Genomic DNA, 115,343 nt, shown 5'->3' on the forward strand with positions numbered 1-115,343 from the left:
GAAGCGAGCCTCGGGCACCTGCTTGGGAGTCATCGCATCCATGGCGGCAGATCCTCAGTAGTGGCCATGGGTTCAAGGACCGGAATGGCCAGGGTCAACCCGGCCGGCAGCGCCCCAGTGATCGGCACATGCATGTTGGCCTGAACGATCGGCAAATACCGATGAGCGTCCCCATAGTATCGCCAGGCCAACTGGTCCCAGCGTTCACCCTCGGTCGTGACATGGGTCAGAAACATCAGGCCTTCCTCGTCAGAACTTGCGCCGCCAAGCCCGCCAAGCGGGTACTGGCGCCGTCCATGGTGGTCAGTGCCTGGGCCAGTGACTGACGGGACGCAGTGAACCGGTCAACGATGTTGCCCAGGTCAACCGGATCGAGCGCGGAGCGAGCGCCCGTGACACTGCTCAGCACGTCTTCACCGAGGCGCGACAAATCGGCGCCGTCATCAAGCAGGCCCGCGGCTGCAGTCAGACCCTGTAACGGCTCGATGGCCCTGGCAGTGACGCCCAGCAATTGCGGAACCTGGCCAAGGATCATCGAGGCGTTGCCGCTCTTGACCGTCTCGTACAGGTTCTGGCCAGCCTTCAGCATGTTGCCGGCTGTCTTGGCATGGCCGATCACCGCTTGCACTGTGCTGGGGGCTGGCATCAGTCGTGAGATAAGTCCGGGCGATCCAGCTGCAGCAGCTGACGTACCGCTCAACGCCGTATCGAGCAGCCCGGAGCGAGTCACCTTGCGGGTGAAGGCCCCGGTGTACTCCTTCAGGTTCAGCTGAACTGTTGCAGACTGGATCTGGCCCGTTGCCGTTGCACGGCGGATGGCGTTGCCGATGTTGGTTATGACATAGGCGCCATGGTACTCGCCGGACCCCATCACGAACGCCAGGGGCTCGTGCTTGGTCTTGGCCTGGCGCAATGCCCGCAAGCGCGCCTCGGGATCGCCCAGGACAGGATGCAGCTCAATGGTCAGGTTGCATTCGTCCAGCCCTTCGCCGATCCACTCCAGCAACGGCTTGCCTTGGATACGCGCATGCTCGGCCCAATCGGCCGATCCGCTTTGCTCCATGCCGCTGATGCCACCGGCAACGGTGAATTCGATCTCGCCCAGGATGGCAAACATCACGCAAGCCCTCCATCACCTGAGCCATAGCTCAGGCGGCGCTTGTCATGCATGTAGCGTTCTATCATTCGCATGAACTCGGGATAGGTGAGCTTCAGTGCCTGATTGACCTGGTCCTGTACGCCGGGACCACCTGGCACGGTGATCTGCGGGGAGAAGTTGAAGACGGGCTGCCCGCCTGCAGCTGCAGCACCACCAGGAGCTGTACCACCACCACTGCCCATCATGCTCGCCCTGGAAACGTCGGCAGGGTTCGGCGGTGCGAGGTCGACACCCGATTGCGCCGCCATGCCCAGCGCGGCCTTACGCACCAGGCCAGCCTGGGCGCTGATGCCGATGGCGGCGCCTTCGCTGATGTTGGCCCCATAGCCCATGAACACGCGGCTCGGCGACTGGATGCCAAGCGTCTCGGTGAACCAGCCTTTTACCGATGAGCCGACACCGACCACGCTGTCTTTCAGCGACGCGGCCATGTTGCTGATGCCGTTGACCAGGCCCGTGACAATCATGCCGCCGAACTCGGTGAACTTAGTCGGCAACTCAACCCTGAAGTAACTCATCACTCCAGCGAACGCCCGATAGAACAGGCCCAGCGGCGAGAAGTTGGTAATCAACTGAGCCACACCGCCGAGGCCGCCGCTAAAGGCTTGCGGTATTTCGCTGATGCCCTCCAGTACCCAGCGGATGGGCGCCATCAGGGCGGACAGAACGCTACCAACGGCCCGACCAAACTCGATCCCTGACCAGGTGGCACGGCCCAGGGCATCGCCAGTGACTTGCACCGGGCTGAACAGCTCACGGAACCATTGAATCACCGGCTGGATGAAAGCCCCCAGTTGCGTGAGCAATGGCCCCACTGGAGCGAAAGCGGCAGAGAAGGCATCACGGATAGGCTTGAGGCCTTCAACAAGCCCCGTGAAGAAACCGATAGTCCAGGCCTTGATAGGCTCCCAGTTTTTGTAGATCACAAGCCCCACTGCTCCGACGACGACCGCGACTGCTGCAATACCAGCAATCAGCAAGCCAATCGGCGTAGCGATGATAGCTGCTCCAAGTGATGCAACGGCACCAGTCAGACCTGGCATCAAAGCAGTCACACTGCCAACACCAGTTATCAATGGAGCAAACCGGGCAGCCAGCAGCGAGCTGTTCAACAATGCAGTCTTGGCAGTCAGCAAGGACATGAAAGTCCCGACACTGTTGAGTGCCGAGGCGCCGAGGTTGGCGCCATACTTCAACCCAATGAACCCGAGCTTGAGGGCAACAATGGCGGTGACTGTCTTAACAACACCGCTGATCAGGCCCGGATTGTTCTCGGACCAGACAGCAAACGAACGAACAACAGGCACAACCGCCTGGGTGATCTCTACCAACGAGGGCAACAACGCACCACCGAGCGAGATACCTACTTCTGACAGACTGATAGTCAGCGCTTTAAGTTGCTCTTTCGGGCTTTCCATGCGCTTGTTCCAGTCAGCATCAAGTCCGCCTTTATCGGCGGCATCGATACTGCCCTGTTGAATACCCGCGAGATCCTTCTTGTTGGCCATAGCTGGGCGAACGAAAGACAGTACCTGCTGATCGGCGAACAGCTCCCCCAGCTTGTACGCTTCATTCAAACGGCTAAGGGCAATCTGCCGCTCTTTATCATCCGTGATAGCCATTACTTTCTGAAACTTATCAGCCGCCGCTGGCCCCTTGCTACCTACATACTGAGTAATGACCTCCAGCATCGCCTGGACGGGAGTAAGACCTTTCCCGACCAAGTTCTTCATAGAGCTGGTTAAGTTGATCCCAGCCCCCTCAAAAGACTTGAGAGTGTCCTTCGCAGTTAACTTAGAAAGGAAGTTCTTAAAGTTGTTTGCTGCTTCGTCGTTGCTACCGGCACCGCGCCGAGCGATCTGCAGAGACGCACCGATCTCAGCGACTGCACGCTCACCAGTTACGCCCAGGGCGGCAAATTGAGGGGTAAGTTGCGGCAGCCATTTGGCCATGTCCGCTAGCTCAAACTGCCCACTCTTACCGGCAAAGGCGAGCATGTTCATTGAGCGCTCCAGCCCTGCTGCACCGATTCCGAGGTTGTCATTGAGCGCGATGGCCACAGACCCCAGGTCATCCATGCTGGCGCGAGTGGCCGTAGCAGTTTTGGCCATCACTGGTGCATAGTCAGCCAACTCCTTCGCACTAGAGATGCCACCGGCAATTAACACCGCCGTGCCGGTGGCGACTTCAGTCTGTGTCTGATTCCACTTCAACGCAGACGCACGCATCACATTACTGAGTTCTGCCTCTTCGGCTGCGTCAAATCCGCCCGTAATGGCGATGTCGTTGGTTCGGTCCTTGAAGTCGATAGCGGTACGCATCGACTGAACCACCGGAGCCCCAACCACAGCTGCAGTACCCAGCGTTTCCATTGCCTGGCCACGAAGCTCACCGCGTTGGTTTTTCAGCGTTGCACCTCTGGCAATGCTGGTGTTGAGGTTTTCCTGTTTGATCTTGAGCTGGTCAATTGCTCGACCGACCTGGTCATACTGTCGGCGCATGCGCTCGATGCCAGTACCACCACGCGCCAGGGACGCGGCCAGCTCGGTCCCTATGAGCTTTTGTTTGGCCGTCAGGCCATCGGTCGCACGCCCGAGCAGCTGCACTGTTGACTTGGCAGAACCGAATGCGGCACTCAAGGAGCCCGACACAGCGGCCCCTATTCGTAATCCGACTAAGACTTCATTCGCCATAGAGTACCCGGCAGGCTATTTGATTGAGGGGGTGCGCCTGAGACGTAGGCGCACGGTAGGACGAAGGTCTGGAGGGGCTGCCGATCAGCGTTTCATCTGCTCGGCAATTTCGTTGCGGCGGCAAATTTCACGTCGACACACATCGACCCAAAACCAATACCGATCCATGTCCAGCTCGTCGATCTCAGACGGCTGCAGCCTCAGCACCAGCAACAGCGCCTCGTCCCAGGACTGCAGCAAGGTCTCCTCCGTTAGCCATTTCCCGCAACACCTCGGTGGCTAACTTGGAATCGGCGATATCGAACTCGACGAGATCCTCGATGGTGATACCCAGGAGCTTGGCGACCAGTATGTCCTCCATCGCGGCCTCGTCCTTGGTGTGGGTCTGCGCAGCGCTAATGTCTTTGCGCTTCAGGCGTTTGATGGGCAACTTCGAGATCGTGTCGCCGGCGGCGTTTTTGAAAGGAAACTTGAGGGTAAAGCTGAGTGGTTCGGCCATCTTTGTTGCTCCAGGTTGTCGGTTTAATCGACTGCTTTAAGTGAGCCCTGAGCATCGCACCTGGCCGTGGCGATGACTTTTAATCGAGTTTAAAGACGAAGCCCCGCACGATGGCGGGGCTTCGGTTTGCCGTCCTGGCGGCTCCAGTCCGTTGGAGCTAGTCCTGGTCATGCATCAGCAGTGGCGGCAGCAATGGCACTGACAACGTGGTGTCATCTGATAGCGGCCGGTCGCCAATGTCATGCTCAGTGCCTCAGCCAAAACCTCTATCGGGGTTTCCTCCAAGACCTTGCCCCAGTATTGTCTGGCACGCATAAAGTCGAAGTCTCGACGCACCTGCATATCGATGCATCTCACTAAATCATCGCGCTTTTTTTCTATTACTTGCTGTTCTTCAGGAGTCAAGGACATGACCACCTCCAATATCAAACGATTCGACGAACTCACCGGCCAGATACTCGGCGTGTTGTATGAGAGTTTTCCGGTGCCACGCGTCCTGTTACTTAAGGATCTCATCTCTGACGGCATTTCATTCGATGAGCGCGTGGGGTTCGATGTTCCCAATGAAAACGGCGAGTTCCTTTTTGCCTGTATCGACTGGCTGACCGAGTCAGGCTACCTGCGCTTCCAAAGCAAGATTCAAGCTACCGGTTACTCGGAGTGTGTACTGACCGCCAAAGGTCTTGAGGTGCTGAAGGCAACCCCGGATAGCCTCAGCACCGAATCGAGCCTTGGTGAGCAATTGATTGACGCATCCAAAACAGGAGCCAAGAGCTTGATCGGTGACCTCGCCGGACAAGCCCTGTCCATCGGAGTTAAGTTCGCTACCAATCACTTAGGCCTCCCTGGCTAACTTAGGCCTGACCGATATTCTTCCGGTACTTGGACAACTGGTCTTCACCACCGACCCGGAAGATGTTGGACAGGTAGTCCAGCAACACCACTTCTTCACCGTTGAGTACCTGGCGCACGTAGGTCGCCGAGAACGGTGTTTCATACTTGGTCGGGTCGCGGGGTTTATGGCTGCCCAACTGGTACTCCTTGCCGGTGATGGTCATCATCGTGACCAGTGGGATCTCATCGATCAGGCCGCCGTTGTTGAACACCTGGACGTTGGAGCGGCATTGAAGCTGGATGCTCTTGAATGGGGTGACCAGCTTCTTCGCTGCTTCAAAGTACAGGCTGTTCCAGGTGATCTTGCCTTCCAGCTTATCAATGCCATCCGGCAATTCGATCAGGCCAACCATGCCCAGCCCCTGAAAGTCGCTGGTCACGGTCTTGATCGAGCCCAGATCGATCTCTTCGGACTTGCCAAAGAAGCTGGCACCGTCGAGGTAGATAGCGGCGTTGGAAATACGGTGTGCGCTAAAACCGGCCATTTATGCGGCTCCCAGGTTGACCAGGTATTCCCCGGTGATTTCAGTTTCGAAGGTGCCGCGTTCAAGCGGCACGGGAACACCCAGCTTGTAGCTGAACAAGACGTGCCCCAACTCCAGCTCGGTTTGCGGATTGCGCGCAGGGTCATACCAGCACTCACCACCGAGCAACGCCTCGTCGCCAACCAACTTGCGGATATACAGGTTGACGCTTTCGGTGATGCTGTCGATCAGCGAGTCAGTAACAGGCTGGTCATTGAACTGCAGCGCGCTGTAACGGATCGACTCGTCCACCACGTCCTTGGTACGCCGCACGTTTTCAAAGTTGCGCGTGTGGGTCACTGTAGGCCAGGCGGCGGAACGGTTACCCCACAGACGAAAGCCGGTGCCGAAGGAGTTGAAGACGGTGGTGATGCCGTTTTCGTTGAGCAGATTGACCTCACTGTTTGGGTCATCGATCCGGGCCGTCAATGGTCGCTCCAGGCCGATGACGCCAACCAGTTCCTGGTTGGAACTACTCCACCAGTACCCCTTGTCGTTATCGATCTTCGCCCGTAGGCCTGCTGCGCGGATCGACAGCGGCTGCAGGCGAGTGCCATCGGTTGCTGCGTCGTACACCTTGACATGCGGATAGCACAGGCGCACACGGTCGCTGCTGGTGTTGAAGTTGATAGTTCCGGCCGGGCCGCGCCCCGCAATCACTTGTTGCACCGTGGTCCCGATAGGCGCATCGATGTATGTGAACGCGCTGACCTGCACGGCCGAAATGATCAGTTCGACGCTGACCGAATTCAGGGTGCTGAAGCCCGGCGCAATGAAGATTTTCGGGAAGTACCCGAGCAAGTTGTAACTGTCCTGAAAGGCCTTCAAGCCAGTACGCCGACCAGCGACGGTGATACCGCCGATGATATCGGCCGGGGTGACTTTGCTCGGGTCAGCGTGGGTGTAGTCCGCCTTCACCTGAGCATTGGCGGGAATACTCCCGGTCGCCAAGCGTTTCACTCGACCGATCAACATGTCTGCCGTGTAGTCGGTGCCCAGATCGTAGGTGGTGGCGCCATCCACCGACTTGACGGTCAGTTGTTGCAGCCCACCGTGCTCCAGCTGCAGCAGCTCGTTATCACCGAACTGCCTTTCCTGGCCTACGACGTTGGTGCGGTGAACTGCCGGATCGAGCACGTTGACTACCAGCACCGTACCGGTGCCGAAGTCGTAGATACCTTCCAGAGCTTCAGGAATGCTGAAGCCGGTGAGGTGCGTGCCGAACTGAGCCGCATCTACTTCATTGAGCGATTGCGTCAGCTCGTTGACTGGCCCGATGGGCGCTGTCCCGACCAGAGCAATCACAGCCGACTTGACCACACGAATGGGCCGAGGGCCGCGCTCGACTTCAATGGTTTCAAAACCGTGCAAAAAGTTAGCTGGCATTGGGCTTACTCCTGTCCAGGTTTCTGAAGCGCAGCTGCAGTCTTACCTGCAGGTTTCGCTTCAGGTGGTGCGAGAACCAGGTGCTTGAGTTCCAGCAACACCAGGGTGTACTCGTGGTCGGCTGGCAACTCGACGGGTTTCCCCGGCTGCAGTTGCACATCCAGCAATTCGCGGGCATCGCCTACCCGCAGGGTGGCGCCGCTCTGCGGGCCGTTATAGATGTAGCGGGTAAGTTTCATTGCTCTTCCTCGAAACGAACTTGTCTGAGCGGTGGCCCATCTTTAGGGCCCATAACCTGCAGCTGAGTAGCACGCAGGGAGAAGTCCTGGCCGTATTGCCAGAGGCCCGACACCTGGCCAATGAACAGCTCTGCAACTGGACGGCAGGCCTGGTCGCAATGCGGTGCAAACCAGCCGGTCAGGCAATCGCGGATATGGTCGAGGTAGCTGACCGCTCCGTCTTTGCCATTGAGCTGACGGAACACCAGGGTCACCCTGATGACGATGTTGCGAGCCTGAAACATCGAGTCACCGGCCTCGGACCCACCGAAGGTCGATTTGCCGTAGGCCAGCAAGAGCGCGCCTCGTGGGTGGTTTAGGCGGTAACGTGCAGGGTCTTCAGGAAACAGCTCGACCATCAGCATCTGGCCGAAGGTCTCCTGCAGGCGCTTCTGCATTGCTTCCAGGAGCTGCTCGGTTTGGGTTTTGGGTTGGATCATCAGTAACGCTCCCAGAGATCGCCGCCAAACTGCTGGCGACGTGCCCGAACGCGGATCTCACCAGGCTCCGGCGCGGCCTGACCGCCAGGCATGCCCAGAGTGACAACGCCGTCGCGGATGCTTTCCAGGAGCTTGATGGTGTCCTTGCGGCTGTCCTTCACTGCGTCGGGCAATGCCCCTTCGGGCCGGCGCTGATACAGCCAGTGCCGCGCCAGATACACCACCGCATCCCGCAGCACGGTCGGCACCGGATCGAGCGGCAGGTTGTAGCGGCCCCGAAGATAACCATCCACCAGCTCTTCAGCCTGCCGCACGCCGTCCTCGATCACGCTCTCGTTGGGCGACATGGCGGCCGGGTCGTCATTGGAGAGCTGAATCAGCGTCATCTCCGGGATCGCGTTGCCGATATCGGCGCGAGTGCAGTAGCGCATGGGTTAGCCCGCCTTCAACTCGACCAGAGCTTCAGGGAACAGGCACATGGCCAACGGGTTCGCCTGGGCTTCCAGATCCCAGCCTTTGCCCAATTTTCGTTCCTCGGCCTTGCTGTAGAACGGCTGGCCAATGGTGTTGACCGTTTCGTTGTAGTTGGCCGGGGCGTTGAACATACGGAATACGCCACGGGCTACTGGAAACACCTGAGCGATATCAACTGGAATGAAACGCTGGCTGCTGACGGTGACGTCGTACTCGATGAACTCGATGCCGCCGAAGGTGAAGCCCGAGCGCACATCGCCGCCGAGCCGATCCTGCGCCTCCTGGTAGTTGGCAAATGCGGCCTTGACCTTTTCATGGTCGATAAACGCATCGAACCAATCCGGTCCGCACAGTGCACGGAACCCGGTGACCATTACGCCGCCCAGTTTGGATTCGGAATAGCGTTTGGCGTCTAGGCAGGCCTTGCGCACGTTGGTGCCGGCATTGCTCAGCGCCACCGTGATTTTCTTCTGGCTGACTTCGAACTCTTTGAAGAGGTCGGTCAGGACTTCGCCGTCCGCGTCCAGCAGCTTGCCGCGCAGCGCGCCCACGCGCTGGAATTCACGGGTGGCTTCGATGCTGTTTTTCAGCTCCTGCAGGTTGTCGTTGATCACCGTCGCCACAGGCGCGGTGGTGTCTTCCTGGCCGAACGCGGCAACTCCCTGCAATTGGCTTGGCAGGATCGGCCGGTTGAGCGGCAGGTGCAGTGTTTCGAAAGTACGGCGCTTACGTTTGCCACCCTTGATCGGGGCCGGGTCATCGTTGCGTGAGGTATTGGGCACCAGGACCAGGCGGCCCTCTCGCTCATCGATAACGACGCTGGTGCTGGTCACGCCTTTTTCATCGAACAGCCCCATAGCGCCGACTTTGCCGGGGATCGCTGGCAGTTTGTTCACGGCTGCGGTGAGGTTGGCAACGCTGAACATGTCTTGCAGATTCATGGAGTACTCCTGATCAGAGGGCCGCACGGGCAACGATGCCCAGGGTGTTGAGTTCATCCAGGGCGGTGGCCTTCTGGGCTTCGGTGATGCCGGCTGGCCAGGTCAGTTCGGCAGAGTCGACGACGGCACCGCGAGAGATCACCACACCCGGCTCATCGCCGTCCGTTGCATCCACGGCTTCAATCAAAATCGCCGCAGACTTTTTGGCCGTGCCGGTGCCAGCGAGATCAAGCACCTGGTACTTGCCAGAGACTTTCGCCAGCACCTGGCCGAATGAGTAATTCGTCCCGCCCAGCAGCGTGACCTTGTCTTTCGTCCATCCGGCGCAGACTTCGACCAGGAGCAAATCGCCCGGGTCTTTCGGTTGAGTAAATGTGGCCATAGGGCCTCCTATCGTTGAGAGCGGGCTTCGGCGTCAGCCAACAGCGGGTTGGTGGGTTGAGTTACGGTCTTACCTGCGCGGCCTTTGGTGGCGACCTCCGCGAAGCTGACGCCGCCAGCCAGGTCGCCGAAGATCGCCTTCAGACCATCGATCAGCGGTTCGCGGGCGTCGTCTTCGCCGAACTCCAGCGGCGTTTTGCTCGACTCGGCATAGTCCAGTGCTGCAATTACTGCTGGGGCGTGCACCGGCTTCATGCCTGCCGCCACCAGTTTCTCGGCGTACTCGACGTTCGATGCATGGATAGCGTCTTGCGCAGCGGTAAGGGCAGCCTTGTCGCGCTTTGCGAGGTCGGCCTTCAGGCGCTTGTTCTCCGCCTCCAGGGCGGCCTGTTCCGTTGGGGTCACGGTGTGTTCCTCGGTGGTGGGTTTGCTGGGTGTGGCGGGTTCGGTAAATGAGGGGCGGTCGTCTTCACGACGGGACTCTGCCAACAGGTTGTCTACGTCCCAACCAGGAACAACCCGGTCAGCGGTCTCCTGGCCGAACTGGTCGATGAACCAGTCACGCAGACGGCGAAAGATCCCGGCCGAAACAGCGTCGCCGAAGTCGCCGAATTCGATTTCAACCACACCATCACCATCGTCGAACTCGATGTCGGACAGGCCCTTGATGGCGGGTGGCTGGGCGCCAAGAAAACCGATATGGCGCAGGTAGTAGATGCCCGGCTTCGGATTGCGCGGGTCATCGGGTGCGTACCAGGAAGCCGAACGCGGATACCAGGTGCCAGCCGCAACACCTTCGGCGAAGTCGTTGTGGACCTGCTCAGGTACTGCCGTTGCTTCACCCTTGGTGTTGCGGCTGATGGACCGAACCCAGCCATAGGCCGGCCCGTTGTCCTTGGGGTGACCGATGACCAGGGGTGCCCGGTGTAGCGCTGGGTCATAACCGCTGATCGATGCCGCCAGGTCTGTCTCGGTGAACTCGACTTTTCGGCCCTGGCTATCGACATGCTTACCGGCACGAAAGAAAGGAATGGTTTTCATAGTCTGTGCACTTCAGTTGAAGGTGATGCACACAGACTGAGCCAATGCCCGGCCGAAGACTTTTAATCGAGTTTAAAGAGTGTCGCGGCGGTGTTGATGCGGCCAGGGTGCCATTGGCACCCGCGCAGTGGGATAGGAGTGAGGCAGCAGGGCTTTATAAAGCGTTTACAGCGTGACTCGCCTATGCGGTTCGATGAACCGGAGCCGTATGCACCCTGTGGCGCCTCTGAGGGGCTTACAGGCGAGCGGCCTTTTCCAGGTGATGCATGGCCAGATCCAGGATGGCCTCTTCTGCTTCGGGCTGCAGTTTGCCCTCGGCGTCCATCGGCAAATATGGGCGACCTGGAATGTCACCCCACAGGTGGGGGAAGTCCGACTTGGTGCCACCGAACTGCATCATGGCGGCATAGGGTTTGTTGCTGCCAACCAGCGCCGAGCTGTCGGTTGCTTGCGTGGTGATCGAGGCGGCCAGGCCTGCCGAACTGACCTGCAGCATCTGCCCTGGCCAGTTACCGTTTTTCTCACGGCGTGCTGTGGTGACATCGGACAGATCCTCCCACTCGGGGCGGCCTTCCTCGCCGAAGTTTTCCTCGGTCTGGCTGGCCAGCTCGGCGGCGATGCCGCGCATTAGCGGTGCAAGGTCGCCCACGGCCCACTCAATTTTGCGCAGGGCAGCCTGTACACGCTGGTGATCAAGTTCAACGGTGAACATTTCAAACCTCCTAGGCGGCTGCCTGTTTGCGCTTAAGCATGTCGGCCAGGCCAGTACCTGGTGCATGGTTGAATCCGGGGTCGGTGCGGAAGGTGATGGCCTTGCCAGCGGCGTCTGTTGTGCGAATGCCGGTGACGGGCGCGGTGCGGATCTCGCCGGTACGTTTGTCGGTGCCGGTTTCCACGGTCTCGGTGAACATACGTCCAACGCTCGACACGACCTTCAGGCCTCGGCGCTTCACCGCGGCTTCGCTCAGCGCGACAACACGGCAACGGCAGTTGAACCCGTTGGGTGGAAAGATCGCCGACCAGATCGGGTCATCGTGGCGAAACACCTGGCCATGCAGGGCGCGGTGACTCGGCCGGGTCTTGCCGTCCAGGATGGCCACATACATCCAATATGGATGGGTCTCGGTGGTCTGCTCCATCTCGGCCTTGCGGCCGGCCATGTACGCGCTCTGCAGGTTGGTCTGATAGATCGTCTTGAGACGGCGCGGACTGCCCAACTGGACCAGCTCGCCGACGCCTTCACTGTCGACAATGACTTGCTGGCCCCACCAGCCTTGCGACTCCAGGACGGGCTGCAGATCGGCGATGAACTTCTTGAGTGTCTGGCCTTCCAGCAGCGCGGTTTCCAGGGCGCCACGAATGTCCGACAGCAGATCGAGGCGCATGGCCTTTGCCACGGTGAAGGACTGGTCATGCGCCTGGTCGAGCATTTCCTGCCAGTTCCAGGTGATCGCGTAGCCCTTGGCCTTCAAGTAGGCCACGGCGTTTTTCGGCTCCATGCCGAAGATGGCCTTGAGGTCGGCCGGGTTCGGGGTTTTCGGTTTGGTGGCCATTAGTCTTCCCGATCCGCATTGGCATTCAGGCGGCCCCAGATGTTGGCCATGAACAACAGGCGCGTAAGGTTCTCCTGCAGCGCCTGGTCATCCATCGTCGGGTACGCTTCTGCCAGCAGGCCGAGCGCCTCGGTGTCGGTGCGAGCGCGCAACAGTGTCTCGATCAGAGAGGCAACGGTCTGTTCGCTCTGCTCCTGCAGCAGCTCGGCGGGCAAGCTGTTGATGGCCTGGTCAAGCGCCACCTGGTCGAGAATCGGCTTGAGGGACGACTCGGCAAACTCCGACGATTCAGCCGGCGCCGGAGTCTCGTCCAGGTCGCCTTCCTGCAAGTTGTAGGTGCGTTTCCAGTACGCGCTGGTGAACTTCACGCCGGACTCGGTCAGCGCCTTGTCACGCTGTGCCAGGGTCTTGTCGATTTCCTCCTGTTCCCACAGCTTGTACAGGGGCGCCACAACATCAGTGCCGAAGTTAAGATCTACGACCAGGCGAATACACGCATTCAACGATGCAGCGACAATACCTGCGTCACCATCGCGAATGTCTTTGGTCACCTCGGCGCCGGCTACAGCACTGGCCCGATTGCTGTCCTTCTCGGTGGTTTGGTTCTGCCCGAGCATGGCGACGTTGATTTCGCTCCTGCAGTACTCCAGCAGCTCGCGGTAAACCTCTGCGCTGCCGGCTTTGCCCGCCGCCTCGATAATCTGCACGCTGGAGTCGTCAGGGATCGCTGCCACGGCGTCTTGCACCATGGCTTCAAGGCTATCGAGCAACAAGTCGGTTTCGCCGTCAGTGGCACCGCGTGGATGTTTGCCGATGACCCACGGGCTGCCGTATTTTTCGGTGAACTGCACCCAGAACTTCAGGCCACCTTTCATGAAGGTGGTGGGCCAGAAGCACATGCTGAGATCAGGAAAGCCGTAAGGGTTGGCGTAGGTGGCGTCCTGCCGGGCAACGATAAAGCGCTGAGGGTCGCACAGTTCGCCCTCCTGGCCCGCTTCTTTGGAGCGAAAGCGCAGAGCATTATCTTTGTCATAGAAGAACCATTCGGCCGGTTTACCGAGCAGGTCGTCTGGCACCAGGTTCATGCCTACCGGCTGCCACATCAGTTCGACGGGTTGATAACCAAACAGCGGCGCATCAAGCAGTTCGCGAATGATGCGATCAAGGTCAAGGTCAGTGAGCCAGTCGCGGATAAACCGCTCGACCTTGAGGGGAGCATCGCCACGCTTGATACCGCGCTCCAGTGAAAGCACAGAAGCCTTGCGACGCCGAACGTTACCGCCAACCAATGCCGAGCTACGCAGGTCTCGATAGACCGTGATGTCCTTGCCCAGAGCCTTAAGTATTGGGTCAGGGTTGGGCAGATTGGCGCCGCTGAAGCCGCCTGCACTGGAACGACCACGGGTGGCAACATGTTGGTCGAGCGTAGCGCTGCGCTGGGCGTCGGCAAAGTTGACGAATTCAGTGGGACTGACCCACACACCTTTCTTGTTCATGCGTACCCTCGGGTGATGCGGGTGCCCTGACGCGGGCGGCGAGATTTAGCAGTGACCGGTCCCTTGGGGCCATCGCTCGCGTTCAAGGCCAAGAAACCCGCCCAGGCACGGTCGGCGTGGCCGGTGGTATCGGACTCGGCCACAAAGCGAGGGGCACCAGTGGGACCGGCAACCTTCTGCAGTTTGTGCAGGTCGTTGCGCAGATCGGTATCACCCAGGGGGATACGGATCTGCTTGTCCTGGAACACTTCCTTGCCACGGGTGGCCATGGTCAGCTTACTAGCAGTGCTGAAGATCACACCCTCAACACGCATGGAGCCATGTCTGCGCTTTGCATCTTCGACAGGCTTTTCCCCCATGCCGGTTTGGTCCATGCAGCAACGCAGTACACGGTAACGAGCGAACACGTCATCAAGCAGCGCGTCCTGCTCCTGGAAAGAGGCGCGTTTGCGGGTGATGATTTCCCGTGTCCAGTACACGTCTCCGACTTGCTCCAATACCCAGATCACGTACAAGTCATTGCGGATGCCGATATCGACACCAACAAAACAGGGGCCGCCGGTGTACAGCTCCGGGCGTCCGGCCCGGTCATTCTCGACGTCGTTGATCAGATCAAAGCTGAGCCAGGCGCTGGCCTCGTCCAGCCACGTCAGTTCAAACTCTTGAGACCATGCATCCTCATCATTGAGGGCGGCGCGCATCTCCTCAATGTCCCGTGGTAGGCCATCTGCAACGGCGGCATAAATATCTACAGCGTGACGCGACCAGATCTGAGCAAGTTTCTTGTCCGTCATCAGCTCATAGAACTTGTTGCCCTTGCCGTTCGGGGTGCTGGTGATGCGCAACTTCCAACCGTTGGAGATCACCGGGAACAAGGCGGTCCAGATTTTTCGGCTGTCCTGGTGAAAGGCAAACTCGTCCAGGAACACGTTGGCGCTGAAGCCACGGGCAGTATCGGGGTTGGCTGGCAACGCGGTGATCTTCGACCCGCCCGGCAGGATCACGTCCAGCATGGTGAAGCGCTCACCGGACGTAGTTTTGAACTCGCCTTCAATCTCTTGCACGGCCATGTTGTAAGCGCGGCAATGCTTCTTAACGCCTTCGTCCATAGCCTCTTTGGCCTGACGCTCACCGCGGGACAGGATCACCCATCGGGTACGGCTACCACGCGACTCCGCTGCAAAGCAGTCGTCGACGATTTCCAGGGTACTGGTGAAGGTCTTGCCGGTCTGTCGGGCGAACATCCCGATCTTGAACCGCGCGGGGTCCAGCAACCATTTCTTCTGATAGTCGAGCAGCGGGACCGCAGGCTGTTGATTGCTCATAGCCCGTAGACCTCTTGGCGGATGCGCTGCAGGGTGTCAGGCGTGAGTGCGCCGGACTTGCCCAAGTCATCCAGCTTGCCTTGTTGCTCTCGTATCAGGCGCTCTTGAGCAGCCTTCTCGATAGCCTGGCGCTCTTTGATGCTCAGGGTCCGAGCCTGCATGGTGTTCTTCGCTGCCCGCGCCAGTTCGGCCACTTCCTTGGTGGTGACATCATCTTTTTCGTGGGCGCCCATTGCGGCCTGGTAAGCCAGGGTCGAAATGGCCTCGACCAGCAAAGCGCCGGTCTTGTCAGATGCGTCTTCACCAAAGGCACCAACGAAGGCTTCAGCCTGCTCGCGGTGCTGCCGGGTCTTCTCGGTCAGCAGGTCGAAGCCTTGCTTGAAGCGCCCCAGCGCGCTGCGGCTAGGGGCTTTCTCGTTGGGAAAGCGCGACTGGATGTCGGCAAGCATGTCATCCAGGGTCATGCGGTCTTCGCGCAGTAGCTTTTGGATGTACGCCTTGACCATCGGCGGCAACCGATTGATGGATGATTTACCGGCCATGTTATGCCCCCGGCCGCTTGATGCCTGGGACGCGAGCGCGTCCTGCAGCAATGTCCTGGCCACGCTCGGTCAGCGTGGCCACCAACACCGGGCCGACATCCGAAACAGTCACCGCGCCTTGCTCGGCCAGCCAGTGCAGTTCGGTTTTCACCTGGTCGCGGCTGAGCGCGTGCCCGAAGCTGTCCAGGGCCATGGTCAGCACCGAGCTGTTGGCACGGTAGCCGGTCGTTTCGGCCAGCAAACGCAGGATCACCAGGCGATAGTCTTCACGCAGAAACGCAGCGTATTGGGTCATATCTTTTCTCGCAGCAAGTAATCATTGATCCGGTCCAGCGAACGGGCCAAAGGGCCAAGCGCTTCCTTGACCCCCGACAGTTCGGCCCGTACCGCTTTCATGTCGCCCAGCAGATCGGTGACGGCGGTCTGGTCAGGCAGGTGCCGGACGTGTTCTTCCAGGGCGACAATGCGCGTGCGCAGCTCCAGCAGTTCCTGGGCGCTGGCGGTCTGGCGTTTGGTCATCCAGGTGTAAATGCCGAGTACCGTCAGGACCAGCCATTGCACGGTTTGGAAACCGAAGTTGAGTTCGTTCAGATTCATTCAAAACCCCGTGTGGCCAAGTGTTCCAAGGCGTCTATGCAGTCAAAGCAATGTTCGATACCAGGGCTGTCCTGGCGTTGATCTTCAGGAATCGCATCACCGCATTCCTCGCAGCGGTAAACCGACCGGCCGGAGCCTCGTCGCAGGTCGCTGTTGCGCACGCGCAATTGCGCATCGCTGATGTCGTCATCTGTAGCGGGTTCAGCTACATCCATAGGGCGTCAGTCCTTTTCCTGGAGATCAAGCAAGGCATTGAATTGGGCGAGGATGGATCGGGCCCACAGGCCGTAGTCCTGGGCGTGGGCAAGGATGTCGGCGGGAGTGACGCCGCTTTCCAATAGTTCGGCCTCAGAGCCGGTGGCGGGCCAGGCCGCTTTTTCAGCTGCGGTGGCAGCGGTGCCCGGTCCTGGGGCGGGCACACCGAGGGCGGTGTTGAAGTCGCGCAACCAACCAGCAGTGAACACGCAACGAGGGATAGGCTTAGCGACAGCGCCAGGCGCCGGAATGTATTGGGTCGTGACATGGGGGATTCGCTCCTGGAGCTGGCGTTTCTCTTCGGCGTGTCGGTCTAGTGTGGTGAGCAGCAAGGCCTCGGCTTCGTTGGCACGGGTGACCTGCTGCAGCAACTGCAGGCGGTTTTCCTTTTCCGCCGCCCCGGCCTGTACTGCCTGTGTGGCCTTGAATGACTGCAGGTCGGAATTGCCCAGGGCTTCGGCGTACCGAAAGCCGAAGCCGTAGGCGATTGAGCCGGCAGCTGCTGCGCTGATCACGCATGCCAGGCCGGCGACAAGGAGTCCTGTAGGCAACCGTTCAAGCACCATGGCGCTGCCTCATGCGGTCGCGGGACTTACGGGCACGGTTGCCGGTCTTGCCGTGGCGATAGAGGGGCATGACGCTAGACCTGATCCAGGTGCCAGCAGCGGTGCTGGGGGTGGGCCAGCGACAAACACCCGCGAGCCCCGCCAGCAGCGCAGCGAAGGCCCGACCAAAGAGGTTCAGTCTCATGACGAAGCCTCCTGGTCTGGTTGCTCGGCCTGCTCAGGAGGGCCCTGTTTGCGCAGGCGAGCAATGAACAGCAGAACGGCCAAGCCGCTGTTGACGGCCGCATAGGTCGATGAAGACAGTTGCGCTTGCCACATCGGCAGGATGGTGGCCTGGGCGAGACCGAGCAGAGCAATGACGATGGCCAGCTGGACGCTGTGAAGCTTCCAGCAGCAATGGCAGTTGTCGATCAGCTTCATGCTGGCTCCCCGTGATAGGCGTCGGGGACAATGCCGGCCAGGTGCAAGCCTTCATTGATCAGTGCTTCGCCGTACCAGTTGCCCTCGGGAAGGGCTCCCGCTCCGTTTTCGTGGCGAATGATCGCTTCTGTGAGCGCGCGCATGGTCCGGTAGTCGTACACGTCGATACGTTCTTCAGGTGACACGCCAAGGCGGCCAGCAACCTGACGGATATAGCTCTCGGTGTTGTTCTCGTTCGGTGGTGCCCAGCGCCCGATAATTGCGCGGACAGTGCGCAAGCCATGCTTGTCCTGGTAGGTGATCAGGGTACGAGCCAGGGCTCGGATGCCCCATTGGGGGCCAATGAACTGGACGAATGCAGTGTCATTCTGATTCGCCGACATACCTTGCCAGCGGGTGCCCTTAGCGTGGCGGATATTGCCGGGATTAAAATTGCGGATGCCGCGAGGGGTTTCGGGTCGCATCGGACGCCTCCTGTAATGGCGCCGTACTTTTCGGACGCCAGAAATACACACGCCGCCATGATCGGCGGCGTGGTACAGGAAGGCTTTTAATCGAGTTTAAAGAGATGGCTAAGTACAGAAACCTCTCTATGTAATTAGTCAACAACGCCAGTTGCGCGGTAGAGTCCCCGGGCACCAGCAACAGCATCCGAATGTGTACTTCCTTGAATACGATTTACAGCATACAGAGACAGCAGTTCACTACAATCCTGCTTAGTCTTGGCACCAAGAAGTACGGCATTGGCCCCTTCGATTACATCAGTAGCCTCAGCGTAGCGACCTTCAGCACGAATTTTCTTGGTAATAAACCAGGCGATATTGGCGAGTTTTTCCTCATTCTCGACATTGCATACGGTTAGGCCTCTCGTAAGTGCAGCCTGGGTGCGCTCCACCTCTGGAGAGCTGCTTTTAAGCGTTTTATCTAGGCTCAGTGTTGTTAGCTTTTCCGCAATAGTCTCCGCGCTTGCCGCCATGGAACACAGTGAAGCGAGAATAAAAAATACAGTTTTCAAAGTTAATTTCCCTATTTAACAGTCTGAAGAAGCCTTCGCGTCTCTTGATCCCTTTATTTATCGGGCTGATTGCAGGATCACGAATGCCAGAAGCCCAGCTACCACCGAAACACCAATCACCCAATGCTGAAGAGTGTCAGGGAAGTACCCTTTGAGAGAGAAGCCTGAAATAGCAACAGAGGCACTGACTATAAATGTTTTCAACAGAAACGTATTGGTCTCTTTCCTGCGCTGCTCTGCTTGCTGTTTTGCTCTGTGGTCTGCTTCAACCTGGTCATGATTATGCAAGTTGTAGTCACAGTGCATACATAGCTGCGTATAACGCCAAGTGGACTTTCCGCACTGAGGACAACTCCTTGCGCGATCACTCTCCAGAGGGGGAGGCTCTTTCCCTGAGCGTATCTCAAACGTCTGGGTCCCCAGGTTTATATGGGTATTGTTACCTCTACCCCTTATTTTGATCCTCAACTCATGATCTTTACCGTCATCAGGTAGGTCCCCGATTTCCTTGGTCAGACTAGCGGAAAGAGCTTGAACCAAATCTTCATCCCCAATACGCATACGCACTCCTTTCTTGCATCAGTGGCTTACCACTAACTTCAGAACTCTATCTACGTGAGAATCATCAAGCTGCTTTTCTTGAGCCAGAAAATTGTATACCTCCGCTGTTTTCGCAACTAGCTGTGTAGCGGGCCAACGCTTACCTGCCTGTTTAGCGGCTGCCTCAAGCATTTCGGCAATTCTATTTAGCCGCTGAACATCGATTGGCTTGAAACTCTCGACGCCGCTTGTAGATGCCTTATTTGGCACTTGTCGGGTCTTCTCTCGATTCCCGGTCAGTACGTAAAGCGCATCCAGACCGACCTCAATCCATTTCTCAAGAGATGACGCGTCAGGGCTAGAACGGCCTTGCTCCCAGCCAATTTGTGACCGTTTAGACGCATCGACCAAAGCGGCAAAATCGGGCTGGGTGTAGCCCAGCCGTTCCCGTTCTTCTTTGAGTCGCTCACCAAGTGTTTTTTTTGGCACTTTATATCCTTGACAGGTGCAAAAAATGGCACCAATATCTACCACAGAAAACAGCGATAAACCTCACGTAGCCATGAAATACCGCGTAACGCTATTGGAGGCGCATTAGCGCTAGTTCACCAAGTAAAGCCGCAATTTACCACACAGGAGGCGCCATGAACGGCCCCGCAACGTCACTTGATTCGGCGCCACTGCCGTATCCACAAACACCCACAAGCGCCAATGCCTGGTTTGTGAGTCATGGCATTTGCAAATCTCAATGGGCTAGGGCCCTGGGCTTTGATCGCATGACCGTTGTCGACCTCTTGCGCGGACGACTGAAGGGCCACCGTGGCGAAGCACACCACGTAGCTGTTGCCCTGGGGCTGAAGCCCAATCCCGCCCGCGCCAAATCAAAACCAGCTGTCGCAGCTAAAGCCGCGTAACCGGAGCCATTCATGACTCAACCTGTTTCTGCCGCCGCTCGCACCCTGCGCGTACTCAAAGCCCTGAAAGGCCACACCATCACGGGCCTCAGCAATACCGAACTCACCCAGCTGACAAAAGACAGCCCCAGCAATATCAGCCGCGCCATGCAGACCCTCATAGAGGAAGGCTTGGCCGTGAAGCTGGATAACGGTCGCTTCGCCCATTCAATCGGCATGTTGCAAATCGCACAGGCCCACGCTGAACACATGGCGCGCTTGACCCAGCGCATGCAGGAAACCAATCAGCGCATCGCCGCTGGCTCGATGAACTAAGGAGAAACACCATGGCACGCACTAAAAGCCAACCCGCACCCACTGTTGAAACTACCCCTCTGGATGGCGAAGTACTTACGGCCAATCAGAACCTGATGGCGGACAACTGCGCCGTAGTCATGAACCAGTTCGGTGATGGTCTCCCTTATGAGCGTACCCGACTGATCAACGAGGCCCGCTTCTACATGGCCCAAAGTGCCGAGGCAATGCTGGAAGCGGGTAAGCGCCTGATTGTCCTCAAGGAAAACGAGCCGTATGGCGAGTTTGAACAGATCGTTCGGGAACAGCTCGGCATGCCGGAGCGGACAGCCCAACGCATGATGCAGGCGTCTCTCAAGTACCTGTCACCTCAACTTGAGGCAAAAGCGCCAGCGCTGGCGCTTTTGGGTAAGACCAAGCTGTTTGAGCTGATTGCCGAGGATGACGAAGACCTGGAAGCCCTGGCAGAGGGGGGAACTGTTGCCGGGTTGTCCCTGGAAGACATAGACCGGATGACCAGCCGCGAGCTGCGTGCCGCGCTTCGTGACTCCCGCGAAAACGCCAAGGCACAAGGTGAAGTGCTGGCGAAGCGTTCCAGTGATCTGCAACAAGCCAAGGACGAACTCGATGTCGCCCGCAAGCGTATCCAGGGCCAGCCCCTGGACGTAGTTATCAAGGAGCTGCGCGTTGAAGTGACGGCCCTTGCGTTTGAAGTCGAATCGACCTCGTTGGGCAAGTTGCGCGAAGGCTTCATGAAGATGGCGGAACACGCCAATGATGCCGGCCAAGACCATCGTACCTTCCAGGCCGGCCTGATCCATCAGTTGGAAATCGTCCTCGCCAGCATTCGCAGTGAATTCCATCTGCCCGCACGCCAGGCCGATACCGACCCCGTCTGGATGGCTGCGGAAGAGGCCTGAACATGAACCCGGTTCAGACCCAGCTTCTGACCCAAATCGCCCAACGGGCAGCCAATGCGCCGCACGGTCAACGTACCGCTATCTACAAGGCGGGCGCGGCCGACTTGGGTATCTCAATCCAAACCCTACAGCGCAAGCTGAAGGAGGTCTCAGTGACCAAACCACGCAAACGCCGCAGTGATGCCGGGTGCAGTGCCCTACCACTGGAAGAAGCGCAGAAGATATCGGCCGTGTTGCTGGAATCGATCCGCGCCAACAGCAAACAGCTATCCACCATTGAGCGCGCCGTTGAACGTCTGCGCAGCAATGGGTTGATCATGGCAGGTCGAGTTGATGAAGCCACCGGACTGTTTCAACCGCTGAGCAACGGCGCCATCAGTCGTGCCCTGAAGGGCTACAAGCTCCATCCTGACCAGCTGCTGCAGGATGCTCCGGCCGTGTCGCTGGCCAGCAACCACCCCAACCACGTTTGGCAGGTGGACGCGTCGATCTCGACGCAGTTCTATCTGGCGGATGACGGGGCGCGGGCTATGAACAAGGCCGAGTTCTATGACGGTAAACCCGGCAACCTGAAGAAGATCGAGCGCCAACGCCTGTGGCGCTATGTGATCACCGACCACACCAGCGGCACCTTGTACCTGGAGTACGTGTTGGGTGCTGAGTCGGCCGATAACCTGTGCGCCGTGCTGATCAATGCAATGCAGAAACGCCACGAAGCGGACCCGTTCCACGGCGTGCCCTGGATGCTGATGACCGACCCTGGCGCGGCGATGACCAGCGGCATGTTCCGTAACCTCTGCCGTGCCATGTCCATCGATTTGATCATTAACCAGGTCGGCAATGCACGAGCCAAGGGCCAGGTCGAGCAAGCGCACAACATTGTCGAGCGTGAGTTTGAGAGCGCACTGAAGTTCCAGGCCGCAAACAGCCTGGAGCAAATCAACACCTGGGCCGGAAAGTGGATGCGTTATTACAACGCAACCGCGATTCACACACGCACCCGGCGCACTCGTTATGGCGTGTGGCAGTTGATCACGCAGGAACAGCTGCGCCTGGCACCAAGCATTGAGGTCTGCCGTGATCTGGCGGTCAGCACGCCGGAGTACCGCACGGTCAGCAACCTATTGCGTATCTCGTTCCGTGGTGATCAGTTCGATGTCAGCTCGGTGCCACGGGTCATGGTTGGTGAAAAGTTGCTGATCACCCGCAACTGCTGGCGTGACAAAGATGCCGCTATTGCTGTCCTGGTCGGTGAAGACGGCCGCGAGCAATACCACATTATCGAGCGGATCGGCATGGATCAGTTCGGGTTTGCGCAGACCTCGGCCACCATTGGTGAGCAATACAAGAGTCATGCTGAAACCCCGGCCCAGGCCTCGCGCAAAGTCCTGGAACAGATCGCCACCGGCACCACCAACCTGGCCGACGCTGAAGCCGCACGCAAGGCCAAGGCCGTGCCGTTCGGTGGCCTGATCGATCCTCACAAACATGTCAGCGACACCGTGTTGCCTGCCTACATGCCGCGTCGTGGTACGTCGCTCAATGTCAACGCGCCAACCGTAGAGCATGCGCTGCTGACCCATGTCGAGGCAGCGAAGTTGCTTCAACCACGCTTGGCCAATTTCTGGTCCGGTGAATCCTTTGGTTGGCTACAGCGGGAATACCCCGAGGGCGTTCCCCAAGACAAGCTCGATGACATCGAAGCTGAGCTGAAACGCCCCGTTGAAGTCACCCGTACACCACTCAGCCTGGTGCGGGCTGCAGCTGGAGGTCAGTGATGTTGAAGCTGAAGCAAATTCTGCAGGGGGTGGGACGCCCTCAAAGGGCCTTGGCCGAGTCGCTGAACCTCAGCGGCGCCTCGGTCGCCCAACTGCTGAACCATGGTCAGTGGCCACGCAGCCTTGACTGCGACGAACTGCAGGGACGCATCCGTGTGTTCCTGACCGAAGCCGGCGCCAACGATTCCGATATCGCCAACGCCTTTGAAGAAGTGGATCTGCCGTGCGCCAACACGGCAGATCCGGCCCTTAATGAAGAGCCGTCCGGGGAGGACGAACCTATGTTACTGCCAAAGCAGACGTTACAGCCAAATACACGGAAAGCCTTCGGCCTGCTCCGCGATCCCTTTAGTGATCTGCAATGCACGCAAGATATGTGGCTCAGCCCTGAAATCCGCTACGTGCGGGAGTTCATGTATCAGACGGCGCGTCACGGCGGGTTCCTCGCTGTTGTGGGCCAGTCAGGTGCAGGCAAAAGCACGCTGCGCCGTGACCTGGTGAACCGGATCACCGAGAACAATGACCCGGTGATCATCATCGAGCCCTATGTCCTGTCCTCGGAAGACAGCGAAGCCAAGGGCAAACCGCTGAAAAGCACGCACATTGCCGAGTCCATGATGGCGGCGGTGGCACCCCTGGAAAAAGTGAAGAGCAGCCCCGAGGCGCGTTTCGCCCAGCTGCACAAGGCGCTGAAGGAATCCACTGCGGCCGGGTATCGCCATTGCCTGGTAATCGAAGAAGCGCACAGCCTGCCGGTCTCGACGCTCAAACATCTCAAGCGTTTCCTTGAGCTGGAAGTCGGCTTCACCAAGCTGATCAGCATCATCATGATCGCTCAGACAGAGCTTCTGATGAAGCTCAGCGAGCGCAACGCCGACGTGCGCGAGGTGGTGCAGCGTTGCGAACGGATCGACCTGGAGCCAATTGCAGGCGAGCGCCTGGGGGAGTTCCTGAAGTTTCGTTTCGAGCGTGCGAACAAAGCGCTCGACGATGTTATCGACGCCAGCGGTATCCAGGCGATTGCTGAACGTCTGTCGCAGCCAAGCAAGCGCGGTGGACGTGACGAGACTGTTTCGTCGCTGTACCCGCTGGCCATCGGCAACCTGGTAGTCGCGTCGATGAATCTGGCCGCCAAGCTGGGCGCGCCGATGATCACCGCCGACATTGTGAAGGGGGTGTGATATGGCCGCTCTATACCTGGTCGGGGTTCAAGTGACACTGCCGCCGAGCATCTTGACGGAAGAGTTTCCCGTGAAGCTGTGCGCCTTCAACGAGCTGACCCGCGATTTCCGCCAGGCCGGCATCGTGATCAAACACCTGGTGTTGATCGACAACAAAATCTTTATCGAACAGTCCAGCGTCGAGCTGCTTTTGCGCCGGTTTGGGCATGAGCTGCGGCGCATGCGCAGCACGTCTAGGGGCCGCTTCACTTGCCACACCGTAGAGATTCGCGGCGTTGATGTCGCTTGGTACTCCCTGGTGAAGGAGCAGGACCATGAATGACGTCATCGTTCACGCATGTTCGACCCTCTGCAACCCGGACCTTCTCAGCGAGCAACAGGTTCGGGCTGAGCTGAAACGGGCCAACGATGAGCTGTTCGGTAAAGACCTGAAGATCATCGAACTGAAAGAGCAGGTCCACTCCCTCAACACGACTTTGGTGAGACTCGCCAAGCTGCAGCTCGCTGGTAACTACAGCGACATCTATAGCGAGATGCAGCGGCTCGGCGACTACTACCAACAACAGATGGCAGCTCTCGCTGCAAGGCAGGTTCACTGATGAGTACGCAATTGGATCTCAAGTGCCCTTGCAAAGGGCCGCTATTTGCTCGTTCTGAATCCGCTGCTCACGACGAACAACTCATAGACGTTGTGGTGGAGTGCAAGGCCTGTGGGCGCACGCTCAACAGTTTTATCTCTATCGATGAAATGCTGGTTCTGGACGAAGGCTCCAGCTGCGGCAAGGAGAACGCTGATGTCTGATATCAAAATTCCAGAAGGCTTTGTCCGCAACGCCATCGGCCACCTGGTGCCGGTTGACCAGGTGCGCGAGCAGGACAAGCTGCGCGACCAGGTAGCAGCCGAGCTTGCCGAAGCGGCCAAAAAGCTGCACCTGGATCTGAAGAACTTCAAGAAAAAATCGCTCGGTGACATCGCCGATCTGATCAGCATCGCGGGCGAACGCTACGGCGTCCAGATGGGCGGCAAGAAAGGCAACGTGACCATTGCCACCTATGACGGCAAGTACAAGGTCGTGCGCTCGCACACGGATCGGCTGACCTTCACCGAGGAAATGGAAGTGGCCAAGGTCATGGTGTACGACTGCATCAAGACCTGGAGCAAGGGCGCGGACAACCATTTGCTGGCCATCGTAGACCGTACCTTCAGCCCAAACCGCAATGGCCAGATCAAGACCTCTGATGTGCTGGACCTGCTGCGTTTGGAGATCGATGACGACACCTGGAAAGCAGCGATGAAAGCTGTGAAGGACTCAATCCTGGTATCTGGCAGTGCCGTGTACATCCGCGTTTACGAGCGGGTCAATGGCACCGACGAGTACCGGGCCATTCCTCTTGACCTGGCGGTGGTGTGATATGGGGCGTCTTACTTCAATGCAATGGCCTAAGACAACTCTGTTCGATCTGCTTGAGGATGCTGAGGCCAGCACAAAAGGCATTTTCGACATCGTTCATCTGGAGCTTGAGTCGGGCCGTAGCTATGTAATCGCCGTAGTTCACGGTGAGCCGGATCAAGTAGACGAAGTTGCCGAGGTACTTGAAACGCTGAAACAGAAACTGGAGGGGATGTGACATGGAAGAGAACCGCATCCTCGACAAGATCAAAAAATGCCTGGAGATGGCCAAGGGCAAAAGCTCCAACCCGAACGAGGCTGAGATCGCCTTGCGTCAGGCTCACAAGCTGATGGAGATCTACAACCTGGAGATGGGCGACGTACTGGCCAGCATGGCCGGCGAGGCTAAGGTGGCTGCTGGCTCCGAAAGCGATCCGCCAGCTTGGCGGGTACGCCTGGCACGTGTGTGTGCAGAGGCGTTCGGTACCCACTTCATTATCAGTACGTCTTGGTTTGAACAAGCATCCTTCATTTTCATTGGCTGCGCCGCAGCCCCTGAGCTGGCTGGTTACGCCTACCAGGTACTGGAGCGCCAGTTACAGAAGGCACGTCGTGACTATCTGGCCACACAAAAACGCTGTAAGCGCTCGACCAAGGTGGCACGGGGCGATGCCTTCGCCCATGGTTGGCTCGACGCTGTTTCGACCAAAGTAGAGCAGTTCGCCGGGGTAGAGGAAAACATCGCCGAGGCCATCCAGGCATACATGTCGAAGAAGTACCCGAAACTCGGCCCGGCCAAGATGAAACGCCACAAGCTGAAAGCTCGCGACGAGGTGGCCAGCGATGCCGGCTATCGAGCGGGCAAGAATGCCCAACTTCATCACGGCCTCGGGCATCAGCCTGTGGCCCGGTTGACTCAGGGGGTTAGCTAAATGACCGGACCAATCAGCGCAGATGTATATGACGGCGACGTGGAATTGATTTTTAGACGGATTCAGGAGTGGCATGCACATCGCATTAAGCAACTAGAGATGGTCGTGTACGCACCGGATGACGCGATTTTCAAAGTCAATGGAGAAACCCTGCCGGAAAGCGATTTACGGGGTTTCAAAGCCGGGGTTGCTGTAGCTCTTTTGGCGTTCCGGGAGTTCCCCATAGATATCACCGATCTTGATGATCACGACACAGACGAGGGGGAGTGACATGGGTATCGCGCCTACCGATCCGACACGCCTGCGTTACATCAAGATGATCCATGTTGCGCGGCGAGAGTTGCGGATGGATGACGATACGTATCGCATGATGCTGGCTGGAATGACGGGGTTGGACGGCGCGACGTCCACCGCTGCCTTGAGCGTTCCAAACCTGCTGAGGGTTTTGGAGCAGCTCAAGCAGAAGGGCTTTAAACCTCGTCCAAACAAGGCCGGTAAGCGGCCACAAGCCAATGATGAGCAGTCCAAGAAAATCCGTTCGCTGTGGCTGGCACTGCATGACCTGGGCGCGGTTCGCGATCCGTCCGAGGCAGCCCTGGCCAGCTTCGTAAAAAGCATGACAAAGGTGTCTGCGCTGCAATGGCTCAGCGTCCCCCAGGCAAGTCGAGTGATCGAGAACCTGAAACAGTGGCAGCACCGGGTGACCAATAAGGAGGTCGTATGAAAGCGCCTTGTAGCGCTCCGGGTGAGCTTCTTCAGACCCTGGCCGACCATGTGGCCCAGTCTGCCAAGGAAACCCTAGATATCAGCCCTGAACTTGCCGAGGCTCACGGCAATGAAGTGGCTATGCTGATGGCTAACGTTTGGGGAGGGCAGGTTCTCTACATGCCGAAAGGCATTCATCTGCAAGCCTCGAAGTTGCATCAGCAAATCTTTGATGAATGGACGGGGCGTAACCAGCGGGAGCTGGCCATGAAACACAATCTCTCGTTGGCGTTCGTCTACAAGGTCGTTAAGAGGATGCGGCTGGCAATAATTGCTCGCGACCAAGGCGACCTTTTCGCATCGTATGAAGAGGAGTAGGCACCGACAGAAAAGAGCGCTATCTTCCCGTCTACCACCCCGGTCACCAGGCACTGACCGGGGCCCATTCTAATTGCACCTGTTGCAACACATTTACAACTCCCGTACCACCATGGACCACCAAATCCCGGAATGTCTCGGGTTTACCTCACACCTACCCCTGTATTTATCTCAGTCCTAAACATCTGAGCCCCACCGGACCCGCCGCCCTGGCGGGTCCGTCTTCCCCTCCGCAACCCCGAACCTGTAGCCGCTGCCGAGCCCGCGAGGCTGCGATAGACCCGCAGGGTCTCCAGCGCCCTCAAGTCCGCAGCGAGCGTTCCGCTCGATCGCAGCCTCGCCTGCGGCTCGGCAGCGGCTACACCAGCACTGGCACACCCGAATATCGAGGGCGGCCACCATCCTGTAGCCGCTGTCGAGCGCCAGCGAGGCTGCGATAGACCCGCAGGGTCTCCAGCGCCTTCAAGGCCGCCGCGAGCGTTCCGCTCGATCGCAGCCTCGCCTGCGGCTCGGCAGCGGCTACACAAGCACTGGCACACCCGACTATCGAGGGCGACCACCATCCTGTAGCCGCTGCCGAGCTAGCGAGGCTGCGATAGACCCGCAGGGTCTCCAACGCCCTCAAGATCCCCGCGAGCGTGCCGCTCGATCGCAGCCTCGCCTACGGCTCGGCAGCGGCTACACAAGCATCGGCACACCCGATATCGAGGGCGACCACCATCCTGTAGCCGCTGTCGAGCGCCAGCGAGGCTGCGATAGACCCGCAGGGTCTCCAGCGCCTTCAAGGCCGCCGCGAGCGTTCCGCTCGATCGCAGCCTCGCCTGCGGCTCGGCAGCGGCTACACAAGCATCGGCACACCCGATATCGAGGGCGACCACCATCCTGTAGCCGCTGTCGAGCGCCAGCGAGGCTGCGATAGACCCGCAGGGTCTCCAGCGCCCTCAAGATCCCCGCGAGCGTTCCGCTCGATCGCAGCCTCGCCTACGGCTCGGCAGCGGCTACACCAGCACTGGCACGCCCGAATATCGAGGGAGAACCCCAATCCCTGTAGCCGCTGCCAGGAGGCGCCCCCACACCGCTCATCGCGCCGGCACGGCGCCGTGCTTGTCGCCGCCGGGAACCGGTTCTATACCTCATCAAGTCATCACCTGGCCCATGGAGGATGGGGGCAGGATGACCGAACCGGACAACTGGAAAGACACCACGCAAGGAGCGCGTCATGAGCGAAAAACTCTTGGTCAAATGGGTCAACAGGACCCCAACACACCCCCTGGGCGTCTGCGAAGCGGCCACCATGAAATGGCTGGCGGCCATCGACAACAGCGGCCTGGCCCAGTCGCTGAAACTGACCCCGGAACAATGCGACGCCCTGCAGGACCTGGTCGAGGACGGCGAGACCTTCGTCATCCTGCTGCCGCCCATGTTGCTGCCCACCTCCAGCTTCGATCCCTTCGCCGCGATCCAGCCGTCGGTGGACGCGCTGAAGGTCATGAAGGCGGGCAACTTCTACTTCGTCAACGCCGAAGGCCTTTCCGTGGCCGCCGGCGGCCATGCGATGGGCATCTACAAGAACACCACCAATCTGTTTTTCTTCGACCCGGAGTTCGGGATCTATTCCTATGACTTCAACAGCACCGCGGACCTGAACAACATCGTCAAGAGAACCCAGAGCTATGGCACGGCGGCCTATTGCCCGGGCGTCTTCACCCCACCGCCGAAACCCTGACGGCCGTTGCCCCATGGAGGGGGCCAGCTACTGTGCTGCGCTGGCTTTCTTCCATGTCCATGACCAGGCCCTGACCGAATACACCGCCGGCCAGGGCCTGGCCCACCGCGGAACGCAGCGCGCCGCTCTCCCGCCCTCCTATCCCGCCTAGTCCGAAACTCCCATCCCGCCTGGGAGTATCGGCCAATGCGCGATGCTCGCCGTCTCCTCATAGTTGTGGCAGGTGCCAGCAAAGGGCCATGGCCCGGCTGCAACCACTGGAATGCACCAGGAGACCGTCATGACTACCCCTAGAAAACCCCTGCCGACCAACACCGATCCGACCAGTAGTACCAGTGCCGATCTGTACCCCGTTCCCTCCAGCGACAACACCCTGACTTTCAATACCGCCCAGGCCAGCAGCGTCAACCTGGTCACCACCACTGGCGCCAGTGTTTCCCTGGACGAAACCGCCGGGCTGCAGAACGCCACGGCCACGCCGACGCCGGCCGGCGATGCCGACGACAACGACATTCTTCTCGCGTCTCTGCCCTCGCTGTTCGCCACCCGGCTGGGCGCCCTGGGCGCGGGCACCGCGAGCAATGCCGCCTTGAGCGGCTACACCGGCGCCGCGGGCGATACGGGCAGCAATGCGTTCAACCTCAACCTCGCGCCCGGGGCCAGCCTCACCGATGTCAGCTTCACCGACAGCCTGGGCGCGGCCCTCAACGGCCTGGACAGCGGCCTGGATACCCTCGATGGCGTCGACATCCTGCTGTACACCGACAGCAACAACAATATCCTGCTCGGCCGGGCCGGCGGCCCTGGCGGCGCGATCGTGTTCGCGGCCTACATCGAGGAAACCGGGTCGCCGGTCAGCGGCGGCAAGATCTGGACCGTGGAATACCAGCCGCTCAAGCATCCGGACGCCAGCAACCCGGACGATGCCCTGAACCTGATGAACAAGGTGTTCATCGGCGCCACCCAGGACCTGGCGTTCAGCCTGGCCAACGCGCCTTCCGGGCAGAACCTGTTCCTGATGTTCACCACCGCCAACCCCACGGTGATCAATGACGGCGGCGTGATGCGCATCACCAACCCGACGATCATCGCCACCGGCAAGGACCCCGCCGACCAGTCCACAGGCGTCAACATCAATACCGGCGACACCATCAACACCAGCCAGGGCGGTGGCCCGACCACCTTCGGCACCAACAACCAGATGATCACGGAACAGGAAGGCATCCGCTTCACCTTCGTCACCGGTGCCCGGCAGAACGTGACCGTTCCCAATCTGGACCAGAACGAAGCCGACATCGAAGCCAATATCGACTTCACCGCCATGTTCAATAGCAAGTCGGCCAATTTCGACATCGTGCAGCTGCAAAGCGGCAAGAGCGCGGTGGTCAAGATCAGCGCCTTCAGCACCGCGGTGGAATCCGGCACCAGCTTCGTCAACGGCTATGCCGGCGACACGCCAGTGGCGATCACCAATGTGCGCGTGGTCAACAACAGCACCGGCCTGGTGATCGAGAACTCGGACGGCTCGGTGAACGATCCGAGCATCGTCATCACCTTCTCCGGCGGCGTTGCCACGGTCACCGGGGTCAAGGCCGGCTACCAGATCGAATACACCACCGCCGCGGACCATAACCGCGTACTGGTGGAAAACGGCGCGGCCCTCAATGCCTCGGGCAATAACCACGCCGACTTCGATATCGGCGGTTTCAGCCTGCGCCAGGCTGCCACCACGACCACCGAAATCGGCTCGAAGATGATCTTCGAGGACGACGGCCCGGCAGCGGCCGGCAGCGCCGTGGCGGGCACCGTCGATGAAGACGGCCTGGCCAGCGGCATCCCCGGTGGCGTCGGCGATGTGGCCGGCGAAGCCACGGTCGCCAGCGGCAGCGTCACCGGCATCTTCCAGCCCGGCGCCGACGTACCGCTGAGCTACTCCCTGGCCAGCGACACCAGCGGCCTGCCCGCCCTGAGTTCCGGCGGCGTGGCGCTGGTCTACAGCGTGGTCGGCAACACCCTGACCGCCACCGCCGGCGCCGGTGGCGCCAGCGTCTTCACCTTCAGCCTGAGCGCCTCGGGCGCCTACACCTTCACCCTGCTGCAACCCCTGGATCATGCCGCCGGCAATGACGAGAACGACATCACCATCAACCTCGGCAGCCTGCTCAAGGCCACCGACAAGGATGGCGACAGCGTCACCGCGGCCGCGGAAAAACTGGTGATCACGGTCGATGACGACACGCCGACCGCGGCCGGAACCGCCGCATCCGGCACCGTCGACGAAGACGGCCTAGACGGCATCGCCGGAGGCGTGGGCGATGTGGCGGGCGAAGCGACCACGGCCAGTGGCAGCGTCAGCGGCATCTTCCAGTCCGGTGCCGATGTGCCGCTGAGCTATACCCTGGCCAGCGACACCAGCGGCTTGCCGGCCCTCAGTTCCGCTGGCGTGGCACTGGTCTACAGCGTGGTCGGCAACACCCTGACCGCCACGGCGGGTGGGGTGGATGTGTTCACCTTCAGCCTCAGTGCCACGGGTGACTACAACTTCACCTTGCTGCGACCGCTGGATCATGCCCCCGGTAATGACGAGAACGACATCACGATCAATCTCGGCAGCCTGCTCACGGCCACCGACAAGGATGGCGATACGGTGACCGCCGCGGCGGAAAAACTGGTGATCACCGTCGATGACGACACGCCAACCGCAGCCGGCAGTGCCGTCACCGACACCGTCGACGAGGACGGCCTGACCAATGGCATCGCCGGTGGCGTGGGCGATGTGGCGGGCGAAGCGACGACGGCCAGTGGCAGCGTCACCGGCATCTTCCAGCCGGGCGCCGACGTGCCGCTGAGCTATGCGCTGTCCAGCGACACCAGCGGCTTGCCTGCCCTGAGCTCCGGCGGCGTAGCGCTGGTCTATAGCGTGGTCGGCAATACCCTGACCGCCACGGCGGGTGCGGTGGATGTATTCACCTTCAGCCTCAGTGCCGCGGGTGACTACAGCTTCACTCTGCTGCAACCGCTGGATCATGCCGCCGGTAACGATGAGAACGACATCACCCTCAACCTCGGCAGCCTGCTCACGGCCACCGACAAGGACGGCGACACAGTAACGGCCGCCGCCGAGAAACTGGTAATCACCGTCAATGACGACACGCCAACTGCGGCCGGCAGTGCCGTGGCCGGCACTGTCGACGAAGACGGCCTGGCCCACGGCATCGCCGGTGGTATCGGCGATGTGGCAGGCGAAGCCACCACGGCCAGCGGCAGCGTCAGCGGGGTGTTCCAGTCGGGCGCCGATGTGCCGCTGAGCTACTCCCTGGCCAGCGACACCAGCGGCCTGCCTGCCTTGAGTTCCGGCGGCGTGGCACTGGTCTACAGCGTGGTCGGCGATACCCTGACGGCCACGGCGGGTGCGGTGGATGTGTTCACCTTCAGCCTCAGCGCCGCGGGCGACTACAGCTTCACCCTGCTGCAACCGCTGGACCATGCCGCCGGTAACGACGAGAACGACATCACTCTCAACCTCGGCTCGCTGCTGCAAGCCACCGACAAGGACGGCGACACGGTGACCGCCGCGGCGGAAAAACTGGTGATCACCGTCAATGACGACACACCGACGGCCGACGGAACCGCCGCGTCCGGCACCGTCGACGAAGACGGCCTGGACGGCATCGCCGGTGGCGTGGGCGATGTGGCGGGCGAAGCCACGGTCGCCAGTGGCAGCGTCAGCGGCATCTTCCAGTCCGGTGCCGATGTGCCGCTGAGCTACTCGCTAGCCGCCGACACCAGTGGCTTGCCGGCCCTGAGTTCCGCTGGCGTGGCACTGGTCTACAGCGTGGTCGGCAACACCCTGACCGCCACGGCCGGCGCGGTGGATGTGTTCACCTTCAGCCTCAGCGCCACGGGTGACTACAGCTTCACCTTGCTGCAACCGCTGGATCATGCCCCCGGCAATGACGAGAACGACATCACCATCAATCTCGGCAGCCTGCTCACGGCCACCGACAAGGATGGCGATAGCGTCACCGCCGCCGCGGAAAAACTGGTAATCACCGTCGACGACGACACACCGACCGCAACCGGCAGCGCCGTCACCGGCACCGTCGACGAGGACGGCCTGACCAACGGCATCGCCGGTGGTATCGGCGATGTGGCGGGCGAAGCGACGACGGCCAGTGGCAGCGTCACCGGCATCTTCCAGCCGGGCGCCGACGTGCCGCTGAGCTATGCGCTGTCCAGCGACACCAGCGGCCTGCCGGCCCTGAGCTCCGGCGGCGTGGCGCTGGTCTACAGCGTGGTCGGCAACACCCTGACCGCCACGGCCGGCGCGGTGGATGTGTTCACCTTCAGCCTCAGTGCCGCGGGCGACTACAGCTTCACCCTGCTGCAACCGCTGGATCATGCCGCCGGCAACGATGAGAACGACATCACCCTCAACCTCGGCTCGCTGCTCACGGCCACCGACAAGGATGGCGACACGGTGACCGCTGCGGCGGAAAAACTGGTGATCACCGTCGATGACGACACGCCAACCGCAGCCGGCAGTGCCGTCACCGGCACCGTCGACGAGGACGGCCTGGCCAACGGCATCGCCGGTGGCGTGGGCGATGTGGCGGGCGAAGCGACGACGGCCAGTGGCAGCGTCACGGGCATCTTCCAGTCGGGTGCCGACGTACCGCTGAGCTATGCCCTGTCCGCCGATACCAGCGGCTTGCCTGCTCTGAGTTCCGGCGGCGTGGCACTGGTCTACAGCGTGGTCGGCAATACCCTGACGGCCACGGCCGGCGCGGTGGATGTGTTCACCTTCAGCCTCAGTGCCGCGGGCGACTACAGCTTCACCCTGCTGCAACCTCTGGACCATGCCGCCGGCAACAATGAAAACAACATCGCCCTCAACCTCGGCAGCCTGCTCACGGCCACCGACAAGGATGGCGACAGCGTGACCGCGGCGGCGGAGAAACTGGTGATCAATGTCAATGACGACACGCCAACGGCCAACGGAACTGCGGTGACCGGCACCGTCGACGAGGACGGCCTGGCCCACGGCATCGCCGGCGGTATCGGCGATGTGCCCGGCGAAGTCACCAGCCTCGGCGGCAGCGTCACGGGCATCTTCCAGTCCGGCGCCGATGTACCGCTGAGCTACTCGCTGTCCAGCAACACCAGCGGCCTGCCCGCCCTGAGTTCCGGTGGTGTGGCGCTGGCCTACAGCGTGGTGGGCGATACCCTCACCGCCAAGGCCGGGGCGATCAGCGTGTTCACCTTCAGCCTCAACGCGGCGGGGGCCTACGCCTTCACCCTGCTGCAACCGCTGGACCATGCCGCCGGCAATGACGAGAACGACCTCGCCCTCAGCCTCGGCACGTTGCTGCAAGCCACCGACAAGGACGGCGACACAGTGACCGCCACGGCCGACAAGCTGGTGATCACCGTCGACGACGACACGCCGACCCTGGCGTTCGGCAACCTCATCGGCACCGGCACCGACCACGCGCAGCAAGGGTTCTGGAACATGGGCTCCGGCGCCAACGGCCTGGGGCCGAACGGCCTGGACATCAGCCTGGTGAACGGCCAGTTCACCCTGGTCCGTCCGGACGACACCACCAGCATCGGCACCGGCACCCTGGTCGAACAGTCGCCGTCGCCGGATGGCAGCGGCGCCTATCACTTCAACGGCACCCTGACCGGGGACTTCGACAACAACGCGGCCACGGCCAATACCACCGTGCATTACGCCCTGACCGCCTACGCCAACGGCACCTATGCCCTGGACCTGGTGGAAAGCTTCCACTCCACCGTGGTGCTCAGCAGCGCCAACGGCTCGCTGGACTCCGGCGGCCCGGACCCGGTACGCACCCTGACCATAGGTTCCGAGCACGTGGTGTTCTTCGGCGCCAACCCGCTGGCCCCGCAAACCGGCGCCAACAGCATCATGACCGGCGTCGGGGTCGGTGCCACCGACCCGACCGAAGCGCAACTGCAGACCAACCCGCTGCCGTCGTACATCGGTTCGGCAGCGATGAACGTCAGCACGTCCGGTATCGGTATCGCCAACAACAACCTGGAGGGCAACAACACGGCCGGCATCAATGCCGGTGACGAGAGCTTCGTCGTCAACCCGCAGACCCTGCTGACCGCCATGAAGGTCTACATCGACAACTCGGTGCAAGGCTACGACCCGGCCACGGAAGAGCTGTACTACACCATCTACTACGAGAACGGCACGACCTCGGGGGCACCGACCAAGGTGCAGGCCGCTGACCTGCATGCGGAAGCCGGCGGTCAGAAATCCTTCCTCGTACAGTGGGACGGTTCGCACCTGATCGACGCCGTGCAGCTGACCATGGGCAAGGGCACGGTCAAGATCCCGACGATCGAGTTCGTCCACGAGACCGAAAGCCTGGCCAGCGATATCAAGCTGTCGTTCAACGCCACCACCACGGACAAGGATGGCGACACGGCCAGCAGCGCCTTCAATGCCAACCTGTTCGCCAACGACCCGAACGACGCGCTCTTCGACTTCCGGCTGATCGGCACCGCGGGCCAGCGGGATGCCTTCAACGTCGATCTGTCGAGCACCGACAACCACTACCAGGTCACCGGCTTCGACACCACCGCCGGGGCCCGGGACACGGTGGTGCTGCTCGGCGATCCGGGGGCCGTGGTGCAGTCGATCAACGACGCCGGCGCCGACAGCGTGGTGACGGTCGCCGAGACCGGCGGGCAGTTGACCACCATCACCCTGGTCGGGGCTCACGCGGTCAATACCGACATTGTCATGGGCAGCGTCTGAAACCTCGCGCACGCGAATGAATGCGAGGGTGGCCGGGAGACCACCCTCGCTTTTTTATGCGCCAGTGAAACATGCGACAACCGGCCAAGGCCCGGCGCGGCAAGGAAGGGAAAACCGGGCTACGAATACCAGTCCAGGCGGCACGCCGAAGCCCCGCAAGGCCGAGAGTGACCGCGGAGCATTCAGTTCGGCCTGGCCCGGGGGGAATCGCCCGCGCCTTCGTTGCCGGTGAGGTCGTGCTTGAGCGCGTACATCAGCAGGTCGATGCGGTTGATCAGGTCGAGCTTCTGATAAATGTTGCTCAGATGGTTATGCACGGTGTGCTCGCTGATGCCCAGGCGCTCGGCGATGCTCATGTACTTGGCGGAGGGGTCGCCGACGATGGCGTAGATCAGCTCCCGCTCGCGCAGGGTCAGGCGCGCCTGTTTCGCCCGTTCCTTGTTGCAGCCCAGGGACACATGCCGGGTCGCGGCATAGTCGGACAGTTCGCCCGCCCAGGCCCGGTCCAGGCCGCAGTCGTGATGGTGGACCTTGACGATGGCCCGCACGATCGCCTCCGTCGGGTCTTCCGCCAGCACGATGCCCCGGGCGCCCGCCTCCAGCACCTCGGTCATCGGGATGGCTTCGTACAGGCCCTTGAGCACCAGCACTTTCATTTCGCGGTTGCGCACCAGCCCGGCAACGACTTCCAGCGGGTTCAGCGCATCGGGGAAAAAACTGAAAAAAACCACATTGGGACGCAACTGATCGGCCAGGTCCAGGGCGTGGGTATAGGTGGTGGCATGGCCGCTCACCTCCATCTGCGGTCTTCTGGCATTGATCACATCGTGCAGCCCCATGAGGACCAGGGGACGGCAATCGATCAGCATGACGCGTATCGTTTTCTTGTGGTCTGGCATACCTTGCTGCCTCCCTCGAAAAACGAATGACGGCCTCCCTCCGTTGGCCTGTTTCGTTCAGCCACTGGCTCACCCGTCCCGCGCAGGCAAAGACAAGTGCAAGTGCCGACAGCCCATGAAAGCGCTCATCCGGGAGGTGGATCACCGGGGCACCGACAGGATTGGCGAGGAGCTTGCGCAAGGCGGATGCAGCCTGCGGGCTGTATGGATAGAAAAAGTATCAAGCACTTACGCGTAGGGTCGGGCTCCCGCGAACCCCTCCACTGAGTCTAGGCCAGCGCCATGGGTTGCCAGCCCGTTCGTCCGCCCGGCCTCTGCCCCGCGCCGCGCTTCATGCCCCGCCGGGAGCCTGGCCGGCGCTGGAAAATCAAACGCTTAGGCACGCCAGGGAACCAGCCGCGAACCGCCGTGGGACGGTGCGATTCGTCAATTAACCGACAAGTGGCGCGCAGATAAGCAGGCTACCCACAAATCAGTCAATTTATCGCCACACCCACTCCAGGCCGCGCCCTGCGCGGCCTGTGGCCCGGCGCCGGGCCGCGGCCCAGGGGAGCCAACGCGCCCTCGGCGCAGCGCCAGGGCGCTACGACAAGGGCTGGGATGATGGAAAAGACCGCGGGCCGCAGCCGCCTACTCCTGGCCGTCGGCGTTCACCGACTGCACCGCGCTGCCGGGGCTCAGCCAGCCGTTCACGCTGCTGACCGTTTCGCCCGGCGGCTTGCCCGCCCAGCGGTTGAGGGTGAAGACATTGCTGAGGAACTCGTATTGCGTCTTGAGCAGGTCGCGCCGCACCCGGAACTCGTTGCGCACGCTGGTCAGCACATCGACGGCGTTGACCATCCCGTAGCTCAGGCCTTTCTCCGCCGCCACCCGGGATAGCTGCGCCGACTCCAGGGCCAGGCGGCTGGCATCGATCTTTTCACCGTTGGAATTGGCGGTCAGGTAGGCGCTGGTGATTTCCTTGACCACCCGGCGCCGCACCGACTCCAGCTGCTGCTCGGCCACCTGCTGGTCCTGGTAGAGCCCACGGACCCGCGCCGAGGTCGAGCCGCCGCTGTACAGCGGCACCTGGACGCCGACCCCGGCCACATAGCTGTCGGTTCGCGGCGCCAAGGTGTTGTTGTAGCCCTCGTTGGTCTGTTGCGCGCTGAGGTTCAGGCTGACGGTCGGATAGTGCCCGCCCTTGCCGCTGCGCAGCGCCGCGTTCGCCGCCTCCAGCCCGCTCTCGCTGGCCTTGAGCGTCGGGTTCAGCTCGATGCCGTCGCGCACCCAGGAATCCAGGCTCTGCGTCGACACTCGCAACTGGGCGTCGTTGCGGATCCGGTTGAGTTTCTCCTTGACCGGCCGGCCGACGATCTCCGCCAGGGCCTCGCGACTGATGCTGGCCTGGTTGCGCGCGTCCATCTCCTGGGCCGCGAGCAGGTCCACCCGGGCCTTGAGATCGAGCTGGTCGGTCACCAGCGCCATCTGCCGGGCGTACAGCGCATTGATCCGGTCCAGGCTCTTCTGCGTGGTCCGGCGCTCGGCCCGCACCAGCTCCAGCTCGTCCTCGGCCGCCAGCGCGGTGAAGTAACGCTGGGCCAGTTCCACCGCGGCCTCGGACTGGGCATCCAGCGCCTCGGACTCGGACTGCCTGGCCAGGCTCTTGAACTTCTGGTAGTTCTCCCACGCGGCCTTGTTGTAGAGGTACTGGCGCAACACCAGGCTGTAGCTTTCGCTGTCAAAACTGCGCGCATCGATCACGTCGTTTTCCTGATGGATGCGGTTGGTCCCGGCGTTGAACGACAGTTGCGGCAACAGCGCCCCCATGGCTTCGCGCTGATACTCCTTGCCCGCTTGCGCCTGGGCGAAAGACGCCAAGACCTTGGGATCCTCCAGCCGGGCCTCGCGATACAGCTGCATCAGGTCCGTGGAATAGGTCGAGGCCCGGATCTCTTTCGGTGTTGCGGCAGGGGTTTGCGCCAGTGCGGCCCCTGTTGTCAGCATCAATACCCCACCCAACAGCATTGACGACACTTCCATGGTCACTCCTCGATCATTGATTGAGACATCACATCCCGGGCCGGCTGCAGCAGGTACTGCAACAGCGTGCGCTGGCCGGTGATGATCAATACGTCCGCCGGCATTCCCGGCAACAGCCTGCGTTCCCCCAAGGTACGCACCCCTTTTTCGGTGACCCGGACCCGCGCCAGGTAATAGGCGGCGCCGGTCTTCTCGTTGGTCAGCCGGTCGGCCGAGACACTGGTGACCTCGCCTTCGATCACCGGTGTCGTCGAACTCTTGAACGCGCCGAAGCGAATATCGGCGCGCTTGCCGATGCCGATGCGATCGATATCCACCGGCGCCACCTGGGCCTCGATCACCAGCTCGGAGACCGAGGGCACGATGTCCAGCAACGGCGTCGCCGAGCGCACCACGCCGCCCACGGTGTGCACGGTCATGCCGATCACCATGCCTGCCTCCGGCGCGCGGATGACGATGCGCCCGAGTCGGTCTTCCAGGGCCGAGGTCTTTTCCTGCAAGTCGTAGATCCGCGTCTGCACCTCGGCCAGTTGCTTGGCCACGTCGGCGTTGAAATCCTTGTCGACCTGGAGGATCTGCAACTGGGTCTCGTTGATCTGCAGGCGGATCCGGTTGATGGTCGAGCGGTGGTCGGCCACTTCCGTCTTGAGCATTCCCAGCTTGCGCTGCTGTTCGAGCATGCGTTGCTTGTCGACGAAGCCCTCCTTGAGCAGTTCGCCCAGCTCGCCGATTTCACCGCTGTAGGAACTTTCCAGCTGGGCCTTGGTGCCGATCATCGACTCCAGCCCCTTGATCTGCTGCTGCAACTGGCCGACGCGCTCCTGCAGCACCGCCACCTGGCCCAGCCGCGAGCCGCGCCGGGCGTTGAACAGCTGGCTCTCGCCCTGGCGCGCTTCGTCGCCCCGCGGGCTGTCGCCGTCGCCGATCGTTGCGAAGTCGATCTGCGCCAGCCCGTCGCGCTCGGCGACCAGCCGCGCCTTGGTGGCCCTGGCCGCAATCAACTGGCCCCGGGCCATTTCGTACTCGAAGCGCAACTGCGCATCGTCGAGGACGATCAGCGGATCGTCGCGCTTGACGATGTCGCCATCGTGCACCAGCACCTCCTTGACGATGCCGCCCTCCAGGTGCTGGACCGTCTTGCGGTATGCCTGCACGGTGACCACCCCCGGCGCGTAGGCGGCGCCGTCGAGGGGCGCGACGGCCGCCCAGGTGCCGAACAGGCCGAAGGTCAGGCCGATGATGCCCAGGCCCAGGCGGCGAACTTTGCGATCGGATACCGGCAGGTGGGCCAAGTGCTCAATTTGCAGGCTGGGCATCGTACGGTTCATCGCCTGGGTCCTTACGCATATCGACCGGCGCCACGCTGGCGCCCGCAGGCGCTGATACGGCGGGCTTCTTGGGTGGCTGTTGCTGGGCGCTGAGTTCGGCCAGCACCTGCTCGCGCGGACCATAGAGGCTGACACCGCCCGCGATCATCACCATCAGCCGGTCGAGCTGCGACACCAGGTTGGTGCGGTGGGTGATGACGAACAGGGTCGCGCCGGTCTGCTTGATCTGCTGGATGGCGGCCACCAGGGCGCGGTCGCCGACTTCGTCGAGGTTGGAATTGGGCTCGTCGAGGATGATCAGCCGCGGCTCGCCATACAGCGCGCGGGCCAGCCCGATGCGCTGGCGCTGCCCGCCGGAGAGCATCAGGCCCTCGCTGCCGATGAGGGTGTCGTAGCCGTCGGGCAACAGCAGGATCATCTCGTGCACGCCGGCGGTCCTCGCCGCCTGGATGACTTTCTGCGGGTCGATCTCGGCGAAGCGCGCGATGTTCTCGGCGACGCTGCCCTCGAACAGTTCGATGTCCTGGGGCAGGTAGCCGATGTGCGGGCCGAGCAGGTGCTTGTCCCAGGTGCCGATGTCCGCGCCGTCGAGGCGCACCACCCCGTGCTGCGCCGGCCACACCCCCAGCAGCGCCCGGGCCAGGGTCGACTTGCCCGAGGCGCTCGGGCCGATGATCCCGACCACGCAGCCGGCGGGCACGTTGAAGCTGATGTTGCGCAGGATCGGGGTTTTCGAGCCGGGGGCCGCGACGATCAGGTTCTCCACCTGCACCTGCCCCAGCGGCGCGGGCAACGGCAGGCGCTCGGCCTGCGCCTGCTGCTGGTCGAGGATGGCGTTCAACCGGTTGTACTGCGAACGCGCGGTGATAAAGCCCTTCCAACTGCCGATCATCAGGTCGATGGGCGCCAGCGCCCGGCCCAGCAGCACCGCACCGGCGAACACCATGCCCGCCCCCACCTGGTGATCCACCGCCAGGTAGGCGCCCAGGCCCAGCACCAACGATTGCACGAGCAGGCGGAAAGAGCGCGACAGCGTGGTGACGATCGCCCCGCGGTCGCTCGCCAGGGATTGCAGCCACAGCACGTTGCCCTGGCGCAGCCCCCAACGGTCCATCAGGGTTTCGAGCATGCCCATGGACTCGATGACTTCGGCGTTGCGCAGGTTCTTGGTGGTGTGCAGCGTGGCGCCGATATGTTCCTTGTTGGCCTGGGCCAGGGTCGGCGCCGTCAGCTTCTCGTTGACCGCCGCGAGCACCAGCAGCAACAGCGCGCTGCCGGTCGCGACCCAGCCGAACCAGGGATGAAAGAGGAACATCACCGCGATGTAGATCGGCAGCCAGGGCGCGTCGAAAAAGGCGAACAGGCCATTGCCGGTGAGAAACTGCCTGAGCCCGGTCAGGTCGCTGAGCGGCTGCGCCGAAGCGTCCATGCCGCCGCTGTCCAGGGCGCGCTTGAAACTGGCCCGGTAGACCTGGCGACCGAGCAGCACATCCAGGCGCGTACTGACCCGCACCATGATCCGCGAGCGAACCCATTCCAGGGAGCCGAGCGTGATCACCAGCAGGGTCATGATCAGCGTCAGCATGGCCAGGGTGGTCAGGCTGCCGCTGGTGATCACCCGCCCATACACCTGGAGCATGTAGAAGGTCGGCACGAGCATCAGCGCATTGATGAAGAAGCTGAAAAAGCCCACCGAAATGAAGCTGTCACGGCAGGCTTTCAGGGCGATTTTCAGACTGTTTTCAGGGGCGTTTCGCATTCGGACTCCTGCTCGAAGAGCCAACCTTTCTGGAGCTTAGATCATGCCGAATGAGTCTGCGGAGCAATTGGCCATACCGCCTGCGGCGGCGCTTGCGACCCCGCTGGCGAATGATTGGAGGCACCCGCGCCAGGCGTCGGCGCGCGTGTTGCAGCGCAGGCTATGAAAGGCCTTGCGCCCTGCCGGGCAGGCCCTGGGGCATGGCTCGCGAGGTTCTGGAATCGTCCACATTCGTGACCTGGATCCAGGCGCCAGGAGCCTTCCAGGCGCGCCCACCGCCGCCATCGACCGATTGGCAATAGCGACAGCAAGCACATCCCGGGGGGCGATATCTCGATTTGTTCTGAGCCAGGGAGTCGCCCTGGCGGGCCCTGACGGGCCGCGGGCACTGCCCGGGATCGCCTTGCGCGACCCCGGGCAGCACGGCCTCAGGGCCGCAGTTCGAACAAGGCAGGCAGGGCCGGCTTGTCGGAAGGCACTTTGCGGAAGCGTTTGAAGCCCGCCGCTTCGGCCATCCGCCTGGCGCGGTTTTCCCCCATGAAGGCGCCGATCCCCGCGCCGCCGTGGGACAGCGAACAGGTCATGCAATACAGCGTGCTCTGCGGGTACATCACGCGGCCGAACAGGTTCATGTTTTCGTGCAGCTCTTCCGACAGGTTGAGTTCCACCATGAGGTAGGTGCCGTCGTCGGCGGTCGACTGGCGCAGGTCCGCCATCATCTGCTGCGGGTCGGTCGCGTCGTGGATCACCACGAAGGTGGTGACGAAGTCGAATTTCTGCCCGACCAGGGCATCCGAATCGCTGACCTCGAAACGCACCCGGTCGCCCACCCCTGCGGCCTCGGCGTTGGCCCGCGCACGCTCGATGGACGGCCCGTGGAAATCGCAGCCGAAGACCCGCGCCTCGGGGAATGCCTGGGCGATGGTGATCGCGGCCAGGCCGCTGCCACAGCCGAAGTCGAGCACGCTGCCGCCGGTCTCGAGCTTTTCCTTGACGCCGTCCAGGGACGGGATCCAGTGCTGCACCAGGTAGTGCTTGTACCAGGGCATTGTCATGCGCTCCATGCCCTCCCAGGTCTCCAGCGGGAAGGCTTCTTCCGGGCAGCCGCCGCCGTTGCGGAAGGCCTCGATGACCCGCGGCGCCATGCTCACGAACGGCACGCTCAGCTGGATGATCCCACCGGCGAAGTAAGGCGAGTCCTCATCGGCAAGCACCGGCACGAACTCCGGCGGCAGCCGGTAGCGCTTGCTCGGCGGGTCGTAGCTCACATAGTTGCCGGTCGCCATGCTGCCCAGCCATTCGCGCAGGTAGCGGGGGTTGTAGCCGGTTTTCTGCGCCAGCTCCTCCAGGGTCACCCACTCCCCGTCCGCCAGCGCCTTGAACAGGCCCAGCTGGTCGCCGATGTAGAGCATGGCGCCGCGCAGGGTGTTGCCGTAATCCTCCATGATCCGCGCAGAAAACTGCTCGACCTTGGCCTTCTCGATTTCGATGACGTGTGACATGTATCTCTCCATGATGGGTGGTACCGCCGTCTGCGGCGGTGATTGATTAATGGCTGGCAGCCTTGCCCAGCACCTTGTCGACGATTTTTTCGGCCATGCCCAGGTGGGCCCGGGGTTCGAACAGCCGGGCCAGGGTCTGCGCCGACATGACGGCGCAGACCCGCGGATCGGCTTCGATCGCCTGGCGAATCGGCACCTGGTCCCGCTGGCAGGCCTGGGTGATTTCGAAAATGATTTCGTAGGCACTGCTCTTGCCGAGCTTCTTCGCCATCTCGAACACGAAGGCCTCGGTGCAGATGGCCTCGCTGTAGGCCGTGGCGTTGCGCTCCATGGCCTGGTGGTTGACGGTGAGCGCGCCGATGGTGTCGTCCAGCAACGAGAAGGCCATCAGCGTGTAGTGCGAGACATCCGCCACGGCACACCATTCCAGGCGAGTACCGCGGTAATCCCGTTCGTGTTCCAGGATCATCGCCTCCAGCGCCAGCACGACCTGCGCCTTGGCCAGCCGCGCCAGCACCACCACCTGTTCGCAACCCTCGGGATTACGCTTGTGCGGCATGGTGCTGCTACCGATCTGCTGCTCCGTCCAGCCCACCGCCAGCTCGCCGATTTCCCAGCGGTTGAGGGTGCGGATCTCGTCCGCGATGCGCGCCAGGGACGCGGTGACCATGGCCAGCGTGCCGACGAATTCGGCGACGCGGTCGCGGGACACATGCCAGCCCGCCAGCGGCACGTCCAGGGACAGGCGCCGGGCAAAACTCTCCAGCATGCCCATGGCCTCGCTGCCGAAGGCGGCCATGGTGCCGACGCCACCGAACAGCTGCACCACCAGGATCCGCTTGCGTGCCTCGCCGAGGCGGTCGCGGTGGCGCAGCAGTTCGTCGATCCAGCCGGCGACCTTCAGCGCGAAGGTGGTCGGCAATGCCGGGATCGAGTGGGTCCTGGCGACCATGAGCGAGCCGCGCTGCCCGTCGGCCAGTACCGCCAGCTTGGCCAGCAGGCTCTCCAGGGCCTGGTCCAGCGCATCCAGCACGTCGCGCATTTCCAGGGACTGGGCGGTGTCCTGGATGTCCTGGGTGGTGGCGCCGTAGTGCACGTATTCCCGGGTACTGGGGCTGCAGTTTTTCTGCAAGGCACTCAGCAGCGGCATCAGCGAGTGGCCGGTGCTGGCCACGCCGTCGGCGATCTGCCGCCAGTCGATGGCCGAGAGGTTCGCCGCCTGCTCGATTTCCAGCGCGGCCTGCCGGGGGATGATCTGCACGTCCGCCTGGGCCATGGCCAGCGCCGCTTCGACATCCAGCCAGCGTTGCAGGCGACAGTGGCTGCAGAAGATTTTCCGGCTCACGGGGCCGGCGTAGCCGCCACCATGAGTCTGGGAGTCCAGGATATGGCTGTGTTCGTGCCGACAGCCGTGCTCGGCGCCATCGCTACCGAGGCTTGCCGAACGGACGGTGCAGGTAGCACGGGCCAGCGTTTCCAGCGATTGCGAATCCATCACATACCCTCCATCACGCACTGAGACTGAGTGGAATTTCCTTGGTTTGACGTGGTCCCTTCGCGCCCATCGCGCGCCGAGCCGGGCAACGGATCACCGGCGAGCCGGTCGACCATCTCGGCGGCCAGCCCGGTGTAGGTGGCCGGGTCGAGCAGCTCGTCGAGCGCCTGCGGGGTGAAGCAGCCACACAGGCGTTCATGCCCGAGCAGCACATCGCGCAACGGCGTGGCCTCGCGCTGCGCCGTCAGGGCAGCCTCGTGCACCAGCTCGTGGGCACTCTGCTTGCCCAGCCGATCCGCCAGGGCGAACATCACCCGCTCCGACAGAATCAAGCCGCCGAGCAGCTCCAGGTTGCTGCGCATGCGCGCTTTCCGGACCTCCAGGCCCGCGGCCAGCAAACCCTCCATGCGAGTGAGCAGCGCACCGCTGTAGATGAACAGCTCCGGCAGCGCGGCCCATTCGATGCGCCAGGTCGTACCGTCGCGCTCGTGCAACTGGAACGCCGCGTCGGTGAGCGCCACCATCTGCGCCCGGACCAGGCGCGACAGCGCGCTGATCAGGTCGACCGTCGACGGGTTCTGCTTGTGGGGCATGGTGCTGCTGCCCACCTGCCCCGGCCGGCTGCCTTCGCGCACCTCATCTATCTCACTGCGCTGCAGGTGGTAGATTTCGTTCGCCACCCGGCCCAGCGTCAGCGAGACCTGGAGCAGCAGCCCCGCGGCCTCGAGCACCCGGTCCCGGGCGCTGTGCCAACTGGTCAGCGGCGCGCCGAGCCCGAGCCGGGCCAGCGTGCGCTGCTGCAACTCGAAGCCCTGGGCGCCGAACGACGCCAGGGTGCCGACGGCCCCGGTCAGGTTGCCGACCATCACCCGCTCCCGCGCCTCGTCGAAGCGCTGCAGGTGCCGGTCGAGCTCGTCGACCCAGACCGCGACCTTGTAGCCGAACGTGGTGGGCAGCGCCTGCTGGCCATGGGTGCGCGCCACCATCGGCGTGTGCTTGTGGCGCAGGGCGAGCGCCAGCAGGTGGCGGCGGATCGCCTGCAATCGATCGACAGCCTGGCCCCAGGCTTCGCGGATCTGCAGGATCAGCCCGGTATCGAGGATGTCCTGGGTGGTCACGCCGTAATGCACGTATTCGCCCCACCCTCCTGCGCAGGCCTTCTGCATGGCCCGGATCAGCGGCACCAGGAGGTGCCCGGTGGCCATGCTGTCCCGGCCCAGCGCCTGCAAGTCGTAACGCTCCACCTGGGCCACGCGGGCAATTTCCCGCGCCGCTTCGGCGGGAATGATGCCCATCTCGGCCTGGGTCGCCGCCAGCGCCCGTTCGACATCCAGCCATTTCTGCACCTGCTGGCTGTCGGAGAAGATCGCGGCGAATTCCGGGGACGAGTAGGCGCCCCCGTGGATACGAGATTCTGTAATGTGACTCGACATGTTCTATCCCTCGCTGTGTCCCCTGGGGACCTTTACTTCACGCGCTGCATTTCTTCCCAGACAGCGTCGTAGTAAGCCCTTTCCAGGCGGAAGTGCTGGGCCAGCGAGGTGAGGAACGCGTTCTGGAAGCCGACGTCGGGGATGCGTCGCGCGATGAGCTGCCACTCGCGCTTGGCCCGCGGCGGCACCAGGCTGATGTGGACCTTGTAGTACTCGGCCGCGTCTTCGCTGACGCCGGCCTGGAGCAACGCGTGATAGAGCTTCTCGTGATTGCCCGGGACCACCAGCTCGGTGATGTAGAACACCGCCAGGCCCCAGCCGACGTCGGGCTGGCGGAAGCAGCGCGCGCGGTTGTTCAGGTAGGCGATTTCCTCGGGCATCGTCGAGATGGCCTGGAAGTCCGCCTCCAGGTCGACGGCGTTGAGCAGCTTGGCCAGCAGCCGTGGGTGGGAAGCCTGCTCGTCCTCTTCGCCCAGTTCGCCATAGAGGTAGCGGCCGAGCGCCGCGGCCTCGTCCACGTCGGTCAGGTTCACCAGCAGGTCGGCCGCGTCCCGGTACAGGCGGAAGGTGCGGAACCACTGGTGGCGCAGGAACACCTGGAGTTGCGCGCGGGAGGCCGCGCCCGAGAACACGTATTGCGACATGGGGTGTTTTTCGCGGGACTGCGAAAAGACTTCCTGCTCAAGGCGTTTCTGGAAATCCGCCTCGGACAGCGCCGCAGACAGATCGGCGCACGGCATGAAGCGCTCTTCCACGCGATAGATCGCATTGGCCAGCCAGCGCCGGGTGAGCGCGGTCGCCACGTCGTCGCTCAACGACAGGATGTAGAGCAGTTGCTGGTACTCGGCGAACGCCTGGGCATTGCCCGAGTGCGCCGTCTCGACCAGGGCGCGCAGCGCGTTGGCGGCGATTTCGATGGGCCGGGAGCTGGCACTGGGCACCAGCGCCTCGGCGACCAGGCGCGCTTCGCTCGAGTGCAGGTTCTGGAGTTGCTGCAGGGAAAAATTACGGGAACTGAGCATGGGGTCTTCCTTGTTTTTGTTGTGGGTGCAACGGGGTGAATCAGGCGGTGCGGGACGGCTTCTGCATCTCCTGCCAGAGCATGTCGAAGTACGCCTTGTTGATCTCGAAGTGGCGCGCCAGCGCTTGCATGAAGGTGCGCTGGAACGACGCGCTCGGCGCGAACTTGGCGATCAGCGCCCACATTTCCTCGGTGTCGATCTCGTCCTGGGTGCCGTGCAGGCGATGGAACTCGCTGGGTTGCTCGGGCACGCCCAGGCGTTGCAGCAGTTCATAGATGCGCCGGTGGTTGACGCAACTCACCGATTCCACCGCGTACAGCAGGGCCAGGCCCCAGGCGACATCCGGGTGGCGCACGCAACGGATACGGTTGTTCAGGTAGGCCTTTTCCAGGGGGTGCAACGCAGGGAAATCGATGCGCAGCGGGATATCGAAATACGTCATCAGGTGGGACAGCAGCGCCGGGTGCGAACGCTCCGGGGTCTCCGCGCCCGCCTCGCCATACAGGTTGCGGTAGAACACCGAGGCGTCCTCGATGGCTTCGAAGCGAAACGCCAGTTCCGCCAGCAGGCTGTAGAAGTTGTAGGAACGGGTCCAGTGGTGCTCGAGGAAGAAGCGCACGTCTTCACGCGGCGGCGTGCCCTCGAACAGGTGCAGCGACATCGGGTGCCTGACGCGGCTGCGCGACTCGATTTCGGCATCGACCTGCCGGCGGAACTCCTCTACCGACAACGCCGGGGCGTCGGGCAGATCAGGGGCGAATTCATCCTCCATCAGGTAGACCTGGCTCGCCAGCCAGCGGCGCGTTGGTTCGGTACGGGGTTCTCCCGGCAGGTGCAGTTCCAGGAGCAGCGCCTGGTACTGCCCATAGGCGTTGCGGTCGCCCGCCAGGCCCGCGGCGGTGAGCATCAGCAGCGACTCCAGCGCGACCGTGACCTGGGAATAGGTAGCGCCCGGTTTCAGGGCCTCGGCCAGCAGTTGCGCGGTGTCGGTGGCAGGAGCTGCCGCTCGGCCACTGAGGGCTGACGGTTTCAGGGCATCGAGATAATGGGTGCTGAGCTTATTCATGGAGACCTCCACTAGTTACCAATGAGTTCACGTTAATCATTGAGCCCACGCACGAAGACGCTGTTACTTCCTCGCTGGTGAACTTGATGATTGCCTCGCGACGCCTGAAAACGGTGCGCGAAGTGGTGAGACCGCCCCGGGTCCGATGAACACCGGCGTTCACTTCTCGCGTATGTATCGAAGGGTCGATACCTGACGCACAAGCGAATGCCTGGGTTGTCGGAGGGGCATGATAGGTAACTAAGGTGGAGAGTGAGTTACAGCGTCTTTGCCGTATAACGTAGGACATCTAACTACCCTTTTCATTGTTGTTATGCGAAAAATCCTAAAGCTTCCCATGGTGGAAAGGTCAAGCCACGGAATTGTTTTTTCGCGGGTAACTTAGATGAGTAAAAAACACTGATGGCAAATAGTCACCTAGTTGGAAAAAGGCCTGTAGCAGAGGCGTTGGCGCTCCAGGAAGGAGTCGCGGCGAGCGTTCTTGCAGCGGGCTCTGGACAGGCAAAGAGACGCCAGGAAATATTTATTTACAATTCGCGACTACCCTCCTCGTCATCTCGCTCAACCTGTTCGACCCTCGGCGAATGGCCCTTCTAGAACCCTGCCAACCCTCACCCAGCCAGGCGCCCTGGCGCGCTGGGCAAGGGCGCCGGGCCGCCGGAGACGGCAGCCCGGGGCGCCTGCCGTGGTTGCGGCAACGGGCTATCGCTGGTCGGGATACCCGGCCTCGCTCAGCACGTTGCGCAAGGCGCTCGCGTCCAGGGTGCTCCGGACCCGGACTTCGCGTGTCAGTGGATCGGTCTCGATCTGCGCCTGGGGATCGACCTTCAGCAGTGCCCGAGTGACGGACTGGGCGCAGCCGCCACAGCTCATGTTGGGTATATGAAAACGCAGCATATTGAACTCCTGGTTATTAGTTAGGCCTGGCCACTTTGCAGCCTACCCACAGGGCAAGGTCAAATATTTAAAGAGATATTTCATGCACTGGAATCTTATATATGACCAACCAGTCATTAGTTCGACGACTTACATGGGCAGCGAACATTATCTCGCTATTTCGCCTTAGTGCACGGCACTCGGCCGCCCCCTGTTTTTTATCAAACAACTGGGTATTTACTCGGCAGCAGACAATGGCGATGTGCAACTAACCCCGGCACGAACAGAGCAACTTTTGCCGAGCGCTACGCTTATGTATCGCCTGTCTGTTTATAGGTATGAGCCCTGTTTGAGCTGACCGCGCTAGATGGACTGGCGCCTAACCAGGCGCCAGTCATTAGTTGCCGCGGGGACCTGCAAGGCACTGGCAGGTCCGACCTTGAACGGACAGCGCTTGCGCCGCGATCAGTGACTAGCGAGCGGGGCCGCCTCGCTCTGTGCCGTTGCCGTGCGGGGTTCGAGCGCCAGGGGCGCCTGCAAGCGCTTGAGCCGCAGTGCGTTGCCGAGCACGAAGACGCTGGAGAGCGCCATCGCCGCCGCGGCGAAGATCGGCGACAGCAAGCTGCCGTTCAGCGGATAGAGCACCCCCGCCGCGACCGGGATCAGCAGCGCGTTATAGGCAAAGGCCCAGAACAGGTTCTGCTTGATATTGCGGATCGTCGCCTGGCTCAGGGCAATGGCATTCGGCACGCCACGCAGGTCGCCCGACATCAGCACCACATCGGCCGCTTCGATCGCCACGTCGGTGCCGGTGCCGATGGCGAGGCCGACGTCCGCCTCGGCCAGCGCCGGCGCATCGTTGATACCGTCGCCGACGAAGGCCACCCGCGCGCCCTGGCCGCGAAACGCCTTGAGCGCCGCGACCTTGCCGTCGGGCAGGACCTCGGCCGCCACTTCGTCGATCCCCAGCTGCCGGGCAATCGCCGCGGCCGTGGCGGCGTTGTCGCCGGTGATCATGGCCACCTTGAGGCCGAGCGCGTGCAGCGCTGCGATGGCCTCGGGCGTGGTTTCCTTGATCGGGTCGGCGACCGCGATCACCGCCGCCAGGCGGCCGTCGATCGCCGCATAGAGCGGGCTCTTGCCGTGCTCGCCCAGTTGCTGGGCGGTGGTCCGGAAGCTGCTCACGTCGAGGCCCAGTTGCGTCATGAAACGGTCCGCGCCGACCGCGACGACGCGACCGCCAACGGTAGCCGACACACCAAAGCCCGGCGTGGCGGCGAACCCCTCGAGGGCCGCGAGCACCAGGCCGCGCTGCTTGGCAGCGGCCACTATCGCTTCAGCGATCGGGTGTTCCGAGCGGCTCTCGACCGCCGCCACCAGCGCCAGGACTTCATCCTGCGCGAAGCCCTCGGCGACGATCAGGTCGGTCAGTTCGGGGCGGCCCTTGGTCAGCGTGCCGGTCTTGTCGAGCGCGACCACGCTCACATCCCGCAGTGCCTGCAAGGCTTCGCCCTTGCGAAACAGCACGCCCAGCTCGGCCGCCCGGCCCGTGCCGACCATGATCGAGGTCGGCGTGGCCAGCCCCATGGCGCACGGGCAGGCAATGATCAGCACCGCCACCGCATTGACCAGGGCGAAGGTCAGCGCCGGGCTCGGCCCGAACATCAGCCAGACCAGGAAGGTCGCCGTCGCCGCGGCCATCACCGCCGGCACGAACCACATGGTGACTTTGTCGACCAGCGCCTGGATCGGCAGCTTGGACCCCTGCGCCTGCTCGACCAGGCGGATGATCTGCGCCAGCACCGTGTTGGCGCCGACCTGGGTGACGCGGAAACTGAAGGCACCGGTCTTGTTGATCGTGCCACCGATGACGGCGGCGCCCGGGCCTTTCGACACCGGCACCGGTTCGCCGCTGATCATGCTTTCGTCCACATAGGACGCGCCCTCGATCACCTCGCCGTCGAGCGGGATCTTCTCGCCCGGACGCACCAGCACCACGTCGTCGAGCTTCACCTGATCGACCGGGGTTTCCACGGTATGGCCATGGTGTTCGACCCGCGCGGTCCTGGCCTGCAATCCCACCAGCCGCTTGATCGCCTGCGAGGTCTTGCCCTTGGCCCGGGCTTCCAGCGTACGCCCGAGCAGGATCAGGGTGACGATGACCGCCGCGGCCTCGAAGTAGACATTGGCGGTGCCCTGCGGCAACACCTCGGGCATGAAGGTGGCGACCACCGAATAACCGTAGGCCGCCGTCGTGCCGACCGCGACCAGCGAGTTCATGTCCGGGGCGCCGCGCCACAACGCCGGCAGGCCCTTTTGAAAGAAGCGCAGCCCGGGGCCGAACAGCACCAGGGTGGCGAGCGCGAATTGCAGGTACCAGTTCGCCTGCTGCCCCAGCACGCCCATCACCCAGTGGTGCATGGCGGGAATCAGGTGCGAGCCCATCTCGAGGATGAACACCGGCAAGGTAAGGACGGCGGCAATCAGCAGCGAACGGCGCAGGCTCCGCGCCTCGCCCTCGCGCCGAGCCTCGTCCTGGTCGCTGGCGTCTGCTCCGGCGGCGGACAAGCGACGGGCCTTGTACCCTGCCCGCTTGACCGCTGCTTCAAGATCACCCATGGACACCAGCCCGGCCAGGTGCCGCACCCTGGCCTGCTCGGTCGCCAGGTTGACGCTGGCTTCGAGCACGCCGGGGATCTGCCGCAGCGCCTTTTCCACCCGGCCCACGCACGAGGCGCAGGTCATGCCCTCGATCGCCAGTTCCAGGGTTTCTTCGCGCACGGCGTACCCCGCCCGTTCGATGGCCTGCACCGCGCCCAGCGGATCGGCCGGGCCGGCGAAGCTGACATCGGCACGTTCGGTGGCCAGGTTGACGGCGGCGCTCTGCACGCCGGGGACGGTTTTCAGCGCCCGCTCGACCCGCCCCACGCAGGACGCGCAGGTCATGCCCTCGACCGGCAGGCTCAGGTGGGTATTCAGGGACCCGGGTTGCACAGCAACGGAAGTCATTGGATTACTCCTTCAGGTATCAGTGCGAGACAGCCTGGACCTTGCCAAGAGGGGAAGGTCAAGGCCCGGCGGCGATTTCCTTGACCCTGGTCAACGGCGCGGGCCCGCTGGCGGTGCCGCAGCTGCGGTCCACCGGCGAGCAGATTTCCCAGCCACCGCCCAGGGCCTTGTAGATGCTGACAACGGCCAGGCGCTGGCGGGTCCGCGCAACGGTCAGCGCCCGGCGGCTGGTGAAGTCCGAGCGTTCGGCCTCGAGCACATCCAGGTAGACCCCCTCGCCGGCGATGAACCGCTCCCGCGCCAGGTCCGCCGCCGCGCGGTTGGCCGCCGACTCGAGCAGGCGCAGCTCGAGGGTCTGGCCCGCGGCGCCATAGCCCTTGAAGGCATCGTCGGTTTCCTGCAAGGCGCGCAGCAGGGTCTGGTCGTAGACGATCAACGCCTCCCGGGCGCGGGCCTCGCTGGCGGCGATCCGGGCACGCACCCTGCCTCTGTCGAGCAACGACCAGCGAATCACCGGGCCGAGGAAGCTGGAGGTCGCCCCGGCATCGCCCAGGGCGTCGAGATGGCCGGCCACCAGGCCGATCGAACCGCGCACCTGGACCTCCGGATAGAGGCCCGCGGTCTCGATCCCGATCCGCGCGGTCTGGGCCGCCAGGCTGCGCTCGGCGGCCACGATATCGGCGCGCCGCGACAGCAGCCCGAGCGGATCGCCGATACCGATCGTGCGTACCGCCAGGGTGTCGCCCGCGGAACTGGCAACGGGCGGCTTGAAGGTCTGCGGCGCCTGGCCCAGGAGAATGGCCAGGGCGTTGCTCGATGCCGCACGGCGTCGCTCCAGGCCCGGGGCGACCGCCTCGACATTGCGCAACAGCGCCTCGGCCCGCAGCCGGTCGAACTCATGGGCCGAGCCGACGCTGACCTGCCGCTCGACCATTTCCAGGCTTTCGCGCTGGTTGCGGGTGATGTCCTCGACCACCGCCTGTTCGGCCTCGACACCGCGCAGTTCGAACCAGGTGGCCGCCACCGCGGCGGCGACGCTGGCCTGCACCCCACGCAACAGCGCCTCGCCCGAGCCCACCTGGGCCTGGGCCGCTTCCACCAAACGTCGCACCCGGCCGAACAGGTCGATTTCCCAGGACGCATCGACAGCGCCGCGATAGGTCTCGATCTCGCGTTGCTGCCCGGCCGGCGTCTCCACCTCGCTGCGCCGCACCGCCTCATAGCCGAGCGCAGGCCCGCCACGCGGCAGGAACTCCTGGCGGCTTTCGCGCAGGACCGCCCTCGCCTCGTCGAGCCGCGCGGCGGCGAGCGCGATGTCATGGTTGGCCGCCAGCGCCTGCTGGATCAGGCCGGTCAGTGCCGGTTCGTCGAAGGCCCGCCACCACTGGACCTCGACGGTTTCCGGGGTCAGGCCGGCGGCTGTCGTGCCGAAGCTGGCGGGCAGTTGCGCCGCCGGCGGCGAGTAGTCGGGGCCCACCGCCGCGCATCCGGCCAACAGGACTAACGCAGCGAGCGGCAGCAGGACTTTCGGGTTGCGAGCGTTCATGGGTGGCTCTCCTCCAGGCGCGTCAGCCTTTGCCGGGCGGGCCGCTCGAAGCGCGCCGCCAGCCTACGCACCAACACATAGAAAACCGGCGTCAGGAACAGGCCGAACAGCGTCACCCCGAGCATCCCGGCGAACACCGCGACGCCCATGGCCTGGCGCATCTCGGCCCCGGCGCCGCTGGCCAGGACCAGCGGCACGACCCCGGCGATAAAGGCGAACGAGGTCATCAGGATCGGCCGCAGGCGCAAGCGGCAGGCCTCGACGACCGCCTCCAGCGTGCTCGATCCCCCGGCCTCCAGGCTGCGGGCGAACTCGACGATGAGGATGGCGTTCTTGGCGGCCAGGCCGACCAGCACCACCAGCCCGATCTGCACGAAGACGTTGTTGTCGCCGTCCACCAGCCATACCCCGATGATCGCGCTCAACAGGCACATCGGCACGATCAGCAGCACCGCCAGGGGCAGCAGCCAACTGTTGTATTGCGCGGCGAGAATCAGATAGGCGAGCAGCACGCACAGCGGGAAGATGAACAGCGCCGAATCGCCGGCGAGTTTCTGCTGGTACGTGAGGTCGGTCCACTCGAAGGTCATGCCGTCCGGCAGCTGCTCCTTTGCCAGGCGCTCCATGAGCGCGACCGCCTGCCCCGAACTGACGCCCGCCATCGCGCCACCGGAAATATCGGCCGAGGGGTAGCCGTTGTAGTGGATCACCCGATCCGGCCCGGAGCCCGGCGTGACCGTGACGAACGAGGACAACGGCAGCATCGCCCCGGCCGCGTTGCGCACCTGCAAGCGGCCGATGGCTTCGGCCTGCATGCGGTAATCCGCGTCGGCCTGCGCCGTGACCTTGTAGGTGCGGCCGAAGCGGTTGAAGTCGTTGACGTACAGCGAGCCGAGATAGACCTGCAGCGTCTCGAACACGTCCGCCAGGTGCACGCCCTGGCTCTTGGCCTGGGTCCGGTCGACCACCACGTCGAGCTGCGGGGCGTTGATGTCGAAACTGGTCATCAGCCCGGCCAGTTGCCCCGACTCGTTGGCCTTGAGCATTAGCAACCGGGTCTGCCGGGCCAGGGCCTCGAGCCCGGCGCCGCCGCGGTCCTCGACCTGCATCTTGAACCCGCCCGTGGCGCCGAGGCCCGGCACCGGCGGTGGCGGGAACACCCCGAGGAAGCCGTCGGGAATCCCGGCGAACCGGGCTTGCAGGCGCCCGGCGATGGCCACGGCGCCGAGGTCGGCGCTGGTGCGCGCCTCGAACGGGTCGAGCATGATGAAGATCACCGCGGCGTTCGGCACGTTGACGAAACCATTGACCGACAGCCCGGGAAACGCCACCACGCTTTCGACCCCGTGCTCGGCCAGGGCGATGTTCGACATCTGCTTGACCACCGCTTCGGTGCGGTCCAGGGAGGCCGCGTTCGGCAGCTGGGCGATGGCGACCAGGTAATATTTGTCCTGCATCGGCACGAAGCCCGGCGGGACGGCCTTGAAGCCGAGGAAGGTCAGCCCGAGCAGCCCGGCGTAGACCAGCAGCGCCACCGCGCTGACCCGCACCACCTTGCGCACCGTGTTGCCATAGGCCTGCGGCGCCTGCTGGAACGGCCGGCCGAGCGTCTGCAGCGCCCGCGCCGCACGGCCCCGCAGGCTGTGCGCCGGCGCCGGTGTCGCGGCGTGGCGCGGACGCAACAGCAAGCCGGCGAGCGCCGGGCTGAGCGTCAGCGAGTTGACCGCCGAAAGGATGGTCGAGATGGCGATGGTCAGCGCGAACTGGCGATAGAACTCACCCTGCAGGCCGCTCAGGAAAGCGGTCGGGATGAACACCGCCGCGAGCACCGAGGTGATCGCGATGATCGGGCCGGTCACCTCGTCCATGGCGCGCCGTGCCGCCTCCGTGGGCGCCTCGCCATTCTCGATGTGGCGCTCGACGTTCTCGACCACCACGATCGCGTCGTCGACGACGATGCCGATCGACAGCACCAGCCCGAACAGCGACAGGGTATTGAGCGAGAAGCCCATCAGGTGCATGACGGCGAAGGTGCCGACCAGCGACACCGGCACGGCCAGCAGCGGGATCAGCGACGCCCGCCAGCTGCGCAGGAACACCACGACCACGACCACCACCAGCAGGATCGCCTCGAGCAAGGTGGTGGCCACCGTCTGCAACGAGGCGCGGACAAACACCGTCGGGTCATAGGCGATCCGCGAGCTGAGCCCGGCCGGGAAATCGGCTTCCAGGCGCTGGATGGTGTCCCGCACCGCCTGGGCCACATCGAGCGCGTTGGCCCCCGGGCTCTGGATGATCTGCAACGCCACGGCCGGTTCGCCGTCGAGCAGGCTGCGCAAGGCATAGGCATCGCCGCCCATCTCGATCCGCGCGACATCGCGCAGGCGCGTCACCTGACCGTTGTCGCCGATGCGCAGGATGATGTCGGCGAATTGCTCCTCGTCGCTCAGGCGGCCCAGGGTGTTCACCGTGACCTGGAAGGCGGCGGTGGAATCGGGCGCCTGGCCGACCGAACCGGCCGCCACCTGCACGTTCTGTTCGCGCACCGCGGCAATCACCTCGCCGGCGGTCAGCCCGCGAGCGGCAATCAGGTCCGGATCGAGCCACAGGCGCATGCTGTATTCGCCCGCGCCCCACACCAGGACATCGCTGATGCCCGGCAGGCGGGACAACTCATCGCGCACCTGCAGATAGGCGTAGTTCGAGATATAGAGCGGGTCGTAACGTTTGTCCGGCGACAGCAGGTGCACCACCATCAGGATGTCCGGCGAGGTCTTCTGCGTGACTACGCCCTGGCGCTGCACTTCTTCCGGCAGGCGCGACAGCACCCGCGAGACGCGGTTCTGCACCTGCACCTGCGCCATGTCGGCATTCGTCCCCTGGGCGAAGGTAACGGTGAGGATCAGGCGGCCGTCGGTGGCCGACTGCGAAGCCATGTACAGCATGCCCTCCACCCCGGTGATCGCCTGTTCGAGCGGCGCCGCCACCGTTTCGGCGATCACCTTGGGATTGGCCCCCGGATAGGAAGCGGTCACTTGCACCGTCGGCGGCGTCACCGCCGGGTACTCGCTGAGCGGCAACTGGAAGAACGCGACGATGCCGGCAATCATCATCAGGATCGACAGCACGATGGCGAAGATCGGGCGATCGATGAAGAAGCGAGGGAAGGTCATGGCGCCACCCCCACGGTCTGCCCCAGGTCGACAGGCGTCCCGTCGATCTCGGCGATCTGCGGCGTGATCTGCATGTCCGGACGGACCAGGCCCTTGACCACGATGCGCTCGCCCGGCCGCAGGCCCTGCCTGATCACCCGCAGGCCATCGACCATCGGGCCGGGCTCCACCGGCCGGTACTGGGTCTTGTCATCCTCGCCGACCACCAGCACGTAGCGGCTGCCCTGGTCGGTGCCGATCGACTGGTCGGAAATCAGCACCTGCTCTTGCGGCTCGCCGGTCTCCAGCCTGATCCGGGCGAACAGCCCGGGGGTCAATTGCCCATCGGGGTTGTCGACGAGCGCGCGGACCCGCACCGTCCCGGTCCCGCGATCGGCGGTGTTGGACAGGAAGTCCAGGCGGCTGGGACGCGAATGGCCCTGGTCGGTGAGCAACGCCACCATCACCCTGGGCGCCTCGGCGGCCGTCTTGGCCCGGCTCGGCGCGAGCGAGCGCAGGTAGGTGCGCTCGTCGACATCGAAATACACATGCAGCGGATCGGTCGAGACAATGGTGGTGAGCGGCGTGACGCCATTGGTGACGTAGTTGCCCTCGGTGACGAGGGTGCGGCCGACCCGCCCGCTGATCGGCGCGGTGACGCGGGTGAAGCTCAGGTCCAGTTGCGCGGCATCCAGCGCGGCCCTGGCGGCGTCGACCTGGGCCTTGCTCGCCTTGCGCGAGGCGATGGCCGAGTCCAGGCGCTCACGGGCCACCACCTTCCTGGCGAACAGCTGTTCGGCGCGGGCATGGTCCGCCTGGGCCAGCATCGAGGCCGCTTCGGCCTCCCGCAGACGCGCCGTGGCGGCATCCAGCGCCGCCTGGAAAACCCGCGGGTCGATGAGGAACAGCCGGCTGCCTTTTTCCACGTAGCGGCCCTCGGGCACGCTGACTTCCTGAATGTAGCCCGCCACCCGCGGACGCAACTCGACCTGCTTGATCGCGGTCAGCGAACCGGTGTACTCGACAAAGGGCGTCACCGGCCGCACGACCACCTCGGCCACCGGGACACTTGGCGGTTGCGCGGCAGAGGCCGCAGGCCGTGTGTCCTTGCACCCAGCGAGAACGAGCGCGACGCCTAGGGTCGCCGTGAAAAGAGTTACGCGATTGACTGTCATCATTGTGCCTTCCCGGGCTTGATTCGACCTGGATTCGCCGAGGCGAAACCGCTTGCGTTGCGGTTATCCGACTTGACACCTTGGGAAGGTCAACCTTTTTTTGCGGCGAAGCGGCCCGCGCGCAAATGGCGCGCTGCGCCGAGCGGAAAACGGCGGCGCAGCACACCCGTCGGACAGAAGGCAGGAGAAAGAAGAGAGGCAAGCGTGGCGGCCGAACGGTCCGGCCATCGATATCGCAGGGGGCCACCGACGCCATAGGGGCGCTGGCGCCTATCGCTCGGTGGGTGCAGAGTTCCGGCCACTTTTACGCCGGAACGAAAAAAGGACCCGAAGGTCCTTTTTGCGATCGCTGCAGCATTCGGTTGAATCCTGCAGCGCTATGCTTGGAGCGGGAAACGAGACTCGAACTCGCGACCCCGACCTTGGCAAGGTCGTGCTCTACCAACTGAGCTATTCCCGCGTCTTGGTGGTGTGCATTCTATAGAAATTCGAAACTGCGTCAACCCCTTGATTCAAAAAAGTTTTATTTCTTTTCCACATCAGTCTTCAGATGAGGCCAGGCAGCCCGCAGGTACTGCAGCATGGACCAGAGGGTGAGCCCTCCCGCGATCAGCAGCAAGGCATACCCCAGCAACACCCAGAAGGTGAACGCCGGTGGGTTGGCCAGCAGGATGACCAGCGCCAGCATCTGCGCCGCGGTTTTCCACTTGCCCATGTTGGACACCGCCACCTGGGCGCGGGCACCGAGCTCGGCCATCCATTCGCGCAAGGCGGAAACCACGATTTCGCGCCCGATGATCACCGCGGCCGGCAGGGTCAGCCACAGGTTGCCGTGTTCCTGCACCAGCAGCACCAGGGCCACCGCCACCATCAGCTTGTCCGCCACCGGATCGAGAAAGGCCCCGAACGGCGTGCTCTGCTCCAGGCGTCGCGCCAGGTAGCCGTCGAGCCAGTCGGTGGCCGCGGCGAACGCGAAGACAGAACTGGCGGCCATGTAGCTCCAGGTGTACGGCAGGTAAAACAGCAAAATGAAGATCGGGATGAGCAGAACGCGTAGAACGGTGATCAGATTAGGGATATTCATCGGCACAACTGGCTACGAGGTGAGTTGGCATTCTACTCAGAAAACGCCCGGCTGAGGCAGGCCATGCGCATTCTACGAGCTTCCTGCAGGCCATGTCTAACAGTGTTCCTACGGATATCCAACCCTGCATACCCCCTCAAAGGCCCGCTTTCAGAGGCCTGTGCAAACGCGATTAGCCTCCACGCAGGACCGCGTTAAAGCCTCGGCGCTTGAGCCATGAGAGAACCTGCGTTTGTTTCTGCCAGGCTCTCGAAAGCCTCCTCAACATTCAGAATCCCCCTAAAGCATTGCCCTGTACCCCTTGGTAGCCTCGCGCAGCGCTGCAACGAGCCATAGCGCCCTAGGGATCGACCAACGTACAAGGATGATGCATCGATGCTTTCTTCTGCTCGCCTGGGCGACAAACACCTCTGCCCTCTTCCCGGCCACGGCACGACAGCCATTGCTTGCGCTTCTGGTGGCTGGAGGCCTTTCTGAAAGTGTCCTGCTTGATGGTGCAGGTATAGAGCAGATAGGGTCGGACGCTGCTCGGAAGGTTGAAGAGATGTATGACAAACCTAAAGCAGAATGGAAACGGCCCGGGCCGCATCGCTCAGCGAATATCGAAGGCATGAGAGCATGGGACGATGCTGACCGCCTATCCATCAGCATCGGCGTGAAGCTCTATCAGCAACACCCCAGCGGAGGCATCACGGCAAAGATGATCATGGACGAAGTTCTTGCAGTACAACCAAAGGAATGGGGGGAAGGTATCCGTGTCCACAAATGTAAAACCCATTAAGTACAGGTACATTTTTGGCATTTTCTTTTTGCTACTGCTGACACCCTTTGTGTTTTTGAAAGTAGCGACCCCGGTGGTGACTGTTCATTACTCCAAGGAGGGAAAAGAGAAGCTTTCGGTGACATGGAATACGCAGCATAGAATTTATCGGAGCGGGCGCGGAGGACTACCCCCCGGAGAAGCGACCACCGACTTTGGACATGTCTTTCCAGATGATGAGTTCTTTATGGAGTTCTATTGGTGGAGCGATACGGGCCGCAACCATTGCGTCAATATCACCCCTAAATGGCGAAGGACGAATATTTACCTCGACCTGAATGGCAATATTGATACCAGCCCAGGGGGCGGTACTGATACGGATCGCTTGAAGAAGTGCACTACGGACCCTTCTGAGCCTTGAACCCCAAGCCTCACCACAACAAGGTCACCCAGCACAGCCACCAAGTAGAACGTAGACGACCTTCCCAAAGCCTTAGCAAAGCCCCTCCTTGAGAAACGCCTGGAGAGACACTAAAGAGCCCGGGAAATCAGCGTTCCTGCTCGAGGACGTCTCCCACGACCACCCGTTCATGGCTGCCCAATACAGGCTCCAGAATGTCGCGAAAAACTTTTCGCCTGTGATTATCTTGATGGAGATTGTTCAGGTGCGCGTAGTGGCCAAGCCCTTGTACTCATTGAGCCTGGCCTCATCCGTCAGCGAGTCGGCGCCCTACTCGCTGTGCAGGTTTGCATAAATCAACTCGGCGAGCTTTTTACTGATCCCCGGTGCCTTGGCGATCTCGTCGATGCTTGCCCGAGACAGCTCCTGCAATCCACCAAAATGCTTCAGCAGGTCGCGGCGGCGCTTGGGGCCGACGCCGGCCACGCCTTCGAGGGTCGAGGTACGGCGGGTCTTGCCGCGGCGCGCGCGGTGGCCGGTGATGGCGAACCGGTGCGCCTCGTCGCGGATCTGCTGGATCAGGTGCAGCGCCGGCGAGTCGCCCTTGAGGGTGAACTCGTGGGCGGCATCGTTGAGATAGAGAGTCTCGAAGCCGGCCTTGCGCGTCGCGCCCTTGGCCACGCCCAGCAGGATCAGGTCGGGCACCGCCAGCTCGTTGAGCACATCGCGCGCCATGGACAGCTGGCCCTTGCCGCCATCCACCAGCAGGATGTCCGGCAGCTTGCCCTCGCCGTCCTTGAGCTTGCTGAAGCGCCGGGTCAGGGCCTGGTGCATCGCCGCATAGTCGTCGCCCGCGGTTACGCCTTCGATGTTGTAGCGCCGGTAATCGGACTTCAACGGCCCTTCCGGGCCGAACACCACGCAGGAAGCCACGGTCGCCTCGCCGCTGGAGTGGCTGATGTCGTAGCACTCCAGACGCTGCGGCGGCTCGTCCAGGTTCAGCACGTCGGCCAGGGCTTCGAAGCGTGCCGCCACATGCTGCCGGTTGGCCAGGCGCGCGCTCAGCGCCTGCTCGGCGTTGGTCACCGCCAGTTGTTGCCAGCGCGCCCGCGTGCCGCGCACCCGGTGGCTGATGCTCAGCTCGCGGCCGCGCAGTTCCTGGATGGCGGCGATCAGGGTCGGGAAATCCTCATGGACCACGTTGACGATCAGTTCGCTCGGCAGGTCGCGCTCCGGGCTGCTGAGAAAATATTGCCCGAGGAAGGCCGACATGACCTCGGCCACCTCTTCCTCGATGCCCACCTGGGGAAAGAAGTTCTTGCTGCCCAGCACCCGGCCGCCGCGCACGCTGATCAGGTGCACACAGGCGCCGCCCGGGTTGACGAAGGCCGCGACCACATCCACGTCGCCACTGCCGCCTTCCATGCTCTGCTGGTCCTGCACCCGCCGCAGCAGGGAAATCTGGTCGCGCAGCTCGGCTGCTTTCTCGAAGTCCAGGGTGCTGGCCGCCTGCTCCATGCCGACCGAGAGTTCATCGGTCAAGGCATTGCTGCGACCTTCGAGAAACATCACCGAGTGGCGCACATCCTCGGCGTACACCTCTGACTCCACCAGGCCGACGCACGGCGCCTTGCAGCGCTTGATCTGGTATTGCAGGCACGGCCGGGTGCGGTTCCGGTAGTAGCTGTCCTCGCACTGGCGGACCATGAAGGTCTTTTGCAGCAGGCTCAGGCTCTCGCGGATGGCCCCGGCGCTGGGGTACGGGCCGAAGTACTTGCCCTTCTGCTTCTTCGCCCCGCGATGGATGCTGAAGCGCGGAAACTCGCCATCGGACAGAAACACATAGGGATAGGACTTATCGTCGCGCAACAGGATGTTGTACGGCGGCCGCCATTCCTTGATCAGCGTCTGCTCGAGCAGCAGGGCTTCGGTCTCGTTGGCGGTGATGGTGGTTTCGATCTGCGCGATGCGCCCCACCAGGGCGGCGGTCTTGGGCGCCAGGCCGGTCTTGCGGAAATAGCTGGCCAGGCGGTTCTTCAGGTTCTTGGCTTTACCGACGTAGAGCAGACGCGCATCGCTGTCGAACATGCGATACACGCCGGGACGGCCACTGCAGGTGGAGAGAAAAGCACTCGGATCAAACGGCTCGGTCATTATCAGGCGCTGGCATCGACCATGCCGTGGCGGACCGCCAGCAACGTCAGTTCGACATCGCTGCTGATCGAGAGCTTCTCGAAGATACGGTAACGGTAGGTATTCACGGTTTTCGGGGACAGGCACAGCTTGTCGGAAATGATCTGCACTTTCTGGCAGCCGACGATCATCAGCGCGATCTGGATCTCGCGTTCCGACAGGGCGTCGAACGGCGATTCACTGGAAGGCTGGAATGACTTGAACACCAACTGCTGGGCAATCTGCGGGCTGATGTAGCGCTGGCCGGCAAATACCAGGCGGATGGCCTGCACCATTTCATTGAGGCCCGCGCCCTTGGTCAGGTAACCCGCGGCGCCGGCCTGCAGCAAGCGGGTCGGGAACGGATCTTCTTCGCACACGGTGACGGCCACGACTTTGATATCCGGATGACTGCGCAGCAATTTGCGCGTGGCTTCAAGACCGCCGATCCCGGGCATCTTGACGTCCATCAGGACCACATCGGGTTTCAATTCCCGGGCCTTGAGCAGGGACTCCTCCCCTGACTCGGCCTGACCGACCACTTGCAGGCCATCGATGTCAGCCAGCATTCGTGTAATACCTGTACGAACGAGATCATGGTCATCGACTACTAGCACCCTAATCAAGCAGACACCTCGCGATATGGTCTTTATAGGTTGCCGGACACCTTAGCAAAAAAGCAGCGTGCTGACCTAATGCCAAGCGCCATATAAAAGCGCCTGTCCGACAGCACTGTCCGGCGTGGCGTGAATGTGCTGTGAGCGCCCTGCCCTAAGGCTCTCGGACGTCCGCCTTGCTTTTCGACAGGCTGCAGACCGAGCGCTCGGCAAGGGTGTGGGTCAGGTGCCCGATGGCATCCTGGTCCTCCTTGTACAGCGCCCGATAACTGATGAGGATTTTCTCTTCGTTCAGGCTGAGGTTCTCGGCCCGGGTCGGGGTCCGTTTGCCGGTCACTATATAAAGGACATCGACCCCTTTTGCCGCCACCCGCGACAGATAGTCCGCCTTGGGTACGCGCTCGCCACTTTCGTATCTGCCTTGGGCGTTGGCCTCCACGCCGCCAACCTCACCAAATTTTTTCTGCGATAACCCCAGGCGTTCCCTTTCCTGTCTTAACCGCGAACCGATTCCACTCATTTGGATGTATGATCCTTTTTTATGCACCCCGAGGGGTGTTACACCCTTCAAGCATTGAACACATTTGAACGGTTTTGAACTATGCCCGGTATTCGCACTGCCGCACAAGCCAAGGCCTGGCTTGAACATCAAGGTAAATCGGTTCAACAGTTCGCCCGTGAACACGGGGTCGACCCGGCCACCACCTACCAGGTTCTGGCAGGCCGCAAGAAAGGACGACGCGGAGAAGCGCACAAGGTAGCGGTACTGCTGGGTATGAAAGAGGGCATCATCCTGGCCGACCCCGAGGGTCCCGATCAGGCACCCGCCTGATCGTCATCCCCGGCCGCGGCTACCCCTCCAGCGCACTGCTGCGCTCCATCCGCAGAAAACACTCGTCCTCCCCGACCACCTTCAGCCCCATGCGGCCGTAGAGCGCCTGCGCCGGATTGTCCTGGAACACCGTCAGGCGCAGCAGCCCGCGCCGTTCGCCACGCGCCATCGCCAGTACCCGCTCGATGGTCCAGGCCCCGGCGCCCTGGCCGCGAAAGGCCTCGAGCACATGCAACTCGCGGATATACAGGGCCCTGGAATCGCGGCTGAGACTGATGAATCCCAACACCCTGGCGCCCTGGCAGATCAGCAGGTTCTCGCGCCCGGCCCAGGCCACATCGAAGGCTTCATCCAGCCACAACAGATCATGGCGGATGTAGTAACCCAGCATCGTGCTGCGGGTCAGGTCCCGGGCGAACGCCAGGTCTTCCGGGGTGTTGGCGGGACGCAGCTGGAAACCGTTCAAGGCGCTTCGACCCTCATGCGCTGGCCGCTCCAGTGCCCGGCGTGACGCCGGGCAACCAGCAACTCGTCGCCGGTGCCCGCGGCCGCCACGATCAGCCTGCCATCCGGCCCCCAGATCGCACTGCGCCCCGCCGACACCCAGCCACCGGTCGGCCCGCCGTGGTTCGCCATCAGCACCAGCATGCCGTGCTCCACGGCATAGCCCTGCAACAGGGCACTGTCGGCGGCATACCCCTGCTCGCTGATCAGCACTCCGGCGGCGTAGAGACCCGCGCCGGACTGCGCCGCCGCGCGCGGATGGCTGGCCCGGGAGAAATCGGCGCACACCGCCAGGGCGACCCGATCCTCGGCGAACTGAAGATGCGCGCCTCCCGTTCCCGGGGAAAACACCCGCTCTTCGCCAGCATGCAGATGCTGCTTGCTATACACCGCCAACGAACCATCGGCGGCCAGCACCAGGGCGCCGATCAACAGCGGGCCCTCGGTCGACAAGCGAATGGGCATGCCCACCACGGCCGTCACGCCCAGCTCCCGAGCCTGGTCGCGCAACGGCTGCAACAGCGGACTGTGGGGCGACAGCGCCAGCCCGGCCGCGAGTTCGGGTTCATAACCGGTGAGAGACAGCTCGGGAAACACCAGCAACTGCACCGCCTGCTCCGCCGCGACGCGGAGGAAGGCCTGGTGCCGGGCGATATTGCCCGACAGGTCGCCGGCGATGGAAACCGCCTGGGCGGCAGCGAGGGTCAGTGAGGTCATGGAGGGTCCTGAAAGCGCGTAAAAAGGAGCCTGGCGAGTGTGTCATAAAACCTGCGGGCGCTTAACTCATAGGCCGCGGCTGGCAACTCCATAGGATTTTCTGATTGAACCGCGCCCCCGGCCTCTAGTAAGCTCGCCCCACTTCACGGAGAAACCGCATGTCGTCCCTCACCTTTTCCCTGCATCGTCACACCGCCAGCGCCTCGCGCTCGGGTGCGGCTGCCTGGGTGAAAAACGCCAGCGCGACCGTCAGCTTTTATTTTGGGTATTGGTTTAGCCACTGGCGCGCCTGATACCCAAACGGCGCCCACTTGAACGGGTCGCCTACCAGAGAAAATCTCACCCCCGGTCGGCCTCCCGACCGGGGGTTTCGTTTTTCTGGACCCAAGATTTTTAACCGCGACTTTCAGCAACACACCGACTTAACGAGGATTCACCCCATGAACTACGCCACTTATTACCGTTACGACACTTATTCCGCCTGGCGATTTAGCAGCTTCCGTTCGGGACAGCCTGCCGCCTCCGACCGGTCACCTGCTGGTGGCAAACACAGCTGCATCAATCCGGCCAATTGTCGAACACCCCAGTAGGGCCGCGCGCGGGAATCAGACCCGCCGCCCGCCCAGGAAGCCTTGAACATGAATTCGTCCGTATCCGCTCTGCCACTGTCCACCCGCACCTGCGCCAACGAAACCCTGAGCCAGCGCCTGCCCAGCTCGCTGGAACTCAAGCAGCAACTGCCGCTCGGCCTGGCCCTTAGCCAGCAAGTCGCCGCCCATCGCCAGGCGGTGCGCGCCATCCTCAACGGTGAAGACTCCCGTTTGCTGGTCGTCGTCGGCCCCTGCTCGATCCACGATCCCCAGTCCGCCCTGGAATACGCCAGCCACCTTGCCCGACTATCCGCCGAGCTCGGCGACGAACTGTTGCTGGTGATGCGCGCCTATGTCGAAAAACCGCGCACCACCGTTGGCTGGAAAGGCCTGGCCTACGATCCGCGCCTGGATGGCAGCGACGACATGGCCGGCGGCCTGACCCTGTCGCGGGAACTGATGCGCGAAATGCTGCGCCTGGGCCTGCCGATCGCCACCGAGTTGCTGCAACCCATGGCCGCCGGCTACTTCGACGACCTGCTGAGCTGGGTCGCCATCGGCGCCCGCACCACCGAATCGCAGATCCACCGTGAAATGGCCAGCGGCCTGGGCATGCCCGTGGGCTTCAAGAACGGCACCGACGGCGGCGTCGGCATCGCCTGCGACGCCATGCGCTCGGCGGCGCACCCGCACCGCCACTTCGGCGTCGACAGCCAGGGCCATCCGGCGGTGATCCAGACCCCGGGCAACCCGGACACCCACCTGGTATTGCGTGGCGGCCATCGCGGCCCGAACTACGATCGCCAGAGCGTGGCCCAGGTGCAGCACGACTTGCAGAAGCTGAAGATCCCGGCGCGAATCATGGTCGATTGCAGCCACGCCAACAGCGGCAAGGATCCGTTGCGCCAACCGGCGGTGTTCGACGAGGTGCTGGCGCAACGCCTGCAGGGCGATGCGAGCCTGGTCGGGGTGATGCTGGAAAGCCACCTGTTCGAGGGCTGCCAGCCGCTGAGCGCGGAGCTGCGCTACGGGGTTTCGGTGACGGACGGCTGCCTGGGCTGGGACGCCACCGAGCACCTGCTGCGTAATGCCGCCCGCCAGTTGCGCGACAGCCGGCAAGAGATCCCGGCATCCGCCTGATTCCGCCCCCGTCTCTGCTCTCTCTGTAGCCGCTGCCGAGCCCTGGCGAGGCTGCGATCGGGCGCGCAGCGGCCGCAACGCAGGCGGCGCGGTCCGTCAGGCACAGCGCGTCGTCAGGTCTGGCGCCTGCTCCGCAGTCGATCGCAGCCTCGCCAGGGCTCGACAGCGGCTACAGGCCAGGATTACCGACCGTCAAGCGCTGCAATGCCTTGACGGAACTTTGACGAGAAATAGGCTACACAATCCGGTAGGCTCACCACTTTCTTGAAAGGAGCAACACCCCATGGCCAAAGCCACTGCCCGTCACATCCTGGTTGCCAGCGAAGCCAAGTGCAACGAACTGAAAGCCGAGATCGAAGCCGGCGCCGACTTCGCCGAAGTCGCGAAGAAGAACTCCACCTGCCCGTCCAGCCGTGATGGCGGCAACCTGGGCTCCTTCGGCCCGGGCCAGATGGTCAAGGAATTCGACACCGTGGTCTTCAGCGCCCCGGTCAATGTCGTGCAGGGCCCGGTGAAGACCCAGTTCGGCTATCACCTGCTGGAAGTCACCAGCCGCCAGGACTGATCCTGTCGCGATGCGCATGAACGACGGCCCGCCCTTTGGTGGGCCGTCGTGTCTGGGCCGCCGCCCGCGCTGGTCAGCAGCGCGCCGGTAGCGTACAAATCGTGGTCTCGATCACCCGGCTCTTAAGGCTGACAATGCGACTGCTTTTCCCCTCCGTGATGTTCACCGCCCTCGCCCTGCTGCTGGGGGTCACGAGTGCCGGTGCCGCGCCGCAACACGCCCTGACCGTCTACGGCGAACCGGCCAAGTACCCCGCCGGCTTCAGTCATTTCGCCTACACCAACCCCCAGGCGCCCAAGGGCGGGAGCATGCGTCGCTCGGCCATCGAGATCGGCCGCTTCGACCATGTGCTGCCGTATATCGACAAGGGCATCGGCGTCTCGCAGCTCGATGGCTACATCTATTCACCCCTGGCCCAGCGTTCGCTGGACGAGCCCTACACCGTCTACGGCCTGGTAGCAGAAAAAATGGAGCGAGCCGACGACGGCCTGTGGCTGCGCTTCTACCTCAACCCCAAGGCCCGCTTCGCCGACGGCACGCCGATCACTGCCGAAGACGTGCGCTACACCTACAACCTGCTGATGACCCAGGGCAGCCTGCGCTACCGCACCCAGTTCGCCGACGTGAAAGACCTCGAGGTCGAGTCGCCAGGGGTGATCCGCTTCGATTTCAAGAGCAACGAAAACCGCACCCTGCCCCTGGATATCGCGAGCCTGCCGGTGCTCCCCGAGCATTGGTGGAAGAACCGCGACTTCGCCGGCGGCGGCGGTTATGAAGCGCCCCTGGGCAGCGGCCCGTACAAGGTGAGCAAGGTCGACAACGGCAACAGCATCACCTTCACCCGCGATGCCGACTGGTGGGGCAAGGACTTGCCCGTCAGCCGCGGCCTGTACAACTTCGACCATTTCAGTATCGAGTACTTCGGCGACACCGACGTCGCCCGCCAGGTGCTGCGCGGCGGCGCCTATGACTACAACCGCGAGTTTTCCGCCACCGGTTTCTCCATCGGCTACGCCGGCCCGGCCCTCGACGACGGCCGCCTGCAAAAGGCCCACCTGGCCAGGGAGGCACCGCAACCGGCGCAGGGGTTCGTGTTCAACCTGCAAAAGCCGATGTTCCAGGACCGGCGCGTGCGCCAGGCCCTGGCCATGCTCTGGGACTTCGAGTGGAGCAACCGGCAGATGATGCGCGACCTGTACATCCGCCAGCAGAGTTTCTTCTCCAACAGCGCCCTGGCCGCCCGGGCCCTGCCCGACGCCGAGGAATTGAAAATCCTCGAACCGCTGCGCGGCCAGGTTCCCGACGAGGTCTTCGACAAGGTCTTCGAGGCGCCGAAAACCGATGGCAGCGGCCTGATCCGCGACAAGCAGCTGCAAGCCCTGGCCCTGCTCGAGGCAGCCGGCTGGAAACCCGATGGCGACCAGCTGGTGAATGCCGACGGCGAGCCGCTGCGCTTCACCTTCCTCAACAGCCAGAACGGCATCGAGCGCCTGTTGCTGCCCTACAAGCGCAACCTGGCGCAGATCGGCATCATCCTGGAAATCCGCCGCATCGATGCGTCGCAGTACGTCAACCGGTTGATGGCCCGGGACTACGACATGATCGTCACCGGCTACCCGGTGACTACGTCGCCGGGGCTGGAGCTGTACAACTATTTCGGCTCGGCGGCGGCCAACGATCCCGGCTCCAGCAACCTGATGGTGCTGAAGAACCCGGCGGTCGACAGCCTGATCACCGGCCTGGTCAGGGCCACCACCCAGCCGGCGATGCTGCGCTACGCCCATGCCCTGGACCGGGTGCTGCAATGGAATTACTACTGGATTCCCAACTACTACCCGCCGGGCACCTCGACCGTGTGGTGGAACCGCTTCGGCATGCCGGCCGTTCCCGCGAGCAATGACGAAGCCATCGAGAGCTGGTGGGAAATGAGCCGCACGCCCCTGACCAACGAACAGATGGCGGCCGAGCGCATCCAGCGCGGCAAGCCCGGAGGGCCGCACTGATGCCGGCGTATATCCTGCGGCGCCTGCTGCTGATCATCCCGACCCTGCTGATCATCCTGCTGGTCAACTTCGCCATCGTCCAGGCCGCCCCCGGCGGCCCGGTGGAACAGGCCATCGCCCGCCTGCAAGGCATCGGCGGTGGCGGCAACCTCGGCGGTTCCAGCGATGGCATCAGCGGCAACTCGCGGGCCAGCCGCGGCCTCGACCCACAACTGATCAAGGACATCGAGAAACAGTACGGCTTCGACAAGCCGGCCCACGAACGCCTGTGGCTGATGCTCAAGAGCTACGCCCGGCTGGACTTCGGCAAGAGCTTCTTCCGTGGCGCCACGGTCACCGAGCTGATCCTGCAGAAGATGCCGGTGACTATCTCCCTCGGGCTCTGGGCGACGCTGATCACCTACCTGGTGTCGATTCCCCTGGGGATTCGCAAGGCGGTGCACCACGGCAGCCATTTCGACATCTGGAGCAGCACCGCGATCATTGTCGGCTACGCCATGCCGGCCTTCCTGTTCGCCATGTTCCTGATCGTGGTGTTCGCCGGCGGCACCTCGCTGAACTGGTTCCCGGTGCGCGGGCTGGTCTCGGAGAACTTCGAGCAACTGAGCACCCTGGGCAAGATCGCCGATTACTTCTGGCACCTGGTGCTGCCGGTGACCTCCCTGGTGATCGGCGGCTTCGCCACCCTGACCATCCTCACCAAGAACTCCTTCCTCAACGAGATCACCCGCCAGTACGTGGTCACCGCCCGGGCCAAGGGCCTGAGCGAGCGCCGGGTGCTGTACGGCCATGTGTTCCGCAACGCCATGCTGCTGGTGGTATCGGGGATTCCCCAGGCGTTCATCAGCGTGTTCTTCGCCGGTTCCCTGCTGATCGAGGTGATCTTCTCCCTCGACGGCCTCGGGCGCATGAGCTACGAGGCCGCGGTGTCGCGGGACTACCCGGTGGTGTTCGGCTCGCTGTTCATCTTCACTCTGTTCGGCCTCTTGATAAAACTCGTCGGCGACCTGTGCTACACCCTGGTCGACCCGCGTATCGACTTCGCCGCGAGGAACGCCTGATGCTCAAGCTCTCCCCGCTGGCGCGCCGACGCTTCGAGCGCTTCAAGAAAAACCGCCGCGGCTGGTGGTCGCTGTGGCTGTTCGTCGGCCTGTTCCTACTGACCCTCGGCGGCGAACTGATCGCCAACGACAAACCGCTGGTGGTCAGCTACCAGGGCTCGCTGTATTTCCCGGTGTTCAAGCGCTACACCGAGCAGGAGTTCGGCGGGCAACTGCCGTTCCAGGCCGACTACCGCAGCGACTATGTGCAGAAGCTGATCCGCCAGGACGGCGGCTGGCTGCTGTTCCCGCCGATTCCCTTCAGCGAAGACACGCCCAACTACGACCTCAGCCGCCCGGCGCCGAGCCCGCCCAGCACGGTCAACTGGCTGGGCACCGACGACCAGGCCCGCGACGTGCTGGCCCGGGTGATCTATGGCGCCCGGGTATCGATCCTGTTCGCCCTGGCCCTGACCTTCATCAGCGCGCTGATCGGCATCGCCGCCGGCGCGCTGCAAGGCTACTACGGCGGCTGGGTCGACCTGCTGGGCCAGCGTCTGCTGGAGGTCTGGTCGGGGCTGCCGGTGCTGTACCTGCTGATCATCCTTTCCGGTTTCGTCGAACCGAACTTCTGGTGGCTGCTGGGGATCATGGCGCTGTTTTCCTGGCTGGCCCTGGTGGACGTGGTGCGCGCCGAATTCCTCCGCGGGCGCAACCTGGAATACGTCAAGGCCGCCCGCGCCCTGGGCCTCAACGACCGCAAGGTGATCGTGCGGCATATCCTGCCCAACGCCATGAACGCCACCCTGAGCTACCTGCCGTTCATCCTCACCGGGGCGATCTCGACCCTCACCGCCCTGGACTTCCTCGGCTTCGGCATGCCCGCCGGCAGCGCGTCCCTGGGCGAACTGATCGGCCAGGGCAAGCAGAACCTGCAGGCGCCCTGGCTGGGGCTGACGGCGTTTTTCACCCTGGCGCTGATCCTGTCGCTACTGGTGTTTATCGGCGAGGCGCTGCGCGATGCCTTCGATCCACGTTCTTGAGCCAGCAGAGACTGAAATGACTGACAACCTGATCGAAATCCGCCACCTCGACGTCGCCTTCGGCGCGCAGCAAGTGGTGCGCGACCTGTGCCTGGACATCCGCCCCGGCGAGTGCCTGGCGCTGGTCGGCGAATCGGGGTCGGGCAAATCGGTGACCGCCCACTCGATCCTGCAACTGCTGCCCGACTGCGACAGCCACAGCAGCGGCAGCATCCGCTACCGGGGCCAGGAGCTGCTGGGCGCCGACAACGCCACCCTGCGCACGATCCGCGGCGACCGCATCGCCATGATCTTCCAGGAGCCCATGACCTCGCTGAACCCGCTGCACAGCATCGAAAAACAGATCGGCGAAACCCTGCTGCTGCACAAGGGCCTGGGCGGCAAGGCAGCCCAGGCGCGGATCCTCGAACTGCTGCATCTGGTAGGCATCCACAAGCCCGAGGAGCGGCTCAAGGCCTATCCACACCAGCTCTCCGGCGGCCAACGCCAGCGGGTGATGATCGCCATGGCCCTGGCCTGCGAACCGGAACTGCTGATCGCCGACGAACCGACCACCGCCCTCGACGTCACGGTGCAGCGCAAGATCCTGCTGCTGCTCAAATCCCTGCAACAGCGCCTGGGCATGTCGCTGCTGCTGATCAGCCACGACCTCAACCTGGTGCGCAGCATCGCCCAGCGGGTGTGCGTGATGAAGGCCGGGCAGATCGTCGAGCAGGCCGACTGCGCCACCCTGTTCGCCGCCCCCGAACACCCGTACAGCCGGGTGCTGCTCAACGCCGAGCCGGAAGGCGAAGCCCTGCCCCGGGACGAACGCGAAGTGGTGCTGCAGGTGGACGACCTGAACGTGCGGTTCCCGATCGGCGGCGGGCTGTTCCGGCGCAAGGACTACCTGCACGCGGTGGACGGCATCAGCCTGAGCCTGCAACGGGGCAAGACCCTGGGCATCGTCGGCGAATCCGGCTCCGGCAAGTCGACCCTGGGCCAGGCGATCCTGCGCCTGCTGGACTCTCAAGGCCGCATCCGCTTCCAGGGCGAGGCGCTCGATGGCCTGACCCAGAAGCAGCTGCGGCCGTGGCGCAAGCAGATGCAGGTGGTGTTCCAGGACCCGTATGGCAGCCTCAGCCCGCGCATGTCGGTGCAACAGATCATCAGCGAAGGGCTGGAGGTGCACAGCCACGCCACCGCCCAGCAGTGCGAGCAGCAGGTGATCCGCGCCCTGGAAGAAGTCGGCCTGGACCCGGCCAGCCGCCACCGCTACCCCCACGAGTTTTCCGGCGGCCAGCGCCAGCGCATCGCCATTGCCCGGGCCCTGGTGCTCAAGCCGGCGCTGATCCTGCTGGACGAGCCGACCTCGGCGCTGGACCGCACCGTGCAGAAACAGGTGGTGGCGCTGTTGCGGCAGTTGCAGGAACGGCACGGCCTGACCTACCTGTTTATCAGCCACGACCTGGCGGTGGTCCGCGCCCTGGCCCACGACATGCTGGTGATCAAGGACGGCAAGGTGGTCGAGCGCGGCCCCAGCCACCAGGTGTTCGAAGCGCCGCAGCACCCCTACACCCGGGAACTGCTGGCCGCCGCCCACCCGGCCTGACCCGGCTAACCCCTTTGTAGGAGCGAGGCTTGCCCGCGATCCAGGCGCCGCGGTCTTGCAGGTGCACCGCATAAGGCCTATCGCGGGCAAGCCTCGCTCCTACAGGGTGGGCGGCGGTGATGGTCGCGTGGGCGCGGGGATTCCCGGCATAATCGGCGCCGCGCTCCCTTCAGGACCTTGCCCATGAACGACACCGAAAGCCTCAAGGACTACCAGCGGGTTCGCCGGTTGGCGATCCGCTCGCTGTTCGAGATCATCGAGCAATCCAGCGAAGGCACGGTGATCGTCGACCGCGACGCCAATATCGTCTGGATGAACGAACGCTACGCCCGGCGCTTCGGCCTGGAGTCGGCGGCGTTCGCCATCGGCAAGGCCTGCGAAAGCGTGATCCCCGGCAGCCTGTTGCGCGAAGTGGTGCGCACCGGGCGGCCGATCCTGCTGGACATGCAGGACACCCCCAAGGACCCGCTGGTGGTGATGCGCCTGCCGATCCACGACCACGCCGGCGCGGTGATCGGCGCCATCGGCTTCGCCCTGTTCGACGAGCTGCGCAGCCTGTCGCCGATGCTCAAGCGCTACCTGAGCATGCAGGAAGAACTGGCCTCCACCCGCTCGCTGTTGCGGGCGCGGCAAACCAAATACAACTTCGCCCACTTCATCGGCACCAGCGCCGCCAGCCTGGAGGTCAAGCGCCGCGCCCGACGCAGCGCCAGCACCGACTCGCCGGTGCTGCTGCAAGGCGAGACCGGCACCGGCAAGGAGCTATTGGCCCAGGCCATCCACGCGGCGTCGCCGCGGGCGCACAAGGCCTTTGTCAGCATCAACAGCGCGGCGATTCCCGAGGCCCTGCTGGAGGCCGAGTTCTTCGGCACCGCGCCCGGCGCCTTCACCGGCGCCGACCGCAAGGGCCGCGCCGGCAAGTTGCAGATCGCCCAGGGCGGCACGCTGTTTCTCGACGAGATCGGCGACATGCCCCTGCCCCTGCAAAGCAAGCTGCTGCGGGTGCTGCAAGAAAAAGAGTTCGAGCCGGTGGGCTCCAACGAGGTGATCCAGAGCGATGTGCGGGTGATCGCCGCCACCTCCACCGACCTGGAAGCGGCGATCAAGCGCGGCGAATTCCGCGCCGACCTGTACTACCGCCTCAATGTCCTGCCGATCCAGGTGCCGCCGCTGCGCGAACGCCTGGACGACCTGCCGGCGCTGAGCGAAGCCATCCTCGAGGAACTGCGCAGCCAGCACGAACTGGCCGCCGACGCCCTGGCCCTGCTCGGCCAACATGCCTGGCCGGGCAATATCCGAGAACTGCGCAACGTGCTGGAACGCGCCGCGCTGCTCAGCGACGACCTGACCCTCAACGCCGCCGACCTGCGCGCGGCCATCGGCACCTTCAGCCCGGTGCCACGCCCGGCCAGCGCGCCAGTCACCGAGGCACCGGCCGCCGAGACCTTTGCCGCCGCCCGGGCACGTTTCGACCGGCAGTTGATCGAAGCGACCCTGGCGCAATGCGCCGGCAAGGTCCCCGAAGCCGCGGCGCGCCTGGGGCTGGGGCGCTCGACCCTGTACAAGAAAATGGCGGCGCTGGGGATCGAAGAGTCTCAATAAAGAGACTTTTATCTCAATAAAGAGAAACAGCCAGCGCTTCGCGCTGATCGCGGGCAAGCCTCGCTCCTACAGAAGAATTCGGCTCTTGTAGGAGCGAGGCTTGCCCGCGATAGCATCCTCAAGACCAACAAATATCTCAAAACAGAGACAAAACTCTGCGCCGTCACCTCACAAAATATAAAAACCCTTATATTTCAATTACTTAAATAAATGGCACAAAACTCGCTATAGCCCCTCCCCACACGCTTCACCCACAAAAATAACAATCCTGGAGAGACACACCATGAGTGTGATCATTGCCCTGGCAGCCCTCGCGCTGCTGATGCTGGCGGCCTACCGTGGCTACAGCGTCATCCTCTTCGCCCCCATCGCCGCCCTCGGCGCCGTCCTGCTCACCGATCCGTCCGCCGTGGCACCGGCCTTCACCGGGGTGTTCATGGAGAAGATGGTCGGCTTCATCAAGCTGTACTTCCCGGTGTTCCTGCTCGGCGCGGTGTTCGGCAAGCTGATCGAGCTGTCGGGCTTTTCCCGTTCCATCGTCGCCGCCGCCATCCGCCTGCTCGGCACCCGCCAGGCGATGCTGGTGATCGTGCTGGTCTGCGCCCTGCTGACCTACGGCGGCGTCTCGCTGTTCGTGGTGGTGTTCGCGGTCTACCCGTTCGCCGCCGAGATGTTCCGCCAGAGCAATATCCCCAAGCGCCTGATCCCGGCGACCATCGCCCTCGGCGCGTTTTCCTTCACCATGGACGCCCTGCCCGGCACCCCGCAGATCCAGAACATCATCCCCAGCACCTTCTTCAACACCACCGCCTGGGCCGCGCCCTGGCTCGGGGTGATCGGCACGGTGTTCGTGTTCTGCGCCGGCATGCTGTTCCTCCAGCGCCAGCGCAACAAGGCGCACAAAGCCGGCGAAGGCTATGGCACCGAGCTGCGCAACGAGCCGGAAACCGCCGCCGACATCCAGCTGCCCAACCCCTGGATCGCCCTGTCGCCCCTGCTGCTGGTGGGCCTGATGAACCTGCTGTTCACCCACTGGATCCCGCAGTGGTACGGCAAGACCCACAGCCTGGCCCTGGCCGGCATGGCCGCCCCGGTACAGACCGACGTGGCCAAGCTCACCGCCATCTGGGCAGTCCAGGCGGCGCTGCTGGTGGGCATCCTGATGGTCCTGGTGTTCGGCTTCTCGGCCATTCGCAGCAAGCTCGCCGAAGGCAGCAAGAGCGCGGTCAGCGGCGCCCTGCTGGCGGCGATGAACACCGCCTCGGAGTACGGCTTCGGCGCGGTGATCGCCTCCCTGCCGGGCTTCCTGGTGCTGTCGGACTGGCTGAAAAGCATCCCCAATCCGCTGGTCAACGAAGCCATCACCGTGACCCTGCTGGCCGGCATCACCGGCTCCGCCTCGGGCGGCATGAGCATCGCCCTGGCGGCCATGTCGGAGACCTTCATCAGCGCCGCCCATGCCGCCAACATTCCGCTGGAAGTGCTGCACCGGGTGGCCGCCATGGCCAGCGGCGGCATGGACACCCTGCCGCACAACGGCGCGGTGATCACCCTGCTGGCGGTCACCGGCCTGACCCACCGCGAGGCCTACAAGGACATTTTCTGCATTACCCTGATCAAGACCCTGGCCGTCTTCGTCGTCATCGCCACTTTCTATGCCACCGGCATTGTGTGAGGTATCCATGAGCAATCTTGCGGGCAAGACCGCCCTCGTCACCGGCTCCACCAGCGGCATTGGCTTAGGTGTAGCCCTGAGCCTGGCCAAGGCCGGCGCCAACCTGATCCTCAACGGTTTCGGCGATGCCTCGGCGGTGATCGCCGAGGTCGCGCGCCTCAATAAAGACAGCGGCGGCAAGGTCGGCCATCACCCGGCCGACGTCAGCGACCCGGCGCAGATCGCCGACATGCTGGCCTACGCCGAGCGCGAATTCGGCGGCGTCGACATCCTGGTCAACAACGCCGGCATCCAGCACGTAGCGGCGGTGGAAGAATTCCCGGTGGAACGCTGGGATTCGATCATCGCCATCAACCTGTCGTCGGTGTTCCACAGCACCCGCCTGAGCCTGCCGGGCATGCGCGCCAAGGGCTGGGGGCGGATCGTCAATATCGCCTCGGTGCACGGCCAGGTCGGCTCGGTCGGCAAGGCTGCCTATGTGGCGGCCAAGCACGGGGTGATCGGCCTGACCAAAGTCGTGGGCCTGGAAACCGCCACCTCCAATGTCACCTGCAATGCCATCTGCCCGGGCTGGGTGCTGACCCCGCTGGTGCAGAAGCAGATCGACGACCGCATCGCCGCGGGGGTCGACCCGCAGCAGGCGCAGCACGATTTGCTGGCGGAAAAACAGCCGTCCCTGGAGTTCGTCACCCCCTCGCAACTGGGCGAGCTGGTGCTGTTCCTGTGCAGCGAGGCCGGCAGCCAGGTACGTGGCGCGGCGTGGAATATCGACGGTGGCTGGCTGGCGCAGTAAAAAAGCTTCGCCTCTCAGCCCCCTGACCTGCGGCAGCGGCAGGTAGTAGAGTTGAAACTGCTTTGTGTGTGCACCAGAAGAACAAGAGGCCACCCATGTCCGACATACTCTGGCAACCCAGTGCCGAGCGCATCAGCAAGACCCGCATGGAAGCCTTCCGGCGCCTGGTCAACCATCGCCATGATCTGCAGATCGCTGACTACCCTGCCCTGCACCAATGGAGCATCGAGCAGCGCGAAGCCTTCTGGCAGGCGATCGTCGACTTCTTCGACGTCGAGTTCCATGCGCCGCCCAGCGCGGTGCTGGTCGAAGGCCAGGGCATGCCCGACGCCCAGTGGTTCCCCGGCGCCACCCTGAATTTCGCCGAACACCTGCTCAAGCGCCGTGACGACGGCGTCGCGGTGATCGCCATCAATGAGAACGGCCAGCGCGAACAACTGACCTGGAAGCAATTGGCGGCCCATGTCGCCGGCCTGCAACAGAGCCTGCGCGCCGCCGGCGTCGGCCTCGGCGACCGGGTCGCCGCCTGCCTGCCCAACACCTGGCAGACCCTGGTGGGCATGCTCGCCACCACCAGCCTCGGCGCGATCTGGTCGTGCTCCTCGCCGGACTTCGGCACCCAGGGGGTGATCGACCGGTTCGGCCAGATCGAGCCCAAGGTGCTGATCACCTGTGCCGGCTACCGCTACGCCGGCAAGCAGATCGACCAGCGCGCCAAGGTCAATGAAATCCTCGAACGCCTGCCGTCCCTGCAACAGCTGGTCATCGTCCCGTACGCCCGGCCCGAAGCCCGTGCCGACGAGTTCCGCACTTCGGCGCGGGTTGCGCTGTGGGACGACTTCTACCGCCCCGGCGGCGCACCGCAGTTCGTCCCCGTGCCCTTCGCCCACCCGCTGTACATCCTCTATTCCAGCGGCACCACCGGCGTGCCCAAGTGCATCGTCCACAGCACCGGCGGCGTGCTGCTGCAACACCTCAAGGAGCATGGCCTGCACACCGACCTGCACCCGGGCGACGTGCTGTTCTACTACACCACCTGCGGCTGGATGATGTGGAACTGGCTGGTTTCCGCGCTGGCGGTGGGCGCCACCGTGCTGCTGTACGACGGCTCGCCCTTCCACCCGGGACCGGAGCATCTGCTGGACCTGATCGACCAGGAAGGCATCAATGTCTTCGGCACCAGCCCCAAGTACCTGGCCGCCCTGGAGAAGGCCGGCCTGCAACCGCGCCAGAGCCATTCCCTGGCCAGCCTCAAGACCCTGCTGTGCACCGGTTCGCCGCTGTCGCCGCAGAGCTACGACTATGTGTACCGCGACCTGAAACGGGACCTGTGCCTGGCGTCGATGTCCGGCGGCACCGATATCGTGTCCTGCTTCGTCATCGGCAACCCGCTGGTGCCGGTGCGCCGTGGCGAAATGCAGGGCAAGAGCCTGGGCATGGCCGTCGAGGTCTGGGACGACCAGGGCCGCAGCGTCATCGGCGAAAAAGGCGAGCTGGTCTGTACCCGGCATTTCCCGGCCATGCCCATCGGCCTGTGGCGCGACCCGGACCAGGAGAAACTGCGCGCCTCCTACTTCAGCCAGTTCCCCGGGGTCTGGGCCCAGGGCGACTATGCCGAACAACTGGCGCATGGCAGCTGGCTGATCCACGGCCGCTCGGACGCCGTGCTCAACCCCGGCGGCGTGCGCATCGGTACCGCGGAAATCTACCGCCAGGTGGAAAAGCTCGAACAGGTGGTGGAAAGCCTGGCCATCGGCCAGAGCTGGGAACAGGACGTGCGGGTGGTGCTGTTCGTGCGCCTGCGCGACGGCGTGCAACTGGACGAGGCCCTGCAGGAGCAGATCCGCCAGGTGATCCGCGCCAACACCACGCCGCGCCATGTGCCGGCGAAGATCCTCGCGGTCAGCGACATTCCGCGCACCATCAGCGGCAAGATCGTCGAACTGGCGGTGCGCAACGTGGTGCACGGCGAGCCGGTGAAAAACACCGACGCCCTGGCCAACCCCGAGGCGCTGGAGCAGTTCCGCGATCGGGAGGAATTGCGTAGCTAGCCTCGAGTGCCGCATCGCGGGCAAGTCGGATCGCCGCCCGCTCGCTCCTACAGGATCACGCACAGTCCTTGTAGGAGCGAGGCTTGCCCGCGATGAGGCCAGACCTGCCCCCCATATCTCCTTTCCCACCCGGACTGGTCATCCATGGCAAAAGCGGGTGAAATACCCGCCACGCCCCCGCACCAACAGACGACACCCCCGATATGAACGCTCCCCCCACCGGCAGCGAAGCCGAAATCCTGATTGCCCGGCTGGACTGGGCCGCCACGCCGCTGGGCGCGGTCGACCACTGGCCGCAGAGCCTGCGCACCGCGACGGACATCGTGATCCACTCGCCGATGCCGATGCTGCTGCTGTGGGGCCCGCAATTGACGCAGATCTACAACGACGGTTTCGCCCTGCTGGCCGGCAACAAGCACCCTGGCGCCTTCGGCCAGTCGACGCACCTGGCCTGGCCGGAATTCGAGGCGTTCACCGCGCCGATCTACGACGCCGTGCTGCAAGGCCAGGTGCGCAGCTTCAGCGAGAAGCCCTTTACCCTGCAGCGCCAAGGGCGCGCGGTGGATGTCTGGCTGGACCTGACCTACAGCCCGATCCGCGACGAAAGCGGCCAGGTGGCCGGGATCCTGGTCACCTGCATCGAGACCAACGAGCGCCGGCGCATCGCCCTGGAGCTGGAACAGCGCTCGGCGGCCAGCCTCAAGGCCCAGCATGAAATCGAGGAGCGCCTGCAACTGGCGCTGGCGGCCACCGACGCCGTCGGCACCTGGGACTGGGATATCGGCGACGACCGCTTTATCGCCGATGCCCACTTCGCCCAGCTGCACAGCATCGACCCGGCCCTGGCCGGGCAGTTGCCCATCAGCGAGTACCTCAAGGGCGTGCACCCGGAAGACCGCGGCATGGTCGCGCGCAGCATCAAGCACTGCATCACCCACGGCACCGAATACGCCGAGGAATACCGCCTGCAACAGCCTGACGGCGAAGTCCGCTGGGTCTTCGCCCGCGGCCGCTGCTACAAGGATCATCACGGCCGCCCGGTGCGTTTCCTCGGCGCCGCCCTGGACCTGACCGACCGCAAGCGCATGGAACAGGCATTGCGCCAGAGCCAGACCGAGTTACAACTGATCATCAACGCCATGCCGGTGCTGATCGGCTACGTCGACAACGAAGAACGCTTTCGCCTGAACAACAGCGCCTACCTCGACTGGTACGGCCTGACTCCGCAAGAGCTGTACGGCCGGACCATCCGCGAGGTGCTGGGGGATGACATCTACGCCACCCGCGCCGACAAGATCGCCGCCGCCCTGGCCGGCAAACCCTGCAGCTTCGAGGCCAGCACGCCGCACCGCGATGGCCGCGCACGGCACGCGCTGATGAAGTACCTGCCGCGCTACGGCGGCGACGGCGCGGTCAATGGTTTCTACATCTTCGTGATCGACGAGACCGAGCGAAAACACACCGAAGAAGCCCTGCGCCATCTCAACGAAACCCTGGAAGAACGGGTGGCCGAACGCACCCAGGCGTTGGCCGCCGCCAACCAGCGCCTGCAAAGCGAGATGTTCGAACGCGAGCGCGCCGAAGACGCCCTGCGCCATGCGCAGAAAATGGAAGCCGTGGGCCAGCTCACCGGCGGCATCGCCCATGACTTCAACAATATGCTCACCGGCATCATCGGCAGCCTGGAACTGATGCAGCGCTACATCGACGCCAACCGCAGCGAGGAAATCGGCCGCTTCACCGAAGCCGCGATGTCCTCGGCCAAGCGCGCGGCCGCCCTCACCCATCGCCTGCTGGCGTTTTCCCGGCGCCAGTCGCTGGACCGCCGCCCCCTGCAACCGAACCAACTGGTGCGCTCGCTGCACGACCTGCTCGACCACACCAAGGGCGAGCACATCGAGCTGAAAATGAACCTGGGGGCCAACGTCTGGCCGATCAACAGTGACGCCAGCCAGTTGGAGAACGCCCTGCTCAACCTGGTGATCAACGCCCGCGACGCCATGCCCGACGGCGGCGTGCTGACCATCGAGACTGCCAACAGCTACCTCAACGGCAGCGACCTGGGCACCCTGGAACCGGTCAAGGCCGGCGACTACGTGATGCTCGGCGTCAGCGACAACGGCGCCGGCATGACCCCGCGCGTGCTGGCCAAGGCCTTCGATCCGTTCTTCACCACCAAGCCCATCGGCCAGGGCACGGGCCTCGGGTTGTCGATGATCTACGGTTTCGCCCAGCAATCCGGCGGCCACCTGACCATCACCAGCGAGCCTGGCCAGGGCACCTGCGTGCGCCTGTACCTGCCGCGCCTGCACAGCACTATCGCCGCCGACCACGACACCCCGGGCAGTGCCGAAGCGCCGTGCGCGGTAGCGGGCGAATCGGTGATCCTGGTGGAAGACGACCCGGCGGTGCGCATGCTGGTGCTCAACGTGCTGGGCGAACTGGGCTACACCGCCTTCGAGGCCGAGGACGCCAGGAGCGCGCTGCCGTTGCTGGACTCCGACCAGCGCGTCGACCTGCTGGTGACCGACGTCGGCCTGCCGGGCATGAACGGCCGGCAGTTGGCGGAGATCGCCCGCGAACGGCGGCCGGGGCTCAAGGTCCTGTTCATGACCGGCTACGCGGAAAAGGCCGCCGAGCGCCAGGGCTTTCTCGACGCCGGCATGGACCTGATCGCCAAGCCATTCTCCATCGAGGCCCTGGCGCAGAAGATCCGCGACATGATCGGCCGGCAGGACTGATTTCAGGCATAATCCGCGGCCGCCGTCCGCACCGCTGCAAGGTAACCGTCCCATGAAAGCCCAAGCCCGCCACATCTTGGTGAAAACCGCCGAAGAGGCCGAACAGCTCAAGCAACGCATCGCCAAGGGCGAAGCCTTCGACGTGCTGGCGAAGAAATACTCCACCTGCCCCTCCGGCAAACGCGGCGGCGACCTGGGCGAAGTGCGCCCCGGGCAGATGGTCGGCGCCATCGACCAGGTGATCTTCAAGAAGCCCCTGCGCACCGTGCACGGGCCGATCAAGAGCAAGTTCGGCTATCACCTGGTACAAGTCTTTTTCCGCGACTGACCCCCGACGCTCACAACACCCTGTAGCCGCTGCCGAGCTTCAGCGAGGCTGCGATCGCCTGCAAGGCAGGCGTGAAACCAGGCGGCGCATTCCATCTGGCGCACCGCGGCGTCTGGTTTGGCGGCGACTGCGTTGCCGATCGCTGCCTCGCTGGCGCTCGGCAGCGGCTACAGGCATGGGGTTGCGTCTCGATTTTTCTCCCAGCACAGAACATGTAGCCCCGGCGAGGCTGCGATCGCCGGCGCAAGGACGGTATCCGCGATCTTTCAGCTAGATCGCATCGCCAGGTTTTGCGGCCCCTGCGGTGCCGATCGCAGCCTCGCCGGGGCTCGGCAGCGGCTACAAGATGGCGTCAGGTTCTGGGGATCAGCGCGCCCGGCACCTGGATCACCCGGCTTGCCAGGCGATGCCCGGCCTCGGCGGCCTGTGCCGGGCTGCCGCCCTGCAACCGACACGCCAGATAGGCCGCGCTGAACGAATCCCCCGCCGCCGTGGTGTCCACCACCTTCGCCACCCGCTGCGCCGGCACGCTGAACGACTCGCCCTTGCAGCGAATCAGACAAGCGTCGGCACCGCGCTTGAGCACCACTTCCGGGGTATCCGGGTAAGCGGCGAACACCGCGTCACTGTCGCCATAACCGAACAGCGCCTGTTCGTCGTCCTCGGTCAGCAACGCCAGATCGACATAAGCCATCACCTCGCGATACGCCGCCTGCGCCTGCTCCAGAGAAGCCCAGAGGCGTGGCCGGTAGTTGTTGTCGAAGACGATCCAGGCCCCGCGGCGCCGCGCTTGCACCAGGGTCTCGATCAGCCGTTTGCGCCCCAAATCGCCAAGGACCGCCAGGGTAATGCCGCTGAAATACAGCACCGCGTACGCCGGCAGCGCCGCCAGGATCGGTTCGGCCGCCGGTGTGGTGAAACAGTCGCGCACTGCCGCTTCGTTGCGCCAGTAGAGAAAACGCCGCTCGCCCTGGGCGTCGGTCTGGATGCAATACAGCCCGGGCAACCGCCCCGGCAGGCGCTGCACCATGCCCAGGCCGATGCCTTCCTCGGCCCAGCTGCGGCACATCGCATCGCTGAAGCTATCGTCACCCAGCGCGGTGACGTAGTCGACGCAAGCGCCCTCGCCCAGTTCACGAGCCAGGTACACGGCGGTGTTCAAGGTGTCGCCGCCGAAGCTCTGGTGCAGGCTGCCGTCGGCGCGGTGTTGCAGTTCGATCATGCATTCGCCGATCAGGGCGATGCGTGGGTTGGGGGTGTTCATGGTCGAGGCATCTCTGACGGATATTTTTGTTGTCGGGGAGAACGTCATCGCGGGCAATCGAGGGTACGCCTCACACCTGTAGGAGCGAGGCTTGCCCGCGATCACCTGCGCAGCAGGTGCCAGACCTCAGAAACAGGTCTCCATGCTCTCCACCACCTCCAGCCGCTCATCCACCAACAACCCGCTGCGCCACTTGTCGAAGGTCAGGCACGGGTGCGACGTACCGAAGGCAATGATGTCCCCCACCCGCAACTCCCCCCCCGGCGCCACAGTCATGAACGCATGCTGGTCCATCACCGCCGTGACCTTGCAACCGCTGACATCATCGCCTCGGGCCGGCAGCACGCCCGCCTTGTAGCGCAGCAACGGCACCGGCAAGCCGGCGTCATAGGCCACGTCGCGCTTGCCCAGGGCGATCACCGCGAACCCCGGCTCCGGCAGCGACTGCACATGGGCCCAGACTTCCAGCGCCGGGCGCAGACCTTCGTGCAGGTCGCTGCGGCGGTCGAGCACGCAGCACTGCGCTTCCTTATAGATGCCATGGTCGTGGGCCACGTAACTGCCGGGCCGCAGAACACTGAGGAAGCGCCCCTGGGCGTTCTGCGCCTCGAAGGACTCGGCGATCAGGTCATACCAGGCCGAGCCCGAAGCGGTGATGATCGGCTTGCCGATGGCGAACAGCCCCTCGTCCTGCAACTGCACCGCCAGGCGCACCAGGGACGCGGCGAACTCACGGATGCCGGTCACGGCGTGATCGCCATGAATCACCCCTTCGTAGCCCTCGATACCGCACAGGGCCAAGGCCGGTTGCGCCTGGATCGCCTTGGCCAGCGCCAGCACTTCCTGCTCGCTGCGGCACCCGCAACGGCCGCCGACCACACCGTACTCGATCATCACGTTCAGGCGCACCCCGCGCGCGGCGAAGAACTGCCCGAGGTCGGCGACGTTGTCCGGGTGGTCGACCATGCAATAGAAATCGAAGGCCGGGTCGGCCAGCAGCTCGGCGATCAGCGCCATGTTCGGGGCGCCCACCAGCTGGTTGGCCATCAGCACCCGACGCACGCCATGGGCGTAGGCCGCGCGGGTCTGCACTGCGGTGGCCAAGGTGATGCCCCAGGCGCCCGCCTCCAGCTGCCGCCGGAACAGCGCCGGGGTCATGCTGGTCTTGCCGTGGGGCGCCAGTTCGGCGCCGCTGTCGCTGACAAACTGCTGCATCCAGCGGATGTTGTGTTCCAGCGCCGCGCGGTGCAGCACCAGGGCCGGCAGGCTGACGTCGCGCACCAGGCTGGCGCCGGCTGGGGCCGCCCCCTTTTCCACCGCGGCATTGATCAAGGCAGAAGACATATTCGAACTCCTCGGAGCACAGGCATTAGTCGTTGATACGGCGGGCCAGGTGATTCGCGCTGTCGATCAGCACCCGGCGGTAGTGGTCATAATGGTTCTGCGCATCGGCCCGCGGCGCGACGATGCACAGGGTGCAGACGCACACCCCGCGCGCATCCCGCACTGGCGCGGCGAAGCAATGGGTGAAGGTGTCGGCCACGCTGTCGAACGAGAAAAAACCCGCCTCGGTGGCCTGGCGGATTTCCGTCAAGAAGGTCGCCAATGGCAGGCGCTCGCCGTCGGGAAGAATGAAGTCGCGCTCGTCGATCAACTCGACAATCTGCTCATCGCTCAAATGCCCCAGCAGCAGGCGCCCGGACGCGGTCCAGGGCAGCGGCGCGTTCTCGCCGATGTCCGAGGAAATACGGAAATGCCGCTCCCCCTCCTTCATCAGCGCCACGGTGTACTTGCGCCCGTTGAGCAGGCACATCTGTGCGGTTTCATGGGTCTGGCGGACGATTTCCTGCAAGGCCGAATCGGCCTCGCGGGTCAGGTCGAAATGGCGCAAATGCGCCTGCCCCAGGAAATACAACTGCCGCCCCAGGTACACATGCCCATCCTGGCCCACCGGCTCCAGGATGCGCCGCTCCAGCAACGACGCCACCAGCTCGTACACCGTGGACTTGGGGCTGCCCACGCCCTTGGCAATATCGTTGGGCCGCAGCGGCTGGCCGATCTCCTTGAGGAAATCGAGAATATCGAACGCCCGGTCCAACCCCTTGGCCCGACGCTTGATGCTGTCTTCGGTCATATCAGAACCATTCCATAAAAAGTGGCGTGGCCATCTACGTAGCCCCCGAAATCGCACACGTCCTGTAGCCGCTGCCGAGCTTTGGCGAGGCTGCGATCGACCGCAACGCGGGCGCATGGATCTCAAAATCGCCGCGTCCCCTTCGGGGCCGATCGCAGCCTCGCTAGGGCTCGACAGCGGCTACAGCCCTACAGCCATCCACAGAAGCGCCGCAAGTCAGCCCTTCTTCTTAAAGGCCACACAATCGATCTCAACCTTGCAATCCACCATCATGCTGGCCTGCACACAGGCCCGCGCCGGCGCATGCTCCGGCTTGAAATACTCGCCAAACACCTTGTTGAAACTCCAGAAGTCCCGCGGGTCCTCCAACCACACCCCGACCCGCACCACATCCTCCAGCCCATACCCCGCCTCCTCCAGGATCGCCACCAGATTGCGCATCGTCTGATGCGTCTGCTCGACGATGCCGCCGGTGATGATTTCACCGTCCAGCGCCGGCACCTGACCGGATACGTACAACCAACCGTCGGCCTCAACGGCCCGGGCGAAAGGACGGGGTTGGCCACCGCCAGCGGTGCTGCCGGTGCCGTAGCGAGTGATGCTCATGGGAGTTCTCCTGGAGAAGGTTGAGCAGAATAAGCTGTTCCCAAAAAGGCGCTTCGCGTAATCCCAGGAAACAATTATTCCGCTACAACGGAAACAAATATATAACAACGGAAAATTTAAGAGAGTGTGACATGGGAAAGAGAGGGATAACAGAGGACAGGCAACACAGCTGGACCCAAGGAGATTGAGAACAGGCCTGAAATAAATGCTGCTACCCCCATTTACTCAGCCATTAACGACGGCTCGTGTAAGGCGTTTCTATATCTGATGTAAACATGCCCTCCAGGCTTGTTACCCCGGACTCGCCGTTAGGGGCAGTCATTTCAAGGTTTTTCGCTCCATCATTGGGGTACATATCCGTTGCTGCGGTAACGGCCACTGGCGGTTCCGCTCTTACAGCGGCTCACTTTGGAAAATCCGGAATGCCGGCCCAGGCCAAAGTAAGCAAAACGCTCTTGCCCCTCCACTCGGTGCCTTGCTGAGGCTCGGCATGCCTGCGTTCGGCCATCGTGGTTAACGGGGCGCTCAGATCAAAAGCAAGACGGCGGCCTACCGGCCGGCCTGGCTGAGAAGGTGGTCTCCGTAGCCGCTGCCGAGCCTTGGCGAGGCTGCGATCGAGGCCGCAGGACTCGCCAAGGCAGGCACCGCGTTTTTCCAGATTCAACGAGGTGGCAGGCTTGGCGGCCCTACGGGCCGATCGCAGCCTCGCCAAGGCTCGACAGCGGCTACAGGGTTCGGCGCCGGCCGATAGGTCGCGTTTGGCTTTTTGATCTTGAGCTCTCGTCCCATCGGCAGGCTTCGTTCCGGTGCTCACCTGCAATGTCGCCGCCTCATGCGAATCCACCCGCGGCCGATAGTGTGGGAGGCTCACCACTCTCGACGTCTTATTTCAGGGTTATCGATGGAAATTCCATACAGCGTCAGGCTTTCATTTTTTGATTTCTGGAAGGGGCTCTTCAAAGGCACGCTGTTCATCCAGAGGCGTTTGCGGGGGCATTTGAAGGAGCAGCAGAGGAACTGGCCAAAGAAGCAGCAATACAGCCAGGGATATTTCTATCAGGGCCTGGAAGAGCTGGGGATCACAGGCCTGAAGCCTACCGGTTTTAGGTTCAAGCAATACGCTGTCGACGAAGAATTGAAGGGCGCCGACGTACTGGACATCGGCAGCAACTGCGGTTTTGTCTCGGTCTATTGTTCGCGCCTGGCGAAATCGGTGACGGCCGTCGAACTCAACCCGTTTCTCAATAAAGTGGCGAAGGACACCGCGCGTTATTTGAAGCGCGACAACATAGAGTTCATAGAAAGCGATTTTTCGGTATTTACCACCGATAAGAAATTCGATGTCGTGCTGTCGTTTTCCAATCACCACACCATTGATGGCAACCTCAACATGGGGTTTGAAAACTACATGAAGCACCTGGCGTCGCTGCTCAAGCCGGGTGGTTACCTGCTGTTCGAAAGCCACAATGTTTTCGGGCCAGGTGCAGGCAATGTCGGTGATGACGGCGATATGGACGAAAAAATCCAAATCATGAATACCTACTTCGCCATAGAACGCTACCGAATGGTCCACTGTTACATGCGGCACATGGTCGATGATGTCGATAAGCTCTTCATCGTTGCGCGGCTCGTGGACAACCCGCCGAAGACGGACTTCAGTCTTAAGCAAGCAATCCGTCGCTATCACTATTGATCCCGCATTCGATCTTTTGCCACCGATGACGCCGTCCCAAAACGGCGGCGCCAGCATGGATGCTAGCGCGGGCTATCGAGCGTCGACGGTGCACAGGGAACCATCGCAATCGCAGTAAAGCGGATAGGGGCCCCCGCCTCTGTTCCATCGCTCAAATCGTGGATTCAGGTTTGGCGGGCGCAGGCGCCCGATCGCAGTCTCGCTGGGGCTCGGCAGCGGCTACAGAGTCTGCGTAGCGCCTAAGCCATCGAATAGTCCCGCGCATTGTTGCAATCCTCGCAACAGCTCATTTCAAAAGATAGCTAGCTAACTATCTACGCTTCTTATTACCCTCCAGACCTCCAGCCAAAAGCTGCCCGCAGGCTCTAGACCCAACTCTACGGCGCATCGGGCAGCACTGATGATGAGGTCCCCCATGGAACCAGGCAGTTATCAACTGAGCATGAGCGTGCTCATGACGCCCGACAAAGCCAACTTCTCCGGCAACGTGCACGGCGGCGCCCTGCTCAAGCTGCTCGACGAAGTGGCTTTCGCCTGCGCCAAGCGTTATGCCGGGCGTTACGTGGTCACGTTGTCGGTGGATCAGGTGATCTTCAAGGAACCGATTCACGTCGGCGAACTGGTGACCTTCCTCGCCTCGGTCAACTACACCGGCCGCACGTCGATGGAGGTCGGGGTCAAGGTGATGACCGAGAACATCCACGAGCGCACGGTGCGCCATACCAACAGTTGCTACTTCACCATGGTCGCCGTCGACCCCGACGGGCGCCCGCACCCGGTGCGCGCCTTCGTGCCGGAAACCGCCATCGAAAAACGCCGCTACGCCCAGGGCCTGCTGCGCAAGCAGCAGCGTCAGGAACTGCAGGAGCGCTACCAGCAGATCCGCAACTCGGAGTGAGACCTCCCTGCTTGCCCGCCTGAACCCATGTCTTGCGATTTGCCCAAGGAACGACCATGAAAATATCGCTGTTGAGTCGCTACGCGGCCCTGACCCTGTGCCTTGTCCTTACCTTGTCCGGCCTGCTGTTCTGGCCCGCCAGCCTTTGGGGCCAGGGGCTGATCGTCCTGGCCGGGGTGCTGAGCCTGGTGGGCCTCAACGACCTGCTGCAAAGCCATCACGCCGTGCGCCGCAATTACCCGATCATCGGCAATATCCGTTACCTGATCGAATCGATCCGCCCGGAAATCCGCCAGTACCTGCTGGAAGGCGATGACGAGAAGCTGCCCTTCTCCCGTGCGCAACGCTCGATGGTCTACGCCCGCGCCAAGAACCAGCCGGCGGAAAAGGCCTTCGGCACCCTGGCCGATGTCTACCAACCCGGCTTCGAGTTCATCAGCCACTCGATGGTCCCCGGCGATGCCTGCGACCCCAGCCAGTTCCGCGTGGTGGTCGGCGGGCCGGACTGCCTGCAACCCTACAGCGCCTCGGTGTTCAACATCTCGGCGATGAGCTTCGGCGCGCTGAGCGCCAACGCCATTCGCGCCCTGAACAAAGGCGCGCGGCTCGGCGGCTTCGCCCATGACACCGGGGAAGGCAGCATCAGCCCCTACCACCAGGAATTCGCCGGCGACCTGATCTGGGAAATCGGCAGCGGCTACTTCGGCTGTCGCACCCTGGACGGCCATTTCGATGCCCAACGCTTCTCCGAGCAGGCCAGCCACCCGCAAGTGAAGATGATCGAGATCAAGCTCAGCCAGGGCGCCAAGCCGGGGCATGGCGGGATCCTGCCCAAGCACAAGGTCACCGCCGAAATCGCCCGGACCCGCGGGGTGCAGATGGGCCAGGACTGCGTGTCGCCGGCGCGGCATTCGCAGTTCAGTACGCCCATGCAGTTGCTGGAATTCATCGTCAAGCTGCGCAACCTGTCCGGCGGCAAGCCGGTGGGTTTCAAGTTCTGCGTGGGTCACCCGTGGGAGTTCATGGCGATCGTCAAGGCCATGCTCGAGACCGGGATCCAGCCGGACTTTATCGTGGTCGACGGCAAGGAAGGCGGCACCGGCGCCGCGCCGCGGGAGTTCACCGACAATATCGGCATGCCGATGCGCGAGGGCCTGCTGTTCGTGCATAACACCCTGGTGGGCGCGGGGCTGCGGTCGCAGATCAAGCTGGGCGCCAGCGGCAAGGTGATCAGCGCCTTCGACATCGCCAGCGTGCTGACCATCGGCGCCGACTGGGTCAATGCCGCGCGCGGCTTCATGTTCGCCATCGGCTGCATCCAGTCGCAAAGCTGCCACACCAACAAATGCCCTACCGGCGTCGCCACCCAGGACCCGCTGCGCCAGCAGGCACTGCAGGTCACGGACAAGGCCGAGCGGGTGCACAATTTCCACCGCAACACCCTGGTGGCCCTTGGCGAAATGCTCAGCGCCGCCGGCCTCGACCACCCCGCGCAACTGCAGGCCAAGCACCTGGTGCGCCGCCTGACCACCACCGAAGTCCGGCTGTTCTCGCAGATCCACGTGTTCCTCGAACCCGGCGAGTTGCTGCAACGGCCGATCAGCTCGGAGTTCTATGCGCGCATGTGGAACATGGCCCAGGCCCAGAGCTTCGCGCCGCTGGCCGTGGCGGCGCCGAGCAAGGCGGAGCGGCTGACGCCGGCTTAAGGCGAGTATTGGTCAATGCGCTGAATGAACAGGCACCGCATCCAGGATCGAGGGTGCGGCGGCCGCTGCAGAGGCCGGAACAGCTTTTGCCATTCCTTCCAGCCCTTCTTCCAGCACTCACCGGCTTATCCAAACCACGCCGCTGGTCCCTTAGTTGTAATCCAGTACATAGATCAAGGAAGCGTCCGCCCTGCCGGGCTTCAACGTTTTACCATTGGGAACATACCTCGCAGTACCTTCGAAACCATAATAGGCTTCAAGGTCATTGCCACGGAGCCACGTCAGGCCAATGGATTTGGCCCGGTCCTTGAAGGGCAACTTGTTTCCTCTGCCATCGAGTACCGCGATAGCCACCCCCGTCGCCGAGCCAGGCTCGCCTTCCCTATTGATCCGAAGAAGCCCATCCGGGGTAACGTCCCCATCAAAGTAAACCCTTACCGGGCTGGTCGCTCCCAAAGACCCCGAACACTTCGCCTCGAATGCCATTCTTTTACTCGGAGCACGATCGGAGGCAATGACAACGGTGTTCGTAGTCCCCATTAACACCGTAACGGGATGGGTGGCCGTAGCGCATGCCATCATGTAGATATCTTGCGAAAAGTTGAGCTTCACATTCCTGGCATCAAAGATGATCAGAGGACTTCCATTCACATTTAATGAAGCAGAATAATTAATATCGATGACGCCTTTCCTGGCAATCTGACTACCTGTGCGTATGAACTTGATAACCATGGTAGTGGGAATAAACAACGAACTCCCCGGATCCACTATGGCCTTATAAGGCCCAGCGACATGTACATCCGTACTGTTGGGAAAAAAGCTGAACCCTATCTGAACTTCTACACCTTCAACATTTGTCTTATACCTTGCTGGTCCCGAGCCTGGCACCATTGAACTGTCATCGATCACAAACTCAACCGGAGTTTGCCTGTCACAGTTGCCCACCCTCCCCGAGGTCGAGCGACCTTGTATATGCTCATACATACTGCTACCAACAGCGACGTGGCGCGTCACGATACTACTGACGCTGCCCGGAAAACGAATAACTTCCAGGGTACTTGGAGCAGTGACACAAGCTGCAAAAGCTATATTTCCAAACAATAAAAAAACAAGAAAAGCCGATATTTTTGCCATGAACCATTGACTCTACCCGATGAAAAACCGCTCAATTATCGCCTGAACGGAAAATCAAGCTCCACCGTCAAACATCAGATTAAGAATCGTCTTAAAACTCAAAATACTTCCTTCCGAAAAACTCATAAAACAAAGCACTTGGAAATTCGACAAAACAAGTAGAACGCAATAAGAAAAATCTGATTACCCTACTTTTCGTTGAGTCCACTTGTAACTATTGAATTCGCCATCGGTCGTTGCCGTTTTACCCCTGACGAAAAAACTCCCCCGGCGTCTCATCGAACTGCTGCCTGAATGCGGCGATAAAGGCCGAGGTCGAGTCATAACCACAGGCCAGCGCCACATCCGTGACCCGCTCGCCCTGCTCCAGCGGGGTCAGGGCGCCGAGCAGGCGCAAACGCTGGCGCCAGGCGCGGAAGGTCAGGCCGGTGTCGTGCAGGAACAGCCGGCTCAGGGTCTTTTCCGCCACCCCCAACTTCCCGCTCCACTGCCCCAGGGTGGTGGGCTGGTCGGGGTGGGCTTGCAGGCTGCGGTAGATCTGCCGCAGGCGCGGGTCCTGGGGCAGAGGCAGCATCAGGTCGAGCTGTGGCGCGGCGGCCAGTTGGTCCAGCAGCACCTGGGCCAGGCGGCCGTCGGCGCCGTCTTCGGCGTATTCCACCGGCAATTCGCTGAAGGCGCGGATCAGTTCCCGCAACAGGCTGCTCACCGCCAGCACCTGGCAGCTGTCGCCAGCCCAGGCGGTGACGCGACAATCCAGGTACAGGCTGCGCATTTCGGTACGCGGCGAGCTGAACACCTTGTGCGGCATGCCGGCGGGAATCCACACCGCCCGCTGCGGCGGGGCGACGAAACGCCCGGCGCTGGTCTGCACCTCCAGCACGCCCTGGATGGCGTAGGACAATTGCACCCACGGATGGCTGTGGCGCCGGGTCAGCGCGCGGTTGGGCAGCGATTCGGTGCGCCCGTACACCGGCCGCGGCAGGCTCGGCAGACCGGGAATACTGCGGCGGACGATCTTTTCATGTCCTTTAGGCGGCATTTACTGGCTCATTGGCGTTAGTCGGCAGTCCGGCATCACGTTAGAGTCGCCCCACCGCCCTGGCAACCCCTGGATGATTTCGTTATGAGCCGTTCCCGACTTCTGCCCGACAATTTCACCCTGACCCTGGTCGGCGTGGTGCTGCTGGCCAGCTTCCTGCCAGCCAGCGGCCAGGTGGCCACAGGCTTCAGCTGGCTGACCAACGCCGCCATCGCCCTGCTGTTCTTCCTCCATGGCGCCAAGCTGTCGCGCGAGGCGATCATCGCCGGCGCCGGCCACTGGCGCCTGCACCTGCTGGTGTTCAGCCTGACCTTCGTGCTGTTCCCGCTCCTCGGCCTGGCGCTCAAGCCGCTGCTATCGCCGCTGATCGGCAACGAGCTGTACCTGGGCATGCTCTATCTTTGCGCCCTGCCCGCCACGGTGCAGTCGGCGATTGCCTTCACCTCCCTGGCACGGGGCAACGTGCCGGCGGCCATTTGCAGCGCGGCAGCCTCCAGCCTGTTCGGGATCTTCCTCACCCCGCTGCTGGTGACCCTGCTGCTGAATGTGCACGGCGATGCCGGCTCGACCCTGGATGCGATCGTGAAGATCAGCGTGCAACTGTTGCTGCCCTTCATTGCCGGGCAGATCGCCCGCCGCTGGATCGGTGCCTGGGTGGGCCGCAACAGGAACTGGCTGAAATTCGTCGACCAGGGCTCGATCCTGCTGGTGGTCTACGGCGCCTTCAGCGAGGCGGTGAACGAAGGCATCTGGCACCAGATCCCGCTGTGGCAACTGGCCGGGCTGGTCGTCGCCTGCTGCGTGTTGCTGGCCCTGGCGCTGCTGGCCTCCAGCCTGCTGAGCAAACTGTTCGGCTTCAACCAGGAAGACCGCATCACCATCCTGTTCTGCGGCTCGAAGAAGAGCCTGGCCACCGGCGTGCCCATGGCCCAGGTGCTGTTCGCCGGCAGCACCATGGGCGTGCTGATCCTGCCGCTGATGCTGTTCCACCAGATCCAGCTGATGGTCTGCGCGGTGCTGGCCCAGCGTTACGCCAAGCGCCCGGAGTCGGTGCCGGAGTTGATGGCGCAGGTCGATCCCTGAGTGCTCGGTGCCTGAATCTCGCACACCCTGGCAGGAGCTGGGGTTTGTGTTTTTGTCGGGGACGACTAGCCGGTGGCATACTGCCGGCCTTTTGCCACCCGGCGATCCTACAGGGAAGTTTTTATGCGTGTTCCGCTTATGCCTCGGGCTTTGTCCCATCCCTCCGTGCCCTTCAGGCTCCAGGCCGCCACCGTCCGCAGCGTGAAGGAGTAAGCCGATGGCCGTTCCCCATGGGCGTTCGTTAGCGGACTTTCTGCCATTGAAGCCTGCCGAAAAACTTCTTCTGGAAAACGCGTTGTCGGGAGTGATAACCGAACTTTCGGCGCAACGCCCCAGCACCGCCACCTCAGCAAACACCATTCGGGCAGGCTTCCTGCGCTTTCTGATTCTGGGTGGCGACGAGTTGAACCCCGTCCATGAACTCGGGGTGATGTTGAAGGGAGCCTCTATCGAAGGCGATCTGGAGCTCAGGGAAACCCAGATCAACGCGAGCATCACGCTAATCCATTGCGATCTGCAGAATCTGAGCCTGAGAGGCGCATCGGTAAGAGGCACCCTCAATCTTGCCCACAGCCACTGTAAAAGTCTCAAAGCCGATCTGATGTCGGTTTCGGGCGCGATGTACCTGGACCATCTGACGACCAGGGAATGCATGAATCTGCAGAAATCCGAGATTGGTGCTTCCTTGTTGTTGCGTGGCACTCGCCTGGATGGCCAGGGTGGCTATGCCTTGGTCGCGGACGGCCTGGTCGCTCACAGTGTCCAATTCGCAGACCAGTTCATCGCGCTCGGTGAGGTCTGCCTGAACGGGGCGGTCATCAAAGGACAGCTCAATTGTCGGGACTGTAGTTTCAAGGCGACGGATGGGTCGGCACTGAGCGCCGACGGCATCACTGTCCAAGGGAGCGCCTTTCTCACCACCGGGTTTCACTCTCAGGGGCCCGTCAGATTTTCTGGCGCCCATATCAGGGGGCAATTCAGCCTCAAAGAGGCTCGTTTTGAAGGAACGGACAAAGAAGAGAACGGCAAGACATTGATCGTTCAAGATGCCCATGTCGAGGGTGTCCTGATCCTGACAAAGCTGGCCGTCCCTCTTGATAACGCGACCCTCAGCAGCTCCCACGTGGGCACCCTGCACGATGACGCGAGCACCTGGGGCAAGGAAATCGGCCTCAATGGGTTCACCTACGATTTCCTGACAACCGAGGCGCCCTTGAGAGCCCAGGAACGGATCGACTGGCTCGATCGGCAGATACCGGCAAACACCGGGGCGGACGGCCTTAAAGGTTCGGCCAGCAAATTCCGCCCGCAGCCCTGGCGTCATCTTCAGCACGTCCTGGAAGACATGGGCCATGCGGAGGAAGCTCGCGCCGTAGGCGTGGCATTCGAAAAACGCCTGCGCAAAGTCGGTCTGATTGGCCAGCCCCCCGCTGGCATGCCTCGCGGCCTGCAGTGGCTGTACCGCCTACCCGCCTTGGGCCTGCATTCGCTCTACGGCCTTTTCACCGGCTTCGGTTACCGCCCCATGCGCCTGCTCGCCTGGTTCTTCGGCACCTGGCTGGTATGCACCAGTGTCTACTGGTACGCCGCCGTCGAACACCAGGTGTTCGCCCCCAGCAACCCGCTGGTGTTCCAGAACGAGGTGTACGCCAGTTGTACCCCCGAATATGGCGAGGCCTGGCAACGCCTCCACCCCGCCAGCGAGCGTCCTGCCGAGATTGGCAACTGGTACACCTGCAAGGCCCTGCGTGGTGAGTACACCGGCTTCAGCCCCGGTGCTTACTCGCTGGACATCCTGCTGTCGCTGGTCGACCTGCAACAGGAAAAAGACTGGGGCCCGATCACACCGACGCCCTTCCCTAGCTATTGGGATGAACTCAGGAATCTTGAATGGGGCCACGGCATCCGGCTCCTGATCTGGCTCCAAACCCTTATCGGCTGGGGCATCAGCCTGTTGCTGGTGGCGATCGTCTCCGGCCTGACCCGGCGCAAGGAATAAGCCGCGGCGCGCCCGCCCGCGTTGGACAAGCGCCCGGCCCGCTGCTTTCATTCAGCTCCTGGGCCACCTGCGGTCCGCGCGCGCCGGGCGGCCCCCGCCCACCCGTCCACCTCCAAGGCCCGCCATGCTCAAGACCCTTGAAGCGCAATTGCTGAAACAGGCGACGCCGCCGGCCCTCAAGGCCGAGTTCGCCCAGTACGATTTCGAACGGCTGCACCGTTTCTGCGTGCTGATCTACGTCGCCAGCATCTGCATCTGGCTGCTGTTCAACCTGATCGTCAGCTTCCCCGGCAAGCAGGGTTTCACCCTGTACTCGATGGCGTTCCTTGCCGCCCTGTCGATCAACGCCGTCGTGCTGGCCTTCATCCGCCAGGCCCGGCATTTCCAGTGGCTCAACCTGGTCTTCGTGCTGCTCATCGGCATCGGCATCCGCCTGATGATCGAAGGCCTGCCGCTCGAACTGCGCCCCGACTGGCTGCTGCTCGGCGCTTCGAGCATTCTCTACAGCGCTTCGGTGCTGCCGCTGCGGCGCTGGTCGTTCTTCGCCACCATCGCGCTGACCTGGGTGATCCTCGACCCCTTCGTCATGACCGGGATCTCGGTGCTGGAGCTGCGAGGCACCATGCTGCTGGTCTATGCGCTGTTCCTCACCGCCCTGACCCTCTACAGCTTCATCAAGCTGCGCCAGGCCAAGCTGCACACCTACATCATGTCCAAGCTGCTGCTGGAGCAGGCCTATAACGACACCCTGACCGGCATCCCCAACCGCCGCTCGTTCATGGCCCGGGCCAACGAACGCCTGCACGCCCGGCCGCGCGAACCGGACCACTACCTGGCGATGATCGACGTCGACAACTTCAAGAAGGTCAACGACCTGTACGGCCACGACAGCGGCGACGAAGTGCTCAAGCGGGTGGCCGCCGATATCCGCGAGGTCATGGCCGGCTTCGACTATGCGCGCCTGGGGGGCGAAGAGTTCGCCATCTACCTGGCGGGGGTGCGTCGCGACGACGTCCAGGCATTGGCCGAGCGCCTGTGCCGGGTGATCCGCGAAGCCGCCACGCCGCACCCGGTGACCGTCAGCATCGGCCTGGCCCGGGTAGGCGACAGCGACAGCCTGAACCAGGCACTGGTCAAGGCCGACCGGGCGCTGTACCACTCCAAGCACAGCGGCAAGGACCGCTACACCTTTGATGAATGAGCGCCACCCGCAAGCCCTGCGGCCATGCAGCGACGCGGCAGCACAAGGTAAATAGGATAAACTGCCGCCCTCTTCCCTCCAGGCCTCCGTCATGCCCGCCGAGCCCGCGTCCAAGCCCTATACCCTCCTGGCGATCGACGACGACCCGCAGTCGCTGATCGTGCTCTCGAAAACCCTGACCGCCGAGTATGAAGTGCTGCTGGCGAAGAACGGCGAGCGCGGCCTGGAACTGGCCCACAGTGCCAGCCCGGACCTGATCGTCCTCGACATCCTGATGCCCGGGATGGACGGTTTCCAGGTGCTCAGCGAGCTCAAGCGGCACCCGGCGACCGCGGCCATCCCGGTGATTTTCCTGACCTCGCGCAGCAGCGTCGAAGACGAGCGCCTGGGCCTGCTGCTGGGGGCCGCCGACTATATCGCCAAGCCGATTTCGCCGCCGGTGGTCCTGGCCCGGGTGGCGGCGCAACTGGGTTACCGCGACAAGCCCCTGCACAGCCCACGCGCGGCCGTCGAACCCTCGGCGGCCAGCGACATGCGCGACGGTTTCGTCAGCGCCCTGGCCCTGCAACTGGCCGACCATCCGCAGATCCGCCTGGAGGCCCTGCTCGATACCCTGTCCATCCTGCTCGATGCCAGCGTCGCCCAGGGCGATCCCGCGGCGTTTCGCGCCGCCGCCTGCCTGGCGCTGATGGGCCTCAACCAGCCCGGCCTCACGCCTGTCCAGGCACTGCCGCGCAGCCGCCAGTTGATCGAGGAGATACTCGGCCACGCCGACCCGGAGGACCCCCTGCTCAACCTCGCCTGGAAATTCACCCAGGCCGACGCCTTGCTCGCGGGCGACTGCGACCCCGCGACGCTCGACCGGCTCTCGCCCTGCAGCCAGCTGTTCGCCCTGGCGCTGAGCTATCACCTGAGCCTGCTGCAGCCCGGCGCCGACCTGCCCGAGCGGCACGCCCGGGCCATGCGGCAATTGCTCCGGCAGCCGGCGTTCGAGCGCTGCATTGGCACGGCCCCGGCTTCTCTCGCGGCGGCCCTGAGTTCGTCCCAGACCTTTCCCGGCCCTTGAACGGACAGCGAGCCTCGCCCATGCCTAACCTCTCAGACCTGGAGCTGTTCGTCCTGATCGCCGAGCTCGAGGGCCTGTCGCCCGCCGCGCGCATCATGTCGATCACCCCGGCCGCCGCCAGCCTGGCGCTCAAGCGCCTGGAAAACCGCCTCGGCGTGCGTCTGTTCACCCGCTCCACCCGCGCGATGAAACTCACCCCCGAAGGCATGCGTTACCTGGAGAGCGCGCAGCACGCCTTGAAGATCCTGGCCAACGGCAAGCGCTCGCTGACCCACGACGACGGCATGCTCGAACTCACCGTGTCGTCCGACCTGGGCCGGCACCTGCTGCTCGACCTGCTCACCCGGCTCAAGCAGCAACGACCGCGCCTGCATATCAAGCTGGCGCTGAGCGACAAGGAGGAAGACCTGCTCAAGGGCCGGTTCGATGCGGCGCTGCGCTACGGCAAGAGCCTGGCGCTGGACCTGGTGGAATTGCCCGTGCTCAAGCGTCATCACTTCATCGCCTGCGCCGCGCCCGAATACCTGGCCGAACAAGGCGAGCCCGCTTCGCCACAGCACCTGGGCGAGCACGAATGCATCATCTGCCACAGCATCGGCCGGCCGGAGACTCACTGGCGCTTCTATGCCCCCGGGCAGGTCGAGGAGGTGCGGGTGCAGGGGCATTTCTGCTGCGACGACGGCGACGCCGCGCGGCGCTGGGCGGTGGCCGGCCACGGCGTGGTCTACCTGCCTTTGCTGAATGTGGTCGAGGACCTGTTCGAGGGGCGCCTGCGGCCCCTGCTCGCTGGCTGGCAGGGCGACGCCGCGCCCCTGAGCCTGGTAGTCTCGCACCGCTCGCAAATCACCGACTCGCTGCGCGCGTTGCACCATTGCCTGGTCGAACACTGCACGGAGCGCATGGCGCGTTACCTGGACCTGATGCAACCGGCCTGCTAGCGCCCGCCCTTGGCGAGCAGTACGCCGAGCCGTTCGCCCGCCTGCTGGAAATCCAGCCGGTAGATCCGCTCTTGAATCTCCAGCAACGCAGCGCAAGGCGATTGCCCACACAACTCGTCGATCAGGTGCAAGGCTTGCGCGTTGTGGGTGCGCAGCAATTTGGCCAGGCGCTCCAGCCGCAGCCGCCGTTCGCAGTCCGTGCGCTCGCTCGCGTGCGGCGCCTGACCGGCTACCGGCGAGGCCAGCGAGACCAGGCCAGCCAGTACCGTCTCCAGGCACTGCGACAGGTGGGAGATCAGCGGTTGCAGATCGGCATCCCCGGCGCACTGCGCTTCCAATTGCCCGGCGGCCTGCCTGAGCGCCGTGGCGCCGACGTTGCCGGCCGCACCGCACAAGCCATGGGCGAGAAAGCCGATGGCTTGCCGGTCGCCGGCCGCGTGGGCCTGCCACAGGCGCTCGGCGTGGCGCCGATGGCTGTCGTGAAAATCGCGCAGCAGTTTCTGTTGCAAATTCGCGTCCTGGTTCACCACCGCCAGGCCGAGCGCCGCGTCGATTCCCGGGTAGTGTGCGCTGGGTAGGGTCTCGGCCAAGGCTGGCGGCGGCCCTGCCGGCGGAACGTCCTGCGCCTTGATCCAGCGCACCAGGGTCCGGTAGAACGCCGGGACATCCAGGGGTTTGCTGGCCAGGTCGCTCATCCCCGCCGCCAGCGCCAGCCCCTGGACATCGGCCAGGCTGCTGGCGGTCACGCCGATGATCGGCAGGGCGCGCAAGTGAGGGTAATCGCGGATCCGTCGAGCGGTGGCGTAGCCGTCCATCAGCGGCATCTGGCAATCCATCAGCACGCCGTCGCAACGCTCCCCCGCGAGCAGCCATTGCAAAGCCTCAAGGCCGTTGGCAACCATCACCACCTGTACCCCGGCGCGCTGCAACAGCCCCTGCAACACATCCTGGTTCAGGCGGTTGTCCTCCACCACCAGCACCCGCGTTCCCGCCAGCAGCCGCGCATAGTCGTTGAGCGTGCACAAGCCCGCCGCGTCGCCGCTCAGTTGCGGCGGGGCCAGCGTCGCACAGCCGCGGACCGGCAGCGCCGGCAGGCGCTGGCGCGGCAGGCTCAACTGCGCGGTGAACTTGAATACCGCGCCCTGTCCCGGCCGGCTGTGCACCCAGATATCGCCCTGCATCATCTGCACGATTTTCTTCGCGATGGTCAGCCCCAGGCCACTGCCGCCGTAGCGCCGGCTGATCGACAGATCCGCCTGGACGAAGGCGTTGAACAGCCGGGCCTGCTGCTCCTCGCTGAGGCCCACTCCGGTGTCACTGACGCTGAAGCACAACAGCAAATGGTCGTTCCACTGGCGCACCTGGCACACGCCGATGCAGACCTGCCCGGCCTCGGTGAACTTGATCGCGTTGTCCACCAGGTTGGTCAGCACCTGGGACAGGCGCAGCGGATCGCCGACATAACGCCGCGGCAGCGCCGCGGGAATGTCCAGGCTCAGGCGCAGCGCCTTGTCCTGCGCGCGCTGGCGCACCAGCAACAACACGTCGTCCACCAGTTCGCCGAGGTCGAAGCAGACCTGCTCCATGCTCAACTTGCCGGCCTCGATCTTCGACAGGTCGAGCACACCGTTGATGGTGCCCACCAGATGCTTGGCGGCGCGGTCGATCTTCTCCAGGTAATCGCGCTGCGCCGGCTCCTGCGGCAGGTCCAGCGCCAGGTGGGCCATGCCGATGATCGCGTTCAACGGCGTGCGGATCTCATGGGACATGCTGTCGAGAAACTCCGACTTGGCCTGGGTCGCCAGCTCCGCCTCGCGCCGCGACTGCTGGACCCGGGCTTCGGCCGCCTTGCGTTCGCCGATGTCGAAAATCACCCCGTCCAGGTACTGCGCCGCCCCGTCCACGACGATGGTCTGCCCCTTGTCGTAGACCCAGCGCACGTCCCCGCTGGCGGTGACGATGCGGTATTCGAGCATGTAGCTGGCGCAGTCCAGGCTGCGCTCGAAAATCGCCAGGTCGTCGGGATGCACCAGCTCGCGGTAGGGGTTGCCGCCCAGAAAATGCGCGGCGCAAAACCCGGTCAGGCCCTCGATCGCCTCGCTGACGAAAATCATCTGCCGCACGCTGCCCGGCAGGCTGCGGAACACCACCCCGGGGATATTGGCAATCATCGACTGCAGCCTGGTCTGGTTATCCACGATGGCCTGCTGCGCCTCGACCGAACGGGTAATGTCCTGCAACACCCCCGTGACCCGGCTGGCGGCGCCATTGGCATCGCGCTGCATGACCCTGCCGACGTCCAGCACCCACAACCAGCGCCCGCTTTTGCTGCGCATGCGGTACTCGGCGCGGTATTCGGCGGCGTCGTTGTTCAGGTGCGCCCTGAGCCTGGCCATGACCGGCTCGCGGTCCTCCGGGTGGACCAGCCCGGCCCAGCGATCCAGGCCGTTGCCGAAAGTCCGGTCCAGTTCCTCCTTGCTGTAGCCGAGTATCCGCAGCCAGACATCGTTGTTGATGACGATCCCCAGGCTGACGTTCCAGTCCCACAACCCCAGCGCTCCACTCTGCAGGGCCAGGTCCAGGCGCCGTTCGCTCTGCTCGATCCGAGCCACGTCGCGCCTGTGCCGCCGGGCATCGGCCAGCCGCCGCAGGCCGCCCCACAACAGCAGGAGAAACACCACCGCACTCAGGCCCTTGATCAACAGCACCTGTTCCGCTGGCAGCACCGCGTCCAGATCGCCCAGGGTGACCAGGGTCCAGGGCCCGCTCGGGTCGTTCCAGTCGAAATCGACCCGAGACAGGCTGTAGCGCCGGCCATCGAGCCTGACCAGCGCTTGCCGGCTATCGAACGGCAAGCGCTGGGGCACCCCGTTGGCGAACGGGTAGTCGCCGAACTGCCGGCGGACGGCGTCGCGAAACTCGCTGCCTGACCAGTCGCGGTCGGCCTTGAGCAGGAACTGCGGCGCGCTGGCGGCCAGCACCACGCCCCCGGGCGACAGGATCATCTTCAAGCCTTCGCCGTACTGCCTGCTCAGGCTGGCATCGAGCAGGTTGCCGTCGAAGCGCGCCACCAGCACCCCGATCACCTGGTCCTGGCGGGTGCGCGAGGCGTAGACCGGCACCGCCATGTAGAACATGCGGGTGCCGGTGGTCAGGCTGATCGCCCCGTAGACGCTGCTGCCGCCCTTGATGGCGACCTGGAAATAGGGCCGGAAGGCCACGTTCAGCCCCAGCGGCGCCCGGCCCTGCGGGTCATAGGCCGCCACGACCACACCGTCGCGGTTGAGCACGAACGCATGGTTGGCCCCCACCACCATCGACAGCGTCTTCAGCGGAATCGTCGCCCGCTCCAGCAGTCCGGCATCGGGCTCGTGGGCCTGGATCACCTGCTTGAGCGACGGGGTATGCCGCCCGAGCATCGACAGCGCACCGATGGCAAAACCGTCGGACTTCCACTGTTGCAGGTCCGCGGCGTGCTCCCGGGTCTGCAGCTCGACGCTGGCCCGGTAGACCTCCTCGACCTGCACGCGGTAGTAGTTGCCCAGCGCCACCGCGCCACCGATCGCGAGCGCCACGCCGAGGGCGTAGCAACACCGCCGGTTGCTGTCGAAGAAGTTGCTCAAGCCCTGCACCACCTAACCCCTTTACCTGATGAATCCTGTCATCGCCCCCTGCCGGTCGTGGCGACCATGCCTAACGACGCGCCAGCCGGCGCGGAAATTCCGGCGGCAGAAAATCGCGGTCCGGATCGTAGTCCGCCTTGAGGTATTCACCAAGCGCCTCAAGGTCGCGGGGCGACAGGGTGCCCACCGCTTGCTTGAGCCGCAGGGTGTCGAGAATGTAGTCGTAGCGGCTGTCGTTGTACTGGCGCACGGCGTTGTACAACTGGCGCTGCGCCTCCAGCACATCGACGATATTGCGGGTGCCGACCTGGAACCCCATCTGCGAGGCCAGCACCGCGCCCTGGTTGGAAATGATCGACTGGCCCCGCGCCCGGACCTGATCGACACCGCTATTGAGACCGCGGTGCAGATTGCGGGTCTGCTCCACCACCTGGCGCCGCAGGTCGTCGTTGAGGTATTCGCGCTGGTTCATCCGCTGGTAGGCCTCGCGCACCTGGGAACGGGTCTGGCCACCGCTGAACAACGGAATGTTCAGTTGCAGGCCGACCGAGCGCTGTTCGACGTTGCCGCCATAGCCGCTGCCGCGGATGTCGCTGTTGCCATAGCCGAGGTTGTCGTTGTCGCCGGTCTGGTAGCGCAGCACCGCGTCCAGGGTCGGCGCATGCCCGGCCTTGCGCGCGCTCAGGGTCTGCCGGGTGGCGTCCAGGGCCTGCTGGCTGGCTTGCAGCGTGAGGTTCTGGCGGACCGCGGTGGCGACCCAGCGCCGGGCGTCGTTGGGCTCCGGCAGCAGTATCGGCATGTCGTGGCGCACGCCCTGGATCGCCTCGTACTGCTGGTGGGTCAGGGTATCCAGCGCCTCGAAGGCATCGTCCATACGCTTCTTCGCCACGATCCGGTTGGCCTGCGCGGTGTCGTGCCCGGCCTGGGCCTGCAACACGTCGGTGCGGTCCGACAGGCCGTACTGCAAGCCTTTCTCGGCCAGTTCGAGCTGGCGCTTGAGCGCTGCCTCCTCGGCCTTGGCCGCCGCCAGCGCGTCCTGGGCCTTGAGCAGGCCGAAATAGGCCTGGGCGCTGTCGAGCATCAGTTTCTGCTCGGCGGCCGCCAGTTCCAGCTGGGCCTGTTGGTCCTCGGCCTCGGCGGCCTTGAGGGCGAACCAGCGGTCGGCACGGAAGATCGGCTGGTTGAGCACCGCCTGGTAGCTGGTGCCACTGCGCTGGGTGTCCTGCCGCGGCTGATGCAGGGAGGTGCTGGTGCTGTTGAGCTCGGCGTTGGCCGACAGTGTCGGCAACAGGCCGGCACGGGCCTGGGGCACGGCCTCGGCGCGCGCGGCCTGGTCGGCCCGGGCGGCGGCCAGGGCGCTGTTGTTCTGCCGGGCATCCTGATACACCCGCCAGAGGTCGCTGGGCAAAGCCCGGGGTGGGTACTGCCCGTTGGCGCCAGCCGGCGCAGCGGCCAGCAGCGGCAAGGCGAACAGCCAGCCGGCAAGGGCTCGCTGTCGAGAAATCATGGGGTTGTTCATGCTCTGTTCTACGTAAAGAAAGGGACGCTGAAGCCGGGCTCCAGCGTCGGAAAACAGGAGAGGCGTTGCGCCCCTCCTGCGGTTCTCCCGCTAACTCATGACAGTGGCGGCACCAGCACCGCCTGGGCGGCCTGGCGGTTCTGCGGCAGGTGTTCGCGCGCCCCGCCGGTGTCGGCGAACGCCGCCATGGCCCCGCTCAGCTTGGCCAGGCTCGGCCCCTCGGCCTCCATCGCCGAGGCGATGGCATTGGTCTCCGGGATCGCGCGGCGCTCGCGTGAAGCCAGCTCGAACACCCCGTCCCGGGTCGATCCCGCCTGGGCAAACCCTTCCAGCAGATGCTCGATGCCGATCACCGACGAGTCGCCCGGCAGCTCGATCTGCAAGTGCCCCTGCGCCGCAGCCTGCTCGCCCAGCACGTGACGCAGCACCAGGGCCGTACCGGTGCCAGTGTCGGTCAGCAGCACGTCCTCGCCCTGACGGCTGACGAGGAGGTCCTGGCCATCGATCGCCGGCATGATCAGACGGTCCAGGGCCTGGCCAGGGTCGGCGTTGTCGATCATTACCGTGCGGTAGTGCGCCCACGTCGCCGCGCTGAGGCGATAGGTATCGCCCGCCGCGCCGCCATGCAGCACCACGCTGTCGACCCCGGCGATCAACGGCGGCGCCAGTTCGTCCTGGCGATTGTCGGCGCCCCCGCCCTGCAGCAGCAGCGAAGCGCCGATCCGCTCGACATTGCCGTAGTGCCCGAGCTTGTGCGCCGCGCCCTCCCCGACCTGATACAGCGCCTGTTCCGTCGGGCTGTAGACATAGGCCGAAGGCTGCGCTGCGCTGGCGACCCCGATAAAGCGCAGGCCGCCCGCGGCGGGGATGCCCGTGCTGGCGAACACCTGCCCGCTGGCGACATCGAACCAGCCCAGGGTATCGGTGCCTTGCAGGGTCAACACGCCCTGGGTACCCCAGCGACCGGCCACCTCGGCCAGGGCCTGGGGCAGATTGCCCAGCCGGGCCTGTTGCCAGCCCTTGTTGACCGCCACCAGTTGCACATCGCCGCTATTGGTGCGCAGCAGGATTTCGCCCTGCACCGTGGTCAAACGCAATCCGGCGTCGACCTGGACCGCCGATTGCAGTTGCAGCTCGGGCATCAGCGGTGTGGCCGCGGGCAGCTGTGCCGTGGCCTCCAGCACCTCGTCGGTGCCGAACGCGGTCGCCAGCGCCTCGGCCGGCAGCGGCGCCTGGAGGTACAGCTTACGGCTGGCGGGCTCGAACAATCGCGCGCTGGAGCTGGCACTGTCGAAGCCGAGGAACTGCAATGACTTGCCCTGCAGCTCGGGCGAGGCCACCACGACCTGGCCCTTGTGGTACCACACCGGCAAGGCGCTCTTGCCGTCGGCGGCCTTGGCGCCGAACACCGCCAGCGTGGCGTTGCTGCCGGTGACACTGGCCAGGTCCTTCCACCAGGCACCGTGTTTCTTCAGCCAATGCTCGTTGACCGCTTCATAGCTCAGGCGCCCGCTCGCCTCGATCCGCGCAACCCGCCCGTCCTCGGTCACGGCCACCAGGTGGCCACCGAGTTCGAGCACGTTGGCCAGGGCCGGGATGTCCAGGCGCAAGGCGCTTGGCTGGCTGCCGTCGAGGACCTGCTGCCCCGGGCCTTCCTGGCGGAACAGCACCTTCTCCCGCTGGCTGTAGAAGAAAAATACTTCCTGTCCGGCGCGCTGCGGCATGCTGCCGGCGAACACCAGGTCCGGCGGAATCGGCCAGGCGCTCCGGGGTTTGCCCTGGGCGTCCACTGCTGGCTGCTGCCCCGTCGGCGGCGCCAGGTTCGGTTTGATCAGGGTGCCGTCGCTGGTGCGCACCCAGTAGCGGTGCGCCACGTTCGCGTTATCCACGCCGAACACCGTCACCAGTGCCGCGGCCTTCGGCTCCATCATGGGCGCGCCCAGGCTGTACACCGGGGTCGCCCGCCCTGTGGCCTGGCTTTCGTAGCCCTGGAGCAGGGTCTTGAGCGTATCGCCATGCTGGCCGGTGCGCGCCGACGATTGCAGCAGCACCTCGTCGCCGACCACGCCGACCAGTTCCATGCCGTCCGCGCCAATCCGGTACGTCAGCTCGGCTTCGTGCTCCTTGAGCTGATAGCGGCGGGCCAGGTAGACCGTGTCGCCCTCCTGCCAGAACCGGCTGATATGGCCTGCGCTCTGGTTGAACGCCGGCGCGAACTGCGCGTCGACCTTGCCGGTGGCGATATCGACCCGCCACGCCGCGGCATTCTCGGCGTCGACGAAGTAGGCATGCGCGCCGACCACCGCCCCCAGCTGGGCATGCCGGGCCTGCTCGACCTGGGTGTCGGTGAACAGCATGCGGTTCTTGGCGACCTCGTAGAACGCCTGGCCGACATTGCGCCCCTCGTAGGTGTAGTTCTCCACCGCCACATACTGGCCGTGCAACTGGTGGGCCTTGGCCAGTTCGCTCAGGTGCTGCTCGATGCGATGGCCCGGCACCTGCCATTGGCTCGCGTCTTCCACTATCACCTGGGCGGTCCGGTTGGCGAAGTCGACTTCGCGCACCTCGCCCTGGCCATTGACTACCAGCACCCGGCCGTTCTGCGTCGGGTCGAGTTCGACCGTCACACCGCCGATCTCCAGCCGGTTGCTGGCAAAGCTGATGTGGTCGCTGGCCAGCTGGCTGGTGTCGATGATCCAGCGCGACCGGGTATTGCTCGCCACGCTGTAGCGCACATCCTGCGGCTGGCCTTCGAGCGGGTGGATATCCGGCAGATGGACCTGCGGGTCCGCGGCAACGCTGTTTTCGCTGCTGAGCTTGACCCGTGCGCCCTCGTTGAGGCCGATCAGGTATTCGCCGCCGGCACCCTTGATCTCGTAGCGCAGGTAGCCGCGCAGTTCCTTGGGCAGCTCGGGAACGATCAACTGCCGGTTGCGCGAATCGAGGATCACCTCGACCGGGGTATCGACGTACTCCTGGCGAATCCGCCGGATCGTCTCCTCGCTCGGGAAAATATAGAAGTCATAGTCGAAGCGCCGGTCCTCCTCGAGCCGGCGGATCACGTCGAAACCGGTGTCGTGGCGAGTGGTGGACCCGGGCAGGATCATGTACTCGTAGCTGATGTAGGACTTGGGCGTGCCCGGCAGGATCACCGTCGTGCTGTCGCCGTGCGCCAGCGCCTGGGAAGCCTGCGGGTAGCCGATGCCGCTGCGCACCTCGATCGCCTCGTCGCGCTTGTGGATCATCCGCGGGAAGTCCCCGGCCCAGAAGAAGTAGTTGATCGCCCCGGAACCGGTGGAGCCGTGGTGGGTGCGGTAGATGTACTGGCTGTCGAAGCCGATCTGCTGGTTGCGCAGGTCCAGGCGCTTGACCACCGCGCCGGGCAGCGGCACCAGCACTTTCTTTTCCGCGTCGTAACGGTAGCCATTGCCCTGGTAGGCCTTGTCGAGCGCATCGAAGTAGCGTCCCACCGCCTTGGCGTCTTCGGCCACCGCGCCAAAGGCCTGGGCCAGGGCGGTAAAGCCCACCGCCAGGCCGCCAAGGATTACCCCGGCGCCGCCCAGCACGGCGCCCGCCGTCGATGCCCCCAGCAGGCCGGCACCGACTCCCGCCGCACCGGTGACGAAGCTGGCGGAATCGAAAGCCAGCTGGGTGCCGTACACCGCCTTCTGCACATCGTTGTCGGCGTGGGCCAGTTCATAGGCATCGAGGATCACCATCGCCCCGCCAAACAGTACCCCGGCGCCTTCGTTGACCGTATGGCCCAGGCTCGAGGCAAAGTCCTTGAGCGAGGTTTCGGCGGCCACCACCTCACCGCGCAACGCGGTCTTCACCAGGGCGGTGACCTTGGCCACATCCTGCACGGTGCCATGGGCCATCTGCGCCAGGCCCAGGTAGCTGTGGATCTTCAGGGCGGTGGCCAGGTCCGGCGACACCGTGCCCTGGCTGGCGTCCTTGCGATTGCGGTCGGCGAACCACTGGATCAGCGTCTGCACCGCGAATCCGGCGTTCAAGCCGTCCACCGGCGCCGCTTCGCCGACACCGGCACGGGGCCGTATCTGCCCGTGTTCAAGGCTGAAATGGCGGTTGAGCACGCTCATGTGCTCGTCGACAAAACGCCGGAAGCCGACAAAGGCCTCATCGCCGGTCTCCAGCCAGCGGGTCTGCTCGGGCTGGTCGCGGTTGATGAACTGCACCCGGTAGCCGCCTCCCTGGCGCTCGTCGGTGGTGGCGATGACCGGCATCCACTCGCTGCCCAGCCGGTGTTCCCGGGCCAGGCGAGTGCTGGCGGCCAAGAAACGCTCGCCCCACTGCTCGGCGTCGAAGGTGCTCAGCGCCGTGCCCAGGCGCAGGTCTTCACTGGCCCGCCGGCCGGCGTCGACCACCCGTTCCGCCTCACGCTGCTGACCGATCACCTGCGTCAGTTCCTCGGGCCGGGACAGGTCGGCCACGTTCAAGCCGTTGCCCACCGGCACCTGGGCCATCCTGCCGGTGTCGATCTCGATCAGGTTGAAGGCCGGCGCCGACTGGCTGCCGAACGAACCGTAGTGCGCCGCCAGCTTGCGCGACACCAGGTGCTGCTCCATGGCCTTGGCCAGGCCCTTGCTGCTGTCGAAGGCAAAGATGCCCACGTTCGGGTCATAGAAGTAGTAGCGCTGGCCGCCCCCGGCGGTCACCGTGCTGCCGACCAGCATCGAGTGGTTCTGGGTATTGAGGGCGAACATCGACGTACCGGAAATCTTGGCCAGGCGCGCCACCACGTCGGCCAGCTGGACGCGCCCCACTTCCTTCGAGGCCTGGATGGCGTCGACGTTGGAGTGCAGGCGGATCAGGCTGTTCTTGAGCAGCGTCGAGCTGCCCGCCTGCGGGTCGGCCGAGGCCAGGAACAGCTTCTGTACCAGGCTGTTGACCCCGCGCTCGCCACCGCTGGCCAGGGCCACGGCCATCGCCCGGACCAAGGGATAGCACCGGCCGCCGTAGTGGTCGCCGACCAGCTGCAGGTAGAAATCCTGCGGCGCCAGTTGGCCGTAGACGCTGCCGGCACGCTGGAAGTCTTCGCTGAACACTGCGGTCTGGCGCAGTACCTTGTCGATGTACTCGGCCTGGGCAGCTTGCGTGATGCGTGCGCTCAGGGCCCCACGCTGCAGGGGCGTGAGCTGGCCGTCGAGGAACAGCTGCTTCATCTCCAGGGACGACATCCTGTCGTCGACCGCGGGAATGCCGATGGTCCGGAAATCGCGCATGCCGTCACTGAATGCCGTGCCTCGCGCGCCGCGCTGATAGGCCTCGGCAACGGCATAACGCTCACCCACGCTGCTGGTACGTTCCTCGCCGCCGCCCTGGATGGCGCTATCGTCGGTGCGCACCACCGCCGCGGTCCCGTCCTTGGCCTTGATCTGCTGCCAGAGCCAGGTCTTCTCCACCGAGCCGGCTTCGCGCAGCACCGGGTCGTATTGCGCCCGGTAGTGGTCCTGGGTGAGGTTGATCTGCCTGATCTGCTGATCGATCAGCCCCTTGTCGCTGGCCCCGCGTCGCTCGTCCTGCAAGCGGAAGCGCTTGTCGGTCAGTTGCTGGATATCGGCGCTGACCTTGGCCTGGACCTCTTCGCGCAGCCGGTTCCAGGCGGCGATCGCCGGATGTTCGGGAGAAAACGCGCCCCCGTTGTAGACCCCATCGGCCACCCCCTCGACCGGCACCCCGAACTGGGTCGCGACCTTCTTCAGGTTCTGGTGCACCTGCTCGCGATAGGCGGCGAACGCAGCCCGATTGCGCTCTGTCACCCGAGGGTCGGCGGTCTGGATCTGCAGGGGTTGCGCGCCCTCGCGCAGTTTGGGCCAGACCGTCTGCCCGTCGCGCTGGTATTCCTGGCGCTGGAATACCAGTTGCCACTGGCCGTCGAGGTACTGCATGTAGGCCGCGGCCAGGCCCTCGGCGGTGCCGGCCACCTGGTAATCCTTGTAGTCGACCGCCATCACCACGTTGTCGTACAGCAGCGAGCTGTTGACCCGGCCATCGTGATAGACCCGGAAGGTATTGGCGTCGAGGCTGGTGACCACCAGCGAACAGCCCGACAGGGTCCCAGTGAAGAGGAAACTGCCCGCGGCCGCGTGCTTGGGAATGTCCACGTAGGCCGGCGCGGCATTGGCCTGGTTGGGGCCGTTGTAGCCGAGGAAGTAGGCCGGCACGCTGTCGCCACCGGCCCCTCCCTGGGCGCCTCGCCCGGTGTATTCGAGTTCATACAGGTTCGTGCCGACCTTCACCAATTGCGCATGGCCCTCGGCCGGCAAACGGCCGGACTTGACCAGTGCCTCGGCGCTGAGGGTGTGGGTCTTGGCGAACTGCACAGGGTCGGCGGCGAACTGGTGGATGTCGGCGCTGCCCTGGCGCGGCTCGGCACCGCCACCCAGCGACGCCAGCCCGCTCTTGAGCTGCTGGTCCTGCGCCGCCTGCCCCAGCAGCGCTGGCAACGGGCCGATGCGGGTGAAACGCGGCGGATGGAATTCCTCGGCCGGCGCCAGGCCCTGATTGACCAGCGGCAACACGCGCGCCATCACGCCGTCATACAACTCGCCCTCCAACAGCTGCTGGCGGCCTTCGGCCCGGTAGCGGTCGAACATCTGCAGCAGCTCTGCGCCGATGCTGCCCTCGCCTCGCGGCTCATAGCGCGCAGCGACATACAGGGTCTCGAAGAACGAGTGATAGCCGTTGCGGATCATGAAGGCCGCGTTGGCCATCTGGAACTGCCAGTACTGCTTGACGCTCAGCGGGCCGCCGAACAGCTCCGGCAAGGCATTGCTGACGGTCTGGGTGGTCCCGGAAATCCCGCCCACGAACGGCGTGTCCAAATCGTTCATGTAGCGTGTGGCTTCATTGCCGGGATCGGGCCGGAACTGGTTGTAGCTGCGGTACTTGTCGTCCTCGATCCGGTACACCGCATCGCCCTCGGCCTGAGCCTGCCCCGGGTGCGTATTGAGGATCAGGTAAGGGTCGGGACGGTTCAGCCGGTTGTTGATCATCACCTTGTCGGCCGCGCCCTGGGGCGCCAGAGCGGCATGCGGGTTGACCGGTACCGCGGCCTTGGACAGGCTGTCGGCCACCGGGCGCAGCGCGTGGAACAGCGCCTGCTTGCGCAGGCTGCGACCGGCATCGCTCGCCAGCAGCGCCGCGACGGTCGGGCGCAGTGCCGCGTCGCCGCCTTGCAGGCTGTCGGCGCCGCGCAGCAACAGGTTGAACAGCTTGTCGTCCAGGGAGCGCTCGACCGCGACCTGATCGAACACCGGCACGTTCGGATTGTTCGGGTGCTGCGCCGCTTTGGCGGCGGCGACCCGCTGGTGTTCCGCGTCGATCGCCTGGGCGCGCCACGGTTCGTACGCCGGCGCCAGGAGCAACTTGGCCTGGGCGATGTCGCTCTGCACGTAGCCGCCGTTGAGGGCCCTGGCCAGCGCCGGTTCGTTCGCCAGGCGGTTCGCCAGGTCGAACAGCAGCGCATCGTTATCGTGGCTCTGCCAGGCCGATGCAGCGAAGGCCTGCTCCCACAGCACCTTGTTCAGGTTGTTGCCCTTGATGTCGCGCAGGCTGCTGCGGCTGTGTTCCGGCACCAGGACCCCGGCCGGGGTGATGTGGTTGCGCTCGAGCAAGCGCGCCAGTTGCTGCATGAAGGTGTCGCGCTCGCTGTCGGTCTTGAACAGCCGGCGGGCCTTGTCCCCGCCTTCGCGCAGCTGTTCCAGCTTGTCGAAGAACGCCGCGCTGTACTGGTACAGGGCCTTGGTCTGCACCCGGCTCAAATGGCTGCTGCTGACCTTGTCGCCATCGACGGTCATCACGGCGAAAGGCGTGGCGGAGCGGAACTCCTTGCCCTCGGGCATTTCCAGCAGGTACTGGCGCTCGGCGAAGCCCACCGAGCGCTCCAGCTCATGAATATCGACGAAGAGCCCGTCGCGGTCCGGGTGGTAGCTGTTGCGGTGAAAGTCCTCCAGGCCGATGGTCTGGAAGCTGGCGATATCCGCGTTCTGGTTGATCAGGTCGCTGAGCGCACCGGCCAGCGGCACTTCGCGCGGGGCCGTGGTGGTCGGCGCCTGGCCGGAAACCTGGATACCGACCTGGTTCGGCACCTTGCGATCGACGTTGGTCAGCAGCAGTTTGTGGCCGTTACCCAGCACCTGGGCCTTGAAGCCTTCGCGCAGGGTGCTTTCCGAGACCAGGTGGTGAGCGAAGTACTGCTCGACGAAGGCGGTCTTGACCAGTACCGAGCGGATGGGGGCGAAAGTCGGCGAACGCGAGGATGGCGGCTCGCTCTTGAGCCGGTACTGCTGCTGCCAGGCCAGGGAGCGGGCGGCGGTGCCGAAGAAGAAATTCAGCACCCCGTCGGTGGGCACCACCAGCCGGCCGTTCTCCAGGAAGAAATCCTTGAAGCGTCCGTCGGTGCTGGCATTGACCAGCGCCACGTTCATGCGGATATAGCCGGGGCGCTCCTCCATCATCAGCAGCGAAATGTTCACCGGCAATTCGTCGGAAGCCCGCGGCGGCTTGGCCAGCGCCGCACGGGCAGCGCCCTCCTGCGCGGCGGGCGCCTTGAGCAGGCTGTCGTAGCGAGCGCTGACCTCCTTGTAGGCCTGCAGCTCGGAGAACAGGGTCACGTAGGACTGGGTGAAGGTGGAGTCGGCGACCTGCAGGCTCAATTGCCGTTCCAGGCGCTCGACCCGCGCCTTGAGTTCTTTCTGCTTGACCGATGTCCCGTCTTTGAGGCCCTGGGCTTCCAGCAACCTGAGGGCCTTGTTCCAGGTGCTGTCGTAGTGGGTGATGGCGGTCTGCTGCCGGCTGTAGAGCAGGATGTCGCGGTCCAGCTGCTGCTTGTAGGCGCTGGTCGCCGGGGTGTCGGCGATGCTGTTCATCTGTTTGCGGCGCTGCTTGAGCACCTGCAGCTGGTCGCCGACCGAGACGGGGTTGTCCTGCATCTGGAAGTGCTGCGCGGCCAGCACGCTGAGGGTGCTCTGCTGCATGTCGAGCAGGCGCTCGCCGACCTGCCTGACGTATTCGGCGCGTTCGCCGGAGGTCATGTGGAACCATTCGGTCTGCCTGCCCGACCCTTCGATCCGCTGGTTGATCAGGGTATTGAGCAGGCGCGTGAAGTCCTTGGACATGAAAGCCATTGCGGTGATCCTTTGTCTGTTTTGAGCGAGGCCCTTCGCGTTGCGAAAGGCCGCCTGGCGATACGGATATCGGGGATGGGGAGGCCTGGCTGGTTCGTGTGTACTCCTGCCGTCGGTGGGTCAATCCTTCATCTGCAGGGCCCACTGCCGGGCGTACAGCCCGTCCAGGGCGAGCAGCTGTTCATGGCTGCCCTGCTCGAGCACCTGGCCGCGGTCGATGACCAGGATCCGGTCGGCGTGGCGCAGGGTATTGAGACGGTGGGCGATGCTGATCACCGTGCGGCCCTGCGTGATGCCTTGCAGGTTGGCCATCACCGCCGCTTCCGACTCGTAGTCCAGGGCGCTGGTAGCCTCGTCCAGCAGCAGGATCCCGGGGTTGGTCAGCAGCGCCCGGGCCAGGGCGATGCGCTGGCGCTGGCCGCCGGACAGCTGGCCGCCGCGCTCGCCGACCTGGGTCTCATAGCCCTCGGCCAGGGCTTCGATGAAGCCCGCCGCCCCGGCCAGGCTGGCGGCGTGGCGCACTTCGGCGGCGCTGGCCTGGGGCCGGCACAGGCGGATGTTGTCGGCGACGCTGCCGGCGAACAGCACGCTTTCCTGCAGCACCACGCTCATGTTGCGGCGCAGCGCCACCGGGTCGGCGATGGCCAGGTCGATACCGTCCACCAGTACCCGCCCATGCTGGGGGATGTAGAGGCGTTGCAGCAGGCGGGTCAGGGTCGACTTGCCGGAGCCGGAAGGCCCGGTGATGCCGACGAACTCGCCCGGGCGGATCTCCAGGTCGAGGTTGCGCAAGATCTCCTGGCCGTCTTCCTCGTAGCGAAAGCGCACGCCCTGGAAACTCACGCCGCCCTGCAACGCGGGCACCGAAGCCAGCCCACCGCTGCCGCTCTCGCACTCGGTATCGAGAATGTCGCCCAGCCGGCGCAGGGAAATCAGCGTGTGCTGGAAGTCCTGCCAGACCTGGGCCAGGCGCAGGATCGGCTCCACCACATGCCCGGCCAGCATGTTGAAGGCCACCAGCTGGCCGGGGCTCAACTGACCGTCCAGCACCAGCATCACGCCCCACCACAGCAGCAGCGCGGCCGTCAGTTTCTGGATCACGCCGATGCCCTGCCCGGCCCAGATCCCGACGATGCGGGTGTGGAAAGCCGCCCGCACATAGGCCGCCAGTTGCCGTTGCCACTGCTGCTGGAAGCCGCTTTCGACGGCCCCGGTCTTGATCGTCTCGATGCCGGTCACGGCCTCGGTGAGAAAGGCCGTGTTGGCCGCGTTCAACTCGTATTCGCGCAGGGCCCGGCTGCGCAGCAAGGGCCCGACGCAAAGCCAGAAGACGAAGTACAGGGCCAGGGAGCCGACCACGACCCAGGTCAGCAGCGGCGCGTAGGCATACATCACGGCAATGAACAGCCCGCAGAACGCCAGGTCCAGCACCAGGGTCAGCGCCGAGCCGGTGAGGAACTGGCGGATCTGCTGCATCTCGCCGACCCGGGCGATGATCTCGCCGGTCTGGCGCTGCTGGAAGTACCCCAGCGGCAACCGGATCAGGTGCTGGTACAGCCGGGCGGAGAGCTCGGCGTTGACCTTGCTCGCCAGGTGGCTGAACAGCCAGGAACGCAGGAAGCCGAACAAGGGCTCGAACAGCGCCAGGGCCAGCATCGCCATGCCCAGCACTTGCAGGCTCGACAGGCCACGGCTGACCAGGACCCGGTCGATGACGTTCTCGAACAA

General features: G+C 63.7%; 98 protein-coding genes, 1 tRNA gene and 1 pseudogene (2 of these 100 cut by a window edge). 41 read left to right on the forward strand and 59 right to left on the reverse strand.

All coding sequences use genetic code 11. The features are described 5' to 3' along the window. The 6 genes from TO66_RS18730 to TO66_RS18755 all read right to left on the reverse strand — a co-directional run. A protein-coding gene (locus tag TO66_RS18730; RefSeq protein WP_044463671.1) for a phage late control D family protein crosses the window boundary here: on the reverse strand, window positions 1-42 show its beginning. 1,074 nt of this gene lie to the left of the window's left edge; only the first 42 of its 1,116 coding nucleotides appear in the window; its start codon is at window positions 40-42; its stop codon lies off the left edge, out of view. Further along, window positions 30-236, reverse strand: coding sequence for a tail protein X (locus tag TO66_RS18735; RefSeq protein ID WP_044463672.1), 207 nt, complete (start codon window positions 234-236; stop codon window positions 30-32). Before TO66_RS18735 ends, TO66_RS18730 begins: the two co-directional genes overlap by 13 nt. Then, complete coding sequence (locus TO66_RS18740) at window positions 236-1,117, reverse strand: phage tail protein (protein WP_044463673.1); 882 nt, start codon at window positions 1,115-1,117, stop codon at window positions 236-238. Before TO66_RS18740 ends, TO66_RS18735 begins: the two co-directional genes overlap by 1 nt. Further along, window positions 1,117-3,798 (reverse strand): phage tail tape measure protein, encoded by a 2,682-nt coding sequence (locus TO66_RS18745; protein WP_256240700.1) that lies wholly within the window; start codon window positions 3,796-3,798, stop codon window positions 1,117-1,119. Before TO66_RS18745 ends, TO66_RS18740 begins: the two co-directional genes overlap by 1 nt. 238 nt (window positions 3,799-4,036) lie before the next feature. Next, entirely contained in the window at window positions 4,037-4,351 is a 315-nt protein-coding gene (locus TO66_RS18750; RefSeq protein ID WP_044463675.1) for a phage tail assembly protein, read from the reverse strand. Window positions 4,352-4,525: 174 nt separating this feature from the next. Continuing rightward, window positions 4,526-4,762 carry a hypothetical protein gene (locus tag TO66_RS18755; RefSeq protein WP_044463676.1) on the reverse strand — a complete coding sequence of 79 codons (237 nt, stop codon included), beginning with the start codon at window positions 4,760-4,762 and terminating at the stop codon, window positions 4,526-4,528. Between TO66_RS18755 and TO66_RS18760 the strand changes: the two genes are divergently transcribed. Continuing rightward, on the forward strand, window positions 4,761-5,204 hold the full coding sequence (locus tag TO66_RS18760; RefSeq protein WP_044463300.1) for a hypothetical protein: 444 nt from the start codon (window positions 4,761-4,763) through the stop codon (window positions 5,202-5,204). The genes TO66_RS18755 and TO66_RS18760 overlap by 2 nt on opposite strands. A gap of 1 nt (window position 5,205) precedes the next feature. Here TO66_RS18760 and TO66_RS18765 read toward each other — a convergent pair whose 3' ends face one another. From TO66_RS18765 to TO66_RS33435, 22 genes are all read right to left on the reverse strand, one after another. Then, window positions 5,206-5,730, reverse strand: a complete 525-nt coding sequence (locus tag TO66_RS18765) for a phage major tail tube protein (protein ID WP_044463677.1) — start codon at window positions 5,728-5,730, stop codon at window positions 5,206-5,208. Next, window positions 5,731-7,155: a phage tail sheath subtilisin-like domain-containing protein gene (locus TO66_RS18770; RefSeq protein WP_044463678.1), complete on the reverse strand. Its 1,425-nt coding sequence runs from the start codon at window positions 7,153-7,155 to the stop codon at window positions 5,731-5,733. Window positions 7,156-7,160: 5 nt separating this feature from the next. Next, a complete protein-coding gene (locus TO66_RS18775) occupies window positions 7,161-7,394 on the reverse strand; it encodes a hypothetical protein (RefSeq protein WP_038632485.1) in 234 nt (77 codons plus the stop codon). Continuing rightward, window positions 7,391-7,873, reverse strand: coding sequence for a Gp37 family protein (locus TO66_RS18780; protein ID WP_044463679.1), 483 nt, complete (start codon window positions 7,871-7,873; stop codon window positions 7,391-7,393). Before TO66_RS18780 ends, TO66_RS18775 begins: the two co-directional genes overlap by 4 nt. Continuing rightward, the gene (locus TO66_RS18785; protein WP_044463680.1) at window positions 7,873-8,304 is read right to left on the reverse strand and encodes a gp436 family protein; all 432 of its coding nucleotides are present in this window, start codon (window positions 8,302-8,304) and stop codon (window positions 7,873-7,875) included. Before TO66_RS18785 ends, TO66_RS18780 begins: the two co-directional genes overlap by 1 nt. A gap of 3 nt (window positions 8,305-8,307) precedes the next feature. Further along, window positions 8,308-9,288, reverse strand: coding sequence for a major capsid protein (locus TO66_RS18790; RefSeq protein ID WP_044463681.1), 981 nt, complete (start codon window positions 9,286-9,288; stop codon window positions 8,308-8,310). A gap of 13 nt (window positions 9,289-9,301) precedes the next feature. Beyond that, window positions 9,302-9,670 carry a head decoration protein gene (locus TO66_RS18795; RefSeq protein ID WP_044463682.1) on the reverse strand — a complete coding sequence of 123 codons (369 nt, stop codon included), beginning with the start codon at window positions 9,668-9,670 and terminating at the stop codon, window positions 9,302-9,304. 8 nt (window positions 9,671-9,678) lie between these two features. Beyond that, a complete protein-coding gene (locus TO66_RS18800; protein ID WP_044463683.1) occupies window positions 9,679-10,710 on the reverse strand; it encodes a hypothetical protein in 1,032 nt (343 codons plus the stop codon). A gap of 235 nt (window positions 10,711-10,945) precedes the next feature. Beyond that, the gene (locus TO66_RS18805) at window positions 10,946-11,422 is read right to left on the reverse strand and encodes a phage virion morphogenesis protein (protein WP_044463291.1); all 477 of its coding nucleotides are present in this window, start codon (window positions 11,420-11,422) and stop codon (window positions 10,946-10,948) included. 10 nt (window positions 11,423-11,432) lie between these two features. Beyond that, entirely contained in the window at window positions 11,433-12,263 is an 831-nt protein-coding gene (locus tag TO66_RS18810; RefSeq protein ID WP_044463684.1) for a phage minor head protein, read from the reverse strand. Next, window positions 12,263-13,759: a DUF935 family protein gene (locus TO66_RS18815; protein ID WP_044463685.1), complete on the reverse strand. Its 1,497-nt coding sequence runs from the start codon at window positions 13,757-13,759 to the stop codon at window positions 12,263-12,265. Before TO66_RS18815 ends, TO66_RS18810 begins: the two co-directional genes overlap by 1 nt. Beyond that, window positions 13,756-15,084, reverse strand: a complete 1,329-nt coding sequence (locus TO66_RS18820) for a terminase large subunit domain-containing protein (protein WP_044463686.1) — start codon at window positions 15,082-15,084, stop codon at window positions 13,756-13,758. The genes TO66_RS18815 and TO66_RS18820 overlap by 4 nt, the downstream gene beginning before the upstream one ends. Beyond that, window positions 15,081-15,626 carry a phage protein Gp27 family protein gene (locus TO66_RS18825; protein ID WP_041986511.1) on the reverse strand — a complete coding sequence of 182 codons (546 nt, stop codon included), beginning with the start codon at window positions 15,624-15,626 and terminating at the stop codon, window positions 15,081-15,083. Before TO66_RS18825 ends, TO66_RS18820 begins: the two co-directional genes overlap by 4 nt. Before the next feature lies 1 nt (window position 15,627). Next, window positions 15,628-15,921: a hypothetical protein gene (locus TO66_RS18830; RefSeq protein ID WP_044463687.1), complete on the reverse strand. Its 294-nt coding sequence runs from the start codon at window positions 15,919-15,921 to the stop codon at window positions 15,628-15,630. After that, window positions 15,918-16,223, reverse strand: a complete 306-nt coding sequence (locus tag TO66_RS18835) for a DUF2730 family protein (protein WP_044463688.1) — start codon at window positions 16,221-16,223, stop codon at window positions 15,918-15,920. Before TO66_RS18835 ends, TO66_RS18830 begins: the two co-directional genes overlap by 4 nt. After that, complete coding sequence (locus TO66_RS32720; protein ID WP_082061115.1) at window positions 16,220-16,438, reverse strand: TraR/DksA C4-type zinc finger protein; 219 nt, start codon at window positions 16,436-16,438, stop codon at window positions 16,220-16,222. The genes TO66_RS18835 and TO66_RS32720 overlap by 4 nt, the downstream gene beginning before the upstream one ends. Window positions 16,439-16,444: 6 nt before the next feature. Next, window positions 16,445-17,044 (reverse strand): hypothetical protein, encoded by a 600-nt coding sequence (locus TO66_RS18840; RefSeq protein WP_037006088.1) that lies wholly within the window; start codon window positions 17,042-17,044, stop codon window positions 16,445-16,447. A gap of 180 nt (window positions 17,045-17,224) precedes the next feature. Continuing rightward, window positions 17,225-17,464, reverse strand: a complete 240-nt coding sequence (locus TO66_RS18850) for a hypothetical protein (RefSeq protein WP_044463690.1) — start codon at window positions 17,462-17,464, stop codon at window positions 17,225-17,227. Beyond that, window positions 17,461-17,928: a structural protein gene (locus TO66_RS18855; RefSeq protein ID WP_044463691.1), complete on the reverse strand. Its 468-nt coding sequence runs from the start codon at window positions 17,926-17,928 to the stop codon at window positions 17,461-17,463. Before TO66_RS18855 ends, TO66_RS18850 begins: the two co-directional genes overlap by 4 nt. Before the next feature lie 134 nt (window positions 17,929-18,062). After that, window positions 18,063-18,479, reverse strand: a complete 417-nt coding sequence (locus tag TO66_RS33425; protein WP_156162083.1) for a hypothetical protein — start codon at window positions 18,477-18,479, stop codon at window positions 18,063-18,065. A gap of 57 nt (window positions 18,480-18,536) precedes the next feature. After that, on the reverse strand, window positions 18,537-19,040 hold the full coding sequence (locus tag TO66_RS33430) for a hypothetical protein (RefSeq protein ID WP_156162084.1): 504 nt from the start codon (window positions 19,038-19,040) through the stop codon (window positions 18,537-18,539). 18 nt (window positions 19,041-19,058) lie between these two features. Continuing rightward, a complete protein-coding gene (locus TO66_RS33435) occupies window positions 19,059-19,508 on the reverse strand; it encodes a helix-turn-helix domain-containing protein (RefSeq protein ID WP_156162085.1) in 450 nt (149 codons plus the stop codon). A 155-nt stretch (window positions 19,509-19,663) separates the two neighbouring features. Here TO66_RS33435 and TO66_RS32725 point away from each other — a divergent pair, with 155 nt between their 5' ends. The 16 genes from TO66_RS32725 to TO66_RS18940 all read left to right on the forward strand — a co-directional run bounded on the left by TO66_RS32725 (window position 19,664) and on the right by TO66_RS18940 (window position 36,031). Then, window positions 19,664-19,933, forward strand: coding sequence for a DNA-binding protein (locus TO66_RS32725; RefSeq protein ID WP_082061102.1), 270 nt, complete (start codon window positions 19,664-19,666; stop codon window positions 19,931-19,933). A gap of 12 nt (window positions 19,934-19,945) precedes the next feature. Continuing rightward, complete coding sequence (locus TO66_RS18870) at window positions 19,946-20,248, forward strand: helix-turn-helix domain-containing protein (RefSeq protein WP_044463693.1); 303 nt, start codon at window positions 19,946-19,948, stop codon at window positions 20,246-20,248. Window positions 20,249-20,259: 11 nt separating this feature from the next. Then, on the forward strand, window positions 20,260-21,147 hold the full coding sequence (locus TO66_RS18875; RefSeq protein ID WP_044463280.1) for a DUF3102 domain-containing protein: 888 nt from the start codon (window positions 20,260-20,262) through the stop codon (window positions 21,145-21,147). A gap of 2 nt (window positions 21,148-21,149) precedes the next feature. Then, complete coding sequence (locus TO66_RS18880; RefSeq protein ID WP_044463694.1) at window positions 21,150-22,925, forward strand: DDE-type integrase/transposase/recombinase; 1,776 nt, start codon at window positions 21,150-21,152, stop codon at window positions 22,923-22,925. After that, complete coding sequence (locus tag TO66_RS18885; protein WP_044463695.1) at window positions 22,925-24,106, forward strand: ExeA family protein; 1,182 nt, start codon at window positions 22,925-22,927, stop codon at window positions 24,104-24,106. Before TO66_RS18880 ends, TO66_RS18885 begins: the two co-directional genes overlap by 1 nt. Before the next feature lies 1 nt (window position 24,107). After that, complete coding sequence (locus tag TO66_RS18890; protein ID WP_044463696.1) at window positions 24,108-24,428, forward strand: hypothetical protein; 321 nt, start codon at window positions 24,108-24,110, stop codon at window positions 24,426-24,428. Next, the gene (locus TO66_RS18895; protein ID WP_044463697.1) at window positions 24,421-24,705 is read left to right on the forward strand and encodes a hypothetical protein; all 285 of its coding nucleotides are present in this window, start codon (window positions 24,421-24,423) and stop codon (window positions 24,703-24,705) included. Before TO66_RS18890 ends, TO66_RS18895 begins: the two co-directional genes overlap by 8 nt. Further along, the gene (locus tag TO66_RS18900) at window positions 24,705-24,908 is read left to right on the forward strand and encodes a hypothetical protein (RefSeq protein ID WP_044463698.1); all 204 of its coding nucleotides are present in this window, start codon (window positions 24,705-24,707) and stop codon (window positions 24,906-24,908) included. Before TO66_RS18895 ends, TO66_RS18900 begins: the two co-directional genes overlap by 1 nt. Further along, window positions 24,901-25,518, forward strand: coding sequence for a DUF3164 family protein (locus tag TO66_RS18905; RefSeq protein ID WP_044463699.1), 618 nt, complete (start codon window positions 24,901-24,903; stop codon window positions 25,516-25,518). Before TO66_RS18900 ends, TO66_RS18905 begins: the two co-directional genes overlap by 8 nt. A gap of 1 nt (window position 25,519) precedes the next feature. After that, a complete protein-coding gene (locus TO66_RS32730) occupies window positions 25,520-25,735 on the forward strand; it encodes a hypothetical protein (protein ID WP_082061116.1) in 216 nt (71 codons plus the stop codon). A 1-nt stretch (window position 25,736) separates the two neighbouring features. Beyond that, window positions 25,737-26,429, forward strand: a complete 693-nt coding sequence (locus TO66_RS18915; RefSeq protein ID WP_044463701.1) for a DUF2786 domain-containing protein — start codon at window positions 25,737-25,739, stop codon at window positions 26,427-26,429. Next, on the forward strand, window positions 26,430-26,699 hold the full coding sequence (locus tag TO66_RS18920) for a hypothetical protein (RefSeq protein ID WP_044463702.1): 270 nt from the start codon (window positions 26,430-26,432) through the stop codon (window positions 26,697-26,699). A 1-nt stretch (window position 26,700) separates the two neighbouring features. Beyond that, window positions 26,701-27,153 (forward strand): gp16 family protein, encoded by a 453-nt coding sequence (locus tag TO66_RS18925; RefSeq protein ID WP_044463703.1) that lies wholly within the window; start codon window positions 26,701-26,703, stop codon window positions 27,151-27,153. Continuing rightward, window positions 27,150-27,512, forward strand: a complete 363-nt coding sequence (locus tag TO66_RS18930; RefSeq protein WP_044463704.1) for a Mor transcription activator family protein — start codon at window positions 27,150-27,152, stop codon at window positions 27,510-27,512. The genes TO66_RS18925 and TO66_RS18930 overlap by 4 nt, the downstream gene beginning before the upstream one ends. Window positions 27,513-28,731: 1,219 nt before the next feature. Beyond that, window positions 28,732-29,238: a hypothetical protein gene (locus TO66_RS18935; RefSeq protein ID WP_044463705.1), complete on the forward strand. Its 507-nt coding sequence runs from the start codon at window positions 28,732-28,734 to the stop codon at window positions 29,236-29,238. 280 nt (window positions 29,239-29,518) lie between these two features. Further along, window positions 29,519-36,031, forward strand: coding sequence for a DUF5801 repeats-in-toxin domain-containing protein (locus TO66_RS18940; RefSeq protein ID WP_044463706.1), 6,513 nt, complete (start codon window positions 29,519-29,521; stop codon window positions 36,029-36,031). A gap of 182 nt (window positions 36,032-36,213) precedes the next feature. On the opposite strand, the gene TO66_RS18945 is transcribed toward TO66_RS18940, so the two are convergent. The 16 genes from TO66_RS18945 to pgsA form a co-directional block, all read right to left on the reverse strand. Next, a complete protein-coding gene (locus TO66_RS18945) occupies window positions 36,214-36,930 on the reverse strand; it encodes a response regulator transcription factor (RefSeq protein ID WP_044463707.1) in 717 nt (238 codons plus the stop codon). A 630-nt stretch (window positions 36,931-37,560) separates the two neighbouring features. Continuing rightward, entirely contained in the window at window positions 37,561-38,952 is a 1,392-nt protein-coding gene (locus tag TO66_RS18950; protein WP_044463708.1) for a TolC family outer membrane protein, read from the reverse strand. Window positions 38,953-38,954: 2 nt separating this feature from the next. Next, on the reverse strand, window positions 38,955-40,280 hold the full coding sequence (locus tag TO66_RS18955) for an HlyD family type I secretion periplasmic adaptor subunit (RefSeq protein WP_230015411.1): 1,326 nt from the start codon (window positions 40,278-40,280) through the stop codon (window positions 38,955-38,957). Beyond that, on the reverse strand, window positions 40,249-42,039 hold the full coding sequence (locus TO66_RS18960) for a type I secretion system permease/ATPase (RefSeq protein ID WP_044463710.1): 1,791 nt from the start codon (window positions 42,037-42,039) through the stop codon (window positions 40,249-40,251). The genes TO66_RS18955 and TO66_RS18960 overlap by 32 nt, the downstream gene beginning before the upstream one ends. Before the next feature lie 428 nt (window positions 42,040-42,467). Then, window positions 42,468-43,541 (reverse strand): class I SAM-dependent methyltransferase, encoded by a 1,074-nt coding sequence (locus tag TO66_RS18965; protein ID WP_044463711.1) that lies wholly within the window; start codon window positions 43,539-43,541, stop codon window positions 42,468-42,470. Window positions 43,542-43,587: 46 nt separating this feature from the next. Further along, on the reverse strand, window positions 43,588-45,036 hold the full coding sequence (locus tag TO66_RS18970; protein WP_044463712.1) for an adenylosuccinate lyase family protein: 1,449 nt from the start codon (window positions 45,034-45,036) through the stop codon (window positions 43,588-43,590). Next, window positions 45,036-46,469, reverse strand: coding sequence for an adenylosuccinate lyase (gene purB, locus TO66_RS18975; protein ID WP_044463713.1), 1,434 nt, complete (start codon window positions 46,467-46,469; stop codon window positions 45,036-45,038). Before purB ends, TO66_RS18970 begins: the two co-directional genes overlap by 1 nt. A gap of 32 nt (window positions 46,470-46,501) precedes the next feature. After that, a complete protein-coding gene (locus TO66_RS18980; protein WP_044463714.1) occupies window positions 46,502-47,491 on the reverse strand; it encodes an HOASN domain-containing protein in 990 nt (329 codons plus the stop codon). A 40-nt stretch (window positions 47,492-47,531) separates the two neighbouring features. Then, the gene (locus TO66_RS18985; protein ID WP_044463715.1) at window positions 47,532-48,557 is read right to left on the reverse strand and encodes an HOASN domain-containing protein; all 1,026 of its coding nucleotides are present in this window, start codon (window positions 48,555-48,557) and stop codon (window positions 47,532-47,534) included. 702 nt (window positions 48,558-49,259) lie between these two features. Continuing rightward, window positions 49,260-49,454, reverse strand: a complete 195-nt coding sequence (locus TO66_RS18990) for a heavy-metal-associated domain-containing protein (RefSeq protein ID WP_044463716.1) — start codon at window positions 49,452-49,454, stop codon at window positions 49,260-49,262. A gap of 444 nt (window positions 49,455-49,898) precedes the next feature. Then, window positions 49,899-52,442 carry a heavy metal translocating P-type ATPase gene (locus TO66_RS18995; protein ID WP_044463717.1) on the reverse strand — a complete coding sequence of 848 codons (2,544 nt, stop codon included), beginning with the start codon at window positions 52,440-52,442 and terminating at the stop codon, window positions 49,899-49,901. Window positions 52,443-52,500: 58 nt separating this feature from the next. Then, window positions 52,501-53,988, reverse strand: a complete 1,488-nt coding sequence (locus TO66_RS19000; RefSeq protein WP_044463718.1) for an efflux transporter outer membrane subunit — start codon at window positions 53,986-53,988, stop codon at window positions 52,501-52,503. Further along, complete coding sequence (locus tag TO66_RS19005; protein ID WP_044463719.1) at window positions 53,985-57,161, reverse strand: efflux RND transporter permease subunit; 3,177 nt, start codon at window positions 57,159-57,161, stop codon at window positions 53,985-53,987. Before TO66_RS19005 ends, TO66_RS19000 begins: the two co-directional genes overlap by 4 nt. After that, complete coding sequence (locus TO66_RS19010; RefSeq protein WP_044466089.1) at window positions 57,158-58,315, reverse strand: efflux RND transporter periplasmic adaptor subunit; 1,158 nt, start codon at window positions 58,313-58,315, stop codon at window positions 57,158-57,160. Before TO66_RS19010 ends, TO66_RS19005 begins: the two co-directional genes overlap by 4 nt. A gap of 384 nt (window positions 58,316-58,699) precedes the next feature. Next, window positions 58,700-58,775 (reverse strand) — tRNA-Gly (locus TO66_RS19015). A 63-nt stretch (window positions 58,776-58,838) separates the two neighbouring features. Further along, window positions 58,839-59,399, reverse strand: coding sequence for a CDP-diacylglycerol--glycerol-3-phosphate 3-phosphatidyltransferase (gene pgsA, locus TO66_RS19020; RefSeq protein WP_044463720.1), 561 nt, complete (start codon window positions 59,397-59,399; stop codon window positions 58,839-58,841). A 457-nt stretch (window positions 59,400-59,856) separates the two neighbouring features. Here pgsA and TO66_RS32735 point away from each other — a divergent pair. After that, a pseudogene (locus tag TO66_RS32735) lies at window positions 59,857-60,180 on the forward strand (polymorphic toxin type 44 domain-containing protein); the annotation flags it as partial. Continuing rightward, window positions 60,155-60,580, forward strand: a complete 426-nt coding sequence (locus tag TO66_RS32740) for a hypothetical protein (RefSeq protein WP_256240728.1) — start codon at window positions 60,155-60,157, stop codon at window positions 60,578-60,580. The pseudogene TO66_RS32735 and the gene TO66_RS32740, both read left to right, overlap by 26 nt. A 309-nt stretch (window positions 60,581-60,889) precedes the next feature. Here TO66_RS32740 and uvrC read toward each other — a convergent pair whose 3' ends face one another. The 3 genes from uvrC to TO66_RS19035 form a co-directional block, all read right to left on the reverse strand. After that, window positions 60,890-62,713 (reverse strand): excinuclease ABC subunit UvrC, encoded by a 1,824-nt coding sequence (gene uvrC / locus TO66_RS19025; protein WP_044463721.1) that lies wholly within the window; start codon window positions 62,711-62,713, stop codon window positions 60,890-60,892. A 2-nt stretch (window positions 62,714-62,715) separates the two neighbouring features. Then, entirely contained in the window at window positions 62,716-63,357 is a 642-nt protein-coding gene (gene uvrY / locus TO66_RS19030; RefSeq protein WP_009049615.1) for a UvrY/SirA/GacA family response regulator transcription factor, read from the reverse strand. 145 nt (window positions 63,358-63,502) lie between these two features. Next, a complete protein-coding gene (locus TO66_RS19035; protein ID WP_044463722.1) occupies window positions 63,503-63,868 on the reverse strand; it encodes a helix-turn-helix domain-containing protein in 366 nt (121 codons plus the stop codon). An 81-nt stretch (window positions 63,869-63,949) separates the two neighbouring features. Here TO66_RS19035 and TO66_RS19040 point away from each other — a divergent pair, with 81 nt between their 5' ends. Beyond that, window positions 63,950-64,180, forward strand: coding sequence for a DNA-binding protein (locus TO66_RS19040; RefSeq protein ID WP_044463723.1), 231 nt, complete (start codon window positions 63,950-63,952; stop codon window positions 64,178-64,180). Between the two features lie 19 nt (window positions 64,181-64,199). On the opposite strand, the gene TO66_RS19045 is transcribed toward TO66_RS19040, so the two are convergent. Both TO66_RS19045 and TO66_RS19050 read right to left on the reverse strand, forming a co-directional pair. Continuing rightward, the gene (locus TO66_RS19045; protein ID WP_044463724.1) at window positions 64,200-64,646 is read right to left on the reverse strand and encodes an N-acetyltransferase; all 447 of its coding nucleotides are present in this window, start codon (window positions 64,644-64,646) and stop codon (window positions 64,200-64,202) included. Beyond that, window positions 64,643-65,401, reverse strand: a complete 759-nt coding sequence (locus tag TO66_RS19050) for a carbon-nitrogen hydrolase family protein (RefSeq protein ID WP_044463725.1) — start codon at window positions 65,399-65,401, stop codon at window positions 64,643-64,645. Before TO66_RS19050 ends, TO66_RS19045 begins: the two co-directional genes overlap by 4 nt. A gap of 158 nt (window positions 65,402-65,559) precedes the next feature. Here TO66_RS19050 and TO66_RS34000 point away from each other — a divergent pair, with 158 nt between their 5' ends. From TO66_RS34000 to TO66_RS19110, 13 genes are all read left to right on the forward strand, one after another. Beyond that, complete coding sequence (locus TO66_RS34000) at window positions 65,560-65,694, forward strand: hypothetical protein (protein ID WP_256240736.1); 135 nt, start codon at window positions 65,560-65,562, stop codon at window positions 65,692-65,694. A 345-nt stretch (window positions 65,695-66,039) separates the two neighbouring features. Further along, window positions 66,040-67,131: a 3-deoxy-7-phosphoheptulonate synthase gene (locus tag TO66_RS19055; RefSeq protein WP_044463726.1), complete on the forward strand. Its 1,092-nt coding sequence runs from the start codon at window positions 66,040-66,042 to the stop codon at window positions 67,129-67,131. A 283-nt stretch (window positions 67,132-67,414) separates the two neighbouring features. Continuing rightward, entirely contained in the window at window positions 67,415-67,696 is a 282-nt protein-coding gene (locus TO66_RS19060) for a peptidylprolyl isomerase (protein ID WP_007924449.1), read from the forward strand. 134 nt (window positions 67,697-67,830) lie between these two features. After that, the gene (locus tag TO66_RS19065; protein ID WP_044463727.1) at window positions 67,831-69,699 is read left to right on the forward strand and encodes an extracellular solute-binding protein; all 1,869 of its coding nucleotides are present in this window, start codon (window positions 67,831-67,833) and stop codon (window positions 69,697-69,699) included. Next, entirely contained in the window at window positions 69,699-70,760 is a 1,062-nt protein-coding gene (locus TO66_RS19070) for a microcin C ABC transporter permease YejB (protein WP_044463728.1), read from the forward strand. The genes TO66_RS19065 and TO66_RS19070 overlap by 1 nt, the downstream gene beginning before the upstream one ends. Then, window positions 70,760-71,782, forward strand: coding sequence for an ABC transporter permease (locus tag TO66_RS19075; protein ID WP_044463729.1), 1,023 nt, complete (start codon window positions 70,760-70,762; stop codon window positions 71,780-71,782). The genes TO66_RS19070 and TO66_RS19075 overlap by 1 nt, the downstream gene beginning before the upstream one ends. A 16-nt stretch (window positions 71,783-71,798) precedes the next feature. Beyond that, window positions 71,799-73,373 (forward strand): ABC transporter ATP-binding protein, encoded by a 1,575-nt coding sequence (locus tag TO66_RS19080; RefSeq protein WP_044463730.1) that lies wholly within the window; start codon window positions 71,799-71,801, stop codon window positions 73,371-73,373. A 183-nt stretch (window positions 73,374-73,556) separates the two neighbouring features. Next, window positions 73,557-74,975: a sigma-54-dependent Fis family transcriptional regulator gene (locus tag TO66_RS19085; protein ID WP_044463731.1), complete on the forward strand. Its 1,419-nt coding sequence runs from the start codon at window positions 73,557-73,559 to the stop codon at window positions 74,973-74,975. Between the two features lie 283 nt (window positions 74,976-75,258). Continuing rightward, window positions 75,259-76,650, forward strand: coding sequence for a GntP family permease (locus TO66_RS19090; protein WP_044463732.1), 1,392 nt, complete (start codon window positions 75,259-75,261; stop codon window positions 76,648-76,650). Between the two features lie 7 nt (window positions 76,651-76,657). Beyond that, window positions 76,658-77,443 (forward strand): 3-hydroxybutyrate dehydrogenase, encoded by a 786-nt coding sequence (locus tag TO66_RS19095; protein WP_044463733.1) that lies wholly within the window; start codon window positions 76,658-76,660, stop codon window positions 77,441-77,443. A gap of 95 nt (window positions 77,444-77,538) precedes the next feature. Next, the gene (locus TO66_RS19100) at window positions 77,539-79,494 is read left to right on the forward strand and encodes an acetoacetate--CoA ligase (protein WP_044463734.1); all 1,956 of its coding nucleotides are present in this window, start codon (window positions 77,539-77,541) and stop codon (window positions 79,492-79,494) included. Window positions 79,495-79,697: 203 nt separating this feature from the next. After that, the gene (locus TO66_RS19105; protein WP_044463735.1) at window positions 79,698-82,235 is read left to right on the forward strand and encodes a PAS domain-containing sensor histidine kinase; all 2,538 of its coding nucleotides are present in this window, start codon (window positions 79,698-79,700) and stop codon (window positions 82,233-82,235) included. Between the two features lie 52 nt (window positions 82,236-82,287). Further along, on the forward strand, window positions 82,288-82,563 hold the full coding sequence (locus TO66_RS19110) for a peptidylprolyl isomerase (protein WP_011061856.1): 276 nt from the start codon (window positions 82,288-82,290) through the stop codon (window positions 82,561-82,563). A gap of 352 nt (window positions 82,564-82,915) precedes the next feature. Here TO66_RS19110 and TO66_RS19115 read toward each other — a convergent pair whose 3' ends face one another. From TO66_RS19115 to TO66_RS19130, 4 genes are all read right to left on the reverse strand, one after another. Beyond that, window positions 82,916-83,827 carry a sugar kinase gene (locus tag TO66_RS19115; RefSeq protein ID WP_044463736.1) on the reverse strand — a complete coding sequence of 304 codons (912 nt, stop codon included), beginning with the start codon at window positions 83,825-83,827 and terminating at the stop codon, window positions 82,916-82,918. Window positions 83,828-83,953: 126 nt separating this feature from the next. Beyond that, window positions 83,954-85,171 (reverse strand): amino acid deaminase, encoded by a 1,218-nt coding sequence (locus TO66_RS19120; RefSeq protein WP_044463737.1) that lies wholly within the window; start codon window positions 85,169-85,171, stop codon window positions 83,954-83,956. 25 nt (window positions 85,172-85,196) lie between these two features. Then, window positions 85,197-85,961: an IclR family transcriptional regulator gene (locus TO66_RS19125; protein WP_044463738.1), complete on the reverse strand. Its 765-nt coding sequence runs from the start codon at window positions 85,959-85,961 to the stop codon at window positions 85,197-85,199. Window positions 85,962-86,177: 216 nt separating this feature from the next. Then, on the reverse strand, window positions 86,178-86,567 hold the full coding sequence (locus tag TO66_RS19130; protein WP_044463739.1) for a RidA family protein: 390 nt from the start codon (window positions 86,565-86,567) through the stop codon (window positions 86,178-86,180). A 901-nt stretch (window positions 86,568-87,468) separates the two neighbouring features. Here TO66_RS19130 and TO66_RS19135 point away from each other — a divergent pair. The 3 genes from TO66_RS19135 to TO66_RS19145 all read left to right on the forward strand — a co-directional run bounded on the left by TO66_RS19135 (window position 87,469) and on the right by TO66_RS19145 (window position 90,864). After that, window positions 87,469-88,260, forward strand: a complete 792-nt coding sequence (locus TO66_RS19135; protein WP_044463740.1) for a bifunctional 2-polyprenyl-6-hydroxyphenol methylase/3-demethylubiquinol 3-O-methyltransferase UbiG — start codon at window positions 87,469-87,471, stop codon at window positions 88,258-88,260. A gap of 415 nt (window positions 88,261-88,675) precedes the next feature. After that, window positions 88,676-89,158, forward strand: coding sequence for an acyl-CoA thioesterase (locus TO66_RS19140; protein ID WP_044463741.1), 483 nt, complete (start codon window positions 88,676-88,678; stop codon window positions 89,156-89,158). A 56-nt stretch (window positions 89,159-89,214) separates the two neighbouring features. Beyond that, entirely contained in the window at window positions 89,215-90,864 is a 1,650-nt protein-coding gene (locus tag TO66_RS19145; RefSeq protein WP_044463742.1) for an FMN-binding glutamate synthase family protein, read from the forward strand. Window positions 90,865-91,014: 150 nt separating this feature from the next. Here the strand turns inward: TO66_RS19145 and TO66_RS32750 are convergent, their stop codons facing one another. Continuing rightward, window positions 91,015-91,998 carry a fimbrial protein gene (locus TO66_RS32750; protein WP_082061117.1) on the reverse strand — a complete coding sequence of 328 codons (984 nt, stop codon included), beginning with the start codon at window positions 91,996-91,998 and terminating at the stop codon, window positions 91,015-91,017. A gap of 244 nt (window positions 91,999-92,242) precedes the next feature. Further along, complete coding sequence (locus TO66_RS19155; RefSeq protein WP_044463743.1) at window positions 92,243-93,037, reverse strand: helix-turn-helix transcriptional regulator; 795 nt, start codon at window positions 93,035-93,037, stop codon at window positions 92,243-92,245. An 84-nt stretch (window positions 93,038-93,121) separates the two neighbouring features. Between TO66_RS19155 and TO66_RS19160 the strand changes: the two genes are divergently transcribed. The 5 genes from TO66_RS19160 to TO66_RS19180 all read left to right on the forward strand — a co-directional run bounded on the left by TO66_RS19160 (window position 93,122) and on the right by TO66_RS19180 (window position 99,324). Further along, window positions 93,122-94,120: a bile acid:sodium symporter family protein gene (locus TO66_RS19160; protein WP_044463744.1), complete on the forward strand. Its 999-nt coding sequence runs from the start codon at window positions 93,122-93,124 to the stop codon at window positions 94,118-94,120. 217 nt (window positions 94,121-94,337) lie between these two features. After that, complete coding sequence (locus TO66_RS19165) at window positions 94,338-96,119, forward strand: hypothetical protein (protein ID WP_044463745.1); 1,782 nt, start codon at window positions 94,338-94,340, stop codon at window positions 96,117-96,119. A gap of 124 nt (window positions 96,120-96,243) precedes the next feature. After that, the gene (locus TO66_RS19170; RefSeq protein WP_044463746.1) at window positions 96,244-97,320 is read left to right on the forward strand and encodes a diguanylate cyclase; all 1,077 of its coding nucleotides are present in this window, start codon (window positions 96,244-96,246) and stop codon (window positions 97,318-97,320) included. Window positions 97,321-97,411: 91 nt separating this feature from the next. Continuing rightward, on the forward strand, window positions 97,412-98,386 hold the full coding sequence (locus TO66_RS19175; RefSeq protein WP_044463747.1) for a two-component system response regulator: 975 nt from the start codon (window positions 97,412-97,414) through the stop codon (window positions 98,384-98,386). Between the two features lie 20 nt (window positions 98,387-98,406). Next, window positions 98,407-99,324 carry a LysR family transcriptional regulator gene (locus TO66_RS19180; protein WP_044463748.1) on the forward strand — a complete coding sequence of 306 codons (918 nt, stop codon included), beginning with the start codon at window positions 98,407-98,409 and terminating at the stop codon, window positions 99,322-99,324. Here the strand turns inward: TO66_RS19180 and TO66_RS19185 are convergent. The 4 genes from TO66_RS19185 to TO66_RS19200 form a co-directional block, all read right to left on the reverse strand. Continuing rightward, entirely contained in the window at window positions 99,321-102,947 is a 3,627-nt protein-coding gene (locus TO66_RS19185) for a PAS domain-containing protein (RefSeq protein WP_052506174.1), read from the reverse strand. The two genes, TO66_RS19180 and TO66_RS19185, sit on opposite strands and share 4 nt — an antisense overlap. Window positions 102,948-103,017: 70 nt before the next feature. After that, entirely contained in the window at window positions 103,018-104,466 is a 1,449-nt protein-coding gene (locus TO66_RS19190) for a TolC family outer membrane protein (protein WP_044463749.1), read from the reverse strand. 95 nt (window positions 104,467-104,561) lie between these two features. Beyond that, window positions 104,562-113,615, reverse strand: coding sequence for a TcdA/TcdB pore-forming domain-containing protein (locus TO66_RS19195; RefSeq protein ID WP_044463750.1), 9,054 nt, complete (start codon window positions 113,613-113,615; stop codon window positions 104,562-104,564). Between the two features lie 120 nt (window positions 113,616-113,735). Next, window positions 113,736-115,343, reverse strand: partial view of a type I secretion system permease/ATPase gene (locus TO66_RS19200; protein ID WP_044463751.1) — the 3' portion only. 531 nt of this gene lie beyond the right edge of the window; 1,608 of the gene's 2,139 nt are visible here — the last part of the coding sequence; its start codon lies beyond the right edge, outside the window; the stop codon is at window positions 113,736-113,738.

It is taken from the genome of Pseudomonas sp. MRSN 12121 (assembly GCF_000931465.1).
In the GTDB taxonomy this organism is placed as follows: Bacteria; Pseudomonadota; Gammaproteobacteria; order Pseudomonadales; family Pseudomonadaceae; genus Aquipseudomonas.

What these genes read in the sequence shown, in the direction of transcription:
- TO66_RS19005 (WP_044463719.1), bottom strand. Translation starts at nt 57,161, where the DNA reads ATGACCTTCCCTCGCTTCTTCATCGATCGCCCGATCTTCGCCATCGTG.
- TO66_RS18760 (WP_044463300.1), top strand. Translation starts at nt 4,761, where the DNA reads ATGACCACCTCCAATATCAAACGATTCGACGAACTCACCGGCCAGATA.
- TO66_RS19195 (WP_044463750.1), bottom strand. Translation starts at nt 113,615, where the DNA reads ATGGCTTTCATGTCCAAGGACTTCACGCGCCTGCTCAATACCCTGATC.
- TO66_RS32725 (WP_082061102.1), top strand. Translation starts at nt 19,664, where the DNA reads ATGAACGGCCCCGCAACGTCACTTGATTCGGCGCCACTGCCGTATCCA.
- TO66_RS19040 (WP_044463723.1), top strand. Translation starts at nt 63,950, where the DNA reads ATGCCCGGTATTCGCACTGCCGCACAAGCCAAGGCCTGGCTTGAACAT.
- TO66_RS19060 (WP_007924449.1), top strand. Translation starts at nt 67,415, where the DNA reads ATGGCCAAAGCCACTGCCCGTCACATCCTGGTTGCCAGCGAAGCCAAG.
- TO66_RS18905 (WP_044463699.1), top strand. Translation starts at nt 24,901, where the DNA reads ATGTCTGATATCAAAATTCCAGAAGGCTTTGTCCGCAACGCCATCGGC.
- TO66_RS18990 (WP_044463716.1), bottom strand. Translation starts at nt 49,454, where the DNA reads ATGCTGCGTTTTCATATACCCAACATGAGCTGTGGCGGCTGCGCCCAG.
- TO66_RS18810 (WP_044463684.1), bottom strand. Translation starts at nt 12,263, where the DNA reads ATGGCCACCAAACCGAAAACCCCGAACCCGGCCGACCTCAAGGCCATC.
- TO66_RS19100 (WP_044463734.1), top strand. Translation starts at nt 77,539, where the DNA reads ATGTCCGACATACTCTGGCAACCCAGTGCCGAGCGCATCAGCAAGACC.
- TO66_RS18950 (WP_044463708.1), bottom strand. Translation starts at nt 38,952, where the DNA reads ATGGAAGTGTCGTCAATGCTGTTGGGTGGGGTATTGATGCTGACAACA.
- TO66_RS19050 (WP_044463725.1), bottom strand. Translation starts at nt 65,401, where the DNA reads ATGACCTCACTGACCCTCGCTGCCGCCCAGGCGGTTTCCATCGCCGGC.
- TO66_RS19135 (WP_044463740.1), top strand. Translation starts at nt 87,469, where the DNA reads ATGGAAATTCCATACAGCGTCAGGCTTTCATTTTTTGATTTCTGGAAG.
- TO66_RS19055 (WP_044463726.1), top strand. Translation starts at nt 66,040, where the DNA reads ATGAATTCGTCCGTATCCGCTCTGCCACTGTCCACCCGCACCTGCGCC.
- TO66_RS19090 (WP_044463732.1), top strand. Translation starts at nt 75,259, where the DNA reads ATGAGTGTGATCATTGCCCTGGCAGCCCTCGCGCTGCTGATGCTGGCG.
- TO66_RS19190 (WP_044463749.1), bottom strand. Translation starts at nt 104,466, where the DNA reads ATGAACAACCCCATGATTTCTCGACAGCGAGCCCTTGCCGGCTGGCTG.
- TO66_RS19130 (WP_044463739.1), bottom strand. Translation starts at nt 86,567, where the DNA reads ATGAGCATCACTCGCTACGGCACCGGCAGCACCGCTGGCGGTGGCCAA.
- TO66_RS32720 (WP_082061115.1), bottom strand. Translation starts at nt 16,438, where the DNA reads ATGGATGTAGCTGAACCCGCTACAGATGACGACATCAGCGATGCGCAA.
- TO66_RS18850 (WP_044463690.1), bottom strand. Translation starts at nt 17,464, where the DNA reads ATGAAGCTGATCGACAACTGCCATTGCTGCTGGAAGCTTCACAGCGTC.
- TO66_RS19075 (WP_044463729.1), top strand. Translation starts at nt 70,760, where the DNA reads ATGCTCAAGCTCTCCCCGCTGGCGCGCCGACGCTTCGAGCGCTTCAAG.
- TO66_RS18885 (WP_044463695.1), top strand. Translation starts at nt 22,925, where the DNA reads ATGTTGAAGCTGAAGCAAATTCTGCAGGGGGTGGGACGCCCTCAAAGG.
- TO66_RS19120 (WP_044463737.1), bottom strand. Translation starts at nt 85,171, where the DNA reads ATGTCTTCTGCCTTGATCAATGCCGCGGTGGAAAAGGGGGCGGCCCCA.
- TO66_RS19160 (WP_044463744.1), top strand. Translation starts at nt 93,122, where the DNA reads ATGAGCCGTTCCCGACTTCTGCCCGACAATTTCACCCTGACCCTGGTC.
- TO66_RS18780 (WP_044463679.1), bottom strand. Translation starts at nt 7,873, where the DNA reads ATGATCCAACCCAAAACCCAAACCGAGCAGCTCCTGGAAGCAATGCAG.
- TO66_RS18940 (WP_044463706.1), top strand. Translation starts at nt 29,519, where the DNA reads ATGACTACCCCTAGAAAACCCCTGCCGACCAACACCGATCCGACCAGT.
- TO66_RS18965 (WP_044463711.1), bottom strand. Translation starts at nt 43,541, where the DNA reads ATGTCACACGTCATCGAAATCGAGAAGGCCAAGGTCGAGCAGTTTTCT.
- TO66_RS33430 (WP_156162084.1), bottom strand. Translation starts at nt 19,040, where the DNA reads ATGCGTATTGGGGATGAAGATTTGGTTCAAGCTCTTTCCGCTAGTCTG.
- TO66_RS19170 (WP_044463746.1), top strand. Translation starts at nt 96,244, where the DNA reads ATGCTCAAGACCCTTGAAGCGCAATTGCTGAAACAGGCGACGCCGCCG.
- TO66_RS18835 (WP_044463688.1), bottom strand. Translation starts at nt 16,223, where the DNA reads ATGAATCTGAACGAACTCAACTTCGGTTTCCAAACCGTGCAATGGCTG.
- TO66_RS18790 (WP_044463681.1), bottom strand. Translation starts at nt 9,288, where the DNA reads ATGAATCTGCAAGACATGTTCAGCGTTGCCAACCTCACCGCAGCCGTG.
- TO66_RS19115 (WP_044463736.1), bottom strand. Translation starts at nt 83,827, where the DNA reads ATGAACACCCCCAACCCACGCATCGCCCTGATCGGCGAATGCATGATC.
- uvrC (WP_044463721.1), bottom strand. Translation starts at nt 62,713, where the DNA reads ATGACCGAGCCGTTTGATCCGAGTGCTTTTCTCTCCACCTGCAGTGGC.
- TO66_RS18770 (WP_044463678.1), bottom strand. Translation starts at nt 7,155, where the DNA reads ATGCCAGCTAACTTTTTGCACGGTTTTGAAACCATTGAAGTCGAGCGC.
- TO66_RS18900 (WP_044463698.1), top strand. Translation starts at nt 24,705, where the DNA reads ATGAGTACGCAATTGGATCTCAAGTGCCCTTGCAAAGGGCCGCTATTT.
- TO66_RS19010 (WP_044466089.1), bottom strand. Translation starts at nt 58,315, where the DNA reads ATGACAGTCAATCGCGTAACTCTTTTCACGGCGACCCTAGGCGTCGCG.
- TO66_RS18945 (WP_044463707.1), bottom strand. Translation starts at nt 36,930, where the DNA reads ATGCCAGACCACAAGAAAACGATACGCGTCATGCTGATCGATTGCCGT.
- TO66_RS18875 (WP_044463280.1), top strand. Translation starts at nt 20,260, where the DNA reads ATGGCACGCACTAAAAGCCAACCCGCACCCACTGTTGAAACTACCCCT.
- TO66_RS18925 (WP_044463703.1), top strand. Translation starts at nt 26,701, where the DNA reads ATGGGTATCGCGCCTACCGATCCGACACGCCTGCGTTACATCAAGATG.
- TO66_RS32730 (WP_082061116.1), top strand. Translation starts at nt 25,520, where the DNA reads ATGGGGCGTCTTACTTCAATGCAATGGCCTAAGACAACTCTGTTCGAT.
- TO66_RS18935 (WP_044463705.1), top strand. Translation starts at nt 28,732, where the DNA reads ATGAGCGAAAAACTCTTGGTCAAATGGGTCAACAGGACCCCAACACAC.
- TO66_RS18895 (WP_044463697.1), top strand. Translation starts at nt 24,421, where the DNA reads ATGAATGACGTCATCGTTCACGCATGTTCGACCCTCTGCAACCCGGAC.
- TO66_RS19065 (WP_044463727.1), top strand. Translation starts at nt 67,831, where the DNA reads ATGCGACTGCTTTTCCCCTCCGTGATGTTCACCGCCCTCGCCCTGCTG.
- TO66_RS18750 (WP_044463675.1), bottom strand. Translation starts at nt 4,351, where the DNA reads ATGGCCGAACCACTCAGCTTTACCCTCAAGTTTCCTTTCAAAAACGCC.
- TO66_RS18825 (WP_041986511.1), bottom strand. Translation starts at nt 15,626, where the DNA reads ATGGCCGGTAAATCATCCATCAATCGGTTGCCGCCGATGGTCAAGGCG.
- TO66_RS18955 (WP_230015411.1), bottom strand. Translation starts at nt 40,280, where the DNA reads ATGAACCGTACGATGCCCAGCCTGCAAATTGAGCACTTGGCCCACCTG.
- TO66_RS18735 (WP_044463672.1), bottom strand. Translation starts at nt 236, where the DNA reads ATGTTTCTGACCCATGTCACGACCGAGGGTGAACGCTGGGACCAGTTG.
- TO66_RS18815 (WP_044463685.1), bottom strand. Translation starts at nt 13,759, where the DNA reads ATGAACAAGAAAGGTGTGTGGGTCAGTCCCACTGAATTCGTCAACTTT.
- TO66_RS18795 (WP_044463682.1), bottom strand. Translation starts at nt 9,670, where the DNA reads ATGGCCACATTTACTCAACCGAAAGACCCGGGCGATTTGCTCCTGGTC.
- TO66_RS34000 (WP_256240736.1), top strand. Translation starts at nt 65,560, where the DNA reads ATGTCGTCCCTCACCTTTTCCCTGCATCGTCACACCGCCAGCGCCTCG.
- TO66_RS18995 (WP_044463717.1), bottom strand. Translation starts at nt 52,442, where the DNA reads ATGACTTCCGTTGCTGTGCAACCCGGGTCCCTGAATACCCACCTGAGC.
- TO66_RS19145 (WP_044463742.1), top strand. Translation starts at nt 89,215, where the DNA reads ATGAAAATATCGCTGTTGAGTCGCTACGCGGCCCTGACCCTGTGCCTT.
- TO66_RS19180 (WP_044463748.1), top strand. Translation starts at nt 98,407, where the DNA reads ATGCCTAACCTCTCAGACCTGGAGCTGTTCGTCCTGATCGCCGAGCTC.
- TO66_RS18805 (WP_044463291.1), bottom strand. Translation starts at nt 11,422, where the DNA reads ATGTTCACCGTTGAACTTGATCACCAGCGTGTACAGGCTGCCCTGCGC.
- TO66_RS19080 (WP_044463730.1), top strand. Translation starts at nt 71,799, where the DNA reads ATGACTGACAACCTGATCGAAATCCGCCACCTCGACGTCGCCTTCGGC.
- TO66_RS18755 (WP_044463676.1), bottom strand. Translation starts at nt 4,762, where the DNA reads ATGTCCTTGACTCCTGAAGAACAGCAAGTAATAGAAAAAAAGCGCGAT.
- TO66_RS18930 (WP_044463704.1), top strand. Translation starts at nt 27,150, where the DNA reads ATGAAAGCGCCTTGTAGCGCTCCGGGTGAGCTTCTTCAGACCCTGGCC.
- TO66_RS18890 (WP_044463696.1), top strand. Translation starts at nt 24,108, where the DNA reads ATGGCCGCTCTATACCTGGTCGGGGTTCAAGTGACACTGCCGCCGAGC.
- TO66_RS18880 (WP_044463694.1), top strand. Translation starts at nt 21,150, where the DNA reads ATGAACCCGGTTCAGACCCAGCTTCTGACCCAAATCGCCCAACGGGCA.
- TO66_RS19140 (WP_044463741.1), top strand. Translation starts at nt 88,676, where the DNA reads ATGGAACCAGGCAGTTATCAACTGAGCATGAGCGTGCTCATGACGCCC.
- TO66_RS18785 (WP_044463680.1), bottom strand. Translation starts at nt 8,304, where the DNA reads ATGCGCTACTGCACTCGCGCCGATATCGGCAACGCGATCCCGGAGATG.
- TO66_RS19085 (WP_044463731.1), top strand. Translation starts at nt 73,557, where the DNA reads ATGAACGACACCGAAAGCCTCAAGGACTACCAGCGGGTTCGCCGGTTG.
- pgsA (WP_044463720.1), bottom strand. Translation starts at nt 59,399, where the DNA reads ATGAATATCCCTAATCTGATCACCGTTCTACGCGTTCTGCTCATCCCG.
- TO66_RS18740 (WP_044463673.1), bottom strand. Translation starts at nt 1,117, where the DNA reads ATGTTTGCCATCCTGGGCGAGATCGAATTCACCGTTGCCGGTGGCATC.
- TO66_RS18915 (WP_044463701.1), top strand. Translation starts at nt 25,737, where the DNA reads ATGGAAGAGAACCGCATCCTCGACAAGATCAAAAAATGCCTGGAGATG.
- TO66_RS19105 (WP_044463735.1), top strand. Translation starts at nt 79,698, where the DNA reads ATGAACGCTCCCCCCACCGGCAGCGAAGCCGAAATCCTGATTGCCCGG.
- TO66_RS19155 (WP_044463743.1), bottom strand. Translation starts at nt 93,037, where the DNA reads ATGCCGCCTAAAGGACATGAAAAGATCGTCCGCCGCAGTATTCCCGGT.
- TO66_RS18820 (WP_044463686.1), bottom strand. Translation starts at nt 15,084, where the DNA reads ATGAGCAATCAACAGCCTGCGGTCCCGCTGCTCGACTATCAGAAGAAA.
- TO66_RS19175 (WP_044463747.1), top strand. Translation starts at nt 97,412, where the DNA reads ATGCCCGCCGAGCCCGCGTCCAAGCCCTATACCCTCCTGGCGATCGAC.
- TO66_RS19095 (WP_044463733.1), top strand. Translation starts at nt 76,658, where the DNA reads ATGAGCAATCTTGCGGGCAAGACCGCCCTCGTCACCGGCTCCACCAGC.
- TO66_RS19070 (WP_044463728.1), top strand. Translation starts at nt 69,699, where the DNA reads ATGCCGGCGTATATCCTGCGGCGCCTGCTGCTGATCATCCCGACCCTG.
- TO66_RS19110 (WP_011061856.1), top strand. Translation starts at nt 82,288, where the DNA reads ATGAAAGCCCAAGCCCGCCACATCTTGGTGAAAACCGCCGAAGAGGCC.
- TO66_RS32750 (WP_082061117.1), bottom strand. Translation starts at nt 91,998, where the DNA reads ATGGCAAAAATATCGGCTTTTCTTGTTTTTTTATTGTTTGGAAATATA.
- TO66_RS18980 (WP_044463714.1), bottom strand. Translation starts at nt 47,491, where the DNA reads ATGCTCAGTTCCCGTAATTTTTCCCTGCAGCAACTCCAGAACCTGCAC.
- TO66_RS19035 (WP_044463722.1), bottom strand. Translation starts at nt 63,868, where the DNA reads ATGAGTGGAATCGGTTCGCGGTTAAGACAGGAAAGGGAACGCCTGGGG.
- TO66_RS18970 (WP_044463712.1), bottom strand. Translation starts at nt 45,036, where the DNA reads ATGGATTCGCAATCGCTGGAAACGCTGGCCCGTGCTACCTGCACCGTC.
- TO66_RS18830 (WP_044463687.1), bottom strand. Translation starts at nt 15,921, where the DNA reads ATGACCCAATACGCTGCGTTTCTGCGTGAAGACTATCGCCTGGTGATC.
- TO66_RS18920 (WP_044463702.1), top strand. Translation starts at nt 26,430, where the DNA reads ATGACCGGACCAATCAGCGCAGATGTATATGACGGCGACGTGGAATTG.
- TO66_RS19165 (WP_044463745.1), top strand. Translation starts at nt 94,338, where the DNA reads ATGGCCGTTCCCCATGGGCGTTCGTTAGCGGACTTTCTGCCATTGAAG.
- TO66_RS18870 (WP_044463693.1), top strand. Translation starts at nt 19,946, where the DNA reads ATGACTCAACCTGTTTCTGCCGCCGCTCGCACCCTGCGCGTACTCAAA.
- TO66_RS18840 (WP_037006088.1), bottom strand. Translation starts at nt 17,044, where the DNA reads ATGGTGCTTGAACGGTTGCCTACAGGACTCCTTGTCGCCGGCCTGGCA.
- TO66_RS19125 (WP_044463738.1), bottom strand. Translation starts at nt 85,961, where the DNA reads ATGACCGAAGACAGCATCAAGCGTCGGGCCAAGGGGTTGGACCGGGCG.
- TO66_RS18800 (WP_044463683.1), bottom strand. Translation starts at nt 10,710, where the DNA reads ATGAAAACCATTCCTTTCTTTCGTGCCGGTAAGCATGTCGATAGCCAG.
- TO66_RS19000 (WP_044463718.1), bottom strand. Translation starts at nt 53,988, where the DNA reads ATGAACGCTCGCAACCCGAAAGTCCTGCTGCCGCTCGCTGCGTTAGTC.
- purB (WP_044463713.1), bottom strand. Translation starts at nt 46,469, where the DNA reads ATGTCGAGTCACATTACAGAATCTCGTATCCACGGGGGCGCCTACTCG.
- TO66_RS18765 (WP_044463677.1), bottom strand. Translation starts at nt 5,730, where the DNA reads ATGGCCGGTTTTAGCGCACACCGTATTTCCAACGCCGCTATCTACCTC.
- TO66_RS18985 (WP_044463715.1), bottom strand. Translation starts at nt 48,557, where the DNA reads ATGAATAAGCTCAGCACCCATTATCTCGATGCCCTGAAACCGTCAGCC.
- TO66_RS18960 (WP_044463710.1), bottom strand. Translation starts at nt 42,039, where the DNA reads ATGCGAAACGCCCCTGAAAACAGTCTGAAAATCGCCCTGAAAGCCTGC.
- TO66_RS18775 (WP_038632485.1), bottom strand. Translation starts at nt 7,394, where the DNA reads ATGAAACTTACCCGCTACATCTATAACGGCCCGCAGAGCGGCGCCACC.
- TO66_RS18855 (WP_044463691.1), bottom strand. Translation starts at nt 17,928, where the DNA reads ATGCGACCCGAAACCCCTCGCGGCATCCGCAATTTTAATCCCGGCAAT.